This is a genomic window from Pseudoduganella sp. jia 12 (assembly GCF_055502675.1).
The window spans coordinates 169401-283111 of sequence record NZ_JBUXKP010000006.1 but is presented as its reverse complement, the minus strand read 5'-3'; the positions used below and the strand labels follow the sequence as shown (position 1 = coordinate 283111).

Annotated in this window: 101 protein-coding genes and 2 tRNA genes (1 of these 103 only partly in view); 41 read left to right on the top strand and 62 right to left on the bottom strand. The window is 64.4% G+C overall.

Translation table 11 applies throughout. The features are described from left to right. Positions 1-121: 121 nt before the first annotated feature. The 5 genes from ACY65G_RS15580 (at position 122) to ACY65G_RS15560 (ending at position 4359) form a co-directional block, all read left to right on the top strand. Positions 122-1021: a peptidylprolyl isomerase gene (locus ACY65G_RS15580; protein WP_464998225.1), complete on the top strand. Its 900-nt coding sequence runs from the start codon at positions 122-124 to the stop codon at positions 1019-1021. A gap of 53 nt (positions 1022-1074) precedes the next feature. Then, positions 1075-2985 carry a DNA mismatch repair endonuclease MutL gene (gene mutL, locus ACY65G_RS15575; RefSeq protein ID WP_464998224.1) on the top strand — a complete coding sequence of 637 codons (1911 nt, stop codon included), beginning with the start codon at positions 1075-1077 and terminating at the stop codon, positions 2983-2985. Between the two features lie 52 nt (positions 2986-3037). Then, entirely contained in the window at positions 3038-3985 is a 948-nt protein-coding gene (gene miaA / locus ACY65G_RS15570) for a tRNA (adenosine(37)-N6)-dimethylallyltransferase MiaA (RefSeq protein WP_464998223.1), read from the top strand. Positions 3986-4129: 144 nt separating this feature from the next. Continuing rightward, positions 4130-4206, top strand: a tRNA-Met gene (locus ACY65G_RS15565). A gap of 76 nt (positions 4207-4282) precedes the next feature. Continuing rightward, positions 4283-4359: transfer RNA gene (locus tag ACY65G_RS15560), tRNA-Met, on the top strand. 170 nt (positions 4360-4529) lie between these two features. Here the strand turns inward: ACY65G_RS15560 and ACY65G_RS15555 are convergent. Continuing rightward, on the bottom strand, positions 4530-5303 hold the full coding sequence (locus ACY65G_RS15555; protein ID WP_464998222.1) for a hypothetical protein: 774 nt from the start codon (positions 5301-5303) through the stop codon (positions 4530-4532). Between the two features lie 23 nt (positions 5304-5326). Beyond that, positions 5327-6088 carry a hypothetical protein gene (locus ACY65G_RS15550; RefSeq protein WP_464998221.1) on the bottom strand — a complete coding sequence of 254 codons (762 nt, stop codon included), beginning with the start codon at positions 6086-6088 and terminating at the stop codon, positions 5327-5329. 155 nt (positions 6089-6243) lie between these two features. On the opposite strand from ACY65G_RS15550, the gene ACY65G_RS15545 reads away from it, so the two are divergent. Beyond that, positions 6244-6498 (top strand): hypothetical protein, encoded by a 255-nt coding sequence (locus ACY65G_RS15545; RefSeq protein ID WP_464998220.1) that lies wholly within the window; start codon positions 6244-6246, stop codon positions 6496-6498. 230 nt (positions 6499-6728) lie between these two features. Here the strand turns inward: ACY65G_RS15545 and ACY65G_RS15540 are convergent, their stop codons facing one another. The 10 genes from ACY65G_RS15540 to ACY65G_RS15495 form a co-directional block, all read right to left on the bottom strand. Further along, positions 6729-6881: a XapX domain-containing protein gene (locus tag ACY65G_RS15540; protein WP_464998219.1), complete on the bottom strand. Its 153-nt coding sequence runs from the start codon at positions 6879-6881 to the stop codon at positions 6729-6731. Further along, on the bottom strand, positions 6878-7120 hold the full coding sequence (locus ACY65G_RS15535; RefSeq protein ID WP_464998218.1) for a DUF1427 family protein: 243 nt from the start codon (positions 7118-7120) through the stop codon (positions 6878-6880). The genes ACY65G_RS15540 and ACY65G_RS15535 overlap by 4 nt, the downstream gene beginning before the upstream one ends. 10 nt (positions 7121-7130) lie before the next feature. Further along, the gene (locus tag ACY65G_RS15530; protein WP_464998380.1) at positions 7131-9008 is read right to left on the bottom strand and encodes an amidohydrolase; all 1878 of its coding nucleotides are present in this window, start codon (positions 9006-9008) and stop codon (positions 7131-7133) included. A gap of 82 nt (positions 9009-9090) precedes the next feature. Next, positions 9091-10362: an MFS transporter gene (locus ACY65G_RS15525; RefSeq protein ID WP_464998217.1), complete on the bottom strand. Its 1272-nt coding sequence runs from the start codon at positions 10360-10362 to the stop codon at positions 9091-9093. 37 nt (positions 10363-10399) lie between these two features. Continuing rightward, positions 10400-10726, bottom strand: a complete 327-nt coding sequence (locus ACY65G_RS15520) for a thioredoxin family protein (RefSeq protein ID WP_464998216.1) — start codon at positions 10724-10726, stop codon at positions 10400-10402. A gap of 144 nt (positions 10727-10870) precedes the next feature. Then, positions 10871-12778: a glycoside hydrolase family 28 protein gene (locus ACY65G_RS15515; RefSeq protein ID WP_464998215.1), complete on the bottom strand. Its 1908-nt coding sequence runs from the start codon at positions 12776-12778 to the stop codon at positions 10871-10873. Between the two features lie 8 nt (positions 12779-12786). After that, the gene (locus tag ACY65G_RS15510) at positions 12787-14229 is read right to left on the bottom strand and encodes a pectinesterase family protein (protein ID WP_464998214.1); all 1443 of its coding nucleotides are present in this window, start codon (positions 14227-14229) and stop codon (positions 12787-12789) included. Further along, complete coding sequence (locus ACY65G_RS15505; RefSeq protein WP_464998213.1) at positions 14226-15011, bottom strand: rhamnogalacturonan acetylesterase; 786 nt, start codon at positions 15009-15011, stop codon at positions 14226-14228. Before ACY65G_RS15505 ends, ACY65G_RS15510 begins: the two co-directional genes overlap by 4 nt. A gap of 152 nt (positions 15012-15163) precedes the next feature. Then, on the bottom strand, positions 15164-17869 hold the full coding sequence (locus ACY65G_RS15500) for a TonB-dependent receptor (RefSeq protein ID WP_464998212.1): 2706 nt from the start codon (positions 17867-17869) through the stop codon (positions 15164-15166). A 437-nt stretch (positions 17870-18306) separates the two neighbouring features. After that, positions 18307-18999: a FadR/GntR family transcriptional regulator gene (locus ACY65G_RS15495; protein WP_464998211.1), complete on the bottom strand. Its 693-nt coding sequence runs from the start codon at positions 18997-18999 to the stop codon at positions 18307-18309. Between the two features lie 186 nt (positions 19000-19185). On the opposite strand from ACY65G_RS15495, the gene garD reads away from it, so the two are divergent. From garD to ACY65G_RS15480, 3 genes are all read left to right on the top strand, one after another. After that, on the top strand, positions 19186-20754 hold the full coding sequence (gene garD / locus ACY65G_RS15490; protein WP_464998210.1) for a galactarate dehydratase: 1569 nt from the start codon (positions 19186-19188) through the stop codon (positions 20752-20754). Between the two features lie 111 nt (positions 20755-20865). After that, positions 20866-21681 carry an NAD-dependent epimerase/dehydratase family protein gene (locus ACY65G_RS15485; protein ID WP_464998209.1) on the top strand — a complete coding sequence of 272 codons (816 nt, stop codon included), beginning with the start codon at positions 20866-20868 and terminating at the stop codon, positions 21679-21681. A gap of 133 nt (positions 21682-21814) precedes the next feature. Further along, a complete protein-coding gene (locus ACY65G_RS15480) occupies positions 21815-21967 on the top strand; it encodes a hypothetical protein (protein ID WP_464998208.1) in 153 nt (50 codons plus the stop codon). Here the strand turns inward: ACY65G_RS15480 and ACY65G_RS15475 are convergent. Genes ACY65G_RS15475 through ACY65G_RS15465 form a run of 3 tightly spaced genes read right to left on the bottom strand, consistent with a single transcriptional unit; the run spans position 21957 to position 23801 of the window. Further along, a complete protein-coding gene (locus ACY65G_RS15475; RefSeq protein ID WP_464998207.1) occupies positions 21957-22790 on the bottom strand; it encodes a ChaN family lipoprotein in 834 nt (277 codons plus the stop codon). The two genes, ACY65G_RS15480 and ACY65G_RS15475, sit on opposite strands and share 11 nt — an antisense overlap. 46 nt (positions 22791-22836) lie before the next feature. Further along, entirely contained in the window at positions 22837-23241 is a 405-nt protein-coding gene (locus ACY65G_RS15470; protein ID WP_464998206.1) for a DUF3224 domain-containing protein, read from the bottom strand. Positions 23242-23255: 14 nt separating this feature from the next. Beyond that, positions 23256-23801 (bottom strand): DUF1697 domain-containing protein, encoded by a 546-nt coding sequence (locus ACY65G_RS15465; protein ID WP_464998205.1) that lies wholly within the window; start codon positions 23799-23801, stop codon positions 23256-23258. Between the two features lie 125 nt (positions 23802-23926). Between ACY65G_RS15465 and ACY65G_RS15460 the strand changes: the two genes are divergently transcribed. Beyond that, on the top strand, positions 23927-24214 hold the full coding sequence (locus ACY65G_RS15460; RefSeq protein WP_464998204.1) for a hypothetical protein: 288 nt from the start codon (positions 23927-23929) through the stop codon (positions 24212-24214). Further along, entirely contained in the window at positions 24211-25053 is an 843-nt protein-coding gene (locus ACY65G_RS15455; RefSeq protein WP_464998203.1) for an HDOD domain-containing protein, read from the top strand. The genes ACY65G_RS15460 and ACY65G_RS15455 overlap by 4 nt, the downstream gene beginning before the upstream one ends. Before the next feature lie 216 nt (positions 25054-25269). Here ACY65G_RS15455 and ACY65G_RS15450 read toward each other — a convergent pair whose 3' ends face one another. Continuing rightward, entirely contained in the window at positions 25270-25632 is a 363-nt protein-coding gene (locus ACY65G_RS15450) for a hypothetical protein (protein WP_130187622.1), read from the bottom strand. Positions 25633-26069: 437 nt separating this feature from the next. Between ACY65G_RS15450 and miaB the strand changes: the two genes are divergently transcribed. The 3 genes from miaB to ybeY all read left to right on the top strand — a co-directional run bounded on the left by miaB (position 26070) and on the right by ybeY (position 28998). Continuing rightward, complete coding sequence (gene miaB / locus ACY65G_RS15445) at positions 26070-27401, top strand: tRNA (N6-isopentenyl adenosine(37)-C2)-methylthiotransferase MiaB (RefSeq protein ID WP_464998202.1); 1332 nt, start codon at positions 26070-26072, stop codon at positions 27399-27401. Between the two features lie 87 nt (positions 27402-27488). Beyond that, positions 27489-28544 (top strand): PhoH family protein, encoded by a 1056-nt coding sequence (locus tag ACY65G_RS15440; RefSeq protein ID WP_464998201.1) that lies wholly within the window; start codon positions 27489-27491, stop codon positions 28542-28544. Then, on the top strand, positions 28528-28998 hold the full coding sequence (gene ybeY, locus ACY65G_RS15435) for an rRNA maturation RNase YbeY (protein WP_464998200.1): 471 nt from the start codon (positions 28528-28530) through the stop codon (positions 28996-28998). Before ACY65G_RS15440 ends, ybeY begins: the two co-directional genes overlap by 17 nt. Before the next feature lie 84 nt (positions 28999-29082). Here ybeY and ACY65G_RS15430 read toward each other — a convergent pair whose 3' ends face one another. Further along, positions 29083-30096: a transporter gene (locus ACY65G_RS15430; protein ID WP_464998199.1), complete on the bottom strand. Its 1014-nt coding sequence runs from the start codon at positions 30094-30096 to the stop codon at positions 29083-29085. Between the two features lie 133 nt (positions 30097-30229). On the opposite strand from ACY65G_RS15430, the gene ACY65G_RS15425 reads away from it, so the two are divergent. The 7 genes from ACY65G_RS15425 (at position 30230) to ACY65G_RS15395 (ending at position 38080) form a co-directional block, all read left to right on the top strand. Continuing rightward, the gene (locus ACY65G_RS15425; RefSeq protein WP_464998379.1) at positions 30230-31108 is read left to right on the top strand and encodes an HlyC/CorC family transporter; all 879 of its coding nucleotides are present in this window, start codon (positions 30230-30232) and stop codon (positions 31106-31108) included. Further along, positions 31108-32667 carry an apolipoprotein N-acyltransferase gene (gene lnt, locus ACY65G_RS15420; RefSeq protein ID WP_464998198.1) on the top strand — a complete coding sequence of 520 codons (1560 nt, stop codon included), beginning with the start codon at positions 31108-31110 and terminating at the stop codon, positions 32665-32667. Before ACY65G_RS15425 ends, lnt begins: the two co-directional genes overlap by 1 nt. Positions 32668-32771: 104 nt before the next feature. Next, complete coding sequence (gene glyQ / locus ACY65G_RS15415; protein ID WP_464998197.1) at positions 32772-33677, top strand: glycine--tRNA ligase subunit alpha; 906 nt, start codon at positions 32772-32774, stop codon at positions 33675-33677. Between the two features lie 5 nt (positions 33678-33682). Beyond that, the gene (gene glyS / locus ACY65G_RS15410) at positions 33683-35785 is read left to right on the top strand and encodes a glycine--tRNA ligase subunit beta (protein WP_464998196.1); all 2103 of its coding nucleotides are present in this window, start codon (positions 33683-33685) and stop codon (positions 35783-35785) included. A 10-nt stretch (positions 35786-35795) separates the two neighbouring features. Continuing rightward, positions 35796-36353, top strand: a complete 558-nt coding sequence (gmhB, locus tag ACY65G_RS15405; RefSeq protein WP_464998195.1) for a D-glycero-beta-D-manno-heptose 1,7-bisphosphate 7-phosphatase — start codon at positions 35796-35798, stop codon at positions 36351-36353. Between the two features lie 15 nt (positions 36354-36368). Then, entirely contained in the window at positions 36369-37109 is a 741-nt protein-coding gene (locus ACY65G_RS15400) for a lysophospholipid acyltransferase family protein (RefSeq protein WP_464998194.1), read from the top strand. Beyond that, a complete protein-coding gene (locus ACY65G_RS15395) occupies positions 37055-38080 on the top strand; it encodes a M48 family metallopeptidase (RefSeq protein WP_464998193.1) in 1026 nt (341 codons plus the stop codon). Before ACY65G_RS15400 ends, ACY65G_RS15395 begins: the two co-directional genes overlap by 55 nt. Before the next feature lie 5 nt (positions 38081-38085). Here ACY65G_RS15395 and waaA read toward each other — a convergent pair whose 3' ends face one another. The 9 genes from waaA to rfbB form a co-directional block, all read right to left on the bottom strand. Further along, positions 38086-39369, bottom strand: coding sequence for a lipid IV(A) 3-deoxy-D-manno-octulosonic acid transferase (waaA, locus tag ACY65G_RS15390; RefSeq protein WP_464998378.1), 1284 nt, complete (start codon positions 39367-39369; stop codon positions 38086-38088). A gap of 13 nt (positions 39370-39382) precedes the next feature. Next, complete coding sequence (waaC, locus tag ACY65G_RS15385) at positions 39383-40357, bottom strand: lipopolysaccharide heptosyltransferase I (RefSeq protein ID WP_464998192.1); 975 nt, start codon at positions 40355-40357, stop codon at positions 39383-39385. A gap of 5 nt (positions 40358-40362) precedes the next feature. Next, entirely contained in the window at positions 40363-41745 is a 1383-nt protein-coding gene (locus tag ACY65G_RS15380; protein WP_464998191.1) for a phosphomannomutase/phosphoglucomutase, read from the bottom strand. Positions 41746-42025: 280 nt separating this feature from the next. Beyond that, positions 42026-42334, bottom strand: coding sequence for an H-NS histone family protein (locus tag ACY65G_RS15375; protein ID WP_464998190.1), 309 nt, complete (start codon positions 42332-42334; stop codon positions 42026-42028). 66 nt (positions 42335-42400) lie between these two features. Next, positions 42401-43498, bottom strand: coding sequence for a glycosyltransferase family 4 protein (locus tag ACY65G_RS15370; protein ID WP_464998377.1), 1098 nt, complete (start codon positions 43496-43498; stop codon positions 42401-42403). A 246-nt stretch (positions 43499-43744) separates the two neighbouring features. Beyond that, entirely contained in the window at positions 43745-44602 is an 858-nt protein-coding gene (rfbD, locus tag ACY65G_RS15365; protein ID WP_464998189.1) for a dTDP-4-dehydrorhamnose reductase, read from the bottom strand. Continuing rightward, positions 44599-45144, bottom strand: coding sequence for a dTDP-4-dehydrorhamnose 3,5-epimerase (rfbC, locus tag ACY65G_RS15360; RefSeq protein ID WP_464998188.1), 546 nt, complete (start codon positions 45142-45144; stop codon positions 44599-44601). The genes rfbD and rfbC overlap by 4 nt, the downstream gene beginning before the upstream one ends. Beyond that, a complete protein-coding gene (gene rfbA, locus ACY65G_RS15355; RefSeq protein WP_464998187.1) occupies positions 45141-46046 on the bottom strand; it encodes a glucose-1-phosphate thymidylyltransferase RfbA in 906 nt (301 codons plus the stop codon). The genes rfbC and rfbA overlap by 4 nt, the downstream gene beginning before the upstream one ends. Beyond that, entirely contained in the window at positions 46043-47128 is a 1086-nt protein-coding gene (rfbB, locus tag ACY65G_RS15350; protein WP_464998186.1) for a dTDP-glucose 4,6-dehydratase, read from the bottom strand. The genes rfbA and rfbB overlap by 4 nt, the downstream gene beginning before the upstream one ends. Before the next feature lie 268 nt (positions 47129-47396). Between rfbB and ACY65G_RS15345 the strand changes: the two genes are divergently transcribed. Continuing rightward, positions 47397-48257: a symmetrical bis(5'-nucleosyl)-tetraphosphatase gene (locus ACY65G_RS15345; RefSeq protein ID WP_464998185.1), complete on the top strand. Its 861-nt coding sequence runs from the start codon at positions 47397-47399 to the stop codon at positions 48255-48257. A gap of 63 nt (positions 48258-48320) precedes the next feature. Here ACY65G_RS15345 and ACY65G_RS15340 read toward each other — a convergent pair whose 3' ends face one another. Genes ACY65G_RS15340 through ACY65G_RS15315 form a run of 6 tightly spaced genes read right to left on the bottom strand, consistent with a single transcriptional unit; the run spans position 48321 to position 52996 of the window. Next, a complete protein-coding gene (locus ACY65G_RS15340; protein WP_464998376.1) occupies positions 48321-49112 on the bottom strand; it encodes a lysophospholipid acyltransferase family protein in 792 nt (263 codons plus the stop codon). Positions 49113-49119: 7 nt separating this feature from the next. Next, positions 49120-50427 (bottom strand): dihydroorotase, encoded by a 1308-nt coding sequence (locus tag ACY65G_RS15335; RefSeq protein WP_464998184.1) that lies wholly within the window; start codon positions 50425-50427, stop codon positions 49120-49122. 8 nt (positions 50428-50435) lie between these two features. Continuing rightward, entirely contained in the window at positions 50436-51401 is a 966-nt protein-coding gene (locus ACY65G_RS15330; protein ID WP_130187603.1) for an aspartate carbamoyltransferase catalytic subunit, read from the bottom strand. A gap of 5 nt (positions 51402-51406) precedes the next feature. Further along, complete coding sequence (gene pyrR, locus ACY65G_RS15325) at positions 51407-51928, bottom strand: bifunctional pyr operon transcriptional regulator/uracil phosphoribosyltransferase PyrR (RefSeq protein WP_464998183.1); 522 nt, start codon at positions 51926-51928, stop codon at positions 51407-51409. 2 nt (positions 51929-51930) lie between these two features. Next, positions 51931-52338 carry a Holliday junction resolvase RuvX gene (ruvX, locus tag ACY65G_RS15320; RefSeq protein ID WP_464998182.1) on the bottom strand — a complete coding sequence of 136 codons (408 nt, stop codon included), beginning with the start codon at positions 52336-52338 and terminating at the stop codon, positions 51931-51933. Beyond that, positions 52331-52996: a YqgE/AlgH family protein gene (locus ACY65G_RS15315; RefSeq protein WP_464998181.1), complete on the bottom strand. Its 666-nt coding sequence runs from the start codon at positions 52994-52996 to the stop codon at positions 52331-52333. The genes ruvX and ACY65G_RS15315 overlap by 8 nt, the downstream gene beginning before the upstream one ends. 160 nt (positions 52997-53156) lie before the next feature. On the opposite strand from ACY65G_RS15315, the gene ACY65G_RS15310 reads away from it, so the two are divergent. Next, positions 53157-54593, top strand: coding sequence for a cryptochrome/photolyase family protein (locus ACY65G_RS15310; RefSeq protein ID WP_464998180.1), 1437 nt, complete (start codon positions 53157-53159; stop codon positions 54591-54593). 171 nt (positions 54594-54764) lie between these two features. Next, on the top strand, positions 54765-54968 hold the full coding sequence (locus ACY65G_RS15305) for a hypothetical protein (protein ID WP_464998179.1): 204 nt from the start codon (positions 54765-54767) through the stop codon (positions 54966-54968). A 35-nt stretch (positions 54969-55003) separates the two neighbouring features. Here ACY65G_RS15305 and ACY65G_RS15300 read toward each other — a convergent pair whose 3' ends face one another. From ACY65G_RS15300 to ACY65G_RS15270, 7 genes are all read right to left on the bottom strand, one after another. Beyond that, on the bottom strand, positions 55004-55435 hold the full coding sequence (locus tag ACY65G_RS15300; RefSeq protein WP_464998178.1) for a hypothetical protein: 432 nt from the start codon (positions 55433-55435) through the stop codon (positions 55004-55006). Between the two features lie 180 nt (positions 55436-55615). Next, the gene (locus ACY65G_RS15295; protein ID WP_464998177.1) at positions 55616-61306 is read right to left on the bottom strand and encodes a hybrid sensor histidine kinase/response regulator; all 5691 of its coding nucleotides are present in this window, start codon (positions 61304-61306) and stop codon (positions 55616-55618) included. Between the two features lie 11 nt (positions 61307-61317). Further along, positions 61318-63600, bottom strand: a complete 2283-nt coding sequence (locus ACY65G_RS15290; RefSeq protein WP_464998176.1) for a methyl-accepting chemotaxis protein — start codon at positions 63598-63600, stop codon at positions 61318-61320. Positions 63601-63617: 17 nt separating this feature from the next. Next, positions 63618-64169 (bottom strand): chemotaxis protein CheW, encoded by a 552-nt coding sequence (locus ACY65G_RS15285; protein ID WP_464998175.1) that lies wholly within the window; start codon positions 64167-64169, stop codon positions 63618-63620. Further along, complete coding sequence (locus ACY65G_RS15280) at positions 64169-64534, bottom strand: response regulator transcription factor (RefSeq protein WP_464998174.1); 366 nt, start codon at positions 64532-64534, stop codon at positions 64169-64171. The genes ACY65G_RS15285 and ACY65G_RS15280 overlap by 1 nt, the downstream gene beginning before the upstream one ends. Further along, a complete protein-coding gene (locus ACY65G_RS15275; RefSeq protein WP_464998173.1) occupies positions 64513-64944 on the bottom strand; it encodes a response regulator in 432 nt (143 codons plus the stop codon). The genes ACY65G_RS15280 and ACY65G_RS15275 overlap by 22 nt, the downstream gene beginning before the upstream one ends. 286 nt (positions 64945-65230) lie before the next feature. Beyond that, positions 65231-65383 carry a rubredoxin gene (locus ACY65G_RS15270; RefSeq protein ID WP_130190434.1) on the bottom strand — a complete coding sequence of 51 codons (153 nt, stop codon included), beginning with the start codon at positions 65381-65383 and terminating at the stop codon, positions 65231-65233. Positions 65384-65502: 119 nt separating this feature from the next. Here ACY65G_RS15270 and thiD point away from each other — a divergent pair, with 119 nt between their 5' ends. From thiD to ACY65G_RS15255, 3 genes are all read left to right on the top strand, one after another. Then, on the top strand, positions 65503-66354 hold the full coding sequence (thiD, locus tag ACY65G_RS15265) for a bifunctional hydroxymethylpyrimidine kinase/phosphomethylpyrimidine kinase (RefSeq protein WP_464998172.1): 852 nt from the start codon (positions 65503-65505) through the stop codon (positions 66352-66354). Further along, positions 66351-67637 (top strand): glutamate-1-semialdehyde 2,1-aminomutase, encoded by a 1287-nt coding sequence (gene hemL / locus ACY65G_RS15260; RefSeq protein WP_464998171.1) that lies wholly within the window; start codon positions 66351-66353, stop codon positions 67635-67637. Before thiD ends, hemL begins: the two co-directional genes overlap by 4 nt. Positions 67638-67918: 281 nt before the next feature. Further along, entirely contained in the window at positions 67919-68362 is a 444-nt protein-coding gene (locus ACY65G_RS15255; RefSeq protein ID WP_464998170.1) for a hypothetical protein, read from the top strand. Between the two features lie 47 nt (positions 68363-68409). On the opposite strand, the gene corA is transcribed toward ACY65G_RS15255, so the two are convergent. From corA to mpl, 8 genes are all read right to left on the bottom strand, one after another. Continuing rightward, the gene (corA, locus tag ACY65G_RS15250) at positions 68410-69375 is read right to left on the bottom strand and encodes a magnesium/cobalt transporter CorA (RefSeq protein WP_464998169.1); all 966 of its coding nucleotides are present in this window, start codon (positions 69373-69375) and stop codon (positions 68410-68412) included. A 150-nt stretch (positions 69376-69525) separates the two neighbouring features. Beyond that, complete coding sequence (gene mtgA / locus ACY65G_RS15245) at positions 69526-70257, bottom strand: monofunctional biosynthetic peptidoglycan transglycosylase (protein WP_464998375.1); 732 nt, start codon at positions 70255-70257, stop codon at positions 69526-69528. Continuing rightward, entirely contained in the window at positions 70257-71081 is an 825-nt protein-coding gene (gene aroE, locus ACY65G_RS15240; RefSeq protein WP_464998168.1) for a shikimate dehydrogenase, read from the bottom strand. Before aroE ends, mtgA begins: the two co-directional genes overlap by 1 nt. A gap of 19 nt (positions 71082-71100) precedes the next feature. After that, on the bottom strand, positions 71101-71982 hold the full coding sequence (locus ACY65G_RS15235; protein ID WP_464998167.1) for an energy transducer TonB: 882 nt from the start codon (positions 71980-71982) through the stop codon (positions 71101-71103). A gap of 134 nt (positions 71983-72116) precedes the next feature. Beyond that, complete coding sequence (locus ACY65G_RS15230) at positions 72117-74192, bottom strand: ribonuclease catalytic domain-containing protein (RefSeq protein WP_464998166.1); 2076 nt, start codon at positions 74190-74192, stop codon at positions 72117-72119. A gap of 2 nt (positions 74193-74194) precedes the next feature. After that, a complete protein-coding gene (locus ACY65G_RS15225) occupies positions 74195-74797 on the bottom strand; it encodes a chorismate--pyruvate lyase family protein (RefSeq protein ID WP_464998165.1) in 603 nt (200 codons plus the stop codon). Next, positions 74794-75396 (bottom strand): YqiA/YcfP family alpha/beta fold hydrolase, encoded by a 603-nt coding sequence (locus tag ACY65G_RS15220; protein ID WP_464998164.1) that lies wholly within the window; start codon positions 75394-75396, stop codon positions 74794-74796. Before ACY65G_RS15220 ends, ACY65G_RS15225 begins: the two co-directional genes overlap by 4 nt. A 2-nt stretch (positions 75397-75398) precedes the next feature. Further along, positions 75399-76778 (bottom strand): UDP-N-acetylmuramate:L-alanyl-gamma-D-glutamyl-meso-diaminopimelate ligase, encoded by a 1380-nt coding sequence (mpl, locus tag ACY65G_RS15215; RefSeq protein ID WP_464998163.1) that lies wholly within the window; start codon positions 76776-76778, stop codon positions 75399-75401. Positions 76779-76867: 89 nt separating this feature from the next. Between mpl and ACY65G_RS15210 the strand changes: the two genes are divergently transcribed. The 8 genes from ACY65G_RS15210 to ACY65G_RS15175 all read left to right on the top strand — a co-directional run bounded on the left by ACY65G_RS15210 (position 76868) and on the right by ACY65G_RS15175 (position 83843). Beyond that, complete coding sequence (locus ACY65G_RS15210) at positions 76868-77512, top strand: hypothetical protein (protein WP_464998162.1); 645 nt, start codon at positions 76868-76870, stop codon at positions 77510-77512. Next, the gene (locus ACY65G_RS15205) at positions 77509-78069 is read left to right on the top strand and encodes a TlpA family protein disulfide reductase (protein WP_464998161.1); all 561 of its coding nucleotides are present in this window, start codon (positions 77509-77511) and stop codon (positions 78067-78069) included. The genes ACY65G_RS15210 and ACY65G_RS15205 overlap by 4 nt, the downstream gene beginning before the upstream one ends. 128 nt (positions 78070-78197) lie before the next feature. Continuing rightward, entirely contained in the window at positions 78198-78635 is a 438-nt protein-coding gene (gene aroQ / locus ACY65G_RS15200) for a type II 3-dehydroquinate dehydratase (RefSeq protein WP_464998160.1), read from the top strand. A 115-nt stretch (positions 78636-78750) separates the two neighbouring features. After that, positions 78751-79218: an acetyl-CoA carboxylase biotin carboxyl carrier protein gene (gene accB / locus ACY65G_RS15195; protein WP_464998159.1), complete on the top strand. Its 468-nt coding sequence runs from the start codon at positions 78751-78753 to the stop codon at positions 79216-79218. Between the two features lie 131 nt (positions 79219-79349). Beyond that, positions 79350-80708, top strand: coding sequence for an acetyl-CoA carboxylase biotin carboxylase subunit (gene accC, locus ACY65G_RS15190; protein ID WP_464998158.1), 1359 nt, complete (start codon positions 79350-79352; stop codon positions 80706-80708). Next, positions 80705-81646 (top strand): 50S ribosomal protein L11 methyltransferase, encoded by a 942-nt coding sequence (prmA, locus tag ACY65G_RS15185; RefSeq protein WP_464998157.1) that lies wholly within the window; start codon positions 80705-80707, stop codon positions 81644-81646. Before accC ends, prmA begins: the two co-directional genes overlap by 4 nt. Positions 81647-81655: 9 nt before the next feature. Further along, positions 81656-82870: a DUF3426 domain-containing protein gene (locus ACY65G_RS15180; RefSeq protein WP_464998156.1), complete on the top strand. Its 1215-nt coding sequence runs from the start codon at positions 81656-81658 to the stop codon at positions 82868-82870. 37 nt (positions 82871-82907) lie between these two features. Beyond that, positions 82908-83843, top strand: a complete 936-nt coding sequence (locus ACY65G_RS15175; RefSeq protein WP_464998155.1) for a carbohydrate kinase family protein — start codon at positions 82908-82910, stop codon at positions 83841-83843. Between the two features lie 331 nt (positions 83844-84174). On the opposite strand, the gene ACY65G_RS15170 is transcribed toward ACY65G_RS15175, so the two are convergent. After that, positions 84175-84684 (bottom strand): YggT family protein, encoded by a 510-nt coding sequence (locus tag ACY65G_RS15170; RefSeq protein ID WP_371861247.1) that lies wholly within the window; start codon positions 84682-84684, stop codon positions 84175-84177. A gap of 103 nt (positions 84685-84787) precedes the next feature. On the opposite strand from ACY65G_RS15170, the gene ACY65G_RS15165 reads away from it, so the two are divergent. The 3 genes from ACY65G_RS15165 to ACY65G_RS15155 all read left to right on the top strand — a co-directional run bounded on the left by ACY65G_RS15165 (position 84788) and on the right by ACY65G_RS15155 (position 89997). Further along, positions 84788-86095 carry a hypothetical protein gene (locus ACY65G_RS15165; protein WP_464998154.1) on the top strand — a complete coding sequence of 436 codons (1308 nt, stop codon included), beginning with the start codon at positions 84788-84790 and terminating at the stop codon, positions 86093-86095. Positions 86096-87050: 955 nt separating this feature from the next. Continuing rightward, entirely contained in the window at positions 87051-87836 is a 786-nt protein-coding gene (locus tag ACY65G_RS15160) for a nucleotidyltransferase domain-containing protein (RefSeq protein ID WP_464998153.1), read from the top strand. An 82-nt stretch (positions 87837-87918) separates the two neighbouring features. After that, positions 87919-89997, top strand: coding sequence for a family 43 glycosylhydrolase (locus ACY65G_RS15155; RefSeq protein ID WP_464998152.1), 2079 nt, complete (start codon positions 87919-87921; stop codon positions 89995-89997). A 92-nt stretch (positions 89998-90089) separates the two neighbouring features. On the opposite strand, the gene ACY65G_RS15150 is transcribed toward ACY65G_RS15155, so the two are convergent. The 5 genes from ACY65G_RS15150 to ACY65G_RS15130 all read right to left on the bottom strand — a co-directional run bounded on the left by ACY65G_RS15150 (position 90090) and on the right by ACY65G_RS15130 (position 97579). Next, the gene (locus ACY65G_RS15150) at positions 90090-90275 is read right to left on the bottom strand and encodes a hypothetical protein (RefSeq protein WP_464998151.1); all 186 of its coding nucleotides are present in this window, start codon (positions 90273-90275) and stop codon (positions 90090-90092) included. After that, complete coding sequence (locus ACY65G_RS15145; protein WP_464998150.1) at positions 90272-90694, bottom strand: hypothetical protein; 423 nt, start codon at positions 90692-90694, stop codon at positions 90272-90274. The genes ACY65G_RS15150 and ACY65G_RS15145 overlap by 4 nt, the downstream gene beginning before the upstream one ends. Positions 90695-90900: 206 nt before the next feature. Then, on the bottom strand, positions 90901-94359 hold the full coding sequence (locus tag ACY65G_RS15140) for a helicase-related protein (RefSeq protein WP_464998149.1): 3459 nt from the start codon (positions 94357-94359) through the stop codon (positions 90901-90903). Next, positions 94356-96371, bottom strand: a complete 2016-nt coding sequence (locus tag ACY65G_RS15135) for a hypothetical protein (RefSeq protein WP_464998148.1) — start codon at positions 96369-96371, stop codon at positions 94356-94358. The genes ACY65G_RS15140 and ACY65G_RS15135 overlap by 4 nt, the downstream gene beginning before the upstream one ends. Then, complete coding sequence (locus tag ACY65G_RS15130; protein ID WP_464998147.1) at positions 96368-97579, bottom strand: hypothetical protein; 1212 nt, start codon at positions 97577-97579, stop codon at positions 96368-96370. The genes ACY65G_RS15135 and ACY65G_RS15130 overlap by 4 nt, the downstream gene beginning before the upstream one ends. A 1481-nt stretch (positions 97580-99060) precedes the next feature. Here ACY65G_RS15130 and ACY65G_RS15125 point away from each other — a divergent pair. Both ACY65G_RS15125 and ACY65G_RS15120 read left to right on the top strand, forming a co-directional pair. Beyond that, positions 99061-99843, top strand: coding sequence for an FtsZ/tubulin family protein (locus tag ACY65G_RS15125; protein WP_464998146.1), 783 nt, complete (start codon positions 99061-99063; stop codon positions 99841-99843). A gap of 558 nt (positions 99844-100401) precedes the next feature. Further along, complete coding sequence (locus ACY65G_RS15120; RefSeq protein WP_464998145.1) at positions 100402-100785, top strand: hypothetical protein; 384 nt, start codon at positions 100402-100404, stop codon at positions 100783-100785. A 348-nt stretch (positions 100786-101133) separates the two neighbouring features. On the opposite strand, the gene ACY65G_RS15115 is transcribed toward ACY65G_RS15120, so the two are convergent. The 9 genes from ACY65G_RS15115 to ACY65G_RS15075 all read right to left on the bottom strand — a co-directional run bounded on the left by ACY65G_RS15115 (position 101134) and on the right by ACY65G_RS15075 (position 113129). Next, positions 101134-102237 (bottom strand): ribonucleotide-diphosphate reductase subunit beta, encoded by a 1104-nt coding sequence (locus ACY65G_RS15115; RefSeq protein WP_130187564.1) that lies wholly within the window; start codon positions 102235-102237, stop codon positions 101134-101136. A gap of 99 nt (positions 102238-102336) precedes the next feature. Then, entirely contained in the window at positions 102337-105282 is a 2946-nt protein-coding gene (locus ACY65G_RS15110; protein WP_464998144.1) for a ribonucleoside-diphosphate reductase subunit alpha, read from the bottom strand. A 773-nt stretch (positions 105283-106055) separates the two neighbouring features. Continuing rightward, entirely contained in the window at positions 106056-107555 is a 1500-nt protein-coding gene (locus tag ACY65G_RS15105; protein ID WP_464998143.1) for a sigma-54-dependent transcriptional regulator, read from the bottom strand. Continuing rightward, positions 107552-109213 (bottom strand): two-component system sensor histidine kinase NtrB, encoded by a 1662-nt coding sequence (locus tag ACY65G_RS15100; RefSeq protein WP_464998374.1) that lies wholly within the window; start codon positions 109211-109213, stop codon positions 107552-107554. Before ACY65G_RS15100 ends, ACY65G_RS15105 begins: the two co-directional genes overlap by 4 nt. A gap of 104 nt (positions 109214-109317) precedes the next feature. Then, the gene (locus tag ACY65G_RS15095) at positions 109318-109584 is read right to left on the bottom strand and encodes a PP0621 family protein (protein WP_464998142.1); all 267 of its coding nucleotides are present in this window, start codon (positions 109582-109584) and stop codon (positions 109318-109320) included. Then, a complete protein-coding gene (locus ACY65G_RS15090; protein ID WP_464998141.1) occupies positions 109581-110384 on the bottom strand; it encodes a cytochrome C assembly family protein in 804 nt (267 codons plus the stop codon). Before ACY65G_RS15090 ends, ACY65G_RS15095 begins: the two co-directional genes overlap by 4 nt. 124 nt (positions 110385-110508) lie before the next feature. Continuing rightward, positions 110509-111318: an ABC transporter ATP-binding protein gene (locus ACY65G_RS15085; protein ID WP_464998140.1), complete on the bottom strand. Its 810-nt coding sequence runs from the start codon at positions 111316-111318 to the stop codon at positions 110509-110511. A 1-nt stretch (position 111319) separates the two neighbouring features. Further along, positions 111320-112141: an ABC transporter permease gene (locus ACY65G_RS15080; protein WP_464998139.1), complete on the bottom strand. Its 822-nt coding sequence runs from the start codon at positions 112139-112141 to the stop codon at positions 111320-111322. 10 nt (positions 112142-112151) lie between these two features. After that, positions 112152-113129: an ABC transporter substrate-binding protein gene (locus ACY65G_RS15075; protein WP_464998138.1), complete on the bottom strand. Its 978-nt coding sequence runs from the start codon at positions 113127-113129 to the stop codon at positions 112152-112154. Between the two features lie 275 nt (positions 113130-113404). Between ACY65G_RS15075 and ACY65G_RS15070 the strand changes: the two genes are divergently transcribed. Then, a protein-coding gene (locus tag ACY65G_RS15070) for an NHL repeat-containing protein (RefSeq protein WP_464998137.1) crosses the window boundary here: on the top strand, positions 113405-113711 show its beginning. The gene runs 1781 nt beyond the window's last position; only the first 307 of its 2088 coding nucleotides appear in the window; it begins with the start codon at positions 113405-113407; its stop codon lies off the right edge, out of view.

Below are 113711 nucleotides of genomic sequence, written 5' to 3'. Positions count from 1 at the left end.
CATACACCAGCCATACGCCAGTGGTCAGGCCGGTTCCTTGCCACAGCAACAAAGTTTTCATCGAGTCAGTTTTAAAGATTACAATTTTCCAGTCCGCTCGAGCAAGCAACCAGGAGACCCGATGACCCGCTGGCCCCTCTATTTTCTCGCCTCTCTCGCCGCAATGCCACTGGCGGCAAAGGAATTACCGCCGAAACCCTCCGTGGCGGACGTGATCAAGGCGTCGCAGGCCAGCGAATGGCGCGCGCTCGATCCGGCCAGCACGCTGTACCTGGAACTGCCGGCCGGGCGTGTCGTCATCGAACTGGCACCGGCATTCGCCCCCAACCATGCCGACAATATCCGTGCGCTGGTGCGCGAAGGCTACTTCGACGGCCTGGCGATCCTGCGCGCGCAGGATAACTTCGTGGTGCAGTGGGGCGATCCGGAGGAAGCCAATCCGCGCAAGCCGAAAACGGCAAAGGAAAAGCTGGCCGGCGAATTCACGGTGCCCATGAAGAACGACCGCGATTTCACGCGCCTTCCGGACCGCGACGGCTATGCGCCGCAGGTGGGCCACTCGAACGGTTTCCCGTCCGCGCGCGATCCGAAAACCGGCCAGGCCTGGCTGGCACACTGCTACGGCATGGTGGGCGTGGGCCGCGACGCGGCGGCGGACAGCGGCAATGGCGGCGCGCTGTACGCTGTCATCGGCCAGGCGCCGCGCCAGCTGGACCGCAACATCACCGTGGTTGGCCGTGTCGTGGATGGCATGCCGCTGCTGTCGGTGATGCCGCGCGGCCCCGGCGCGATGGGTTTTTATGAAGACCCGGCGCAACGCGTGGCGATCAGGTCGGTGAAGCTGGCGGCCGACGTGCCGGAAGAACAGCGCAGCAGGCTCGAAGTGATGCGCACGGCATCGGCCAGCTTCAAGGCGGTGGCCGAGGCCTCGCGCAACCGCGGCGGCCCGTGGACCAAGGTGGCCGCCGGCCACGTGGACTTGTGCAACGTGCCGATCCCGGTGCGCCAGCGCGGTTCCTGACGGCGCGGGCGATGGCGGGCGCGGATGCGGGCCGGGGTATAATTTCGGCCACCATGAATGCCCCGATTCCTCACCGCCCGATCCAGGCGCTTCCCGACCAGCTCATTTCGCAGATCGCCGCCGGCGAGGTCGTCGAGCGGCCGTCCGCCGTCGTCAAGGAGCTGCTGGAAAACGCGCTGGACGCCGGCGGCAGCCAGATCACGGTCCGGCTCGAGGAAGGCGGCGTCAAGCGTATTTGCATCACCGACAACGGCAAGGGCATCCCGCCGGACCAGATGCCGCTCGCGCTGGCACGGCACGCCACGTCGAAGATCGCCTCGCTGGACGACCTGGAAAACGTCAACACCCTGGGCTTTCGCGGCGAGGCGCTGGCGTCGATCGCCTCGGTCGCGGTCGTGAATCTGACGTCGCGCACGGCCGATGCGGCCCACGCATGGGAGCTGGAAGGCTCGCACCTGGGCACGGTGCAGCCGTCGTCCGGCGCGCCCGGCACCACCGTCAATGTGCAGGACCTGTACTACAACACCCCGGCGCGCCGCAAGTTCCTGAAATCGGAACAGACCGAGTTCGGCCACTGCGCCGAAGTCGTGCGCCGCATCGCGCTGGCGCGGCCGGACGTGACATTCACGCTCACGCACAACGGCCGCACGGTCGATCACTGGATGGCCAGCGACATGGCCAAGCGCAGCGCGCAGATTCTTGGCGAAGCGTTTGCCGAAGCACGCATCGCCATCGACGAAGCTTCGGGCGTGCTGCGGCTGCATGGCTTCGCCGGCCTGCCGACGGCGTCGAAGTCGCGCGCCGATTGCCAGTATTTCTACGTGAACGGCCGTTTCGTGCGCGACAAGGTGCTCGTGCACGCGGTGCGCGCGGCCTATGAAGACGTGCTGCACGGCGACCGCTTCCCGTCCTACGTGCTGGCGCTGGAACTGGACCCGGCGCTGGTGGACGTGAACGTACACCCGTCGAAGATCGAGGTGCGCTTCCGCGACAGCCGCGCCGTGCACCAGTTCGTGTTCCACGCGGTGCAGCGCGCGCTGGCGCAAACGTCCGCCACGGCCCACGGCAGTGTGCCGCCCCCCCTGCCCGCCGCGCAGACGCTGGGCGGCGACGTTCCGCTCAGCGGCCATGCATGGCGCCCGCAGCAGCAAACGTCGTTCGGCGCGATGATGAACCCCACCTACACGCCCACGTTCTCGCCGTCGCCGTTCGGATCGCGCGACGGCGGCGGCGTGGCGCAGAGCACGGAACGCTACGGCGCGCTGTTCGCCGACGCGGAACCGCCGCGCGCCGCCGAACAGGCAGCGCCCTACGCGATCCCGCAGCCGGCGTCGTACACCGCCACGCCGGCCGCCCTCGCCCACGAGGAATTCCCGCTCGGCTTCGCACTGGCGCAACTGCACGGCATCTATATCCTGGCGCAGAACAGCAAGGGCCTCGTGCTGGTGGACATGCACGCCGCGCACGAGCGCATCCTGTACGAACAGCTGAAAAATGCGCTCGATGCGCAGGTCGCCGGCACCGACATGCAGGTGCAGTCGCTGCTGATCCCCGTCACCTTCTATGCCGATGCGGTGGAAGTGGGCACGGTGCAGGAACATGGCGACACCCTGAAGGCGCTGGGCTTCGACATTGCCGTGCTGTCGCCCACGACGCTGGCGGTGCGCGCCGTGCCGGCCCTGCTGAAAAACGCCGATGCGCAAACGCTGGCGCGCGACGTGCTGCGCGACGTGCGCGAATTCGGCGGCTCGCGCGTGCTGATCGAGCGCCGCAACGAACTGCTCGGCACCCTCGCCTGCCACACGGCCGTGCGCGCCAACCGCATCCTGACCGCGCCGGAAATGAACGCGCTGCTGCGCCAGATGGAAAGCACGGAACGCGCGGACCAGTGCAACCATGGCCGTCCCACCTGGGTACAGGTCGAAATCTCCGCCCTCGACAAACTCTTCCTGCGCGGTCAGTAGTGGTGGGGGCATCGCCCCTGAGGCACCGTAAAATTTTCTGGACCTTGAAATAATGGTTGATCACTCCCAGCGCCCGCTCGCGGTCGCCATCATGGGCCCGACCGCGAGCGGCAAGACCGCCGCCGCGCTGGCGATTGCCGAACGCATCCCGTCCGAAATCATCTCCGTCGATTCGGCCCTTGTGTACCGCGGCATGGATATCGGCACCGCCAAGCCCACACGCGAAGAGCGGGCCGCGGTGCCCCACCACCTGATCGACATCCTCGACCCGCTCGACGCTTATTCCGTAGCCCAGTTCCGCAACGACACATTGCGCCTCGTGGCCGATATCGCGGCACGCGGCAAGCTGCCGCTGCTGGTCGGCGGCACGATGTTGTACTTCAAGGGCCTGGCCGACGGGCTCGACGACCTGCCCGGCGCCGACCCGGCGGTGCGCGCCGAACTGGACGAGGAAGCGGCCCGCCTGGGCTGGCCGGCGCTGCATGCGCGGCTGGCCACGCTGGACCCGGAAACGGCGGCGCGGCTCAATCCCAACGATGCGCAGCGCATCGGGCGCGCGCTGGAAATCATCCGCCTGTCAGGCAAGCCCATGTCCTCGCTGCTGGCGCGGCGCGAGAAGGAACCGCTGCCGTTCGAGCTGCGGTCATTCGCGCTGGAACCGAATGACCGCGCCGTGCTGCACGACCGGATCGCGCGCCGCTTCGACATCATGCTGGAAGACGATGCGCTGATCGACGAAGTGGAAGTGCTGCGCCGCCGCGGCGACCTGCATCCCGGCCTGCCCTCGATGCGCTGCGTGGGCTACCGCCAGGTGTGGGAATACCTCGACGGCCGCATCGGCTACAAGGACATGCGCGAGACCGGCATCATCGCCACGCGCCAGCTTGCCAAGCGCCAGCTGACGTGGCTGCGCGCGATGCCGGACCGGATCGTCATCGACTGCCTGGCGCCCGACGCGACCGGCCAGGTCCTCGCACGCCTGCCGGCATTGCAGGGCTGAGCTGGACGTTGCAGCCACGCGCCACTGCGCATTTTCGCTGCGCGGGGCGGATTTGCGCTATATTGTCTGATTGGCCATCGACTGCAAAAAAGCCGTGCCGTTCTTGACAGCGCGGGTAGCAGCCGCGATAATGCTTGCCGTTGCGGTGATATAGCTCAGTTGGTTAGAGCACAGCACTCATAATGCTGGGGTCGGTGGTTCAAGTCCACCTATCACCACCACCAGAATTCAAGCAAAACGACCTGACCGGCAACGGCTCAGGTCGTTTTTCTTCAGGAACTTTGCTGTACAGTTTGCGGTGATATAGCTCAGCTGGTTAGAGCACAGCACTCATAATGCTGGGGTCGGTGGTTCAAGTCCACCTATCACCACCAGATGTAAAAAAGCCGCCGGTTGCGAGACCGGCGGCTTTTTTCATTTGGCGCTATCGCGATGCCCATGCCCTGGCAAGATAGCAATCGGGAAAGCAGGCTCCCGACACCAGAGCTGTCGGGCGGGAGAAAATGCACTGCTGATTTGCCAGTGCATCCGCTCCACTGGCTTGTCACCGGATTATGCCGATGTCCGATCCAGCGCGCTCGGCCAGGCCGCGCACCGATCTTCCACCGCGGACCTGTGCCATTTTCTCGTAGGCCGCCCGCGCCTCGGCGGCACAGGCCAGCATCCTACCCCCTGCCACAACGACTTTCGGATCGTCCATCTCGATCAGCGCGCGGCCAACGCTGGCTTGCATGGCGTAGTCCTGTTGCATGGCTGCGGCGGCGAGGAAGCCGGACGGATCGTTGCCGCCGTCACCGTCATAACTGGCGATCCACTTTGCTGTCGGTTCCAGATCGGCATACAGCCGGCCGAGCCGGTGATGGTACAGCCATTCCGCCAGCTGGATGGCCCGATAGCTCGACGCTGCGTTGCCGGATTTGTCGAGCAGGGGCAGCAACAGCGTACGCGCCAGCCAGTTGCCGTGCGCCGCCGCCTGCATCAGTTCCTCGGTCAGTGCCTTGTCATCCTGGCTGGCCGGCAGTGCATCCACGTAACGCATGACGGCGCCCATCATCGGCAATGCGCCCACCTCCGCAGGACTCCTGCAGACAAACCGGCGCACATCCACTGCCTGGGCATCCTTGGTCATCCGCTCGAACAAACGATCCTGGCGCTTTTCCAGCACAGCGGGATCCATACGAACTGGCAACGTGCCCAGCCATGCATGCGGATCCTTCGATGCCGCCGGCTTCGGCGCCAGCGCCCGATGTGTCCCCGCCGTATGCAGGGCGCCCAGGCCCAGCAGCAAAACCAGCAAAACGATCAGTTGGCGTGCCATATCCCTCTCCTTGTCGAATCCGATCACCCACGCGCCGCCAGCGCGTGGTCGCCCACCATCTCCCGATACGCCGGCAGCGCCCGTGCCGCGCAGTCGAGCATGCGCCGCCCGGTGGCGGCCTGCTGCGCATCGCCGCTGCGTACCAGTGCCTGTCCCACCTTGTATTGCGACGGATAGTTGTGGTGCATGGCGGCATAGATATCGAGGCTCGACAGCGCCTTGCCGGACGCGGCGCGCCGCGCGCCGGATGCATCGGCCGCGTCGCCGATCGCGGCGTACAACGCGCCGATCCGGTGCTCCTGCATCCACTCGATCAGCGTGATCGCCTGGAAGATCGTGGCGTCGTCCGGCGCGCCGTTCCCGAGCCGCGACAGGTACACCTGCACCTTGGCCAGCCAGTTGCCCTGTTGCGCGGCACGGTGCAGGCCACGCAGCAAGTCCGGGTTGCTTCGGCTGTCCGGCAGGCCGCGCAGGTAGGCGTCGACGGCGTCCAGCAGCGGCACCGGTCCTACTTCGGCGGGCAGCTTGCACACGAAGCGGTTCGTGTCCTGGTAAGCCGGCACGTCGCGCACCGCCTTGTCCAGCAACTGGTCGATCCGGTCGTTGAATGCTTCGGCGGCGAAGCGTGGCGTCTTCGAGGTGGCATCCACTGCCCAGGTCACCTGCTTCGAGGCTTCCGTCTCGCGCCGTGCCGATTGCCGCGGATCACGCGGATGCTGCATGGCCGCGTAGATCAGGGCGCCGGCCGTGATCAGCAGTACCGCCAGGGTTCCCTGGTTTCTCATGTCTTCCCCTCTGTGAACTGTCCCGGAAGTCACTGTATGTCCACCAGGCAAGGGTGAAATTGCGCTAACGCAATTCCCATGAGAAATCTTGCTTCAACTCATTACTAGATACCCGAAAGAAAATCAGACTGTGGGTTTTACACACCGGAGGAAATATGACTGACCTGATGCAACCGGTCTCGCGCGTGATCGGCGCGCACCGCGATGAAATCCTGCAAAAGCTCGATGGCAAGGCAGGCACCTTGACCATGGCAGCACTGCAGAACGATGGTGCGATGGATACCGTGATCCGTTGCTGCTACGAGTTGCTGCCCGGCCTGGTACGGCTGGCCGTGAAGGAACCGGCGTTCCGCACCTTCATGCTGGCCAACCGCGACCGGGTGCTGGCCCAGCTCGCACCGCCGCCCTGACCGGTCAGCGGGCTTCGTGCGCCACGTCGCGCACGCAACGGATGAATAGTGCGTCGCCCGCGTCAACAGCCCGTCCTCGCGCAGCATCGGATGCAGCGTCAGGCCGGGCAATTCCTCGTCCAGGTCGAGGGCCTGGAACTGGTCGAACAGCATCGGCACCGCCAGCGGCAGCCGCGGCCGGAAAATGACCATGACGACCTGCGTGGCAACGGCCGGCCACGCGGGTTTGCTTACACCAGCCCGCCCATCACATAGCCTCCCGTCATCGCCACCACCAGCAGCGCGCCGATCGGCGTGGGCGGCGCGGGAGATGGAATATCGCAGGCCCGGCACACGGCGCCGATCACGAGGCCCAGCACGGCACCGGCCAGCAGCGCGCTCATCGGCCACCTCCAGTCTGCGTCGGTGCGGCTTCGATCGCATGGCCGCCGCAATGGCGCTTGTTCTCGGCGGCACGGCGGGCCACGTAGCGGTCCACCAGCCAGTAGCCGCTGCTCATCATGAATACCAGCAGCGCGCCGGACAGCACGGGCGGCGACGCGGCCGGAATGCCGAACTTGCGGCACGCCAGCCCTACCACGAACGACAGCACGAGGCCGGCCAGGATCTTCACGTAGTTCATCGCCCCTCCGTCAGAACGCAAAGCAGCTGCAGCCGAACGCGCCCCAGAAGCCGGCATGGTCCGACACGGGCACAGTGGACTTGCGCGCCACATCGTGCGAGTGCTTGTGCACCGCGCAGGCGCCGGCGCACTGGTGCGGCAGTGTGCTCTTCTGCGCGGCAGGGGCTACGGCACGGTAGTGGCCCGGCACCTTGTTGACCGGCGACCAGTCCGGCAGCACCGGCAGTTGCGGCGGGCCCAGCTTGTCGAACTCGGCCTGGGCGAACACGATCCTGCCGCCCACCACGGTCAGCACGGATTCGATCGACTTGATCGCCTCTTCCTCCACGCGGAAGAAATCGGCCGACAGCACGGCCAGGTCGGCCAGCATGCCTTCCTTGATGCGGCCCTTCTTGCCCTGCTCGTTCGAGAACCACGCACTGCCCGACGTCCACAGTTCGATCGCCGTGTCGCGATCGAGCCTGGCGCCGGCATCGTACAGGCGCAGGCCGCCCACGGTGCGGCCGGACACGAGCCAGTACAGGGCCGTCCACGGGTTGTAGCTGGCCACGCGCGTCGCATCCGTGCCGGCGCCCACCGGCACGCCGTTCTCCAGCATGCGCTTGATCGGCGGCGTGTGCTTTGCGGCTTCGGCGCCGTAGCGGTCGACGAAGTACTCACCCTGGAACGCCATGCGGTGCTGGATGGCGATGCCGCCGCCCAGCGCTTTCACGCGCTCGATGTTCCTCGGCGTGATCGTCTCGGCGTGGTCGAACAGCCAGTGCAGGCCGTCGAACGGGATATCGCGGTTGACCTTCTCGAACACGTCGAGCATGCGGCCGATCGATTCGTCGTAGGTGGCATGCAGGCGGAACGGCCAGCGCTGCTCGACGAGGTGGCGCACCACCTGCTCCAGTTGCGCCTCCATCTCGGGCGGCAGGTCCGGGCGCGGTTCCAGGAAGTCCTCGAAGTCGGCCGCCGAGAACACCAGCATCTCGCCGGCGCCGTTGTGGCGGTACCAGTCGCTGCCGTCACCCGGCTTGACGATGTCCGTCCACTGCTTGAAATCCTGCAGTTCCGCGCCCTTGTTCTGCGTGAACAGGTTGTAGGCGATGCGGATCGTCAGCTGGTCCTGCTCGGCCAGCTGCTGCACCACCTGGTAATCCTGCGGGTAATTCTGGAAGCCGCCGCCCGCGTCGATCGCACTGGTCAGGCCCAGGCGGTTCAGTTCGCGCATGAACTGGCGCGTGCTGTTCACCTGGTGCTCCAGCGGCAGCGCAGGGCCCTTGGCCAGCGTGGCGTACAGGATCATCGCGTTCGGACGCGCGATCAGCATGCCCGTCGGGTTGCCGTGCGCATCGCGGGCGATTTCTCCGCCCGGTGGCGCCGGCGTGTCCTTGTCGTAGCCCACGGCGCGCAGCGCGGCGCGGTTCAGCAGCGCGCGGTCGTACAGGTGCAGCACGAACACGGGCGTATCGGGCGCGGCGGCGTTGATCTCGTCCAGCGTGGGCATGCGCTTTTCGGCGAACTGGAACTCGTTCCAGCCGCCGACCACGCGCACCCACTGCGGGGTGGGCGTGCGCAGCGCCTGTTCCTTCAGCATGCGCAGCGCATCGGCCAGCGATGGCACGCCTTCCCAGCGCAGCTCCAGGTTGTAGTTGAGGCCGCCACGGATCAGGTGCAGGTGCGAATCGTTCAGGCCGGGAATGACGGTGCGGCCGTTCAGGTCGATCACCTGCGTGTCCGCCGCGGCATGGCGCATCACTTCTTCGGTGGTGCCCACGGCGAGGAACTTGCCGTCGGCGATGGCGACCGCCGTGGCGACGGGATGGGATTTGTCGGCCGTATGAAAGCGGCCGTTGGTCAGGATCAGCATGGTCTTGTCAGGGTAGGCGATGGGTGGTTCCATCATACGCACCCTGTGTGCCCCGTCATCCCTAGACGGGGCACAGCAATCCTCTGCCGAAGGAGGTAGCCGGAGGGAGCAGCTGCTACTGTTCTTTCGCCAGCACCAGCGCGAGAAGGCTGAGCAGGGCTGCGATCGACAGGTAATACCCCACGTACTGCAGGCCGTACGTGGTGGCCAGCATGGTGGCGATATACGGTGCCAGCGAGGCGCCGATGATACCGGCCAGGTTGAACGTCAGCGACGCGCCCGTATAGCGCACCTCGGCCGGGAACAGTTCCGACAGGATCGTGCCCAGCGGGCCATACGTCATGCCCATCAGCCCCAGGCCCAATGCGAGGAACAGCGTGACCTGCACGGCGCTGCGCGAATCGAACAGCGGGCCGAACGCGAGGCCGAACAGCGCGATCGCGGCCGATACCCAGATCAGCGTGCCGCGCCGGCCATGGCGGTCCGCCAGCAATGCCGCCACGGGAATCGTCAGGCCGAAGAACACCACGGCGACCAGCTGCTGGATCAGCATCTGCTGGCGCGAGAAGCCCAGCCCGGCCACGCCCCAGTTCAGCGTGAACACCGTCATCAGGTAGAACAGCACGAAGGTGGCCATCGCCATCATCGTGCCCAGCACCAGCGCGCGGGTGTGCTGCACCAGCACGGCCTTCACCGGCACCTCGACGCGTTCGCCCTTGTCGAGCACTTTCTGGAAATCCGGCGTTTCGGTGATCTTCAGGCGTACGTACAGGCCCACCACCACGAGCAGCGCACTGGCCAGGAACGGCACACGCCAGCCCCAGCTGAAGAACTGCTGATCAGTTTGCACTTCGGACAGCAGCAGGAAGATGCCGCCGGAAAGGAAGAAGCCGATCGGCGCGCCCAGTTGCGGGAACATGCCGTACCAGGCGCGCTTGCCCGGCGGTGCATTCTCGGTGGCCAGCAGCACGGCACCACCCCACTCCCCGCCCAGGCCCAGGCCCTGGCCGAAGCGGCACAGCGCCAGCAGTGCCGGCGCCCAGGCGCCGATCTGCGCGTAGGTGGGCAGCATGCCGATGGCCACGGTGGACAGGCCCATCGTCAGCAGTGCGGCCACCAGCGTGGCCTTGCGGCCGACACGGTCGCCGAAGTGGCCGAACACGGCCGAGCCGACGGGGCGCGCAAAGAACGCGATGGCGAACGTGGCCAGCGACTGCAGGGTGGCGGCGGTGGGATCGCCTGCCGGGAAGAACAGGTGGGGAAAGACGAGGACGGCGGCCGTCGCGTAGATATAGAAGTCGAAGAATTCGATCGTGGTGCCGATCAGGCTGGCGAACAGCACGGTGCCGGGCGAGTTGACTCGGCCGGCCGGGTGAGGCTGGGACATGCGTACTCCGGAATGAGGGAAAAACCGATAAGTGCCGTCAGCCGGGTTGGGCGATCTGGGCGAACGCGTCGCGGATCTCGCCCGCGCTTGCGGGGCGCACCACGCGCGCCACTTCCTTCCCGTCTTGCAGGAAGATCATGGTGGGCCAGAGTTTGACACGGAAGGAACGGCCCAGCAAGCGGCCGGGCCCGTCCTCCACCTTGAAGTGCCGGATGCCGGGGTAGTCCGCATAGGCCTCGGCGAGCGGCGCCTGGGCGGCGCGGCAGTAGCCGCACCAGTTGGTGCCGAACTCCAGCAATGCGGGGCCGGTCAGGGCATCGATCTCGGCGCGCGTCGGCGCCGCTTCCTGGTATGTACGTTCCATCGTAGGCTCCATGGCAAGGTTATTGGAGAAACCTTACCATGGGCGCGCCGGAAACGTGTGTACAACCCAAAGGCAAATGCCGGGGTCAGACCATGGTCTGACCCCAGGGTCACGCCGTCGGGGTGAGCACTGCCGTCTTGCCGCTTACGCCGACAGCGTGGTGTTGTACTCCTTGCCGCCGATCTTCACCCGGTTCAGCTTCAGCCCGCGCACGTTGTACAGGAAGAACGGCTGCTCGGTGCTGACGGTGGTGCCGAAGTCGCAGTCGCTGATCGTCACGTTGGTCACCGGCGGCACTTGCGGCATCGGCTGCGGGCCGTTGTAGTTGTTGGACACCGGCCCGAGGATGACGACGGCCTGGTAGCACGCCGCCTTCTGCCCTTTCTTCGGTCCTTTCTTCACCTCCACGTTGCCCACGGTGACGTTGGAGATCTGCACGTTGTCCACCACCGGCGGCCGGGTGCGCACGGTGTCGGCGGTCGGCGTGTAGTCGCAGTCGAAGGTGACGACGGCACCGGCGGCGACGGCCACGGTCTTCGATTCGATCGGCGAGTTGGGCAGCGACGCGTAGAACGACGGGCTGGTCTGCACGCCATTCGGGATCTTCACGTTGCGCACGTAGAAGTTCTTCAGGTAGCCGCCGCGGTTCATGTTGGTCTTCAGCCGGATCGCCGTGTTCAGCGGATCGGTCGCCCAATGGATGTTCTCGAACACGAGGTCCTGCGCGTAGACGTTCTGGATGCCGCCGGCCATCTCGCTGCCCAGCGTGACGGCGCCGTGGCCGCTCTGCATGATGCACTTCTGCACCACGATGTTCTGCGACGGTCCGTATTGCACATCCAGGTCCTTGCCGGCCTTGATGGCGATGCAATCGTCGCCCGTATCGAACGTGCAGCCTTCGATCAGCACCATGTCGCACGACTCCGGGTCGAAGCCGTCGCTGTTCGGGCCCTTGCTGTTGCAGTGCACGTTGCGGATCACGATATTGCGGCAATGGACCGGATGGTGTTGCCAGAACGGCGTGTCCTTCACTTCATAGCCTTCGAGCAGCACGTTGGTGCAGCCGATGATGTGGATCATCGTCGGGCGCAGGAAGTGGCCCAGGCCGAACACGCGCTGCGCCAGCGGCACGCCCGCCTCGGACAGCGCAGGCAAATACTGCTCGTCGGCGCGCCAGCGCTCGCCCTCGCCCTGGATGTGCAGGCGTTCTGCTTCCGTCAGGTGCGGCGCCACGTCCTTCAGTGATTTCGGGTTGATCGGGTTCGGCAGGCGCTGCGTCAGCTTGCCTTCCACGTAGCCCGGCGTGTTCGCCTGCGAGGCCGGGTTGATCGTGCGGTTCTTGCCCTTCCACGTCCACCAGCAGTCGCCATCCTTGCCGTTGAACGGCACGCCGCCCTGGCCATTGAGCACGCTGGTCCAGTCCTCGCCGGTCAGCGCGATATTGTCGGCGCCGTAGGCATAGATCGGTGACGCGAAGTTCAGGCAGTCGTTGCCCTGCCAGCGCGTGATCACCAGCTTGCCGTGCTTGCCGCAATCGAATTCGCCGTATTTCGCATAATCGGCCGGCTGCGTGGAGAACAGCACGTTGGCGCCCTTCTTCAGGTGCACGTGCACGTTCGACAGCAGCACGATCGGGCCGGCCACGAACCAGTTACCGGCCGGGATCACCACGCGGCCGCCGCCCGCCTTGTGGCAGGCCTCGATGGCGGCCTTGATCGCCGGATAGCAATCGTGCGATCCGGGGGCCTGGGTTTCGACCGTCGCCTGGTCGTCATGGGAAATCCATGCCTTGATCTTCACCAGCTTGCACTGTGCTGCGCCGAATTCCGTGATCGGGAAATCCTGGTCGCGGAAACGGCGCGGCTTGTTCAGGCGATCGACGATTTCCTTCGCGCGGCCCCACGGGTCGTCCGCGATGGCCGCGCCGGCCGAACCGGTTGCCAGGGCGGCGCCGCCGCCGGCCAGCGCCAGGCTGGAAGCCGATACGGCCTTCATCATCGCGCGGCGCTTGCCGTTAACCTCGTTCACGCGGTGTTCATTGAAATGGTTCATGCAGTCTCCTACTCGTGGGCGTTGTTGAATTCCGCCAGGTATGCATCGCCTGGCGGGGGCTGCTTCCGGTAGCCCAGGTGGTTGACGGGGTCGATGCCCGCGTTCTTCAGGTTCTTGTAGAAATCATCCGGTGAAAACTGCGCCGGGCGGTAAGCCAGCGTGCCGGGGGTGTTCCAGTCCGACCATGGCTTGTCGCGGCCGATGTGCGCGCCGATGCGCGAATTCATCACCACCATCTTGCCGACGGTCTCCAGCACCGTGGGCGTGATCGTGCCCTTCGGCGCTTTATAGACGCTCTCGGTGCCCAGCGTGCACGCATAGCCTTCCACGGCCACCGGCGCGTAGGGGCTGCAGCGCGAATTGTGGAACCACTGGCGGGCCAGGTAGAACTTGCCGGCCAGCGCATTCGGCGAGCCGTCGCTGGTGAACTTCACTTCATTAAACACAAAGCCGAATTTCGTGAGCCAGTTGGTGTTCGGGGCGCCCACGTACGACATCGTGCGGTCGCCCAGCGATTTCACTTCACTGCGGTAGAAGTAGGCCGTGGTATCGCCGAAGATGAAGTCGACGTCGCCCTCGATATACGACTTGTGGAAGAAGCTGCGCGACGTGACGCGGGTTTCGCCTGACTTCAGGTACAGCGTGTCCTGGAAGCCGATCAGCCGTACGTTCTCGAATTGCGCCTTGTCCGCGCCTTCGACCAGCAGCGCCACGGCCTGGTGGCTGACACGCTGCTGCGGCTTGTCCGGCGTGCCGCACACGCGCTCGCCGCATTCGTCGCGCGCATTGCCGGTGGCCTTGTTGTAGCTGTTCTCGATCGTCAGCTTGCGCGCCTGGAAGCCGTGGTTGCGCGTCCATACCGTCATCGAGCCACTGGTCGAGATCGTGGGGGCGCGGGCCGCGATCTGCGCGTGCATGGCCACGATCGAGGGATCGAGCCGCTCGAACTGCGGTCCATGGCGCTCGAGATAGTCGGCCACGGGAATGGCGGCATCGAGCCCGGCCGAGATCACGGTATCGGCGGCATCCCTGCCCTCCCCGAACAGCGTGATCGGCCGCGCCGATGCCGGCACGTAGACCAGCTCGCGGTAGGTGCCGGGCTTGACGAGGATGTACTGGCGCCCGCCCTGCGGCTTCGCGGCGGCATCGATGACCGCGCGGTTGACCGCCTGCTGCACGCTGACGAACGTCGTCACGCCATCGGCCCGGCCGCCGGCATCGACGATGTAGTCGGCCTTGAATGCCGCGTCCCCGGCCAGCGGATCGGCCAGCGGGTCCCACGGATCGGTTTTCTCGGCGCCAGCGCGGCCGGTCGTTTTCAGCACCTCGGCGATCGTGTAGCGTTTTGCTTCCGCCGCGGTGAGCTGGGGACGGCCGGCGGCGCCGGTATCCTGGGCGTGCACGCCACCGGCCATGAATACGGCCGCGGCGATCAGCGCGGCGCGCATCATTCGCCCTCCGGCTTGAACTCGGCCGTCACGGCCGGGATGGCCGCCTTCAGTTCGCGTTCGACCATCGCCGCGAAGTATTTCGCGCCCTTGGCGCCGAGGTGCGTGTAGTCGAATGCGCTCTTCGCGGCGCCCTGCGGCTCGACCGCCGCGCCGCTGGCTGCTGCCGGTGCCGAAACTGCGGCCGGCTTCGGCGCCACGGCCAGTGTATCGGCTTCCGTCTCGCCCATGGCCTGCACGGCGGCGTAGCTGTCGGCATTCAGGTCCAGCAGCGGCACCTGCTTTTCCTTCGCCGTGGCGCGCATCACGTCCGCCCACGGCACCAGCGTGTTTTCCAGCACGCCGTCCTTGAACATGCGGCGCGTCAGGGGCGTCACCAGTACCGGCATGCCGTTCAATGCCCTGACTTCGTCGACATAGCGGGCCATGTTGACGGGAAATTCGGTCTTCAGGTCGGTCGACCGGCCCGGCTTGCCCGGCTGGTCGTTGTGGCCGAACTGGATCAGTACGTACGTGGCGCGGTAGGCCGCGCTGCCTTTCAGCAGGCCTTGCACCTCGTCCCACCGTCCTTCGGCGCGAAAACTCGACGAGCTGCGCCCGCCCTTGGCGAGATTGATGCAGGTGTTGGCGCGGTTCACGCGCGCGCAGAACGCGTCGCCGTAGCCGCTGTTCGACGCCATCGTCGAATCGCCGACGAGGATGAACCGTACCGGCTTGTCGGCCGCCTGGGCGCCGCCCACGCACAACAGCGCCGCGACTGCGCCCGACAGGAAACGTTGCTTCATATGAGACCTCCGCTCCACAAAAGTGTTTCCAGACAGGGGGCTGGAAGGAGCCCTGCCATGCATGGCAGGGCCGCCGGGCCGGCAAGGAGCGGTGCTCCTTGAAACCCCGGCCAAGCCCCCTGTTTTGAGGCAATGTTCCAGCTGGACCGCGCTTAGAAGGTGTAGCTCGCGCGCAGGTTGTACGAGCGGCCGATCGCGCTGCCCGCACTCGACAGGTAACCGTACGAATAGCCGCTGTGGTTCGTGACCGGCGGGTTCGAATCGAACACGTTGGTGATGCCGAACGTCAGCTGCGTGTTCTTGAAGCCCTTGTAGCCCAGCGTCAGGTTCCACGGCTTGTACGAGTTGATGTCGCGCCAGTACTGCTCGGCGACCAGGTTCTGGTCTTCGTACTTCGAGTTGTAGTTCTGGGTCGCCTGCGCGGTCCAGTCGCCCAGTGCCCACGACATCTTCAGCACGTGCTTCCAGCGGTACGTGATGATCGGGAAGCTCGACGTGGTGCCGTTCGACGCGGCGCCGAAGCGGCCCACGTTGTTGACCCACTCCTCGCCCGGGAACAGCTGGTTCTCGAACTGCGTCAGGTACGTGCCGTCCAGTTCCACCCTGAAGTCGCCGTAGGTGCTGCGCGGGAAGCGGTACGACGCCGAGACGTCGATACCGGCCGCCTTCTGGCCGCCCAGGTTCATCGTGGTGTTGTTGATGAACGCCAGCGAGCCGTCGGCGTTACGCACGAACAGGTTCGCGTACTTGGCCGGGTCCTGGAAGTACACCTGCTCCGGCAGGTTGGCCAGCATGTCCTTCATGCGGATGTTCCAGTAGTCGAACGACAGCGTCATCGACTTGATCGGCTCGAACACCACGCCCAGCGTGAAGCCTTTCGATTTCTCCGGCTTCAGGCCGGCATTGGAACCCACCTGCTTGTTCAGCTGCACGTTGCAGACTTCGGATTCCACGAGGCCCGGCAGCGGCGTGCCGGTACCGGCAATGGCCGGCGTCGCGCCCGGGCACTGCAGCGGATCGTCCCAGCGTGCCGACGTCTTGCCGGTGGCGCCAGGCAGGCGGTAGCCGTAGGCATCGAACAGTGTCGGCGCGCGGAAGCCCGTGTTGGCCGAACCGCGGAACATCACGTTCTTGGTGGCTTCCCAGCGGAAGCTCGCCTTCGGGTTGATGGTGTTGCCGAAGTCGCTGAAGTAGTCGTCGCGCACGGCCAGGTTGACGTTCAGCGTCTTCGTGACCGGCAAGTCCAGTTCGGCGTACAGCGCGTACACGTTGCGCTGGCCTTCGCCATGCGACGACGTGCTGTTCAGGTACTGCACTTCGTTCTGGATCGCCAGCTTGTCGTCGCGCGTGGTCTGGTGGCTCATGTCGGCACCGACCGCGATCGCGGCGTCGCCGCCGGCCATCGCGAACAGCGAACGGCTGGCCGAGAAGTCGATGCCCTTGTAGGTGGTTTGCGAATCGCGGTTCTTCATGCCGTCGACCGAGATCGACGCCAGGTAGTCGCGGCCGGCCTGGTCCTGCAGGCCGAACGGGTTCAGCGCGCCGCTCTTCAGGCCATCGAGGATGCCCTGGCCCTTGAAGAAGCCGTTCTGGTAGAAGTTTTCGCGGTCGGACAGGCCGATCACGAGGCCAGCGCGGTAGTCCCAGCCGGCCAGCACGCCTTCGTCGACGAAGGCCAGGCGCTGGTTGACCTGCTTGTCCTTCTGCGCGGCCAGGCCGTAGTCGGCCACCGACCAGGTCACGTTCAGCGGCACGCCGTTCAGGCCGGCCATGGCAGGCACGCCGCCGCTGTTGCCCGGGTACCACTTCGACGTCGATGGCAACTGCGCCGACACGCCTTGCACCGCGACCGACTGGGTCGGATTGCGGGCGGAGATGATGTACGACTGGCCGCGCGTGTATTCGACCGTGAACGTGTGGTCTTCGCTGATCTGCTTGGCGGCACGCGCGTAGAAACTGACCTGCTGGTTTTCATACAGCGCGGTGCCGTATTCGTTGCTGTCGAGGATACAGGTGTTCTTGGCGCCGATCATCGAGTACGGCGCGGCGCAGCTGCCGGCATACGGATTTTGCGCATTCCTGTTGGTGGCCGTGGTGAAGTTGGCGGGCATCGCATAGCCGCCGGTGCCCAGCGCGCGGGAACGGCCCAGCGACGCCAGCAGCTCGTCGGAGGACAGCTCGGCGCGGTCGCGCGCGGCCAGGCGCGAACGGTCGTGGAAGTCGACGGTGGCGTAAGCCGACCAGCCGTCGCGGCTCAGGTTGCCCTTGCCGAAGGTCAGCGTGGCGCGGCGTTCGTCGCCGCCGCCGCTTTTCTCCGGCGTCACGTACTGGCCGGTGACCTGCACGCCTTCGAATTCCTTCTTCGTGATGAAGTTGACCACGCCGCCGATCGCATCCGAACCGTACAGCGAGGAAGCGCCATCGCGCAGGATCTCGACGCGCTGCAGCGCGGAGAATGGAATCACGTCCAGGTTGGCATAGCCGGCGGAAATTGCCTCGTTGGCCATGCGGCGGCCGTTCAGCAGCACCAGCGTGCGGTTCACGCCCAGGCCACGCAGGTTGATGTTGGTGCCGGAGCCGGCGTTCGACGGCGCCAGCGATGCCGATTGCGGCAGCGCCATCATCACGTCAGCCAGCGTGGTCATGCCGCGCTGGGTGAATTCTTCCGCCTTGATGCTGGTGACCGGCAGCGCTTCTTCATTGGCCAGCCGCTTGATCGAGGAACCCGTCACTTCGATGCGCTGCATCGCGGCCTCCTGTGCGGCCGCCCCGTTGGCCATGGCCAGCACGGCCAGGGCGATCGAGGTCAACGCCAGCCGTGGCTGGAGGCGGGTTTGCAAACTTGCGCGCTTGTTCATGCTTGTCTCCTGGGTTTCCGATGGTGTTCGCGCCAGCCTGCATGGTGCGGCGGGCGGCGTTGGTGGAGCACCTCGCGTGCTCCGTGCCGCTGCGACGAAGGCCGGGATCGAGCCAGGGCCGGGGTCGCAGGCGGTGGATAAGCTTGTTTTTATTGAAGAACAGGGGCGCGGTGGCGCTGCGCATGGCGCGCGCCGCCGGCAAGGGTAGCGGCTAATGCCGCTGGCGATATCGAATACATCCTGTCTCCTGTCGCGGTACCGTTCGATGCGGCGCCACGCTGCTGTCGTTTCTTGTAATGCCGTTCCGGTACTTCTTGTTCTTGTATTGCCTGTTCCGGTACTGCCTGTCTTGTCTTGCTTGTCTTCTTGCCTGTCTTTTTGCCTGTCTGTCTTGCTTGTCTTGTACTGCTTGTCCTGTACTGCTGCTGCCTTCGTCCTCAGCCGCGGGAGAACGTCCGTGTCACGCGTTCGAGGTGCGAGCGCATGGCGCGCCGTGCGGCGGCCGGATCGTGCGCCGCGATCGCCTCGAAGATGCGGCGGTGGTCCTTCAGCGTTTCCTGGCGCAGCTCTTCCGTCTGGAAATGCTCCTTCAGCTTGTGCCACAGCCGGCCGCGCTGGTTCCACAGGTAGTCCATCGTGCCCACCAGCGCGCCGTTGCCGGTGGCGCGGGCGATCGCCAGGTGGAAATTGCGGTCGGCCATCTCGTTGGTCGTCTTGTTGGCGTGGTGCGCCTCCATCTCTTCGACCGCCTTGAGGATCGCGTCGATCGCGTTGTCGGTGGCCACGCGGGCAGCGATCGCCGCCACCTCCGCCTCGATCAGGCGGCGCGCGGACAACACCTCGAAAGGCCCCGGACCCGCTTCCGGCACATTGCTTTCCTGTTTTACCTCGCACACATACACGCCGGAACCGCCGCGCACTTCGATCACGCCGCCCAGCTCCAGGGCGATCAGCGCCTCGCGCAGCGAAGCGCGGCTGACGGCCAGCCGGGTGGCCAGGTCGCGCTCGGACGGCAGTCGCGCACCGGGTTCGATGCCTTCTTCGCGGATCAACTGCGCGATGCGATCCGCCACCACGCGGTAAAGCCGCGGTTCATGGTTCTCTTGCGGAGCGGGAGGACGTTTCAGCATCTTGTTTTTAATATTTTATTTGGTCAGGCCATTCTAAACCGGTCAGACCAAATGAGCAATGTGGACTAGCCAAAAATTTGGGCATCTGTCATACTGAAGTCATCAGACAACTCGCCGGTACGTCTGGTCGTTGCACCACTACAACAGCAGCGATCGGGAGCGCAGCCGGCCCCTCAGGACAGAACCATGACAGCGAGCACTCCGCGCCGTATCCTCATGCACGCCAACGACAATGTGGCGATCGTCGTCAACGATGGCGGCTTGCCGGCGGGCACCGTTTTCGACGATGGCCTCACGCTGGTCGAAGGCGTGCCGCAGGGCCACAAGGTGGCGCTGACGGACATTGCGCAGGGCCAGAGCGTGCTGCGCTACAACGTTTCGATCGGTCGCGCCGTGCGCGACATCCCAAAAGGCAGCTGGGTTTCCGAGCAATTGCTGGAAATGCCGCCGGCGCGCGAGCTGGACAACCTGCCCATCGCCACCGTGAAGGTGCCGCCGCTCGAGCCGCTGGAGGGTTACACGTTCCAGGGCTACCGCAATGAAGACGGCTCCGTCGGCACCCGCAACCTCCTTGGCATCACGACGACCGTGCAGTGCGTGTCCGGTGTCGTCGAATTCGCCGTGAAGCGCATCAAGGCCGAGCTGCTGCCGAAATACCCGAACGTGGACGACGTGGTCGGCCTCGAACATACCTACGGCTGCGGCGTGGCGATCGATGCGCCGGGCGCGAACATCCCGATCCGCACGATCCACAACATCAGCAAGAACCCGAACTTCGGCGGCCAGGCGATGGTCGTTTCGCTCGGCTGCGAAAAGCTGCAGCCGACCCGCCTGTTCCCGGCCAATTCGATCCAGATCCGCCGCAAGGACGACACCGTCGCCACCGAGCCGCCGGTGGTGTGCCTGCAGGATGCCGGCAACGTGGGCTTCATGTCGATGGTCGACTCGATCATGCAGACGGCCGAGGCGCAACTGGAAGTGCTGAACAAGCGCCAGCGCGTGACCTGCCCGGCATCCGACCTGGTGGTCGGCGTGCAGTGCGGCGGCAGCGACGCGTTCTCCGGCGTGACCGCCAACCCGGCCGTGGGCTTCGCCACCGACCTGCTGGTGCGCGCCGGCGCCACCGTGATGTTCTCGGAAGTGACGGAAGTGCGCGACGGGATCGACCAGCTGACCTCGCGCGCCATCAACGCCGAAGTGGCCGAGGAAATGATCCGCGAGATGGCGTGGTACGACGCGTACCTGACACGCGGCGGTGTCGACCGTAGCGCCAACACCACACCGGGCAACAAGAAAGGCGGCCTGTCGAACATCGTGGAAAAAGCGATGGGCTCGATCGTCAAGTCGGGCAGCGTGCCGATTTCCGGCGTGCTGTCGCCGGGCGAGAAGGCCAGCACGAAAGGCGTGAAGGGCCTGCTGTACACGGCCACGCCGGCCTCGGACTTCATCTGCGGCACGCTGCAGCTGGCGGCCGGCATGAACCTGCACGTGTTCACCACGGGCCGCGGCACGCCGTACGGCCTGGCCGAATGCCCGGTGATCAAGGTGGCCACGCGCGACGACCTGGCGCGCCGCTGGCACGACCTGATGGACGTGAACGCGGGCCGCATCGCCACCGGCGAGGCAACGATCGAAAGCGTGGGCTGGGAACTGTTCCAGCTGCTGCTGGATACGGCAAGCGGCAAGAGAACCTGGGCCGAGCACTGGAAACTGCACAACGCGCTGGTCCTGTTCAACCCGGCGCCGGTGACCTGACACCGGACAAGAAATCAAGCTTCCGCGTATTTCCCCCCTGAATCCGCCGGCCCCGGCGGATTCGGTTAGGATGCTTCTTCCCGAACCTTGTACGAGACTCAAGAGACGACAATGACGACGAAAAAACCTTTCAAGCGCCTGTTGCTGACCGGCGCGGCCGGCGGCCTCGGTAAAGTGCTGCGCGAGCGGATCAAGCCATGGGCGGACGTGGTACGCCTGTCCGACATCGGCGACATGGGCGAAGCCGGTGAAGGCGAAGAGATCTTCCAGGCCGACCTTGCCGACAAGGCCGCCGTGCTGAAGATGGTCGAAGGCGTCGACGCCATCCTGCATTTCGGCGGCATCTCGACGGAGAACACGTTCGAGAACATCATGTTCGCCAACATCCAGGGCACGTACAACATCTACGAGGCGGCCCACCGCCACGGCGTGAAGCGCATCGTGTTCGCCTCGTCGAACCATGCGATCGGCTTCTACCCGCAAACGCAGGTCATCGACGCGGACGATCCGCCGCGCCCGGACAGCATGTACGGCGTCTCGAAAGTCTTCGGCGAGCAGCTGTCGCGCTACTACTTCGACCGCGCCGGCATCGAGACCGTGTGCCTGCGTATCGGTTCGTCGTTCCCGTCGGTGAACAACCCGCGCATGATGTGCACGTACCTGTCCTATGACGACCTGGTGGAAGCGCTGCGCGTATCGCTGCTGACCCCGCGCGTGGGCCACACGATCCTGTTCGGCGCCTCGAACAACAAGCGCCAGTGGTGGGACAACCGCAAGGCCGCCCACCTGGGCTTCCAGCCGAAGGATTCGTCGGAACAGTTCCGCGCCGACGTGCCGGAAACCGGCGAATACCCGCCGGCGGACGACGCCACCTTCAACTACCACGGCGGTAAGTTCATCTTCGACGGGCCGATGTACAAGGACTGATCAAAGGGCGGAGCAGGGGTTTCGAGGAGTGCTGCTCCTCGCCTGCGCAGCGGGTGATGACATGCAGGTCAGCACCCTCTTCCATGCGCCCTTTTTTGTTGTCCGAAGAATGTGGGCCGGAAGGAGTGATGGCATGCATGCCATCACCGCTTTGCAGGCGCAGAGCATGCTCTGCGAAGCTGCGGCCAGGCAGGGCCGCATCGTTCCGCAGGCGTGGAGCATGCTCCACGAAATCCCCGCGTCACCCCCTGCAAAGCCCCCGGTTTTCGGAAACATTATTTCTTGAACTTCGCGCAGGGATCGGCGCGCTTCTGTGCCGGGATGTTCCGCACCTCGTCGAACAGTTCCTTCTGTCCGCCGCCTTCCACGTAGCCGATCGCCTTCACCGTCAGCTTGCCGCCGAAGGCGTTCAGCCAGCGCGGCACGCCGATGTCCTTGCGCACGTGGCCGTTGCCGGCGATGAGCACCACGTCGCGCGGCTGCTGGTCGCGGATCAGCCTGGCCATCCAGATGTCACGCGCCATCTGGGCGTCGACCATGCCGGGGATCATCATGTCCGGCAGCATATTGCAATGGCCGGTGCGGATCTCGTTTTCCTGTGCCTTGCGCCAGTCGGCCGAGATTGGTTCGTTGAGCCGGTAGTCCGCCACCGTCTTCGCGTCGAAGCTCGATGCCACGCCATCGCGCACCACTTTCGAGGCGTTCGCGCGCGACAGGTTGACGGCCACGATCGGCAGGTGCTTGTCCAGCGCCAGCTGGATCACAGGATAGTACTGCTGCCAGTCCCACCCCTTCTTGTTCATCGCGCGGATGACGCAGCCGGCATCCACGCAGCCCTTCTGTGCCTCATCGAGCATCGGCTGGTCTTCGTGGTCGAACTGTTCCATCGCGATCACGGGATGCCAGCCGGCGTCGACCCGCTTCTTCAATTCCGCGAAACGCAGCTTGTGGCCCTGGGGATTGTCGTGCACCTCGCCCAGCAGCAGCACCTGGGGATTGGCGGCATCCTGCATGCCGGTCAGGCGGCCGGCAGCGCTGTCCTTCTTGACGATGCCGCAGCCGGCCAGCAGAGCACCGGCCAGCACGGCAACGAACGGGAGATGTTTCATGTGACTCGTCGGTAACGGAAAACGGCCAGTCTAACCGAAGCCGCTCTTACCGGTCCGCGGCGGGCAGCGTGTAGTCGAGGTCGTAGTAATGCTTGTCGTTCTCGATGCGGATGCCCAGCGTGCCCGCAATGCCGGTCAGTTCTCCGGTACCGGAATCGGGGGCGATGAGGATGCGCAGGCCGGCATGTGCGCCGCCCATCACGCCGGCATGCTGGAGCAGGAAGCTGCCCGCGCGCCCTTCCAGCGTGCCGTCGACCTTCTCGAGCGCGATATACACGGCCGATGTGGGCACAGGGCTGCGGAAGGACAGGAATTCGCCGCGGCCCGTCGCCGTGAGCGCCCCGTGGTAATGCTTGTCGAGCGTCATGCGCTCGATGCCTGTTCCCTCGCTGCCTGCGGCCAGGATTTCCGGCACCAGTTTCACATCGAATTCCCCGCTGACCTGCGCCATGCCCGTCTCCCGAGTTAAGTTTCCATTGCCAAAGAATGCAATTTGGTAATGGTACTCCAGTTGCGGGTGGTAACGGCATCGCCCAGCAGGTTGCCCATCGCCGCGGCGGCACGGCTGGCCAGCACGCCATCGCAGCACCAGATATAGGCGGCCCATTGCCCCAGCGCGAACGCCTCCGGCTGCCATTGCTGGTGCGCCAGCGCTTCCAGCTTGACATGGTCGGCCGGGTTGCTGAGCACCGCCACCATCAGCCGTGCGGGATCCGTCGCCAGGTCCAGCAGCGGGTTCGCAGCGACGACCTCGGCCAGCTGCTGCGCATCGAGCACGGTCACGCGGGCGGGCACGCCTAGCTTCAGCACCAGCGTTTCCTCGATGCGCATGGCGGATCGCGCCGCGTCGGCCGCGGGGCAGTCGAACACGGCATTGCCGCTGTTGAGCAGCGTACGCACGCCGGAAAAACCCAGGTCGCCCAGAACTTGGCGCAGATCCGCCATGGCGATGCGTTTGGCCCGGCCGACATTGACTCCCCGTAGCAGGGCAACCTGCCGCTGTGTGCTCATGACTCCTCCTTTAGCGCAGTATGCGTCAGCCACGTCGAAGCGGGCGCCCGGCTTGCGGCCCCGGCCGGACCGGACCGCGCCGTGGAATGCCTGGTGTAAGATCGGTTCTCGACGAGGAGGATGCGATGGAGATCGGCGAACTGCCGCTGGCGCAAGCGCGTGCCGGCATGGTGCTGTCGGGCGAACTGCGCGATGCGCAGGGCGAGTTGCTGCTGCCTGGGGGAACCGTGCTGACTCCGGCCATGCTCGCTTCGCTGGCACGCCACGGTATCGACGCACTGCCGGTGCTCGTTGCACCGCGCGACCGCGTCGACTACCTGTTCCGCAAGCTCGACCCGGCCGGTGCCGATGCCTGGGCTGGCGCCGAACTGCGCGCTAGCCTGCATGCATGGCGTTCCGGGGTGACAAGATGAATCCCCTGCGCCACGACGATATCGTCCGGAACCTGGACGACCTGCCCTCGCTGCCGGCGGTCGTGATGGAGCTGTTGAACAGCATCGATGCCGAGGAAGTCGACATTGCCGTGCTGGCGAAAAAGGTCGCGCAGGACCAGGCGCTGACGGCGAAGACGCTGCGCCTGGCGAACTCGGCGATGTATGGCTTGCGGGTGCGCGTGACCACGATCCAGCAGGCGATCACCTACCTCGGTTTCCAGACCGCGCGCAACGTGATCACCGCCGCGGCGCTGACGGGCTGCTTTCCCGAAAACCGCTGCCCCGGCTTTTCGCACCCGGCGTTCTGGCGGCACGCGATCGCCACCGCCCTCTGTGCCGGGGCGCTGGCACGCCACGTGCGCTTCAACCAGGATTACGCCTTCACGGCAGGGCTGCTGCACGATGTCGGCCGCCTGGCGCTGGTCAGTTGCTTCCCCGATCGCTATGCGCGCGTGATCGCCTGGCGCAGCGCGCACGATGCGCAGTGGCTCGACGCCGAGCGTGCCGTGCTGGGCATCGATCACGTGGATGCCGGCCTCGCGCTTGCCGGACATTGGAACTTTTCGGACACGATGCGGCTCGCCATCGGCCACCACCATGCGCCGGAAGTGCCGGGCGCCGGGTTCCTGGCCACGATCATCCACGTGGCGGACGCGATCGCGCATGGACTGGACCTGGCCGGCGTTGCGGACGAGCTCGTGCCACCGCTGTCGGCCGTGGCGTGGCATGCGCTGCAGCTCGACGAGGCAGCGTGCCTGCGTGTGTTCGAGGAAACGGAAACGGGATTCGCGGCGATGGCGCCGGTGCTGTTGCCGTGAGGGAGAGTCAGGCAGGGAGAATCCGGCAGGGAGAATCCGGCAGGGAGAATCCGGCAGGGAGAATCCGGCAGGGAGAATCAGGCAGAAAGAATCAGGCAGGAAGAAGACGGGCAGCGGAAACGGCTGCCGCGGAAAATCGCGGGCTGGTCAAGCTGCCGGCTGCGAGACATGCAACACAGGAAGGTCGGCCGGAGCGAAAACTCCGGCCAGCCAGGCTCAGTGCGTGTAGTTGCCCTCTGGCTTTTGCTGGGCTTGTTGGGCGGCGGCGGCAGCCTGTTGTGCGGCCTTTTCCTCTGGCTTCGGGCGGCCCTGCGCATCCGACAGGCGGTATTTGGTACGGCGGTCGCCCATCAGGTCGCGCAGGTCGCGAATGCTCATGCCGGTCACTTCATGCATGCGGATCAGCAGCGACGCGCCGACAGGCAGGCGGTGGTGGCGGATCTTGCTGATGACAGGCGGCGCGACTTCCAGCAGGCGCGACAGGGCGGCATCGTTTTTCAGTTGCATCTTGCCCAGCAGAATATCGAGCAGGTGATTCGGGTTATAGCTTTCTTGGGATGAGAGTGCGTGGTGTGCCATGATTGATCCTCGTCGATATAGTTGATAGATGCTGCTCCGTACATTAGGAAAGATTGCAGTTTTCTACATTCGTTTTCCAAAAAATCCGTTCCGGAACGAGTACGCCATGTATCTGGCGCAAGGGCCGGCGACCATCGGGGTAGAAACTTGCACTTTCTACAAAATTCTATGCCCAAACAAGCACGCTCCAGCCTAGCGATGCCAAGCGAAGATTTAATCAATATCAATCTTTCGCTGAAATACTTGACAACAATGCTATTTCAACACACGCATAGGGCAGGCAGCGCACGATAGAACCGGTGGGAAATTGTTACAACAGTCAACTCAGCAGTGACAGAGTTGCCAAGCTGATATTGATGAGCCGGAAAGCCGCATGCCTGTTGGCATCGGAAGTTTTTCCGTATTTCACCAGGTCGAATTACGGTAAACTGCCGGCCATGCAGAAAAAAGTATTCATCAAGACCTTCGGCTGCCAGATGAACGAGTATGACTCGGACAAGATGGCGGACTTGCTCGGCGCCACGGACGGCCTGGAGCGCACCGACCGTCCGGAAGATGCGGACGTCATCCTCCTCAATACCTGTTCGGTGCGCGAAAAGGCACAGGAGAAGGTATTTTCCGACTTGGGCGTGTTTCGCAAGCTGAAGGAAAAAAATCCCGATCTCGTGATCGGCGTGGGCGGCTGCGTGGCGTCGCAGGAAGGCGAGGCGATCGTCAAGCGCGCGCCGCAGGTCGACATCGTGTTCGGCCCGCAGACCCTGCACCGGCTGCCGAAGATGATCGAACTGCGCCGCCACAGCGGCAAGCCGCAGGTGGACATCACGTTCCCCGAGATCGAAAAGTTCGATCACCTGCCGCCGGCACGTGTCGATGGCGCGTTCGCCTATGTATCGATCATGGAAGGCTGCAGCAAGTATTGCAGCTATTGCGTGGTGCCGTACACCCGCGGCGAGGAAGTGTCGCGCCGGTTCGACGACGTGCTGACCGAAGTGGCCGGGCTGGCCGCACAGGGCGTCAAGGAAGTGATGCTGCTGGGCCAGAACGTGAATGCGTTCCGCGGCCAGATGGCCGATGGCCAGCAGGCCGACTTCGCGCTGCTGATCGAATACGTGGCGGAAATTCCCGGCATCGAGCGCATCCGCTTCGTCACCAGCCACCCGAAGGAATTCACGCAGCGCCTCGTCGACTGCTACGCGCGCATCCCGCAACTGGCCGACCACCTGTACCTGCCCGCCCAGCACGGCTCGGACAAGATCCTGGGCGCAATGAAGCGCGGCTACACGGCGCTGGAATACAAATCGATCATCCGCAAGGTGAAGGCCGTGCGGCCCGACGTGACGATCGCCTCGGACTTCATCGTCGGTTTCCCCGGCGAAACGGAAGAGGATTTCGAGGCGATGATGAAGCTGATCCGCGACGTGGATTTCGACAATTCGTTCAGCTTCATCTTCAGCAAACGCCCCGGCACGCCGGCCGCCAACCTGGCCGACGACACGCCGCACGAGGTCAAGCTGGCGCGCCTGCAGCGCCTGCAGGCGTTGATCGACGCCAACACCAAGCGGCACAGCGCCGCGATGGTCGGCAGGACGATGCGCGTGCTGGTCGAAGGGCCATCGAAGAACGGCGGCAACGAGCTGGCCGGCCGCGCCGGCAACACGCGCACCGTGCTGTTCGATGGTGGCGACACGCCGGCCGCACTGCATGGCAAGATGGTGGACGTAACGATTACGGAAAGCCTGTCCTATTCCCTGCGCGGCGAACTTGCTTGAACATTCATCTGAACATTCATCTGAACATTCGTCTGAACACTCATCCGAACATTCACGCCCGCCGCGCCACTCTGCCCTGACCGACCATTGAAAACAAAGACTCCAGTACAACCGCACTACTTCATCCCCGAACCGCTGGACAATACGCGGCTGGCCAACCTGTGCGGCCCCCTCGATGAAAACCTGCGCCAGATCTCGGCGGCACTCGATGTGACGATCTTCCGGCGCGGCGAGAAATTCATCGTCAGCGGCACCAATGCCGAGCGCGCCGTGCAGATCCTGGAAAAGTTCTACGCGGTGGCCGACAAATCCGTGCCGATCGAGGAAGTCCAGCTGGGCCTCGTGGAACAGCGCACCAGCCAGGCCGTGCCGGACGGCGACGACGAGGAAGAACCGCCGTTCAACGATCCCGAGATCGCCAGCCCCGTATTGAAGACGCGCCGCAGCGACCTGCGCGGCCGCACGCCGCACCAGATCCGCTACCTGCGCAACATCCTCGAACACGACATCAGCTTCGGCGTGGGCCCGGCCGGCACCGGCAAGACGTACCTCGCCGTGGCCTGCGCCGTCGATGCGCTGGAACGCGATGCCGTCAAGCGCATCATCCTGTGCCGCCCCGCCGTCGAGGCCGGGGAACGGCTGGGCTTCCTGCCGGGCGACATGGCGCAGAAGGTCGACCCTTATCTGCGCCCGCTGTACGACGCGCTGTACGACCTGCTCGGCTTCGACCGCACGCAGAAGATGTTCGAGAAGCAGGTGATCGAAATCGCACCGCTGGCCTACATGCGCGGCCGCACGCTGAACCATGCGTTCGTGATCCTCGACGAGGCGCAGAACACCACCGTCGAACAGATGAAGATGTTCCTGACGCGGATCGGCTTCGGCAGCAAGGCCGTGGTGACCGGCGACGTGACCCAGGTCGACCTGGCGAAAAGCCAGAAGAGCGGCCTCGTCGATGCGATCGGCGTGCTGCGCGACGTGCGCGGCATCGCCTTCTCGCACTTCTCCAGCGAAGACGTGGTGCGCCACCCGCTGGTGGCCCGCATCGTCGACGCCTACGACAGCGCCCACCAGAGCACCGCCGACATCGCGCCATTGCTGAAACCCGTCAAGACCGCTGCCCGGAATGTCCGAAAAAAATAAGCTGACCCTGTCGGTGCAATACGCCGACACCCGCCTGCAGGAAACCATCACCCGCCCGCTGATCCGCAAGTGGGTGAAGGCCGCGCTGTTCGCGCCGGCCGAGCTGACGATCCGCTTCGTCGACGCGGCCGAGGGCCAGCAGCTGAACCTGGCGTACCGCGGCAAGGACTACGCCACCAATGTGCTGACGTTCGCCTACAACGAAGGGGAAGAGATCGCCGACGACGAGCCCACGCGCGCCGATATCATCCTGTGCACCGACGTGCTGGAGCGGGAAGCGGCCGAACAGAAGAAGTCGGTCGAGGAACACACGGCCCACCTGATCGTGCACGGCGTGCTTCATGCGCAGGGCTACGACCACGAAGAGGACGACGAGGCCGAGGAAATGGAAAGCCTGGAAACCGAGCTGCTGGAAGGGCTCGGCTACGCCGATCCCTACGCCGCCGAGAAGTAAGCCAAAACCGGTGACAGACACCGTTTTTTCTGGAACAGGTGTTTCAAAATAACTGGTGTCTGTCACCGGTTTTGCAGTCCTGCGCTAGTCCACTTCCCGCCGGCGCCGCATCACGAACCACGCGGCGGCGCAGGTGAACACGGCCACGATCCCGGCGATGATCCAGAAGCCTGAGACATCCGTCGCCAGCGGCACGCCCCCCACGTTCATGCCCAGCAGGCCGGCGATGATGTTGATCGGCAGTGCCAGCACGGTGACGATCGTCAGTGTATACAGGCTGCGGTTGTTGCCTTCGTTGACGAGCGCGGCGATCTCTTCCTGCAGCAGCTTGATGCGTTCCTGCAAGGTGGCGATGTCGTTGAGCGTGACGGCGAATTCCTCGCTGGCTTCGCGCAATTCCTGCCGGTCCTGCACGGTCACCCACAGGGGTGGCCGCTGCAGCAGCCGGAACATGGCGGCCGGCTCCGGCGCCAGCAGCCGCTGCAGGCGCACCAGCACGCGCCGCAGCGCGCCCAGGTCGGCCCGCTTGAACTTGAGCTGGCCGGACAGCAGGTTGTCCTCGATGTTGTCGACCTTGCCCGTGGCCATGCGCACGATGCGCGTCAGCACATCCGCCTGGTCGCGCAGCAGGTGCGTCAGCAGCACCACCGACGAGGCGATCGGCTCGCCGCGCCGCACGGCCTGGCGCAGCCGCTCCACCGCCTGCAGCGGGCTGCGCCGCGCGCTGATCACGAGCTGCCGTTCCACCGACAGATACAGGCTGGAGATATCGGACGGCTCGAACGAGAAATCGCGCAGCACGTCGTTGACGACGGCCACCAGCGTATCGTCGGCCTGCTCGATGCGCGTCGAGCGCGAGCCTTCGTGCAGGCAATCGTAGAATTCGTCGGACAGGCGGGCATGTTCACGCAGCCATTTTTCGCTGGCCGTGTTGGCCAGGTTGAAGTGCAGCCACAGGAATTCGTCCGGCTGGCCGGTACTTTCCCGCAGCCACGCGGCAGCCTCGCCCGCCTCGATCGGCACGGCCGCCGGGCCGCGCCCGAACAGGTAGCCGCACACCAATCCATTCTGATCCGATCCATATTCCAGCGCCTGCATGCTTCCTCCCGGCGCCAGCCTACCAGATCAGGATGACATCGGCATGGCGCCGATGACTTTTTGATAAAAAGCGCCCCGTCCGCCGGTTTGGTGTATCCTGTATCCCTTCAAAACAAATGGCTTTATGCCTGCTATGCAAGAGCACTCTACTAGCGTCAGGAATGACGCTAAACCCCACCGCTCACTTCTCGAGCGACTTACCGCCCTGATCTCCCCCGAGCCGGAAAACCGCTCCGAGCTCCTCGATGTTCTGCACGAAGCCCACGAACGCAACCTGATCGATGCCGACGCCCTGTCGATGATCGAAGGCGTGTTCCAGGTATCCGACCTGTCCGCGCGCGACATCATGGTGCCCCGTTCGCAGATGGACGTCATCGACATCACCAAGCCCATCGAAGAGTGGATGCCGCTCGTGCTGGAAACGGCGCACTCGCGCTTCCCGGCCATCGAGGGCGAGCGCGACAAGGTCGTCGGCATCCTGCTGGCGAAGGACTTGCTGCGCTATTACGCCGAGGAATCGTTCGACGTGCGCAGCATGCTGCGTCCGGCGATCTTCATCCCCGAATCGAAACGCCTGAATGTGCTGCTGCGCGATTTCCGCGCCAACCACAACCACATGGCGATCGTCGTCGACGAGTATTCCGGCGTGGCCGGCCTGATCACGATCGAGGACGTGCTGGAACAGATCGTCGGCGACATCGAGGATGAATACGACTTCGACGAAGAAGAGGACAACATCCTTTCCATCCGCGAAGGGCAACTGGGTCCGCGCTGGCGCGTCAAGGCACTGACCGAGATCGCCCAGTTCAACGAGGAACTGGACGCCGACCTGCCGGACGACGACGTCGACACCATCGGCGGCTTCGTTGCCAAGCACCTGGCCCGCATGCCCCACAAGGGCGACGTGTTCGACATCGACAACCTGCGCTTCGAAGTCCTGCGCGCCGATGCCCGCCAGATCCACGTGCTGACGGTCGAGAAACTGCCACCCGCCATCGACGAGCAGGATTGATGCGTTTTCGCCGCGCCGCCCCCGGCGCACCTCCCGCCCCACCCCGCAGCACCAAGAGCCGCATGCTCATCGCCGCCGTTGCCGGCGGCGCCAGCGTGGTGTCGTTCGCGCCGCTCGGCTGGTGGCCGGTCCAGCTGCTCACGCTGGCGATCCTGTTCTACCAGGTGCTGCGCGCCGACTCCGTGAAGGCTTCGGCGTTCATCGGCTGGGCATTCGGCTTCGGCTGGTGCCTGGCCGGCGTGCACTGGCTGACGATCGCGATCTCGCGGTTCGGCGGCCTGCCGCTGCCGCTGGCCTGGATCGCCATTGCTTTGCTGGCGGTATACATGGGCGCGCACTGCGGCGCCGCGATGGGCGCCGCCGCCTGGCTGCGCAAGCGCTGGGGCCTGTCGCTGCCGGCCGCGAACCTGCTCGTGCTGCCGGCGCTGTGGGCTGTTTCCGAATGGACGCGCGGCTGGCTGTTCACGGGCTTCCCGTGGGCGTCCAGCGGCTATGCGCACAATGCCTCCCCCCTCGCCGGATATGCTCCCGTGCTGGGCGTGTTCGGCATCGGCTGGATCGTGGCCATCACCGCCGGCGCCCTGCTGCTGCTGATGCACCCGGTACGCAAGCCGGCGCTGTCGCTGATCGCCGCATTGTGGGTCGGCGGCTGGTCGCTGCAGTGGATCGACTGGACCGCGCCGGCCGGACAGCCGCTGACGGTGCGCCTGGTGCAGGCCAACATCCCGCTGCAGACCAAGTTCGACCCGAACCATATCGGCAATACGCTGCGGCGCTACCAGCAAATCGTGCTGGCCGAACCGGCCGACCTGATCGCGATTCCCGAAACGGGCATCCCGCTGTTCCCGCAGCAGTTGCCGGCCGGTTACCTGGATGCTTACGGACAGTTCGCCCGCAAGACCGGCAGCGCCGTGGTGCTGGGCATGCCGTTCGCCGACAGCCCCACCCGCTATGCGAACAGCGTGATGGGGCTGGGGCCCACGATGGCGAAACCATACCGCTACGACAAGCACCATCTCGTGCCGTTCGGCGAATTCATCCCATTGGGCTTCCGCTGGTTCACCAACATGATGCGCATCCCGCTGGGCGACCAGACCCGCGGCGAAACATTGCAGCCGTCGTTCGCGGTGAAAGACCAGCGCGTGCTGCCGAACATCTGCTATGAAAACAACTTCGGCGAAGAGATCGCGGCGCAATTAAGTAGCGGAAAAAATGCGGGTTCCCGCGCCACCGTGCTGCTGAACGTCTCCGAACTGGCCTGGTACGGCGAATCGGTGGCGATCCCGCAGCACTTGCAGATCTCGCAGATGCGCACCCTGGAAACGGGCCGCCCGATGCTGGCTGCCACGAACAATGGCGCCACCGTCGTCATCGACCATCGCGGCGTAATCCAGGCGAGCCTGCCGTACTACCAGGCCGGCGTGCTGAAGGCCACGGTGCAGGGCATGACAGGCGACACGCCCTACATCGTGCTGCAGAATCGCCTGATCCTCGCGCTGGCCGCGGCAAGCGTGCTGGCCGCCTGGCTGCTCTCCCGCCGCAGGAAGGCAACCCCCTGAACCCTACTGGTCCGTTGCAAAAACCGCTAAAATGAGCCGTTTCAGCGAACCACGCTGCTCTCCTGATCATGCTTGCGCGTCCTGCACGCCACTAAAAGAACACGATGCTGACATTCCAACAAATCATCCTGACCCTGCAAACCTATTGGGACAAGCAGGGTTGCGCCCTGCTCCAGCCGTACGACATGGAAGTCGGCGCGGGCACGTTCCACACCGGCACCTTCCTGCGCGCGATCGGCCCGGAGCCGTGGCGCGCCGCCTACGTGCAGCCGTCGCGCCGCCCGAAGGATGGCCGCTATGGCGAAAATCCGAACCGCCTGCAGCACTATTACCAGTACCAGGTGGTGCTCAAGCCGGCGCCGGAAAACATCCTCGACCTGTACCTCGGTTCGCTGGAAGCGCTGGGCCTGGACCTGAAGCAGAACGACGTGCGTTTCGTCGAGGATGACTGGGAAAGCCCCACGCTGGGCGCCTGGGGCCTGGGCTGGGAAGTCTGGCTGAACGGCATGGAAGTCACGCAGTTCACCTACTTCCAGCAGGTGGGCGGCCTCGATTGCAAGCCCGTGCTGGGCGAGATCACCTACGGCATCGAGCGCCTGGCCATGTACCTGCAGGGCGTCGAGAACGTGTATGACCTGGTGTGGACCGAGTGGGAAGAAGGTGGCGTCAAGAAAGTGCTGAAATACGGCGACGTGTTCCACCAGAACGAAGTGGAACAGTCCACCTACAACTTCGAGCACGCCAACACCGAGCTGCTGTTCGCCCAGTTCGCGAACCATGAATCGGAAGCCAAGCGCCTGGTCGAGCTGCAGCTCACGCTGCCGGCCTACGAACAGATCATGAAGGCCTCGCACAGCTTCAACATGCTGGACGCGCGCGGCGCCATCTCCGTGACGGAACGCGCCGCCTACATCGGCCGCGTGCGCACGCTGTCGCGCCTCGTCGCCCAAGCCTACTACGATTCCCGCGAACGCCTCGGCTTCCCGATGGCCGCCCAAGCACAAGAATAATCGCCATGACTCAAACTCTCCTGATCGAACTGCTGACCGAAGAACTGCCGCCGAAGGCGCTGTCGAAACTGGGCGCCGCGTTTGCCGCCGGCATCGTCAACGGCCTGAAGTCGCGCGACTTCCTCGAAGATGACAGCATCGCCACCTCGTATGCCACGCCGCGCCGCCTGGCCGTTTCCATCACCCGCGTGCGCGACGTGTCGCCGGACAAGTCGATCCGCGAAAAGGTGCTGCCGGTAGCGGTGGCCCTCGACAAGGAAGGCAACCCGACCGCGCCGCTGGCCAAGAAGCTGGCGGCACTGGGCTTCCCCGATCTGCAGGTGAGCGACCTGGAACGCGCGCAGGACGGCAAAGCCGAATCGTTCTTCCACACGTATACCGCACCGGGCTCGCAGCTGGAAAGCGGCCTGCAGGCCGCGCTGGAGGATTCGGTGGCCAAGCTGCCGATCCCGAAGGTGATGAGCTACCAGCGCCCGGACGGCGCCACCGTGCAGTTCGTGCGCCCCGCGCACAGCGTGATCGCCCTGTTCGGCGACACCGTGCTGCCGCTGACGCTGCTGGGGCTGACGGCATCGAACGTCACGCAGGGCCACCGGTTCCTCACGGCACCGGGCCAGCGCGCCGTGACCATCGCGCACGCCGACGCGTACGCCGACACTCTGGTGGAAAAAGCCAAGGTGATCCCGTCGTTCGACGCCCGCAAGGAGCAGATCCGCAAGGAGCTGCTGGCCAAGGCCGGCGACGACAAGGTGCTGATGCCCGATGCGCTGCTCGATGAAGTGGCGTCGCTCGTCGAATGGCCGGTGGTGTACGAATGCCGCTTCGAGGATGAATTCCTGGCCGTGCCGCAGGAATGCCTGATCCTGACGATGCAGACGAACCAGAAATACTTCGCGCTGACCGATGCGAACGGCAAGCTGCGTTCGCGCTTCCTGATCGTCTCGAACATCGCCACCGACACACCGGCCGCGATCGTGGGCGGCAACGAGCGCGTGGTGCGCCCGCGCCTGTCCGACGCCAAGTTCTTTTTCGAGCAGGACAAGAAAAAGACGCTGGAGTCGCGCCTGCCGCTGCTGAAGAACGTGGTCTACCACAACAAGCTGGGCACGCAGGCCGAGCGCAGCGACCGCGTGACCGCACTGGCGACCGCGATCGCCAAACGCCTCGGCGCCGATGCTGCGCTGGCCGAGCGGGGCGCACGCCTGTCGAAGGCCGACCTGCTGACCGACATGGTGGGCGAGTTCCCCGAGCTGCAAGGCATCATGGGCACGTACTACGCCCGCCACGACGGCGAGAACGAGGAAGTGGCGCTGGCTGCTTCCGAGCATTACCAGCCGCGCTTTGCCGGCGATGCGCTGCCGTCCACGCAGACCGGCACGGCCGTCGCGCTGGCCGACAAACTCGAAACGCTGGTGGGCATCTGGGCCATCGGCCTGCAGCCGACCGGCGACAAGGATCCGTTCGCGCTGCGCCGCCATGCGCTGGGCGTGCTGCGCATGCTGATCGAGAAGCGCCTGCCGCTGGATATCTCCGAAGTGCTGGCCGATGCGGTGGCGCAATTCGCTTCCGTGCCGAATTTCAAGGATCCGACTGCGGACGTGACGGCATTCTTCATGGACCGCCTGCGCGGCATCCTGCGCGAACGCGGCTTCACGCCGAACGAGATCGAGGCCGTCGTTGCGCAGAACCCGGACCGCCTGGACGACATCGTCCAGCGCCTGGAAGCGGTGCAGGCGTTTGCCGCGCTGCCGGAAGCGGCGTCGCTGGCCGCCGCCAACAAGCGCATCACGAACATCCTCAAGAAGAACGAGGAAGCCCTGGCCCAGGCCGGCACGGTGAACCCGGCGCTGCTGCAGGACGAGGCGGAAAAGAACCTCGCCGCCGCCGTGACGCGCGTGCAGCCGGAAGTCGACGCGGCCTTTGCCGCCGGCGATTTCACCGGCACCCTGAAGACGCTCGCGCAACTGCGCGACGACGTGGATGCGTTCTTCAACGACGTGATGGTGATGGCCGACGACATCGCGCTGCGCAACAACCGCCTGGCGCTGCTGTCTTCGCTGCACGGCATGATGAACCGCGTGGCGGACATCTCGAAGCTGGCCGCCTGAGGAAGCCCGGATGCCGCAGCCGAAACTGATCATCCTGGACCGGGATGGCGTGATCAACCACGATTCGCCGGACTTCATCAAGTCCCCCGACGAGTGGATCCCCATCCCCGGCTCGCTCGAAGCGATCGCGCGCCTGAACCAGGCCAATTACCGCGTGGTGATCGCCTCGAACCAGTCCGGCATCGCGCGGCAACTGTTCGACATCACCACGCTGAACGCGATCCACGCCAAGATGCACCGTCTCGCCCTGCAGGTGGGGGCGAACATCGAGGCGGTATTCTTCTGCCCGCACGCGGCGGCCGACAACTGCGACTGCCGCAAGCCGAAACCCGGCATGTTCGCCGAGATCTCGAAGCGCTACCAGGTGAGCCTGAAGGGCGTGCCCACCGTAGGCGATTCGCTGCGCGACCTGCAGTCGGGCTTCATCGGCGGCTGCGTGCCGTTCCTGGTGCGCACCGGCAAGGGCGAGAAAACCGAGGCGACCGGCGGACTGCCACCAGGCACGCTCACGTTCCCCGACCTGGCGGCCACCGTGCAGCACATCCTGAAATCCACGCCCCAATCTTGAATCTGGAGTACCGCGTTGCGTAAAGCTGTCCTGTTCCTGCGTTCCCTCGTTTTTTCCGTGGTGATGGCGATCGCCACGGTGATCTGGTCGTTCGTCTGCATGCTGGCTGCGCCGCTGCCTTATAACAAGCGGTACTACGTCACGTCGCGCTGGAACGTGTTCGTCATCTGGCTGGCGAAGGTCGTCTGCGGCATCCATTACGAATTCAAGGGCTACGAGAATTTCCCCGACAGCCCGGCCATCGTGCTGTCGAAACACCAGTCGGCATGGGAAACGATCTTCCTGCTGGCGAACCTGCCGCGGCCCCTCGTCTTCGTGTTCAAGAAGGAAATCCTGTACATCCCGTTCTTCGGCTGGGGCATCGCGCTGCTGCGCATGATCCCGATCGACCGCAAGCAGGGCAAGAACGCGTTCCGGATGGTGGTTGCCCATGGAAAGCGTCGCCTGAAAGACGGCCAATGGATTATCATGTTCCCGGAAGGCACACGCATCCCGGTGGGCCAGGCGGGCAAGTACAAGAGCGGCGGCACGCGCCTCGCGATCGACACCGGCGTTCCGGTCATACCGATCGCCGTCAACTCGGGCGAGTGCTGGCCGAAGAATTCGTTTATCAAGTATCCGGGCAAGATCACGGTTTCGGTGGGCAAGCCGATATCTTCCGAGGGACAGACCCCCGACGGCATGATGGAACAGGTGGAACAGTGGATAGAATCAGAAATGCGCGTCATTTCGCCCCACGCCTACAGCGCTGGCTAGAAAACCGCACCCAGGCCAGTGAAAGGAGCGGCGAAGGCGTCGCTCAAGCCGAACTCCAGCTCGATTTGTTCGCCGGCGGCGCCGCACCAGCCGAAGCGCCGGCGGCTCCTCCCTCCCCTCCGTTTCCGTTCCCCGCATCGTCGTTCCCCATCGCGGCGCCGGCCACCGTCAACTTGCTGCGCCCCCCTGTGCCGCTGCGCCGGCCGGATCCATCCCCCGTGCTGCCGCCGGCCGACGGCATGGAACGCCGCCAGGTGCTGGTGGGCAGCTTCATCCTCGAATACGCGCTGCGCCGCTCCACGCGCCGCTCGATCGGCTTCATGGTCGACGACGACGGCCTGCGCGTGACGGCACCGAAGCGCTGCACGCTGGCCGACATCGAGAATGCGATCCGCGCCAAGCAGAACTGGATCCTGTCGAAGCTGGACGATCGCCGCCAGCGCCGCGCCGCGCGGCTGGACAAGCCGCCGGTCGAATGGAAGGATGGCGCGAAACTGCCTTACCTGGGCGGCGAGATCACGTTGCGGCTGCACCATGCGCCGCGCAACCGCACCACATTCGATCCGGAAACGGGAGAGCTGGCGCTGGGCCTTGTGCAGGGCGCCACCGAACTGCTGGTCAAGGAGCGTGTGAAGAACTGGTACAAGCAGCAGGCCGAAGGCCTGTTCGCGCAGCGGCTCGACCTGTATGCGCCGCGTGTGGGCGTGCAATATGCATCGATGTCGGTCTCCTCGGCCGATGCGCGATGGGGCTCGTGCACGATCGGGCGCGTGATCCGGCTGAACTGGAAGCTGATGTTTTTCTCGTTGCCGCTGATCGATTATGTGGTGGCGCACGAGCTGGCGCACATCCATGAAATGAACCACAGCCCGCGCTTCTGGGCGCACGTGGGGCGCGTCTATCCGCAATACGAGGAAGCGAAACAGCTGCTGCGGCGCCGCGCGCAGGAGCTGCCGGTGCTGTTCCCGTAGGAACCTCAGTCAGCCAAGGGCGGCAGCAGGTCGAGTGTGCGGGCGGTCGCGCCGCGGTGCTGGTTGGCGAACGCAAGGCCCGCCTGGCCCATCGCGGCGCGGGCGCCGTCGTCGGACAGCAGCCGGGCCGCCTGGGCCATCAGGCTGGCCGCATCGACGACGCGCAGCGCGCCGCCGGCAGCCACCGCGTCGTCCGTCACCTGGGCGAAGTTGAACGTGTGCTGGCCGATCAGCACGGGCTTGGCCAGCGCCGCCGCCTCGATCAGGTTTTGCCCGCCCAGCGGCGCGAGGCTGCCGCCGATGAAGGCGACATCGCAGGTGGCGTAATACGCGAACATCTCGCCCATCGAATCGCCCAGCAGGACCCGGGTCGATGCATCGACCCGGGCGCCCGGTTGCGCCAGCGCCGAGCGCCGCTGCACGGCAAGCGAGCGCTCGCGCGCCATCGCCTCGACGGCATCGAAGCGCTGCGGGTGGCGCGGCACCAGCAGCAGCAGCGCCCCTTCCGGCAACGCGGCCGCCTTGAACGCATCGAGGATGGCTTCCTCCTCGCCCTCGCGCGTGCTGGCGCACAGCAGCACCGGGCGCGTCACGCCAAACTGGTTTTTCAGCTGTGCGCCGGTCGCCAGCGCGGCCGGCGGCACCGCCACGTCGAACTTGATGCTGCCGGTAACGGCCACGTTGGCAACCCCCAGCGCCCGTACCCTGTCCGCATCGTCCTGCGTCTGGGCTGCCACCAGCGAAATGCCGCGCGCCGCGTCGGTCATCAGGCTTCCCAGCTTGCGCGCCTTGCGCAGCGAACGTTCCGACAAGCGCGCATTCGCCAGCACCACCGGTACTTTGCGCCGGTTGCAGCCATGGATCAGGTTCGGCCACACCTCGGTTTCCATCAGGATGCACACGCGCGGCTCGAAGTGCGCAATGAAGCGCTGCACCAGCGCCGGCAGGTCGTACGGCAGGTACGATTGCACGACGCGTGCGCCGTGCTTGCCGAACAGGCCCTTGCCGGTAGCGCGGCCGGTCGGCGTCATGTGCGTGAGCACGATGCGGCCGCGCGGATAGCGCTTCAGCAGCGCCTCCACCAGCGGCTCGGCGGCGCGTGTTTCACCCACCGATACCGCATGCACCCAGATCGTCAGCGGCTCGTCATTGGCGGCCCTGCGGCCGTAGATGCCAAGGCGCTCGTTCCAGAACTGGCGGTAGCCCGGCTCCTGGCGGCCGCGCCACCACAGGCGCGCCAGCACCAGCGGCAGTGCCAGCCGCCAGGCCAGGGAATACAAAAAGCGGATCAAGCCGGCACCTTCACAGCAGGCTCCTGGCGGCCACCGCCACTTCGGCAACGGACGGCGGATTGCCCCGGTCGCCCAGGTTGATGATCTTCGGCGACCAGTTGCCCTCTGTCTTCCAGCGCGGCGAGTCGCAATAGATCTCGACCACCGGCCGGCTGAACGCGGCGGCGATGTGCGTGAGCCCCGTGTCGACCCCGACGGCGAGCGCGGCACGGCGTGCCAGCATCACCGCGTCGGCCATCGGCAGCTTCGGCAGCACGCGCGCATTCGGGATGCCCGCCGCCAGGGCTTCGGCTTCCGCCTTTTCCTTGGGCGAGCCCCATGGCAGCAGGATCGGCATCGGCGCCAGCTCGTGGCCCAATGCGATCCAGTTGGCCGGAGCCCATTTCTTCGCGTCGCGCGCGGTGCCATGGAAGTACACGGCATACGGCCCGGCGGGCATCCAGTCCGGACGCGGTTCATCGGCCGCCACGTCGGGCAGGCCGAAATCGGCCGGCGTGTCGACGGCATAGCCGAGCGCCGCGCCGGCCACGAGCCGGCCGCGCGCCACCGCGTGCGTGCGCGGGTCGAGGGGAATGCTGTTCGTGTGGAAGATGCGGGAAATGCCTTCGTAGCCGGAGCCTTCGCTGCCGTTCGCCAGGCCCACCTTGTGGCCGCCCTTGCGGATGCGCGCGGCCCCCATGATGATGCCGGTCTTCAGCAGGCCCTGCGTGTCGAACACATAGTCGTACTCGACTTCGCGCAGCCGGCGGAAGAATCCCCTGATCTCGGCCCGCACAGCCTTGTCGCCCAGGTTCTTGCGCCAGCGGCGCAGCGCGAACGGGATGACGTGCCGCACTTCGGGATTGAGGCGCACCAGGCTGACATAGCCCTCTTCCACGACCCAGTCGATGTTCGCATCGGGGAAGTGGCGGCGGATATCCGCCACGATGGGCATGTTGTGCAGCACGTCTCCCAGCGAGGAGACGCGCACCAGCAGGATGTTCATCTAGCTCAGAACGGCAGCTCGGCGTCCGGCTTCGCGGTCAGGATCACGTCGCGGAACTGGCCCTGGATGCGTGCCAGCGCTTGCGGCGTCTCGGCCTCGAAGCGCAGCACGATCACGGGGGTGGTGTTCGACGAGCGGGCCAGGCCGAAGCCGTCGGCGTATTCGACGCGCAGGCCGTCGATCGTGATGATGCGTTCGTTGCCGGGGAATTTCGCATCCGCGCGCAGCTTGTCCATCAGCGCGAAGTTCTCGCCTTCGTTCAGGTGCAGGTGCAGTTCCGGGGTGCTGTCGGACTGCGGCAGGGAATTGAGCAGCGCGGAAGGATCCGTTTCCTTCGTCAGGATTTCCAGCATGCGCGCGCCGGCATACAGGCCGTCGTCGAAGCCATACCAGCGTTCCTTGAAGAAGATATGGCCGCTCATCTCGCCGCCCAGCGGGGCGCCGGTTTCCTTCAGCTTGGCCTTCACCAGCGAATGGCCGGTCTTGTACATCAGCGGCGTGCCGCCCGATTTCTCGATGTAGGGCGCCAGGTGGCGCGTGCACTTCACGTCGTACAGGATCTGTTCGCCCGGTACGCGCGACAGCACGTCGGCCGCGAACAGCATCATCTGGCGGTCCGGATAGATGATCTGGCCATCCTTCGTGACGAGACCGAGGCGGTCGCCGTCGCCATCGAATGCCAGGCCGATCTCGGCATCGGTCTCCTGCAGGCAGCGGATCAGGTCCTGCAGGTTTTCCGGGTGGGCCGGATCCGGGTGGTGGTTCGGGAAGTTGCCGTCCACCTCGCAGAACAGTTCGATCACTTCGCAGCCCATGCCGCGGTACAGGTCGCCTGCGAACGCGCCGGCCACGCCATTGCCGCAGTCGACGGCGATCTTGATGGGACGGGCGATCTTCACGTCGCCGATGATGCGTTCCAGGTAGGCGGCGCGGATATCGTGCGTGCGGTAGCTGCCAGGCTGGGCAGCCGGCTGCAGGTCGCCGGCGGCGATGCGCTCGTACAGGCCGGTGATCGCGTCGCCGTAGATCGCTTCGCCGGCCAGCACCATCTTGAAGCCGTTGTAGTCGGGCGGATTGTGGCTGCCCGTGACCATGATGCCCGATTTCGTTTCCAGGACATTCGTGCCGAAGTACACCATCGGCGTGGCGACCACGCCCAGGTCGATCACATCGGCGCCTGCCGCTTGCAGCCCTTCCGCCAGCGCGGCAGCCAGTGCCGGCCCGGACAGGCGGCCATCGCGGCCGATCACGACACTGCGCTCGCCTTTCGCCAGCGCGGCGGCGCCGAAGGCGTGACCGATCTGGCGGGCCACGCCTGCGTCGAGGGTTTTATCGATGATGCCGCGAATGTCGTAAGCTTTGAAGATTGATTTGGAGAGGGAGACCATGAATGTCGGGAGCCCGGGCTGATCGGGCAGCCGGCTTTATGAAATGGAAACAACCGGTATAGTAAGTGCGATCCCGCCTGCAAGCAAGTCTTGCTGCTGAGGGGACCTTGATACACCTATTGCGCGGCGCTGGCTGCTGGCCTGCGGTACTCCGCAGCGGCGGACCGACCGTACTATAGTACGGTTCCGTTCCTCAACCAGACCCAACGCCGCTCATTACGGTTTCTCAATGCCCCGAGGCACCAGGGCAAAGCAAACCAAATTCCAAGTAGCCGATACTTTAGATTCGCAGGTCGTCGATGGATTTACCCGAATCCACCCAGTCCTTCACCCATTTCGGCTGGCGGCCACGGCCGGTCCATTGCTGGCCCGAATCGCCAGGATTGCGGAAACGTGCCGCAACGGTGCCGCCTTTGCCGCGCGAATTGGTGGCGATCAATTCCTTCAGCGGCAGGCCCACGCGCTGGGCGATCGCGAGAATCTCATCCTTTGCTTTTTGCAAGTCATGCGACTCGCGTTTCTTCAATTCGCGTTTGACCTGCTCCTGCAGATTGCGCAAATCCGTGGCGGATAAATTCGACAGATCCATCGTCTATTCCTTTGTAAAGATGATCGGGAAACGTGTTTCTGTGCGAAATATACACCAACTTTGTATTCACCGGTCTCTTTTGTGGCGAATCATCCAACGCGGCGCTTTAAAACGGACGATGCGTACATATAACCAGACATAACTGATAATGAACAGCAGGCAAAATAGCATCAGCACGCCCGTATAGCGCCAGAATACGGTGGCCGGTATTACCGCCATCAGCGAAAACATCCAAAGGTAGGGCGATGTCAGTGAATTGCGGCGCATTAACGCGCGGGCATCCTTGTGCCCGACCGCCCATTGCACCACGCGCCTGAATATCAGGCTGTGCAGGTGAATACCGTCCGGCATTGCCGGCGACTTGCCGCGAATGAACATGCGGCGATACACGGAAAACAGTGTTTCAAATGCCGGGTAGATGAGCAGTAGCGCCGCGTACCACGTGGAAACCTGCGGATTGCGCATTACCAGCAGCAGCGCCAGTTCGCCCAGCATGAATCCGATGAAGTATGCCCCGCCATCGCCCAGGAATATCAGGCCGACCGGGTAATTCCAGATGAGGAACCCGGCCGTGGCGCCAGCCACCATCAGCGCCGCCACCAGCACGAACATATCGTTGACCTGCAACGCGACATAGCCGAGGGAAAGCAGCATGCATATCGTGACAACGCTGGCCAGGCCATTAAATCCGTCGATGATATTGACGGCATTGGCAATGCCGGCCACCGACAGGACGGTCAGCGGCAGCGTCAGCCAGATATAAGGCAGCGGCCACACCGCATCGATCCAGTCGATACGGTCGATCCTGGCATCGAGCAGGTAATAGCCAAGCAATGCCGCGACCATCGTCAGCAGCAGGCGGCGTGCGGCGGATACCCGCCCCGTGTAATCCTCGACGATACCGCCGACAAACGCGCACGAGCTGCATGCCATCAGCGACAGCATCCAGGTCGTCAATGCAGGCACGCGCCAGACGGAAATGCACGCCGACAGCGCGACGGCGAGAAAGATCGACAGCCCGCCAATCCGGGCCACACTGTGCGAATGCACTTTCTGGACCCCGTTGAAATCGGTATCCAGCGCAGGCCCGTGCAGCCGCGCCTCCTTGATGACCAGCAGGGTCAACAAGGCTGAAGCGACAAAGCTTACAAGGAAAGAAAACATGTATCGAAAATCGGTCGTGGTCAGGCGATGCCGCACTGCAGCAACGGGCGTTGTCTGCATGCCAACCAGCGATTGTACCGGATTAATAAATGGAAACTGGGAAAATCAGGCCCTTGCCAGGGTAATGGCCAGGGCTGCGGGAAAATGCGGGATTCTAACCCCGCCAAGCAAGTTGCCAGAAATCACTTACTATTGGAAACATCTAAATAATTGCGCGTGGCTGAAATTGGCGGCGCTGGCGAGCATTCAGCGCAGGCAGAGGCGCAGCGCTTCACGCCATTCGGGCAGGCGCACGAAGCGCTCCTGCAACCGGCTGGAATCGAGTACCGAATACCGGGGACGGGCAGCCGGGAGCGGATACTGCTCGGTGGTGATCGGCACCAGCTTGCAGCCGATGCCGGCCTCTTCCAGGATCGCGGCGGTAAATCCGCACCACGTGGTGCGGCCCTGGCTGGAAAGGTGATAGGTGCCGCCGTTTTCGGCCCACCATGGCTGCCCGCCCGCCCGCGCCTGCGCCAGGATCAGCGCCGTGGCATCGGCAATGGTGCGGCTCCACGTGGGCGCGCCATGCTGGTCGTCGACGATGCGCAGTTCATCGCGTTCCCTTGCCAGGCGCAGCATCGTCAACAGGAAGTTCTTGCCGCGCATGCCGTACACCCAACTGGTGCGGAAGATCAGGTGCGGCACACCGGAGGCGGCAATCGCCCTTTCGCCGGCCAGCTTGCTGGCGCCATACACGCTCAATGGCCCGACGGCGTCGTTTTCCACGCGCGCATCGGCTGCGTGCCCGTCGAACACGTAATCGGTCGAGTAATGCACCAGCGCCGCGCCCAGCACGTTCGCTTCGGCCGCCATCACGGCCGGCGCTTCGGCGTTGATACGGTGCGCCAGGTCAGGCTCGCTTTCCGCCTTGTCCACCGCCGTGTAGGCGGCCGGGTTGACGATCAGTTGCGGTCGCACCTCCCGGATCACGTCGCGCACCTGGTCGAGGTTCGCCAGGTCCATGCGATGGCGGTCGACGGCAATCACCTCGCCCAGGCCCTGCAGGCTGCGTTCCAGCTCATAGCCGACCTGGCCGGTACTCCCGGTAAGCAGGATCTTCATTGGAACACTTCCGCGTCGGCCAGCGCCACGCCGTTCCGGTCCTTGGCCGACAGCAGCGGCGCGCCTTCGACCGGCCATTCGATGCCGACAGCCGGGTCGTTCCAGGCGATCGAGCGCTCGTGCTCGGGCGCGTAGTAATCGGTGGTCTTGTACAGGAACTCGGCGAACTCGCTGGTCACGGTAAAGCCGTGCGCGAAGCCCGGTGGAATCCACAACTGCCGCTTGTTCTCGGCCGACAGTTCCAGGCCATGCCATTGGCCGAATGTGGGCGAACTCCTGCGCAGGTCGACGACCACGTCGAATACGCTGCCAGCGGTCACGCGCACCAGTTTGCCCTGCGCCTGGCGGATCTGGTAATGCATGCCGCGCAAGACGCCGCGCGCCGACCGCGAGTGGTTGTCCTGCACGAATGGCAGCTGCACACCGGTCAGTTCGGCAAAGCGCTGCGCGTTGAAGCTCTCGTAGAAAAAGCCCCGATCGTCGCCGAACACGGTCGGTTCGATGATCAGCAGGCCTTCGATCGGGGTAGGAATGGCTTTCATCGTGCTATCACTTTATCCAGCAGGATTTGCATCAGGTATTGACCGTAACCGTTTTTCCTCAACGGTTCGGCGAGGCGGCGCAAGTGCTCTGCGTCGATATAGCCCTTGCGATAGGCGATTTCTTCCGGGCAGGCCACTTTCAGGCCCTGGCGTTTCTCGATCGTGGCGATGAATTGCGAGGCATCGAGCAGCGATTCGTGGGTGCCCGTATCGAGCCACGCCATGCCACGCCCCATCAGCTCCACGCGCAGCTCGCCCCGCTCCAGGTAGGCCTTGTTCACATCCGTGATTTCCAGCTCGCCCCGCGCGGAGGGTTTGATCGAGGCGGCAATGTCGCATACCTGCCGGTCGTAGAAATACAGGCCCGTCACCGCGTAGTTCGATTTCGGCACCGCCGGCTTTTCCTCGATGCTGACCGCACGCCGGTTGCCGTCGAATTCCACGACGCCATAGCGCTCGGGATCGTTCACGTGGTAGGCGAACACCGTTGCGCCATCCGGTTCGCCGGCGGCGCTGCGCAACAGCCCATCGAGGTCGTTGCCGTAGTAGATGTTATCGCCCAGGATCAGCGCGGACGGCGCATCGCCGACAAATTCGCGGCCGATGATGAACGCCTGCGCCAGACCGTCCGGCGACGGCTGCACGGCATACGAGAGCTGCAGGCCCCACTGGCTGCCGTCGCCCAGCAGTTCGCGAAAGCGCGGCGTATCCTGTGGCGTCGAAATGACCAGGATCTCGCGCATGCCCGCCAGCATCAGCGTGGTCAGCGGATGGTAGATCATCGGCTTGTCGTAGATCGGCAGCAGCTGCTTGGACACGCTGGTGGTCACCGGATACAGGCGGGTACCGGAACCGCCGGCCAGGATGATGCCCTTGCGTGCACTGATCGGATCGATGCTCATGGCGTGCTCCTCCCTGCGCCGTCGCGGTTGAAATAATTGGTCTCGACCCACTTTGCATAGGCGCCGGACTGCACGTCCGCTACCCAGTCAGGGTGGTCGAGATACCATTGCACGGTTTTGCGGATGCCGGTCTCGAACGTTTCGGCCGGTTTCCACCCCAGCTCGCGCTCGAGCTTGCGCGCATCGATCGCATAGCGGCGGTCGTGGCCCGGACGGTCCTTCACATACGTGATCTGGGTGCGGTAGCTGCTGCCGTCGGCCTTCGGTTTCAGGCTGTCGAGGATCTCGCACAGCGTGTGTACCACGTCCAGGTTCGCCATCTCGTTCCAGCCGCCCACGTTGTAGGTTTCGCCCAGCACGCCATCGGCCAGTACGCGCCGGATCGCCGTGCAATGGTCGGACACGTACAGCCAGTCGCGGATCTGCTGGCCGTCGCCATAGATGGGCAGCGATTTACCGGCCTGCGCGTTGGCGATCATCAGCGGGATCAGCTTTTCGGGGAAGTGGTACGGGCCATAGTTGTTCGAGCAGTTCGTCGTCACCGTGGGGAAGCCGTACGTGTGGTGGTAGGAGCGCACCAGGTGGTCGGATGCCGCCTTCGATGCCGAATACGGGCTGTTCGGCGCATAGGCCGTGGTTTCGGTAAACGGCGCATCGCCAGGCCCCAGCGTGCCATACACTTCGTCGGTGGACACGTGCAGGAAACGGAACGCCGCCTTGTCCGCTTCCGGCAAGGCGCTCCAGTAGGCCCGCGCCGCTTCCAGCAGCGCGAACGTGCCGTTGATGTTCGTGTTGATGAATTCGGCAGGACCATGGATCGACCGGTCCACGTGGCTCTCGGCCGCGAAGTGCACGATCGCGCGCGGCCGGTGTTCCTGCAGCAGCGCCAGCACCTGCTCGCCGTCGCAGATGTCGCCGCGCACGAACACGTGGCGCACGTCTTCCTTCAGCGATGCCAGGTTGTTCAGGTTGCCGGCATAGGTCAACTTGTCGAAGTTGACCACGGGCTCGTCCGATTGCGCGAGCCAGTCCAGCACGAAATTCGAGCCAATAAACCCGGCCCCACCAGTCACGAAAATCATTTAGTATCCCAGTCCAGGAAATTAATTTTTGATAACACCGATTGTAATGGCAAAGCGCGTCGCGGCCTACGGGTAGTGGCTCACTTGACAACGGCATGGAATCAAAGCGATGCATTTCGTGTCAGGCCAGGCGGATATTTCGCGGGATGGCTGGCTGTCCCGGGAATTTCGACGGCATGGCGCAGGAAAAAATGCGGCCGCGCTTTGAACCCACGATCGATTGACAAGCGACCCGCTGGAATACGACGCGGTGCCACGATGGAGAAGTATGCGGACTTATGCGATTGGCGACCTGCAGGGGTGCCATGCCGAAACTGTGGCGCTCGTCGAGCGCATCCTTGAACGCGAGCACGGCAACGAACCGCCGGCCATCCTGTTCTGCGGCGACCTGATCAACCGTGGCCCCGACTCGCTGTCCACGCTGCGCTATGTGCAGGCGCTGGCGCAAGGCAGCGGCGGCCGCATTGATGCGGTACTGGGCAACCACGACCTGCACTTGCTGGCCGTCGCCGACGGTATCCGGCCCGAATCCGGTTCCGACACCCTCGATACGATCCTTGCCGCGCCCGATCGTGCGGCGCTGCTGCACTGGCTGCGCGAACGTCCGCTGGCGCTGTTGACGAAGGGGCACCTGCTGGTACATGGCGGCGTGCTGCCGCAATGGAGCGCGGTGCAGACGATCGCACTGGCCGGCGAAGTGGAAGCGGCCCTGCGCAGCCCTGACTGGACCGGCTTCCTGGCTGAAATGTACGGCAACCAGCCGGACCGCTGGGACGACGACCTGCGCGGCACGGCCCGGCTGCGCTGCATCGTCAACGCGCTGACGCGGATGCGTTTTTGCAGCGCCGACGGCGAGATGGATTTCAAGCTGAAGGAAAGCGCCACCGTCGATCCCGCCACCGGGCTGATGCCATGGTTCGACGTGCCCGGCCGCCGCACGGAAGACGTGACCGTGGTATTCGGCCACTGGTCGGCGCTGGGTCTGCGTATCGCGCCTCGCTACATCGCGCTCGACAGCGGTTGCGTGTGGGGTGGCCAGCTGTCGGCGGTTTGCCTGGACGACCGTTCGCTGCTGCAGGTGGAATGCCCGGAGTTCAAACGGGCCAAGGGCAAAAATGAAAACCGGTGACAGACACCGGTTTTTTTGAAACATTCCAAAATACTGGTGTCTGTCACCGGTTTTCCGGCAAGACTATGCCTGGCGGGTATCTGCGTCGCCAGGCTCCTTGTCCGCCGGCGCGGGCTCCGCGCCTTGCGGCGCGATCCCCAGCGCTTCCCTGATCGCCTGGTACGAGCGCTCGGCCAGGTCGCGCCGGCCCACGCCTTCGCTTTTCATCGAACGCAGGATCGTCACGCGGGCGTGGATCGCCTTGCCGGACAGGATCGCCATCACGCTCTGCACGAACGTCATGTCGCCGATGAACTCCACGGAAGGATGCGGCTTGCGCTCATGGTCGATATAGCGGATCGCATACGGCTGCACGCGTGATTTCGCATCCACCGCCGCCTCGAACAGGTTGGCGTGGAACGGCAGCAGCGTGCCTTGCGGGGCGGTCGTCCCTTCCGGGAAGAACGCCACGCGCTCGCCCGTCTTCAGCGCCGTCACCAGCCCTTCGAACGCGCGGCGCAGGTCGCGCCGGTTGCCGCGCGCGATGAACACGGTGCCGGCCTGCTCGACGAGCCAGCCGGCCAGCGGCCAGGCGCGGATCTCGGCCTTGGCCACGAAGCGGCATGGGTACAGCGCATTGAGCACGAAGATATCCAGCCAGGAGACATGGTTGGCCACCACCAGGGCCTGGGCACGCGGTGCCGCGCTGTTGCCGGTGATCTGCACGTGCACGTTGCAGATGCCCAGCAGGTGGCGCGACCAGCGGCGGATGTGGATCTCCCGTGCCTCGCGATCGATCCACGGGAAGAACAGCGCGCAGATCGCCATGCCGGACAGCAGGTGGAAGACAAGCCGCGCGATGCGCAATGCGAGGATCATCGACTCAGGCGGCTTTCCGTTCGTAGGCAACCCGGCCAGCCACGATCGTGGCCTTGACCTGGCCCGGCATTTCGTAGCCGAGGAATGGCGTGTGCTTGCCCTGGCTGGCCAGTGCGCCCGCCTCGACCAGCCAGCGTTCGGCCGGATCGAACAGGACCACGTCGGCGCTCGCGCCCACGCGCAGGTGACCGGCATCCAGGCCAGCGACGCGGGCCGGGTCGGACGTGACGCGCTGCAGCGCCTTGAACAGGTGCTTGTCGCCCGTGCCATGACCATTGCCCAGCGTTTCGCTCCACTTGATCGCCAGCGACAGCAGCAGTTCCAGGCCGGTGGCGCCGGGCGACGCCTCGGCGAACGGCAGCAGCTTTTCGTCGTCGTCGACCGGCGTGTGGTCCGAGCAGATCGCGTCGATCGTGCCGTCGGCCAGCGCGGCGCGGATCGCGTCGCGGTCGCGCTGGGTGCGGAATGGCGGCGTCACGCGCGCGTTCGGATCGAAGAAATTGATGTCGGCGTCGGTCAGGTGCACGTGGTGCGCGCCCACGTCGCAGGTGACCGGCAAGCCTTCGGCCTTTGCCGCGCGCATCAGTTCCAGGCCGGCGGCCGACGACAGCCGGCACAGGTGCACCCTGGCGCCGGTGGAGCGCACCAGTTCGAAGATCGTGTGCAGCGCGATGGTTTCGGCCATCACCGGCACGCCGGACAGGCCCAGGCGCGAAGCCAGCGGCCCGCTATGGGCCACGCCGCCCTTGCCGATGTACGCATCCTGGGGGCGCAGCCACACGGTGTAGCCGAACGTGTTCGCATATTGCAGCGCGCGCAGCAGCACGTTGGTGTCCGTCACCGGCATCTCGGCCTGCGCGAAGCCGATGCAACCCGCTTCGGTCAGCTCGGCCATTTCCGTCAGCGACTCGCCTTTCAGGCCCATCGTCAGTGCGCCCAGCGGATGCACGTGCGCGCCGTTGCGGCTGCGCGCGCGGTGCTTCAGCATTTCCACCAGGCCCGGCTCGTCGAGCACGGGCTCGGTGTCCGGCGGGCACACCAGGCTCGTCACGCCGCCATGCAGCGCGGCCTGCATTTCCGATTCCAGCGTGGCCTTGTATTCATAGCCCGGCTCGCGCAGCCGCGCCGCCAGGTCCACCAGGCCGGGGGCCACCACCAGGCCGCTCGCATCGATCGTGCGCGCCGCCGTGAAACCTTCGGGAGCCGTGCCCAGCGCGGCCACCTTGCCGTCGACGATATACAGGTCCTGTACCGCGTCGACGCCGTTGGCCGGGTCGATCACGCGGCCGTTCTTGATGTGAAGATTGCTCATCCTGATACTTATCCTTGAGTCCCTGCGACAATGCTCATCACGGCCATCCGCACCGCGATCCCGAACGTGACCTGCGGCAGGATCACCGCCTGCGGGCCATCGGCCACCGCCGAGTCGATCTCGACACCGCGGTTCATCGGGCCCGGGTGCATCACGATGGCATCCGGCTTCGCCAGCGCGAGGCGTTCCGGCGTCAGGCCGTAGCTCTTGAAGTATTCCTGCGCCGAAGGCAGCAGCGCGCCGCTCATCCGTTCGTTCTGCAGGCGCAGCATGATGATCACGTCCACGTCCTTCAGGCCCTCGTCCATGTTCGTGAACGTGCGCACGCCCAGCTGTTCCAGGCCGCCCGGCAGCAGCGTGTGCGGGCCAATGGCGCGGATCTCGGGCACGCCCAGCGTGGTCAGCGCGTGGATGTCCGAGCGGGCCACGCGGCTGTGCAGGATGTCGCCCACGATCGCCACGCGCAGGTTGGTGAAGTCCTTCTTGTAGTGCCGGATCGTGTACATGTCCAGCAGGCCCTGCGTGGGGTGCGCGTGGCGGCCGTCGCCCGCGTTCACCACGTGCACGTGGTTCTGCTTCGTGTCCTGCAGGTGCTTGGCGATCAGATACGGCGCGCCGGACTGCGCGTGGCGCACCACGAACATGTCGGCGTGCATGGCCGCCAGGTTGTCGATCGTGTCCAGCAGCGATTCGCCCTTGCTGGCCGACGATGCCGAGATGTTCAGGTTGATCACGTCCGCCGACAGGCGCTTCGACGCGATCTCGAACGTGGTGCGCGTGCGCGTGGAATTTTCAAAGAACAGGTTGAACACGCTCTTGCCGCGCAACAGCGGCACTTTCTTCACTTCGCGGTCGGAGACGCTGACGAAGGAACTGGCGGTGTCGAGGATCTGGTTGATGATGGCCTTCGGCAGGCCTTCGGTGGACAGCAGGTGCTGCAGCTCACCGTGTTTGTTCAGTTGCGGATTAAGCATGGAATTTACGCGGATTCGTGTTCGATGGTGAGTTGGAACCGTCGGTCTTCGGCCTGTTTCAGGCGCAGCGCTTCGCCGGGGGCGACGCGCGTGTGCGCGGCCACGAAGTCGGCGGCCACCGGCAACTGGCGCCCGCCGCGGTCGACCAGCGCGGCCAGCAGGATGCGCGCCGGACGGCCGTAGTCGAACAGTTCGTTGATCGCGGCACGCGTGGTGCGGCCCGTGTACAGCACGTCGTCCACCAGCAGGATCGTGGCGCCGGCCACGTCGAAACCGATACTGGTCGGTTTCACTTCGGCAGGCAAGCCCTTCTTGGCGTAATCGTCGCGGTAGAACGACACATCGAGCACGCCGCAGCGGTCCTGCATGCCGAGATCCTGGGCAAGGCGTTCGGCGATCCAGGCGCCGCCGGAGTGGATGCCGACGATCGCCGGCTCGTGTGCGCCGGCCAGGCCGGCCTTCACCTGGTCGAGCAGCGCAGCATACAGCGCCTCGGCGTCCAGCAAGGTTGGGTCAGTGTGGGACATGGTTAGTTTGAATGTTGGTCGAAATACTGTTGCAGGATGACGGCCGCCGCGCGGTCGTCGATCACCTCGCCCCGCTTCTGGGACAGCACGGCGGAGGAATAGCGTTCATCGACGAGCTCGACGGGAATGCTGAAGCGGCCATGCAGCTGGTTGGCGAAGCGGCGGCAACGGGCCGTCATCTCGTGCTCGGCGCCGTCCGGATGCAGCGGCAGCCCGACGACGAATTTCGTCGGGCCCCACTTGTCGATCAGGGTCTTGATTTCCGCGAAGCGGGATTGATTGTCGATGGACTTGATGACGGCCAGCGGGCTCGCCTGGCCGATCATCGTGTTTCCCATCGCTACACCGATACGTTTGATGCCGAAGTCGAAGCCGAACAAGGTTTCCGGCGCATTGCCCGAACTATGCATGGCCCGCTTCGGAAGTGAGCATCAATGGATCGATGCCCAGCAGTTTCATCGCGGCCACGTAGCGTTCCTCGATCGGCACCTCGAACAGCACGGCCGGATCGGCATTCACGGTCAGCCAGCCGTTGCGGCTGATTTCATCCTCGAGCTGGCCCGGGCTCCAGCCCGAGTAACCGATCGACACCAGCATGCGCTGCGGGCCGATACCCTTGGCGACGGCTTCCAGCACGTCGATCGACGTGGTGAACGCCACCTCTTCCGTCACCGTCAGCGACGACGAATAGCGCGCGCCGGGCGTATGCAGCACGAAGCCGCGGTCGTCCTGCACGGGACCGCCGAGCATGATGGGCTTTCTCGTCATCTGGTCGTTCGCGGCCGTGACCTCGAGCTCGATACGCTCGAACAGCACGTCCATCGTCATGTCGGTCGCCTTGTTGATGATGACGCCGAGCACGCCGTTTTCATTGTGCTCGCAGACATACACGACGGCGCCGCCGAACACGGGATCCTGCATCGACGGCATGGCGATCAGGAAATGATTTGCCAGGTTCAGCGCTGGCGTCGCGGACGTTTCCTTCGATTCCATCTTGTGCAGCGGTGACTCGCTTTCCTGTAACAGCCCGGGCGCAGGTAGCGGTTTGCTCACTTTGCTCTTCTTCATAAGCTGCTCTCTTTGCTGGACTGTTGTAGTAGTTAATGACGTGCGGAAACGCGCGCCACATCGACAGTTTACTATGAATTGCCGGAACGGCCACCAAACGACGGTGGCGCCCCGTAAACTGATAGTAAGCAATAATCCCACTTCCGACTTGACCTTGAACATGCCCCAGAGCAATTCCGAAACCCGCGGCACCCTGGTGTGGTTTCGACGCGACCTGCGCGTCTTCGACCATGCTGCCCTGCACCATGCCCTGCTGGCCGGTGCCCCCGTCCATTGTGCCTTCATCTTCGACAGTCCGATCCTTGCAGGTTTACCGCGCAACGACCGCCGCGTCGCCTTCATCCACGCCTCGCTGGCGGAACTGGCGGGCGAACTGGAGGCGCTGGGTGGCCACCTGCTCGTCCGCCACGGCGACGCCCGCACCGAAATCCCGGCACTGGCTGCCGCGCTTGGCGTTGCAGCCGTGTATACGAACGAGGACTACGATCCGGCCGCCATCGCCCGCGACGATGCCGTGGCCAGGGCCCTGGAGGCGGATGACCGGGCATTGAGACTGTTCAAGGACCACGTGATCTTTGCAAAGAGCGAAGTGCTCTCGCAGGCGGGCAAGCCGCTTGGCGTGTTCACGCCCTACAAGAAGGCATGGATGAAGCGGCTGGAAGCACAGCCGGATGCGCTCGCGCCGTGGCACATCGAGCCGCATGCGGCAGCGTTCGCTGCCGGCAAGTCGCAATTGCTGCCGCTGGAGGCCATCGGCTTCGATGGCGCCGGCCTGGCGGACGTCGGCGTGACGCCCGGCATGGCCGGCGGCAGCGCGCTGTTCGACGCCTTCGGGCCGCAACTGGCCGACTATGGCACCGCGCGCGACTACCCGGCGCGCGACGGCACCTCGCATCTGTCGCTGCACCTGCGGTTCGGCACCGTGTCGATCCGCCACCTCGTGCGCACCGTCCAGCAACTGTCGGCCCGCGGCCAGGCGGGCGAAGGCGGCGCCACATGGCTGTCCGAACTCGTCTGGCGTGACTTCTACCAGATGATCCTGTTCCATAACCCGCACGTGGTGGGCACGTCGTTCAAGCCCGTGTACGACAAGGTCGACTGGGAAACCGGACCGGCAGCCGACGAACTGTTCGCCGCCTGGTGCGAGGGCCGCACCGGCTACCCGCTGGTCGACGCCGCGATGGCGCAGATCAATACGACCGGCTTCATGCACAACCGGCTGCGCATGGTGACGGCCAGCTTCCTGTGCAAGGACCTGGGTATCGACTGGCGGCGCGGCGAAGCCTATTTCGCACTGAAGCTGAACGATTACGAGCTGGCGTCGAACAATGGCGGCTGGCAGTGGGCCGCCTCGAGCGGCTGCGATGCCCAGCCGTTCTTCCGGATCTTCAATCCGGTCACGCAGTCCGAGCGGTTCGACCGCGATGGCGAATTCATCCGGAAGTTCGTGCCGCAGCTGGCGGATTTATCGGCGAAAGAGATCCATGCGCCATGGCTGCACGGCGGTGCGGACGGCTATCCGGCGCCCATCGTCGACCACGCCGAAGCACGGCAGCGCACGCTGGAGCGGTTCGAAGTGGTGAAAGCGCGCGGCTGACCGGCAGGCTGCACGGCGGTGGCCGCTGTCGAGCCGGTGGACATGCAAATGCGTGATGAATAGGTCAACGAACCGGATGTCAACGAACCGGATGTCAACGAGCCGGCCGTATTTCCCGTTACAAGGGAGTAACCGTCGGTCTTGGTGCACGGTTTTTAACCGGAGCACAAAATGATACGCCAGGATGCCGGACTCGCAGCGCTGGTCGATGCTGCGATCATCCTGAAGGAGGTCTTTCACCTCTCCTATGCGCGAGCGCTGCTGTCATCGGGCGAAGTGCCGCGCGACGTGATCGAAAGAGTGTTGTCGGGCAGTGCTTCGGAACGACGAGCCATGCATTGGCGGGACAGCCATGGCTCGGATCACACCTTCTGACCTGTATCAGACCGCCACCTGCCACGCTCATCCGATCATCGGTCGACAACCAGCGCCGGCGCGGGTCGCCGTTTTGCGGAGCCAAGCACCCGGGCCGTTATCCAGATGGGAATCCCGGCATTGCGCAGGTATTCCGCCGCGGCATCCGTACCCAGCATCGACTGGAAGACCAGCGCCACCTCGATGCGCTGCGACGTCAACTGGTCCGCGCGCTGGTCATCGGACAGGGGATCCTGATCGGCCCCGGTGATCGTTGCGCGGCGGGTGGCATAGCGGCGATCCTTCCGCCGCAGCCTGCCATCCTTGCCCTTGATGATCCGCTCGATGACCGTCGCGGGCACATTTTCGCGGAGCAGTATCCAGTACGCGCGGTCGGAGCCCAGCACCTTGTTGATGTGAATGGCGGCTTCGACATAGGCGGCGTGAACATAGTTCTTGCGTCGGCAGGCTTTGTATTCCTCGTCCATGAGCACCAGCTTCCCTTCCGGCGCAAGTACTCGGCAGCATGATGGGCTTGCGCATTCCTCATCATTTACGTCGGCCAGCCGGCACATCGTGCAGGCGGCATTTGAGTAAAAGTCGGTTTGCATTATCCCATACGACACCCCAAGGATGGCAAATGACATGTCGCAATGACAGACGCCATGTCACCGCTCGCCCGACTCCCCCCGCGCCGGCAGCAGGCCGGCAATCGCCCCCAGCAGCACGGCCTGCTGGTAAGGCTTGCCGAAATACGCGTTGACGCCCAGTTGCAGCGCCAGGTTGCGGTGCTTGTCCGCGCTGCGCGACGTGATCATGATGATCGGGATCTCGCTCGTGGCGGGATCGGCGCGCACGTGGCGCACCAGGTCGAAGCCATCCATGCGCGGCATTTCGATATCGACCAGCATCAGCTCCGGCTGGCGGGTGGCGATCTGTTCGAGCGCGTCGACGCCATCCTTGGCCAGCAGCACCGTGTAGCCCTCGCGCTCCAGCAGCCGCTGCGTCACCTTGCGCACGGTAAGCGAATCGTCGACGACCATGATGGTGCCGCCCGCCGCATGCACGACCGGCACCGGCGCGTGCAACTCGGGATGTTGCGCCATCTGCTGGGCCAGCACGACCGGGTTCAGGATCAGCACGATCTCGCCGGAGCCCAGCACGGTGGCACCGGCGATGCCGGGCACGCGTGCCAGTTGCGGGCCGGTGTTCTTGACGACCACTTCGCGGTTGCCGAGCACCTCGTCGGCACGCAGCGCCAGGCGGTCGGTGCCGGCACGCAGCACCAGCACCGGCACGGAGCGCTGCGCCAGCGGCTTCGCGCGGGCGTCGCCCAGCAGCGCGGGCAGGTAGTGCAGCGGCAGCGGCTGGCCGGCCACGTCGACACGCCCGCCCGCTTCGTCCAGTGCCGCGGCCTTCACCTGCAGCACCTGTTCCACCAGCGCGGCCGGCACCGCATGGGTACGGCCACCGGCGGCCAGCAGCACGACCTGGGTAACGGCAAGTGTCAGCGGCAGGTGGATCGTGAAGCGCGTGCCCTGCCCCGGCGCCGTCTGCGTGTCGATGCGGCCGCCCAGCGCCTGCGTTTCCGCACGCACCACGTCCATGCCCACGCCACGGCCGGCCAGTTCCGTCAGGGCGTCGGCCGTGGAAAAGCCGGGCTCGAAGATCAGGTTCGCCACCTGCGCATCGTCGGCATCCTGCTCCTGCGCCAGCAGCCCCCGCTCGCGCGCCCGGGCACGGATGCGTTCCAGGTCCAGTCCGGCCCCGTCGTCGGAGAATTCCAGCACGATCTCGTTGCCCTGCTGGCTGGCCTGCACCACCACTTCGCCGGTTTCCGGCTTGCCGGCGGCGGCACGGGCTTCCCGCGCCTCGATGCCATGCACGATTGCATTGCGCAGCAGGTGTTCGAACGGCGCGGCCATGCGTTCCAGCACGCCGCGATCCATGTCGACGGAACCGCCGCGGATATCGAGGTTGACGCGCTTGTCCATCTCCTTGGCACCCTGCCGCGCCACGCGGTACAGGCGCTCGGCGATGCTGGCGAACGGCACCATGCGCACCCGCAGCAGGTCGCGCTGCAATTCGCGCGTCATGCGCGCCTGCTGGGCCAGGTCGTCGCTGGCGCTGTCGACCGAACGCAGCATCCCGATGTGGAACGACGCCACGTCGTCGACGCTTTCGGCCATCATCCGCGTCAATTCCTGCAGGCGCGTGTAGCGGTCGAATTCGAGCGGGTCGAATTCCCGCTCGCCCGACGCCGGTTGCCGCGATGTGTTCCGCGAAGTCAGCTGCGAATTCAGTTGTGAACTCAGCTGTGAACTCAGCTGTGATTCGGCCTGCATCTCCACCTCGCGCAATTGCCCGCGCAGCTTGCCGAGACTGTCCCCGAAGTCCGCCAGCGCGGTGCGCAGCGCGCCCACTTCGTTCTCCAGCCGCGAGCGGGTGATCGCCACCTCGCCGGCCTGGTTGACGAGGCGATCCAGGATGTCGGCGCGCACGCGCACCAGCGGTGCCTGGACGGCAGCCGCTTCGGTATCGGCCGGCACGGTCGCGACCGCGGCCCCCTGCGTCACGGGCGGATGCTGCAACTGGTCGAACAGCAGCAGCGCATGATCGTAATGGGCCAGCAAGCCTTCGAACGCCGCCGGTTCCGGCGTGTCCATGCCCTCGACATGCGTTTCCATCTCGTGCGCATGCTGGCCCAGGCGCATCGCGCCGGCCATCCGTGCGCTGCCCTTGAGCGTGTGCAGCACCCGCTGCAGCGTGGCCGGATGAGCGGTGTCGGCCGGCGCATGCTGCCAGGCGCGCAATGCGGCGCCCACCTGCGGCAGCAGGTCCGCCCCTTCTTCCAGGAACACGGGCAGCAGGTCCGGATCGAGTTCATCGGCCACGGTCGGGATATCCGCCTCCGGTTCGGGCAGCGGCAGCATCTGCACGTCCGGCACTTCCGGCACATCGGGCACATCGGGCACATCGGGCACATCGGGCACATCGGCGCCGCCCGTGGCGGCGTCCTCCGGCTCATCCTGCGCCTCCGGCCCGGGCGGCGGCACCGGCGACAACTGCTGCGCGGCCTGTGCCGGCGGCGCCGCGAACGCATCGTCGAACGCGGCGTTGAAGAGGTCGTCGATCGAGTCGTCCTGCGTTGCCAGTTGCGGTCGCAGCGGCAGCGGCGCGCCCCGTTCAGGCGCCGGTGGCGGGTCGGCAAGCAGCGCGTGATAGGTATCGGCAAACAGCGTGTCGAGGCGGGCGGCGAGCTCGTCGAGCGGAGCATCCACCGGCTCATCGGCTACCTCATCGGCTACCTCATCGGCTGCATTCTCGGCTACCTCATTGGCTGCATTCGCAACTACCTCATCGGCTGCATTCTCGGCTACCTCATCGTCCACATCGGTTACCGCCGGCATGCCATCCAGCCGCGCTTCCAGCTCTGCGCCGGCGGCATGCGCGCGGGCCAGTTCGTCGCGCAGCCGTTCGAGTGCCGCGATCAGTTCCGGCTGTTCGGGCGGCATCTCGCCGGCGGCGAAGCCGGCCACCATGTCGCCGGCACGCGCGATGACCAGATCGAACAGGTCGTGATGCGCCGGATCATGCAGCGTGGCCGGCGCGGCCTGCAGCGTGGCCTCGAGCGCGAAGGCCAGCTCGCGCAGCGCCTTGAAGCCGACCGTGCCCGACGTGCCGGCCAGCGTGTGCGCCAGGTGCAGCGCCTCGGGATCCAGTTCGCCCTGGCGGCGCCACGTGGCGAAGTCGCGCGCCAGCGCCTGGGCCAGCGCGGTGGCTTCGGCCACGTAGATGTCGAACAGTTGGGCCGGCACGGCAAGGCGGCCGACGAAGCGCATGCCTTCCTCCGCCGGCACGGGAGCCGTGCCCGATTCCGCCAGCGATGCATCGGCCACTCTTTCATCGGACGCCGCTTCACCGGCCACGTCTTCATCGGCCACTTGTTCAATGACCGCTGCTTCATCGGCCACGTGTTCGTCGGCTACTGCCTCATCGGCCACGTTTTCAATGACCGCTGCTTCGTCGGCCACGTTTTCAATGACCGCTGCTTCATCGTCCGCTGCTTCAGCCGCCCCGTTTTCGTCGGTCACATACGGTTCGTCCGGAGGTGGTTCGATCGCCGGCGCCTCCGTGCCTGGTACGTTGTCGGGGGAAATGAACGGCTGCCCTTCGAGTATCCGTGCGGCCGCAGCCGCCACCGGCGCGGCGCTGCGCGGCGAAATGCCTTTTGCCACCAGTTCGCCGACCCAGGCATTGAGTTCGGCCGCGGTCCATTCCAGCAAGCCGCGCAGTGCTTCGTTGGCGGGCCGGCCATCGGCCAGCCATGCGTTCAGCACTTTCTCGAGCGCGGCCGCGGCATCGGCGAACTGGTTCAGGCCCACCATCCGGCCACTGCCCTTGAGCGTGTGGAACGACCGGCGCAGCAGCGCCAGGCTGTCCGGCGATCCCGCATCCGGCGTGGCCAGCTGGCCATCGACGAAGGCCAGCACTTCCCTCGCCTCGCCGATGAAAATCTCCAGCAATTCCTCCTCGATGGCCGCGTCGCTGGCGCCCGGCGCCACCGGGATGGCGGCGGCCGGTGCCGGTTCTGGCGGCGCAGGCACCTCCTCGTCGAGCACGGGGATCGACTCCGGCCCGGCGATCTTGCGCAGCGGGACGGCGCGGAACGTGCCCTGCGCGGCATCGAAGGCGAAACGCTCGCGCGCGCCGGCGGCGTTCTGCGCCAGCATGTCGACGAAAAAGCCCAGCGCGCCCACGTCCTGGGCGATACGGTCGAGCTGCGCCGCGTCGTCCACGCCGGTGCCGGCGGCAAGTGCCGCCACCTGCCGGCGCACATGTGCCACGGCGGCCTGCGCATCCGGCTGGTCGGTGATCGCCAGCGCGCCCTCGAGCTGGTGCAGCACGCGATCCAGGTCCGCCGGTAGCGGCCTGGCCGCCGGGTCGGTGGCGAATTCGTCCAGGGCACGCTCCACGTCGCGCAACGCCACTTTCATCTGCTGCGCCAGCGCCGCCACGGTGTCGTCCTGCCGCAGGCGCTGTTCCAGGCCCTGCTGCCATTGCGCCGGCTCCGGCGGTTCCCGCCCCGCCGCCAGTGCTTCGAGCCGTGCGCCGATCGTGGCTGCGCTGGCCGCGAAATCGTCCGGCAAATGGCGCACCTGGTCCAGGCCATGGCCGGCGAACAGCAGCGCGGTGGCCATTTCCAGCCCGAGCGCCTCGCTCCGGCTGGCCTGGGCGACGGCGGCGAGCTGCCGCATCAGGCCGGCCAGCGGCGCGATGCCCAGCTTGTCGCTGGCGGCACCCACGAGCGCCACGGCCTGGCCGAACGCGGTTTGTGCGGCGCTGTCACCCGCCTCGATGCGCTGCCAGGCAGCGCGTGCCTCGCCGAGGCCCTCCTTCGCGCGCGCCAGCGCTTCCGGGTCGATGCGGCAATAACGTTCGGCCGCGTAATCGGGCGGCACCATGCCGTCCAGCGCAAAGCCGGTGCGCAAATCGCGGGCCAGCGGCGCCAGGTGTTCCGGTTCGGCCGCGGCCACGAAGAACAGCGCATCGCGCAGCACCGTGTCCGGGTATTCGGGAGCGCCTTGCGCCAGCCGGCGCATCTGCAGGTTGGCCGCGCCGAACAGCTGCTTGACGTAGACGCCGCCAGGCACATGGCCCTGCACCACCAGCTCGGCGAAAGCCTGCAGCGCCAGCCAGAACACGTGGCCGCGCGGGGCCGCCCTGGTTACGCCCACCCTGGCGGCCACCTCGGCGATCACCTCGGCCAGCGGCGCGGCCTGGGCCGGATCGCCGGATTTCAGGTAAGGCAGCAGCGCGCGTTCGAAACGCTGGCGCAGCGCGCCGTAGTCCACATCGCCGGCTTCCTTCCCGCCATCCGCCGCAGGCAGTGCCGGTTCGCGGGCGAGATCGGGAAAGAACAGGTCCGCCGGGTGCACGCGCGCCGCGCCGAGCATCTGCTGCACCGCCGCGTAGTATGGGAACAGCCGCACCGGCTGGCGGGGCGCCCCTTCCAGCAGCTCTTCCAGGTATTCGACCAGCGCGCCATACAGCCGCCCGATCACCGCCACGTGGTCGGCGCTGCATTTCACGCTGCCGTCCTTGAAGCGGTCCAGCGCTTCCTCGGCCAGTTGCGTGATCGTGCCCACGCCCTCCACGTCCACCATCTGCAGCGCACCGTGCGCCTGGTGCAGGTGCGACTTGGCCAGCCGCAGCGCGGTGGCCTGGTCTTCGGGCTCCAGCCCGCCCGCCTCGAACAGTGCCGTGCGCGAGCGGCCGAGCGCTTCGCGGATCTCGCCCATGACCCATGACAGCGGGCCGGGATCGAAGGAGGGGGTCTGGTAATCGGTCTCGCTCATGGTCTCGGTGTTCAGGTTGTTGGGTTGCCGATGCGAAAGCGCGACACGGAATCCTTCAGTTGCTGGGCCAGCACCGACAGCTGGTGCACCGATTGTGCCGTCTGCTGCGTGCCGGCCTGCGCCGCTTCCGTGGCCTGCAGGATATGGCCGATCTGCTGCGCCACGCCGCTGGCCGATGCCGCCTGCGTGCCGGTCGCCCGGGACATGCCGGCAATCAGGTCGGCCAGCTGGTGCGACACGCGTTCGATGTCGTCCAGCGCCGCGCCCGCCGCGTCGGACAAGCGTGCGCCTTCGACCACGCCGCGCGTGGACCGTTCCATGGCCGCCACCGCATCGTGCGTGTCGGCCTGGATGGTGCGCACCAGTGCGCCGATCTGCCGGGCGTTGCCGGCCGAGCGTTCCGCCAGCCGCTGCACCTCCTCGGCCACCACGGAAAAGCCGCGGCCCGCCTCGCCCGCCGATGCGGCCTGGATCGCCGCGTTCAGCGCCAGCACATTGGTCTGCTCGGTGATGTCGGAGATCAGTTCCGTGATCTCGCCGATCTGCTGCGACGACTCGCCCAGGCGCTTGATGCGCTTGCTCGTTTCCTGGATCTGCTCGCGGATCTCGTTCATGCCGGCGATCGCATCCTGCACGGCGGCCGCGCCCTGCCGCGCCGCCGCCACGGAGCGGCGTGCCACATCGGCCGACTCGGCGGCGGATGTCGACACGTGCGTGATCTCGGACGCCATGCGCAGCACGGTCGCGCTGGTATCGCGGATTTCGCGCGCCTGCTCCTGCGAGGCGGCCAGCAGCGCCGTGGAAGTGTCCTGCGCCTGGCTGGACGCGGCCGTCACCTGCCCGGCCGTCGCCGTCACGCGGCCCACCAGGGCGCGCAATTCCTCGACCGTGTAATTCACGGAATCGGCGATGGCGCCGGTGATGTCCTCGGAAACGGTGGCCTGCACCGTCAGGTCGCCGTCGGCCACTTCCTGCAATTCGTTCATCAGGCGCAGGATCGCTGCCTGGTTCTGCGCGTTGGCGGCCTTTGCTTCCTCTTCCTGCCGCTGCGCCTGCTGGCGCAGCTCGTCGGCCTGCTGGCGCCGGCGCTCGGCCGCGCGCGCGCGGTCATGGGAATCCTGCAGCAGTACGCGCCCGATCGCGGCGCCCGTCAGCAATGTCAGCATGCCGCCGGCCACCATCAGCCAGAACGTCCAGTTCAGCGATTCCTGCGCGGACCGGTAGCCGTCCAGCAGCCGGACGAGGCTCTGGCGCAGCGGCTCGTTCTGGTTGAAGATCAGGCGCTCGGCGTTGCGCGACGCTAGCAGGCGGTCGAGCCGGCCGAGAATCCTGCCGGCCTGCGTCTGATACTGCTCGAAGCCGGCCAGCAGCGCGTCGAGGCGTTCGCGCACGTCCGCATCGCGCACGGCGGCGATGCCCAGCGTTACGCTGCCTTGCCGCAGCGCTTCGACCGTGGTGCGGAAGGCCGTGATGTCGCGGCCGAGCTGGAATGCCGTTTCCGAGCGGATGCCGCTGGCGGCGGCGAATTCGGCCGCGCCAAGGCTCATCCGCTGCACGAGGATCGTCAGACGGGCCAGCGCCGCGGCCTCGCGCGAGCCCGCGCCACGCTCCAGCCGCAGCGCTGCAATGGCTTCGGCCTGCGCCAGCAGTTCGGGCGCCAGCGCATCGAGCGCGCGCAGCGACTTGTCGATGCCGGCCAGGTCGCCGCGGTGGCGCACGATCGTGTCCGCCGCCTGCGCGGTGGCGGCCCATTTCGCGCGGGCCTCCTCGATCGCCGCCTGCCGCGCGCCCGACGCGGCGGCCACGCCGCGGCCCCGGTAGCTGCCGCCATCGTCGAGCAGCGCGAGGTCGCCCTCCAGTTCGCGCCGGCTCTCCTCGAGCTGGCGGAACGCGTCTTCGTTGCCTTGCAGGGCGTTCGGTGCGGCCTTGCCGATGCGCTGCGAGTGCATCAGCGCATCGCCGGCCAGCTGCGTGGCGGCCGCATCGGCCGCACCCCGGCTTGCATACAGGGCCACCAGGCCGGCCGACAGCGCCAGCACGACCGCCAGCGCGGTGACGAGATAGCTGAGCTGCCGCTGCGGCGGCAGGTCGCCGATCAGCGGCAGCCGCAATGCCGGCCCGGGCTGTGCTGCAGCACCGGCTCCGGCACCGGCACGGCGGGGCAACGCATCGCGCAGGCGCAGCGGGGAATCGGCCGGAGCGCTACCGTGGGCGAACCGTGAGTCGATGCTGTCGGCAAAGCGGGAATCGGGTGGCGGCTCAGGCCGTTCGCGCGGTGGAAACTTGAATCGCATGGTAAGTGCTCTCCCGGCTAGGCGCCGGCCCCCAGGTCCACCTGCAGGAAGCCGGGTTCGCGCACCAGCAGCGCCAGGTCCAGCCGGGTCCAGGGTTGGCCATCGCCGTCGACATGCCGTTCGGCGCACCAGCCCGGGGCCGCCGCGTCGCTGCCATCGGCGCGCATGTCGGCCAGCCGGCGCAAGCCCAGCACGCGGTGCGCCAGCAGCGCGCACGGCAAGCCGATGCCGGCGGCGAACGTCAGCAACCGGGACTCCGGGCCGGTGGCCGTTTCCTCATCGCCCAGGTAGGCGGCCAGGTCCACCACGCCGACCAGGTTGCCGCGTACATTGGCCAGGCCCCGGTACCACGGCCGGGTCAACGGCACCGGTGTGGCGGACTGGAACGGCACGATTTCGCCGACCTGCGTGAGGTCCAGCAGGCAGTGGCGCGCGCCGACCAGCACGCCCAGCTCGCGGGCCGCCGCGGCGCCGGCGCCCTGCGCCGCCTGCATACGCTCCAGCAATTGCGCCTGATACTGGCGCAGCCGGCTGCGGCGCTCGCCGGTATCGTGTTCCGCGTCCGCCATCAGCCCAGCGCTGCGATCTTCGACAGCAGCTCGGCTGCGCTGACGGGCTTGACGAGGTAATCCTTGGCGCCCTGGCGCAAACCCCAGATACGGTCGGTTTCCTGGTTCTTCGACGAGCAGATGATCACTGGCACATGCTGCAGCGCGGGGTCGCGGGCGATCGAGCGGGTGACCTGGAAGCCATTCGCGCCCGGCATCACGACATCCATCAGGATCAGTTCCGGCTGGTCCGTGCGGATGCGCGCCAGCGCCTCTTCGCCGCTCTCGGCGGTCGATACCTCGTAGCCGTTGCGGGCCAGGATATCGGACAGGTAATAACGTTCGGTCGGCGAATCGTCGACGATCAGGATGCGGTGGATGGCCATGGGGTGCTCTCGTTATGACGGCCGGGACCGGCGTGCTCGCGCACCGCGGCCAGCAGGCTGTCCTTGCTGAAGGGTTTGGTAAGGTAGGCGGCCGAGCCGACCATCGCGCCGCGCGCACGGTCGAACAGGCCATCCCTGGACGACAGCATCAGCACGGGCGTGGCATGGAATTTCGCGCTTTTCTTGATCAGCGCGCAGGTCTGGTAACCGTCCAGCCGGGGCATCAGGATGTCACAGAAGATCAGGGCGGGCTGGTGATCGACGATCTTGGCCAGCGCATCGAAGCCATCCTCGGCCAGCACCACGTGATACCCGGCCCCGCCCAGGAAGATCTCGGCCGACCGGCGGATCGTACTGCTGTCATCGATCACCATGATGGTCAAACCGTTCGCTTGCGGCGTTGTCGTCATATATTGTGTCCACCCATTTCCACTACGATAGCACAGCGAAAAATGAGAGGGCGGACAGTAAATTCCAAAAGAAAAGAGAACGTTCGCACAACCGCTATCGGCAACGATCCGCTTTTCCTACGGACGTCTCGGGGCCTCGAGAAACCGTAATGAGCGGTGTCGCATCTGGTTGAGACGCGCAGTCGTACTTTAGTACGACGAGCATCGCAGACCAGCATGCGGCGCCGCGCAATAGGTTTATCGAGGTCTCACCACAGCGTCGCGCAATAGGTTGATCGAGGTCCTACTACAGCGCGACCATTTCGAAGTCGTCCTTGCGGGCCCCGCACTCCGGGCAAGTCCAGTTCATCGGCACATCCTCCCAGCGCGTTCCCGGCGCGATGCCTTCTTCGGGCAGCCCCGCTTCTTCGTCATAGATCCAGCCGCAAATCAGGCACATCCAGCTTTTGAACTCGCCGCCGGCATTTTGCCGGGCGCTATTTTCTACATTATTGCTGCTCACGTTCTGCCACCTTCAATCAAGTAAAATGCTGAATCGGGTATCTTAATCTACTGGCCGTGCAAAACCAAACATCACCCCTCATCCTGACTTTCGGCGTGGCCGATCCGATCGGCGCAGTGGGCGTGCATTCCGACATCGGCGTGTTCGCCGCGCTCGGATGCCAGGGCCTGTCCGTGACCACTGCCCTGCTCATCGGCGACAGCGCCCGCGTGGAGGAACAGCAGCACGTGGAACCGGACTGGGTGTCCGACCAGGCCCGCGTGGTGCTGGAAGACGTTCACGTGGCGGCATTCAAGATCGGCGCGGTCGACCAGATGGAGCACATCTCGTCGATCGCCGAAGTGGTGTCCGATTATCCGGACGCCCCGCTGATCCTCGACCCGTTCGGTTCGCAACTGCCGCCGCTGTCCGAACAGACCGATCCCGAGGAACTGCTTACCGTGCTGCGCCAGCTGCTGGTGCCGCAGGCCACGCTGCTGATGCTGTCGCAGGTGGAACTGGGGCGCATGGCGGAAACGTGGCGCGACCTGTCGAACGGCGAAACGATGGGCGACGATGCACAGCACCTGATCGACCTGGGCTGCGAATACGTGCTGGTGACGGGTACCCCGGCCGGCACCTCGCGTGCCGAGTCGGGCCTGCGCGCCAATACGCTGTACGGCGACGGCGGCGTGATCCGGCATGACCGCTGGCACCACCTGCCCGGCCCGTTCGTCGGCGCGGGCTGTGTACTGTCCGGTGCGATCACTGCCTACATGGCGCGCGGCCTGCCGCTGCCGCAAGCCGTCGACCTTGCCCAGCAATATACTTTCGGCGCCCTGCGCCATGCCCAACGCTATGGCATGGGCAGGCTGGTGCCGAACCGCTTCCATGCGGTGGCGGAGAAACCGATAAAGGATAAGCAATGACGATTTCGCAAAACGATGTGCTGTTCGAACGCGCGCAGAAGACCACGCCCGGCGGCGTCAACTCGCCGGTGCGCGCCTTCCGCTCCGTGGGCGGCACCCCGCGCTTCATCACCCGCGCCGAGGGCCCGTATTTCTGGGATGCCGACGGCAAGCGCTACATCGACTATATCGGATCCTGGGGCCCGGCCATCGTCGGGCATGCCCACCCGCAGGTAGTGAAGGCGGTGCAGGATGCGGCCACGCGCGGCCTGTCGTTCGGCGCGCCGACCCAGGGCGAAGTGGAAATGGCGGAGGAAATCGCCCGCATCGTGCCGTCGATCGAGCAGGTGCGCCTGGTGTCGTCCGGCACCGAGGCCACGATGAGCGCGCTGCGCCTGGCGCGCGGCGCCACGGGCCGCGACAAGATCGTCAAGTTCGAAGGCTGCTACCACGGCCACGCCGATTCGCTGCTGGTGAAAGCCGGCAGCGGCCTGCTCACGTTCGGCAACCCCACGTCGGCCGGCGTGCCCGAAGATTTCGTCAAGCACACGCTCGTGCTGGACTATAACGACGTGACCGGGGTCGAGGAAGCGTTCGACGAGTATGGCGACGAGATCGCCTGCGTGATCGTCGAGCCCGTAGCCGGCAACATGAACCTGATCAAGGCGTCGCCCGAGTTCCTGCAGGCGCTGCGCGACCTGTGCACGCGCCATGGCGCGCTGCTGATCTTCGATGAAGTGATGTGCGGCTTCCGCGTCGGCCTGGCCGGCGCCCAGGCCCTGTACGACATCAAGCCCGACCTCACCGCGCTCGGCAAGGTCATCGGCGGCGGCCTGCCCGTGGCGGCCTTCGGCGGCAGCGCCGCGTTGATGGGCAATATGTCGCCGGTTGGCGCCGTCTACCAGGCCGGCACGTTGTCCGGCAACCCGATCGCCGTCGCCGCCGGCATGGCCACGCTGAAACTGATCCAGGAACCGGGCTTCTACGAGCGCCTCACCGCCACCGCGAAACGCCTGGCCGAGGGCCTGACCGATGCCGCGTTCCAGGAAGGCGTCACGTTCTGCGCCGACTACGAAGGCGGCATGTTCGGCCTGTATTTCAGCGCCGAGCCGCCGCGCAACTATGCCGAGATGATGGCCGGCGACCGCGCGAAGTTCAACGAATTCTTCCACGCGATGCTCGATGAAGGCGTGTATTTCGCGCCCGCCGCGTTCGAAGCCGGATTTGTCTCGGCGGCTCATGATGACGCGGTCATCGACGAAACCATCGAGGCGGCACGGCGGGTGTTTGCGCGGCTGAAGTAAGCAGCGTCGAAGCAATACAAAAAGGGCGGGTGACCGCCTTTTTTGTTGCCTGAAAAATGGGGGCGTAGCCGGGGTTTCAAGGAGTATCACTCCTTGCCGGCGCAGCGGTACTGGCCTGCAGGCCCGTACTCCTCCCGTACCCCATTTTTCGAGCAATGTTTCAGTGGGCCATTCTGCGAACATGGCGAATTCTGAAAATTCTTACCCGACAATCTCCCTACAAATCGATGACATTCGATCTTTACAATTCGCTGCTTCACAAGATCGAAAGGAGAGTCATCATGGGTCGACAGGAGCAGTCACAGCCCGGCATCGTCTGGATCAAGCTGGCCGTACTCTACCTCGTGGTCGGCGTGGCCATCGGCATCGGCATGGGCGCCAGCCAGGACTTCACGTTGCGGCCGATCCATGCGCACGTCAACCTGCTGGGCTGGGCGACCCTGGCCATTTCCGGGCTCATCTATACAGTCTTCCCGCAAACGGGCACCACCAGGCTGGCGCGCATCCATTTCTGGCTGCTGAACCTGGCACTGCCGCTCATGATGGGTTCGCTCGCCTACGTGCTGCTGACCGGGGACGTGAAAATCCTGCCCGCGCTGGTGATCTCGGAGATTTCCGCCGCGGTATCGATCCTGGCCATGACGGCCAACATCTTCCTGAACCTGCAGAACAAAAAGGAAACAGCTGCCGTTCTGCCGGCGGGCGTTTCAACCCACGGCGCGTAAGGCAAGCCGGATGAAAAAAGCGGCCTCGGCCGCTTTTTTGTACACGCTTATTTCAACCAGCCCCGGTGCCGGAAATACAGGAATGGCGCGATGGCGCTCGTGATCATCAGGCCCCATGCCCACGGATAGCCGAACGTCCAGTTCAGTTCCGGCATGAAGTTGAAGTTCATGCCGTACACGCTGGCGATCAGCGTCGGCGGCAGGAAGCCCACGCTGGCCACCGAGAAGATCTTGATGATCTTGTTCTGGTTGATGTTGATGAAGCCGACGGTGGCATCCATCAAGAAGTTGATCTTGTCGAACAGGAAGGACGTGTGGCCATCGAGCGACTCGATGTCGCGCAGGATCTGCCGCGCCTCCTCGAACTGCTCGGAATTGAGCAGGCGACCACGCATCAGGAAGCTGACCGCGCGCCGCGTGTCCATCATGTTGCGGCGGATGCGGCCGTTCAAGTCTTCCTCGTGGGCGATCGCCGACAGCGCGTCGGCCGCGTCCTTGTCGGTGAACTCTTCCTGCAGCACGCGGAACGACACCTCTTCCAGGTTCTGGTAGATCCCTTCCAGCGCATCGGCCGAGTATTCGGCGTCGGTGGCGTACAGGTCCAGCAGCACGTCCATGTAGTCGGCGATCGACCCGGGGCGCGAGCGGGCGCGCATGCGCACCAGGCGGAACACGGGCAGGTCGTCCGTGTGGACGGAGAACAGCATCTTGCGGGCCAGGATGAAGGCCACGGTGACGACGCGCGACGGGCCATCGTCTTCTTCCAGCAGGAAATCCGTGCGCAGGTGCAGGTCGCCGTTTTCGGCTTCGTAGTAGCGGGCCGAGGCTTCGATGTCCTTGACTTCGTCCTCGCCCGGCAAGGTCACGCCGTAGATCGCCTTGACCCAGGCACGCTCGTCGTCTTCCGGATCGGTCAGGTCGACCCAGACAGGTGCCACTTTTTCAAGGTCTTCGCGCGTTTCGATGGGAACCTGATTCAGCCGGCCATTTTGTAGAACGAAGACATTAATCATAGGCACTCTCAGCCGACTGGCATTCTGGATACTTGCGAGAAGCAAAAAATAAAACAGCGCAAGTGTACAGGCAAAGCCCCCGGCGGGACCAGACCGCAGGACCACTTTTTACAGGCGGAACCAGTAGTTGCGGTAATTATGCTGCGAAATTCACGGCAGCTCGGCCGAACCCATGCGCCGCAGGATGATCTGCGCGCGCCGGTTCAGGTAGCGCGTGTTGCGGTGGTCATCGTAATAACGGGGATTCGGCAGCATCACGGCCAGCCGCGCCGCCTGCGACGCGCCCAGTTTCGACGCCGGCACCTTGTAGTAATGGCGCGCCGCCGCTTCGGCGCCATACACGCCGCGGCCGAATTCGACGACGTTCAGGTAGATCTCGAAGATGCGGCGCTTGTCCAGCACCGTTTCCAGCATGTAGGCGATGATCAGCTCCTGGCCCTTGCGCAGGTAACTGCGCGAGCCGGACAGGAACAGGTTCTTCGCCAGCTGCTGTGTGATGGTCGAACCGCCGTGCGTGACCTTCTTGCGCTTTTCATTGCGCTCGTAAGCCTTTTCCAGCGCTTCCCAGTCCACGCCATCGTGGTCGGAAAAATTCGCATCCTCGGAAGCGATGATGGCCCGCTTCAGGTTCGTCGATATGCGCTCGTACGGCACCCATTTCTGCACGATCTTCGCATCCGGGTTCTTCTCCTGCATGACCGACAGCTGCTGGCGCATGAATGCCGTCATGCCCGGCTCATGGTCGCGCCACCACCAGATCTGCGCGAGGAAATACAGCTGCACCGCGATGAACAGTGCGACGGGAATGATGAATACCCACTTGATCCAGGCATGGCGCCCGGGAGCCCTGGTTACCTTGTTCACCTTCGTCGCCCGGGTCATCATCGCAGCTTCGCCAGCACCTCCGCCGTGGCCGGGCGCACGCCGCGCCAGCCATGGAACGCTTCGGCGGCCTGCTCCACCAGCATGCCCAGCCCGTCGCGCACGATGGCGCCATGGCCGGCGGCGAACTGCATGAACACGGTCGGCTCTTTCGCGTACATCATGTCCAGCGCCAGCGTGCCTTCCTTGAATACGGATGCGGGAACGGGCGGCAGGTCGGCCTGCAGGCTGGCCGACGTGGCATTGATGACGATATCGAAACTGCCGGCGATGCCGGCGAAGCCGCACGCGGACACGACACCTTCGCCCCCCAGCGGTGCGAACTGCTGCACCAGCGCTTCGGCGGTGGCGACCGTGCGGTTGGCGATCGCCAGCGCCGCCGGGCGGTGCTCGAGGATCGGCAGCACGGCGCCGCGCGCGGCCCCGCCGGCCCCGAGCAGCAGCACGCGCTTGCCGGCGATGGGCACGCCGGCATTGACGGTGATGTCCGCCACGAGGCCGGCGCCGTCGGTGTTGTCGCCGGTGATGCCGTGCTCGTCGAAGAGCAGCGTGTTGACGGCGCCCGCGGCCTGCGCACGCACCGTCAATGCATTGGCCAGCCGATAGGCCTCCAGCTTGAACGGCACGGTCACATTGGCCCCCTTGCCGCCTTCGGCGATGAACGCCTGCACTGCTTGTGCAAAGGCGTCCAGCGGCGCCAGGCGCTTTTCATAGGTCAGCTGCTGGCCCGTCGCGGCCGCGAACGCGGCGTGGATGTCGGGCGATTTGCTGTGGGCGATCGGGTTGCCGAAGACGCAGTACTTGTCGACAAAAGTGCGGTCCATGCTGTGGTTGTCCATATTCTTATTTTGCTCCGCCAAGGATGGCTTCGAGTTTCTGTTCGCGGGTGAACTTGAAGCGGGTGATGATGACCCACAGGTCGTCGCGGTCGTTCGACAGCATGTTCGGCGGGAACTTGCCGAACGGCGCCGAACGGCGCACGATCGCGATCGCCGCGTCGTCCAGCGCGCGGTTGCCGGAACTGGTCTGCACCGTGATGCCGCCCTCTTTCGTATACAGCGTACCATCCTGGAAGATCGGAATCGACAGCACCAGCTCGCCATACAGCTTGCGGCCGTTCTGCTGCGGGAAGTTCAGCGTGCCGACTTCCTCCACCTTGCGCTGGAAGGTCTTGTAGTACATCGCGTAGCCCACCTGCTGCGTGCTGGGCGTGATGTAGGTGCGGCGCGGGCGCTTGTTCTGGTCTTCGATCGTTTGCGCGATCTCGGCCGCCATGCGCGCGATGGCCTTGCTGCTTTCCATCAGCTCGGCGCCGGTGGACGTGGGATCGGGCTTGGCGTTCTCGGTAACGGGCGCGGCGCGATAGGGCGTGGTCTTTACCTGCGTCAGCAGCTTCTTCTGCATTTCCTCGAGCTGTTCGATGCGGCGGCGCGACGCCTCGATGCTGTCGCCATCGGCCACCCGGCGCATGTCCGGCAGCGGCGACTTCGACCGCCCCTGGTCGGCCATGCCGCCGCCATCCAGGTTCGCCTGCGCCAGTGCCTCGGCCTTCAGCGGCCGGTTGGCGTGCTTGGCATTGACGAGGATGACTTCCAGCGCCGGATCGGTGGGCGGCGGCTTGAACTCCTGCGGCGCCACGAACCGCACCGCCAGCAAAGCCGCATGCGCGAGCACCGACACGGCCAGGGCGATTGCGAGGAACCGGTTTTCTTGTAAATACTTCACGCGGAGGAAAGGAAAAGCGTCGGCGAAATGCACCATTCTACTCGCGAAAGGTTGCCGCAAAAATGGGGACGTACCCCATTTTCCGAGAAACATTGCCTGAAAAATGGGGACGTACCCCATTTTCCGGGAAACTTTTACGGGTTCGTGGACGGCGGTGCCGCAGTGTCGTCCACTGCGTCGGCAGCCTCGGCCACTTCCACCTTCTCGTCGGCGGGCTGGTCGGGGTCGGGCACCAGGTCCGGCACCGTTTCGCCGACCAGTGCCTTTTCCTCTTCCTCTTCTTCCTCGAAATCGACGGCGGCCGGGGCGGCCTGCTCGATTTCCAGCAGGCGCGTTTCGATCGACAGGTCGACTTCGTCCCAGCGGATCACGTCCAGCTTGACGGCGGCGCCGCGCGGGGCGGACGGCATGCCGGACAGGCGGATCACCAGCGGGATGTCGGTCAGGCGCAGCACTTCGTCCTTCAGCACCACGGCATCGACCTGGTGCTTGTCCTCCTGGCCCAGCCAGCGCAGGCACCAGTAGCGTTCCATATCGGCCTGGAAGTCGGCATAGGCGGCGTACGCGGCGTCGAACGCGGACACGATCGCGAACAGGTTCGCATCCTTGTGCTTGAACGGCGCGACGAGCGGCGCCATCACGCCCTTCTCGGCCACGGCCAGGATCTGCCACTGGTTGACGAGGTCGGTGTAACGGCGCAGCGGCGACGTGCTCCATGCATACTGGTCGACGCCGAGGCCTTCGTGCGGCGCGGCGTGCGTCAGCATGCGCACCTGCATCTTGGCGTTCCAGCCGCCCACGCCGCGGCCCTGGCTGCGGTAGATGCCCGGCACGCCATGGTCGTGCATCAGCTTGCCCCACGTGCTGTTGGCGAAGATCATCAGCTCGGCCACGATCTTGTCCAGCGGCGCGCCGCGCTTGCGGCGCGTGATCGTGACCACGTCGTCCTCGACATAGAAATTGAAGTCGACGCGGTTGTTCTGCTCCGGCCGCAGGCCGAACGCCTCGCGCTTGGCCATGCGGCCCGCTTCCAGGTGCTGCGCCCAGCCCCACAGCAAGGTCAGTTCGGCCTTGCGCGGATAATCGCCCTCACCGCTGGCGAGGGTTTCCTCATTCACCACGTCGTCGAGGTCGTTATGGCGCAGGTTGTTCGCGATCGGCACCATTTCGGCGCGCGTCTCGGTCGAGACTACACTCCAGTCGGCCATGTCCAGCGTGGCATACAGCGATAGTGCCGGGCACGTCTTGCCCTCGGCCAGCGTGTAGGCGTCGACGACGGCATCCGGCAGCATCGTGATCTTGTCGCCCGGCATATAGACGGTGGACAGCCGCGCGCGCGCGATCTTGTCGATCGCATCGTCCGGGCGGATCGCCAGCCCCGGCGCGGCGATGTGGATGCCGATGCGCACCTTGCCGCCGTCCAGGTGGACGATCGAGATCGCATCGTCGATCTCGGTGGTGGTCACGTCGTCGATCGAGAAGGCTTCCACGTCGGCCACCGGCAGGTTGGCCGGCGGCTTCGGCACCGCCACCTCCGGGAAACCATGTCCGCGCGGGAACGACTCGAACAGGAACTTCGCCATGTGCAGGTCCTTGGCCGACCCGATGCCGCCCACGGCCAGCATCAGGCGCGCCGGCGAGGTGTGCAATTCATTGCAGGCCGCTTCCAGCGCCTTGTATTCGATCGTGTTCTTGTCCGGCTTGAACAGCAGCTGGTGCACGATGCCGGCCATCGATTCCGGCAGCTTGTTCGCCTTCAGCTCGTCCACGTAGCCCTGCTGGACGATCGCCTGCTGCTTTTTCTTCTCGATGCCGGCCAGTGCCGCCTTCAACGTCTGCTCGGGCGCGGCCTTGTAGCGCCCGCGGCCCTTCTTGTGGAAATACACGGGCGCCGTGTGCAGCGCCAGGATCAGCCCCGCCGCCTCGGCGGGCAGCGGCGCATGGCCGAAGTACTCGGCGCCCAGTTCCGCGAAACCGAATTCCTCCTGGCCCGCCACCTCCCACAGGAAATCCAGGTCGACATCGGCAGCCACCGCGCGCGCCTGTTCTAGCAGCTCCTCCGGTGCCGGCTTCTCGTACTGCAGCAGCACGTCCTTGGCCTTTACCTTGCTGCGCTTGCCGCTGGCCATCTCCACCTGGTAAGCCTCGCCGGCGGTGGACAGCACTTGTCCGACCTTGAAATCGCCGGATTCTTCAAAAAAGACATTCATGTTCATCTCGTGTTGGGGGTTTTCGGCACCAGCGCGGCGACCCGGGGCAGGAACACCTCGGTCACCAGCAGCGTGCCCTGGCGACGCCGGTAAAGGCAGCGCCGTGCATACAGCATTTGTTCTTCGGGAACGGCGATACCTTCGCCCGACAGCGCGGCCCGGGCGCGCCGCGCCAGCGGGTGGCTGGCGCGCAGCCGCGCATACTCGAGCGGGCCGCGCGCCACCATCGGATCGCCGAACAGCGTGGTGCCCAGCGACCGCTCGCCCAGCGCGGAAAACAGCGGCCAGTCGGCCGCCGTCGCGCTCATCGGCACCACGGTGTGCGCGAACACCACCGGCGTATTATCACACCGCAGCAGCACTTCCCGTTCCCAGCAGCGGGCACGCCCGTTGCCTGCCCGGTGCAGGCCGAGCGCGGCCGCCTCGTCCGCCAGGCACTGCGCCGGATGCTGGCCCAGCACCTGCACGCGGAAAGTGTCGGCATGGGCTTTCAGCCGTGCCGTCAGCGAGCCGCCGGACGTGAGCCAGCACGCCAGCGCGGCCGGCGCATTCACGGCCAGCACGTGCCGGTGCCAGTTGGCCCGGCGCAGCGAGCGTTCCCTCATCCGGCCCCGATTCCGCAACAGGCCAGCACTTCGTCCACGTACTGCGCGAATTCGGCGATGCCATGGTCGGAGCCCTCGATCACGTGCTGCCGTGCGCCGGGATAATGGGCCACCATGCCGCGCCAGTCCAGCACCTCGTCGCCCGTGGCGGCCATCAGGTAATAGCGTTCCGGCCGCGTGATGGCCGGCACCGCCAGTTCCCCCAGCTCGGCGATGTACTCGCGCTTGAACTCGAACGGCTCGCCGCTGTGGAACATGGTGGTCATGCCCACGTATTTCTCCAGGCTGGCCAGCGGCGTGACGGCGGGGTTCAGCAGCGCGGCGCGGCAGCCCAGCCGCTCGGCCATCCACGTGGCGTAGTAACCGCCCAGCGACGAGCCGATGATCGCCAGCTCATTGGCCGGCACGCCTTGCACGAGCTCATTGGCCAACGTCATGGCCTGTTCCATCGCCAGCTTCGGCGACGGCGGCAATTGCGGCGCCACATAGTCGGCCGCGCGGCCCAGCTGCGCCATCCGCTCGCCCAGCAGCCGCCCCTTCATCGACAGCGGCGACGAGCGGAAGCCGTGCAGATACAGGATCTTACCTGCGGGAATCATGGTCAGGCCTTCAGTGCCTGCAGTGCGTCCAGCAGCTTGCCGTGCACGCCGCCAAAGCCGCCATTGCTCATGACCACCACATGGTCGCCCGGGCGCGCCTGGCCGACGATGGCCTTCACCATCAGGTCGATGTCCTCATATGCCGAAGCTTTCGAGCCCATCGGCGCGAGCGTGGACCCCAGGCTCCAGCCCAGCGACTTCTCGCTGCCGAAGCCGAACACGAAATCGGCGTCCTTCAGACTGGCGGGCAGCGCATCCTTCATCGCGCCCAGCTTCATCGTGTTGGAACGCGGCTCCAGCACGGCGAGGATGCGCGTGTCGGCACCCAGCTTCTGGCGCAGGCCGCCCACCGTGGTGGCGATCGCGGTCGGGTGGTGGGCGAAATCGTCATAGACCGTCACGCCATTGACCACGCCGCGCACTTCCATCCGGCGCTTCACGCTCTCGAACGCTTCCAGCGATTTTGCGGCCTGGGCGATCGGCACGCCCACGTTGCGCGCGGCGGCGATCGCGGCCAGCGCGTTGTAGCGGTTGTGGCGGCCTGTGAGCTTCCAGTTGATCAGCGCTTCGAACTTGCCGTTGAAGAGCACGTCGAAGCTGCCGTCCGGGTGTTCCTTCAGCGTCCAGTTGGCGTTGCCGTCGTTGCCGAAGGTTTCCTTCTCGCTCCAGCAGCCGCGGCGGATCACGCGCTGCAACGACTCTTCGTCGCCATTGACGACCACGCGGCCGATGCCCGGCACCGTGCGCACCAGGTGGTGGAACTGGGTTTCGATGGCGCCGATATCCGGGAAGATGTCGGCATGGTCGTATTCCAGGTTGTTCAGGATCGCCGTCTTGGCGTGGTAGTGCACGAACTTGCTGCGCTTGTCGAAGAACGCCGTATCGTATTCGTCGGCCTCGATCACGAAGAAGTCGGACTCCTTGCCGGGCGCGGACAGCCGCGCCGAAATTCCGAAGTTCATCGGCACGCCACCGATCAGGAAGCCCGGCGCGTAGCCCGCATCCTCGAGAATCCAGGCCAGCATCGACGACGTCGTCGTCTTGCCATGCGTGCCGGCCACCGCCAGCACCCACTTGTTACGCAGGATGTGTTCGCCGATCCACTGCGGACCCGACACATAGGGCAGGCTGCGGTTCAGGATTTCCTCGACCAGCGGATTGCCACGGGAGACCACGTTGCCGATCACGTACAAATCCGGGTCGAGCTTCACCTGCTCGGCATCGAAACCCTGGATCAGCTCGATGCCCTGGGCTTCCAGCTGGGTGCTCATCGGCGGGTAGACGTTGGCGTCGCAGCCGGTCACCTTGTGGCCGGCTTCCTTGGCGAGCACCGCGAGGCCGCCCATGAAGGTGCCGCAAATGCCGAGGATGTGAATGTGCATGGTCTGTCGTGCTCCGTCGTGCTCCGTGGTCGAAGGCGCGATTTTACCCGACGCGCTGGCTTCGGCCGGTTCAGAGTATCATTCCGGCCATGATGCCGAACCATGAAGCCAACGACCAGGTTGCGCAGCTGCGCGCCGAAATCGCCGCCGCCGCGGCCCGGATGGTTGCGCAGGACGGCGCCGATTACGGCACCGCCAAGCGCAAGGCGGCCCGCCGCATCCTCGGCGATGCGCAGGCCAATGCCCTGCGGGACGCGCTGCCGGACGACGCGCAGATCGAGGAGGAAGTGCGCCAGTATCACGCCGTGTTCAATGCCGGAACGCAGCCGGCCCGGCTGCACAAACTGCGCACGATCGCGCTGGAAGTGATGGAACGGCTGGAAGACTACCACCCGTTCCTCACCGGCGCGGTGCTGAACGGCACCGCGGGCGAGCACGACGACATCCGCCTGCAACTGTTCGCCGACAGCGCGAAGGAGGTGCAGATCTTCCTGCTGAATAAGAACGTCAATATAGAGATCTCGGAAAGCGAGCATTTCAAGGGGCCGCGCCATGACCCGGTCGAGACCGTGAGCTTCCTGTGGCACGGCGAAGGCGTGCACGCGGAACTCTACGAACAGCACGACCTGCGTGGTGCAAAGAAACAAAAAGCGGGCGATCGCCCCGCGCGCGCCGATATCGCCGAACTGCGCGCCCTGATCGCCACCGAACATACCGAATACGGAAACGAATGAAGACATCCCACCTGCTGGCCTGCGGTGCCATCGCGATCCTTTTCGGCGCCGTCGGCGCCTGGGTCGGCATCAACAAGAAAGAACCCGCTCCCCCGATCACCACCACCATCCCGCCCGAACAGGCCGCTGCCGGCAGCGCCGTGGTGAACGGCCTGCTGGCCCGCACGATGGCCGATGCCGCGGGGACACAGCAGCCGCTGGCCCAATGGAAAGGCAAGCCGCTGCTGGTGAACTTCTGGGCCACGTGGTGCGCGCCGTGCGTGAAGGAGATGCCGGAACTGTCCGCGCTGCAGGCCAGCGGCAAGTACAAGGACTTGCAAGTGATCGGTATCGGCATCGACTCGCCATCGAACATCGCCGAATTCACCCGGAAATTCCAGATCGCTTATCCGCTCTACGTGGATGGCGTGGCCGGCACGGAACTGTCGCGCCAGTTCGGCAATACCCAGGGCGGCTTGCCGTTCACGGTGCTGATCGGCGCCGATGGGCAGGTCAAAAAGACCTACCTGGGCCTGCTGAAGTTCGACCAGCTACACCAGGACCTGGCCGCGCTCTGACGGGCGCGGGCGCATGCCACCCCCGCCCGGGTAACGACTGCGTTTACTATCTGGCAAGTTCTTTTTTCTTGCCAAATAGTCGCGTCAGGCGGCAAAATGCGGAACTTTCGTTGGACTAAGGTCACGACATGGCAAAACACCTGCTGCTGATGAACGGCCCCAATCTGAACCTGTTGGGCACCCGCGAGCCCGGTATCTATGGGGCGACGACACTGGCACAGGTGGAACAGGCGGCGCGGGACCAGGCCGCGGCGGCCGGTGCGCAACTGGCGGTTTTCCAGAGCAACCATGAAGGTGCGCTGATCGACCGCATCCATGCCGCGCGCGACGAAGGGGTGGACTTCATTGTCATCAATCCCGGCGGTTATACCCACACGAGCGTGGCACTGCGCGATGCGCTGGCCGGCGTGGCGATACCGTTCGTCGAAGTCCATATATCGAATATTTATCAGCGCGAAAGCTTTCGCCACCACTCATTTCTCAGCGCGATTGCCAAGGGAACGATTTGCGGACTCGGCACCGATGGGTACCGCTTTGCCATCGACTTTGCACTAAAAAGCAGTTAATCTACGCGATCTGCGCCTTATTACGGTGTTATCGCGTAATATTGGCAGCCGTGATCGGTAACCAGACTGGCAGCCGCGCCAACATTCACAAAACAAGATTAGACGGGAGTCTCAGATGGATCTACGCAAGCTCAAGACGTTGATTGACTTGGTTGCCGAATCGGATATTGCAGAACTCGAAGTGACCGAAGGCGAGAGCAAGGTACGCATCGTCAAGTCCTCCGCCCTGCCGCAAAACCAGGTCGTGATGATGCCGCAAGCTGGCGCCCCGACCCAGTTCGCCCCGACCGCCGCGCCGGCACCGAGCGCCGCCGCGCCGGCCGTGCCGGCTGCCGCCGCCGAGCCGACCGGCCACGTCGTCAAGTCGCCGATGGTCGGCACGTTCTACCGTTCGTCCTCGCCGGGCAGCGCGCCGTTTGTCGAAGTGGGCGCGACCGTGAAGGAAGGCGATACGCTGTGCATCATCGAAGCGATGAAACTGCTGAACGAAATCGATACCGACAAGTCGGGCACGATTACCCAGATCCTGGTCGAAAACGGCCAGCCGGTGGAATTCGGCCAGCCGCTGTTCATCATCGGCTGATCGTCATTGGCTGAACCTTCATCGGCCGATATTCACCGAATCTCTGCCGGTGCGGCGGCTCCGCCGCCAGTAAGCCCCCCTTCTACAAGAACACCCGGCAAGTCCGGGTGTTCGCAAAGATAGAACTAGCCATGTTTGAAAAAATCCTCATTGCCAACCGTGGTGAAATCGCGCTGCGTATCCAGCGCGCCTGCCGCGAAATGGGCATCAAGACGGTCGTCGTGCACTCCGAAGCGGACAAGGACGCGAAATACGTCAAGCTGGCCGATGAATCCGTCTGCATCGGCCCGGCGGCTTCCAGCCTGTCGTACCTGAACATGCCCGCGATCATCAGCGCGGCCGAAGTGACCGATGCCGAGGCGATCCACCCGGGCTATGGCTTCCTGTCGGAGAACGCCGACTTCGCCGAACGCGTGGAAAAATCCGGCTTTGTCTTCATCGGCCCCCGTTCCGATTCGATTCGCCTGATGGGCGACAAGGTATCGGCCAAGCAGGCGATGATCAAGGCCGGCGTGCCGTGCGTGCCGGGTTCGGAAGGCGCGCTGCCGGAAGATCCCAAGGCGATCGTGCAAATTGCCCGCAAGATCGGCTATCCGGTCATCATCAAGGCGGCCGGCGGCGGTGGCGGCCGCGGCATGCGCGTGGTGCATACCGAAGCGGCGCTGCTCAATGCGGTGACGATGACGAAGAGCGAAGCGGGCGCGGCCTTCGGCAATCCGGAAGTCTATATGGAGAAGTACCTGGAAAATCCGCGCCACGTGGAAATCCAGATCCTGGCCGACGAACACAAGAACGCCGTGTGGCTGGGCGAGCGCGACTGCTCCATGCAGCGCCGCCACCAGAAGGTGATCGAGGAAGCGCCGGCACCCGGCATTCCGCGCAAGCTGATCGAGAAGATCGGCGACCGCTGCGCCGAAGCGTGCCGCAAGATCGGCTACCGCGGCGCCGGCACGTTCGAATTCCTGTATGAAAACGGCGAGTTCTACTTCATCGAGATGAATACCCGCGTGCAGGTCGAGCACCCGGTCACCGAGATGATCACCGGCATCGATATCGTGCAGGAACAGATCCGCATCGCCTGCGGCGAGCGCCTGCGCTTCCGCCAGCGCGACGTGATGCTGTCCGGCCATGCGCTGGAATGCCGCATCAACGCCGAAGACCCGTTCAAGTTCACGCCGTCGCCGGGCCGCATCACCTCATGGCATGTGCCGGGCGGCCCGGGCGTGCGCGTCGACTCCCATTCGTATGCGGGTTACTATGTACCGCCGCACTACGATTCGATGATCGGCAAGGTCATCACCTACGGCGCCACCCGCGAGCAGGCGATCCGCCGCATGCAGATCGCGCTGTCGGAAATGGTGGTCGAAGGCATCCTCACCAACATCCCGCTGCACCGCGAGCTGATGGTGGATGCCCGCTTCATCGAAGGCGGCACGAACATCCACTACCTGGAACAGAAACTGGCGGCAATGCCCAAGGCGGGTTCATGAGCTGGAACGAGATCGTCATCGAAGTCGCCCGCGAACACGCGGAGGCACTGTCCGACGCGCTGATGGAAGCGGGTGCGCTGTCCGTCTCCGTCGAGGATGCGGACGAAGGCACGGAAGCGGAACAGCCGCTGTTCGGCGAGCCGGGCATGGAACCGAAGGAAGCCGCGTGGGAACACAGCCGCGTGGTGGCCCTGGCCGACGTCGATGCCGATCATTCGTTCATCGTGGCCGCCGCGGCCCAGGCTGTCGGCCTGAAGGCCCTGCCGGCCTACACCACGCGCAGCGTGGCCGATGAGGACTGGGTGCGCCTCACGCAATCGCAGTTCGACCCGATCCATATCGGCAAGAACATCTGGGTCGTGCCGAGCTGGCACGAAGCGCCGGATCCATCGGCGCTGATCCTGGAACTCGACCCGGGCCTGGCCTTCGGCACCGGCAGCCACCCGACCACCCGCCTGTGCATGGAATGGCTGGAAGCCCACCCGGCGCCGGGCAAGACGGTGCTCGACTACGGTTGCGGCTCCGGCATCCTGGCGATGGTGGCGCGCAAGCTGGGCGCCGCGCCGGTGGCCGGCGTGGACATCGATCCGCAGGCGATCGAGTCGGCACGCGACAACGCCGTGCGCAACAAGGTCGAGGACATCGAATACTTCGTGCCGGACGACTTCGCGCAATCGGCCCATGCCGGTGCGCAGTTCGACATCGTCGTCGCCAACATCCTGTCGTCGCCGCTCAAGCTGATGGCGCCGATGCTGTCCGGCCGCGTGGCCGACGGCGGCGCGCTGGTGCTGTCCGGCGTGCTGGCGCGCCAGGCCGATGAAGTGGCGGCCGCGTATGCGCCCTTCATCAAGATGTCCGTCTGGGCCGAGCACGAAGGCTGGGTGGCACTCTACGGCCGCAAGGGTAGCGATACCGCCCCTCCTCCACGCCAAGGGTAATCGCAACGCATGGCGCTCGCCACGAAATGCCCCCACTGCCATACCGTGTTCCGGGTCGCCCTGGACCAGTTGAAGCTGCGTGGGGGCATCGTGCGCTGTGGCGCATGCAATGAAATCTTCGACGGGAACGCGGCGTTGCTGGAACCGGCCGCCCCGGTTGTGGCGCCGCCCGCCGTGCCGAAGCTGGATCTCGAGCTGGACCTGGATGAACAGGCGACAGCCGTCGAGCAGGCGCCCGCACTCCCCGAAACCCTGATGCCCGCGCAGGGGCCGGACCCGCAGGGCCAGCCCCCGGAAACGGCTGCGGTTCCGCAAGAAACCGCGAGTCCGCTGCCGGCACCGGAATCGGAATCCGAATCGGAACCCGAACCGGCACCCGCGCCGGTACTTGCCTCCCACGCCGCCGATACCCATCGCCGCGAACCCGCGTTCGACATGCCGTCGGAGCACATCGTGGCCGTCGCGCTGGACGACCTGCATCACTTCGACGACGAACCGGAGCCGATCGTTCCCGCGCCCGCAGCGCGGGACGACACAGGCCGCACCGCCGGCCGGCTGGCCAACGAAGCTGCCGAACGCGCCGCCGACGACGCCTCCGCCGCCGACCTGCTGACGGGGGCGCCGGAAAGCGCGCTGCTGGCGGCCGGTGCCGGCACCGCCGCGGCAACGCCCGACGAACATGATGCGCCGGACGATGTGCTGGACGACGAGCCGGAATTCGTGCGCCAGGCCGAGCGCCGCGAACGCACGCGTTCCAACACCCGCCTGGCGATGATCGCCGGCATTCCGCTGCTGGCCCTGGTGCTGCTGGGCCAGGCCGTGTTCACGCTGCGCAACGGCCTGGCCGCCGACTACCCGGCCATGAAGCCGGCGCTGCAGGCGCTGTGCGCGCCGCTGGGCTGCGCGGTCGAGTTGCCGCGCCGGATCGACGCGCTGGCGATCGAAGAAGGCGAGCTGCAAACGCTGGCCCCGGACACGTACAGTTTCGTCACCGTGCTGCGCAACCAGTCGCGCTCCGTGCAGGCATGGCCCCACATCGAGCTGGTGCTGAACGATGGCGCCGACAAGCCCGTGCTGCGCCGCGTGTTCGCGCCACGCGATTACCTGGGCAAGGGCGCCATGGCGCAGGGTTTCCGGCCACGCAGCGAACAGGCCGTGAAACTGTATTTCAAGCTGGACGGGCTGCGCGCCTCCGGCTACCGCATCGCCATTTTCCATCCCTGATTTTTTCCTGATTTTTTCCGGATCGACTCCTACTCCCATGAACCAGACTTCCCTGATCTGCGGCTCGCTCGCCATCGACATCATCATGCAATACGAGGGTCGCTTCGGCGACACGCTGCTGGCCGACCAGCTGCACAAGGTGAACGTGTCGTTCCTGGTGCCGACGATGCGCACCGAATTCGGCGGCTGCTCCGGCAACATCGCCTACAACCTGAAACTGCTCGGCGGCGATCCCCGTATCGTCGGCGTGATGGGCCAGGATTGCGCGGCCTACCTCGAGCGGCTGCAAACGCTCGGCATCAGCACGCAGAACATCCTGATCAAGAAGGATGCGTACAACGCCCAGTGCTTCGTCACGGCCGACTCGGACAACAACCAGATCAACGCCTTCCACCCCGGCGCCATGTCGTTCGCGCACGAGAACGATATCGAAGCCGCCGGCCCGGCCCGCATCGCGATCATCTCCCCGGATGGCCACCTGGGCATGCTGAAGCACGCCGAGGACCTGGCACGCCTGGGCATCCCGTTCGTGTTCGACCCGGGCCAGCAACTGCCCATGTTCACGCCCGAGCAGCTGGTCAAGTTCATCGACCAGGCCACCTACGTGACCTGCAACGACTATGAAATCGAACTGCTGACGGACCGCACCGGCCTGGCGCTGGAAGAAATCGCGACCCGCGTGCAGGCGCTGATCGTCACGCGCGGCGAAAAGGGTTCCGAGATCTATACCGAAGGCAAGCGCATCGACATCCCGGCCGTGGAAGCGGCCGTGCTGGACCCGACCGGCTGCGGCGACGCCTACCGCGCCGGCCTGCTGTACGGCCTGACGCACGACCTGGGCTGGGAAACCACCGGCCGGCTGGCCAGCCTGCTGGGCGCCATCAAGATCGCCCACAAGGGCGCGCAGAACCACCACTTCACACCGGAAGAGATCGCGGACAAGTTCGAGCAGGCGTTCGGGTACCGGTTTTAAGTAGCTTGCCGGCTGCTTGATGTCGCGGGTGGCGCTGGATCCGCAGGGGTCTGTCCCCGCCAGTCGTCAGCCTCGATCGTCGCCGTCAGCTTGAACCAAGGGGACTGACCCCGGTTTTTGCTGGCGTTCCGATGACGCCGGCAGAAACAACAAAAAGTGGGGACAGGAAGGAGTGAACCCTTGCAAGGGTTCACCGCTACGCAGGCGAGGAGCATGCTCCTCGAAACCCCTGCTACGCCCCCTGCGACGCGAACGCTCTCTCGACATCCCCCATTACCCCAAAAACAAAAAAAGGCGCCGCGGCGCCTTTTTTCATTGGCTCAGCAAAGCCTCACCGGAACAGCATATCCAGCACGAGCTGCGCGATCTGCAGCAGCACCAGCGCCACCAGCAGCGACAGGTCGAGGTTGCCCACCAGCGGCACCACGCGGCGCACGGGCTTCAGGATCGGCTCGTTGAGTGCGCGCACGAAGGGCGCCAGCGGCGCGTGCGGGTTGACCCAGCTGAAGATCGCCTCGACCACCAGCAGGATCATGAAACCGTAGAGTATCCATTGCAGGAAGCGGTGCAACGCCATCAGCATGATGATGTCGAACGAATAGCCGGCGAACCAGCGCACCGACGTGGCCAGCACCACGATCAGGAACGCGCCGAGCAGGCTGGCCCAGTCGTAGCCGCCCACGCCGGGAACGATGCGGCGCATCGGGCGCACCAGCCAGTCGGATAACTGGAAGGTAAATTGCGCCACCGACGACGGCGGCCGCACGCGAGTCGCCTGCATCCAGAACCGCAGCAGCAGCACCCCGCCGAGCAGGACGGCAACGGTATCGACGATCAGCATCACAATACTAAGCACGAGCATTCTCCATAAAAAAACCGCCGTGCGATTGTCTCACACGGCGGTATTCGCGCCCATCGGGCCGTCAAAGGTATCGACGGGACCGATGGAGATCGACGACCGGGACGGGTACCGGCACGGAGCCGGCCCGCCCATCGCCGCTCAGGAAGGACGGGTGCTGGTCGGGAACGGCCATGCGGCCGCCGGTGCCAGCGTCGTCTTTGCCGACGGCACGGTAGCGGCGGACGGAGCCGCTGCCGGTGCTGCAGCCGGCGTTTCCTTCTTCGCTGCGCCATCCTTTTTCGCTGCCGCCTTCTTCGGCGCAGCGGCTTTCTTTGCTACTGGTTGTTCCGCGGGCTTGTCGGCCGTAGTCGCTGCCGGGGCGGTAGCCGGCGCGGCCTCAGGCTTTTTTGCTGCGGCCTTTTTGGCGGCTGGTTTAGCAGCTGGTTTAGCGGCCGATTTGGCTGCTGGCTTGGCGGCTGGCTTGGCTGCGGACTTGCTTGCTGCCGGCTTCGCTGCCGAAGCTGCCGGCTTGGCGGCTGCCGACTTCGTTGCGGCTTTCTTGGCTGCAGGCTTGGCGGCTGCGGTCTTGGTAGCAGCCTGTTTGGCTGCAGGCTTGGCGGCGGCCGTCTTGGTCGCTGCCTTCTTGGCTGCAGGCTTGGCGGCGGCCGTCTTGGTTGCTGCCTTCTTGGCTGCAGGCTTGGCGGCGGCGGTCTTGGTCGCTGCCTTCTTGGCTGCCGGCTTGGCGGCGGCGGTCTTGGTCGCTGCCTTCTTGGCTGCAGGCTTGGCGGCGGCCGTCTTGGTCGCTGCCTTCTTGGCTGCCGGCTTGGCGGCGGCGGTCTTGGTTGCAGCTTTCTTGGCTGCCGGCTTGGCGGCGGCGGTCTTGGTTGCAGCTTTCTTGGCTGCCGGCTTGGCAGCGGTTGCCGCCGATTTCTTTACCGCGGTGGACTTGGTTGCCGTGGTCGACTTCTTCGCTGCGGTGGACTTCGCTGCGGTGGACTTCGCCGCCGTCGACTTGGTTGCCGTGGACTTTGCTGCCGAGGACTTGGTTGCCGTCGACTTCGTTGCGGTCGCCGACTTCTTCGCTGCAGCCGGCTTTGCTGCTGCCGTGGACTTCTTCGCTGCTGCCGGCTTTGCTGCTGCCGTGGTCTTCTTCGCTGCCGCCGGCTTCGCAGCCGCGGTGGTCTTCTTCGCTGCAGCAGGTTTCGCCGCGGCCGTGGTCTTCTTCACCGCAGCAGGCTTGGCAGCCGCGGTGGTTTTCTTCGCAGCCGGCTTGGCGGCGGCGGACTTCTCGGTCGACTTCGCAGTCGCGGCCTTCTTGGCCGGAGCGGCAGCGGCCTTGGCGGCGGCTGGCTTCTTCGTATCGGTTTTCTTGGTGGCGGTAGCCATTTTATTACTCCTTCATCCGGGATGAAATTACGCACATAGTTGAAACCCGTCCGGCATACCCGTCGGTACACAGGGCGAATTATTCATCGGCACAAGCATCGCGGTGTTTGCACTAATGAATTTGGCACCCGGCTGAACTGCTGCAGCTCCTCACGACTGCAGCACTTCAGCCATTCGATCGACGCTACCGCTTTCATTCGTGCTCCTGGCACGGGCGGGCGGCGCCGGTCTGAGAATTCTTGTTCTTCGTGTCTCCAGGGTCGGGCGCGCACTCAGCTCCGAACCCAGCATTTGCTCACATCGTTTCCTGGCGCTCAAAGAAAAAACCGCCCGGCCCGACGATGTTCAGGCGAGGCGGCATACCAGATAACCATGTGGTCGTCGTGCATATCTGTGCGAACTTTTGTCCTGTTGTTCTTGGGTTTTCGCCGGAGCGGCACACTCTAAAAAGAGTGCTTGCAAATCCCGGTCTTTTCAAGCTCGTAAAGTACACGAAAACCTTAATGATGCGCAACCGGCACGCATGCTTTTCACGCTCTTTTTTTACCGTGCTGCGCGAGGTAACGCACATAGCCGAGTGCATCGTGCGCACCGTGCGCCATCGAACGCGTGCACTTCGCGACGCTCGCCGACCAACCTCGCTTTGCATAACGCCTTTACCTAAAGGCGTTATGCAAAGCACTCCAACATCTCCGCATGCTTGAGCCGGCATGCATGCGAGGTGTCGGAACGCCGTCGCGAGGCCGCCATGCAGATGACACCGCACGTGAAAAAAATGTGGTGCAACCGTGCGCACGCCTGCCCGAAAGGGCCATACGGCAGGCGGCGCAAGGTGTCGCGCGTGGCGCGGCGTGCTCAATGTGGACGTTCTCGCGAACGTGCTCGACGTTGATGGAGCGGGCCGGTTCGGCCGCCGTGAACCTGCGCGCGCACGACGTGGACGGTCTACACTGCCCGCTTCTCATATCGAAAGACGACCCATGCATATCGACGCCGCACGCCACCTCGTCAAGCACCGGCTGCTACCGCGCTGGCCCGATGCGAGGGTGGCGATCATCGGTGGCTCGATCGCGCGCGGCGAAGCCACGCCGACGTCGGACATCGACCTGCTGCTCGTGTTCGATCGCGTCGACCACGCATGGCGCGACACGCTGAAGGTGGACACGCAAACGGTCGAGCTGTTCGGCCACGACCCTGCCACGTTCGACTACTTTTGCCGCACGATCGACCGGCCGGCCGGACGCATGCCGCTGGCGAACATGGTGGTCGATGGCGTGAGCGTGCTGCACGACGACACATGCGCGGCATGGCTGCGCGCTCATGCGCGGCAACTGCTCGATCTCGGCGCACCGCCGCCGACACAAGCCATGCTGGCCGGCCGCCGCTATGAAATCACCACGCTGCTCGAAGACCTGGTCGATGGCACGGCGCCGGACGAAACGCTGGCCACCGCCATCAAGCTGTACGACGCGCTGGCCCAGTTCGCCCTGCTCGCGGCCGGTGCGTGGACCGGCGTGGGCAAGCACCTGGCGCGGCGGCTGCGCGCCGTGGACGCCGCGCTCGCCGACGACCTCGTGGCCGCGATGGCGGCGCTGGCGTCCGATCCGGCGGCGGCCAGGGCGCTGTTCGACACGACAGTCCGGCGCACGCTCGCACCGCACGGCGGCCTCCTGCTCGAAGGCTACGCGGTGCCGGCACCGGCCGAATGGCGCAGCGAAGGTGTCGCCTTCCCTGGCCTGCCGACATATCCGACTTCATATGGATGAGCCGTAAAAATTCATTGGCCTTCGAAGGCCGAAGGGATTATGTTGGGCTCCCGATACCGACCGCGCCCGCCGCTTTCCCACCATGCCGACTCCCCGCTCCCTGCGTCTCGCCATTTCGCTCGCCCTGTCTTCCCTCCTGATCGCCGCGCCCGCCATGGCCCAGCAGGAAGCGCGGCCGGTCCAGGGCTTGTCGACGAAAACCTGGACGCCGGACAACGGCAACGGCACGTTCACCAACCCGCTGTTCTACGACGAGTTCTCCGATCCCGACATGATCCGCGTGGGCGACTGGTTCTACCTGACCGGCACCACGATGCACGCGATGCCGGGCCTGCCGGTGCTGCGCTCGAAGGACCTGGTGAACTGGGAGTTCCTGAGCTACGCATCGCCGAAGCTCGACTTCGGCCCGCAGTTCCGGCTCGAGGAGGGCAAGGCGATCTATGGCCAGGGCATCTGGGCGCCCAGCTTTCGCCACCACGACGGCACGTTCTACATCTTCACCAACGTGAACGGCCGCGGCACGCAGATCTATACCGCCACGGACCCGAAAGGCCCGTGGACCCACCGCGAAATGAAGCGCAGCCTGCATGACCTGTCCGTGCTGTTCGACGACGACGGCAAGGTCTACGTGGTGTGGGACCACCAGGAGATGAAGGTCGCCCAGCTCACCGCCGACCTGACCGACCTGGTACCCGGCACCGAGAAGGTGGTGTTCGCGAAGGACCAGGGCATGGGCGAAGGCGCCCACTTCCTGAAGATCGACGGCAAGTACTACATCCTCAGCGCGAACTACGCGGGCGGCTTCCGCATGCCGGCCGCCCGCGCCGACAACCCGTTCGGCCCATGGGAAGTGAACCACTCCATCAGCACCAACGAAGGCTTCGGCATGGCCGAGGGCAACCGGCTGAAGTCCGGTGCGCCACCGCGTCCGCCGTTCGACGTCGTGCCGGGCAATCCAAAGCGGCACGACTCCACCGCGATCCACCAGGGCGGCATCGTGTTCACGCCGGCCGGCGAATGGTGGGGCTATTCGATGATGGACTACAACTCGGTGGGCCGCCTGCTGTCGCTGTCGCCGGTCACGTGGCAGGATGGCTGGCCGTACTTCGGCCTGCCCGGCAACCTGGGCCGCAACCCGCGCACGTGGGTGAAGCCGAAGACGGCCGAGCCGCAGCCGGTGCGCGTGCCGTACGAGCGCAGCGACGACTTTTCAGGCACATCGCTGAAACCGGTCTGGCAGTGGAACCACGTGCCGGTGGACGGCAAGTGGTCGCTGGCCGAGCGGCCGGGCTACCTGCGGCTGCATGCGCTGCCGGCGAAGTCGTTCTGGGAGGCTCGCAACAGCCTCACCCAGCGCGCCATCGGCCCCAAGTCGTCGCCGACCGTCGTGCTGGATGCCGGTGGCCTGAAAGAAGGCGACGTGGCCGGCCTGGCGCTGCTGAACCTGCCCTATGCGACGCTGGGTGTCGAGAAGACGGCCAGCGGGCTGTCGGTCGCCGTCTTCGACCAGGCCCGCAACGCCACGAAGCGGGTCGCGGTGAAAGCCTCGCGCGTCTGGCTGCGTGCCGATGCCGACTTCCTGACGGAGAAGGCGCGCTTCTCTTACTCGGTCGACGGCAAGACCTTCGTGCCGGTGGGCGACGAGTTCACGATGATCTTCCAGCTCGTGACGTTCCAGGGGGTGCGCTATGCCCTCTTCAATTACAACACCGCGGGTGTCGAAGGTGGCGTGGCCGACTTCGACAGCATGGACGTCCACCAGCCCTATCCGCATGGACTGATGCGGGCGATCCCGTTCGGTAGATCGGTGACGTTGACCTCTTTTGGCGGGAAGACCGGGCTGCACGCCGGCGATGGGCGTTTGTCGGTTGGTGCGCCTTCCCGGTTCGCCGTCGAGAACATGAAGCTGGGCCGCGTCGCGCTGCGGGCCGGTAAACAGTATGTGACGGTCGGTTCGGATGGCGCTTTATCACTGGCCGATGGCGCGCCGGGCGAGGCGCAGAGCTTCCAGTGGATCGAGACACCGACCGGGGAGCTCGTGCTGATGGCGCTGGCCAATAACCGCTTTGTGAGGGTAGACGCAGCGAGCGGAAAGGTGTCCGTCGACAGCCCCGGGCCGCTGACCGAAAGCGGGGATGGGACGCGGTTTATCTGGAAATGAGTGGAGGACCAGGCAGGCGAATCATCATGAACAGGAACGCCAACCCGTCGAGGTTGGCGTTCTCGATCGAGGAGCGCTTCACCGCCCCATCATCAAGGCTTGCGGCATTCCCTGGCTGATCGCAGGGCGCGACGCAACCGCCAGTTGTCCGCGATTGCGGCGATCAGGGCCACCAGGACCAGGACTTCGAACGCATCCTGGTCCATGTAATGCCAGAACGCCCAGGCAGCCAATGAGCATCCCAGTGCGGCCAGAATCAGAAGGATCCTGTCATTCATCGCTGTGTCGCTGCCTGTCGGTACATGTTGCGGCCTGCAGCTTCTTTATAGGTGCCTGGCCAGCGTTGAAGGGTGGCAGGAAGCCACGGCCTGCTCAGATGTTTCTGGTGGGCCAGCAGCATCACGTCGGCTAGCGAAGTTCCGTTGCCTAGTACGCGCCCGGTGGCGACTGCGATACTGCCGATCACCGCACCAACGTAGAAGGCGGCTGATAGCGCACCAATCACGGCAAGCTGTTCCAGCCGGGTACCTGCGACGATAAGCTCCCTGACGGTAACCTTCCGCCCGAATTTGTCGAGCTGGCCGAGAAGCACCGCTGCATTGGCTACGGCCGCCTGACACGTCCCATACAGGGATTCCGGCGCTGGTAAGCCAAGCCCATCCATGTTCTCCTTGAAGTAGCGATAGAAATCGGACATGTTCCCTCCTGTAGTTGACGTCAGGAAAGGATATCGCTGTGAATTTGAGGCATTTTGCGACCGGGCAGGCTTTCGTTATCGTCATGAGTAAAAACTTGGCTTACAAGCGCCTGATAACGCCTCGCGCTTGTCCTAGGGACAACAACCATGTAAACTTTGACAATGCGATCGGCTGCTTTCGGCCAGACGCTGTCCTTCACCGTCGGTTAACTGACTACCGCGAGGTCCACCTTCAGGAACCCGATCATCGATTCCGGCAACGCGGGCATCACAGCAGCTTGCGAACCAGCGTTGCCATCTTCGCCCTCGCGCACCGCTTCAACAGTGGAGCCCTCGCCATACACCTCTTCGTCGATATCGCCGGCCCCGAAATCGGGCGTACCCAGCAACACCTCGAATGTCTGGGCCCGCGAAAACACGACGTCGTACTGAAATTGTTCGTAGTTGTTCGCTAAATAAGGGATACCAATGCGAATCCGGATATTCTTGGACGGATCAGCCAGTGAATTGACCCGGTCCAGCCGGCCGATCCGCTGTTCCAACTTGGCGGGATTCCAAGGCAGGTCATGAATGACGATGTCCGCGCAATGCCGGTGCAAGTCGATGCCTTCCGAACCGATGGCCGAGCACACCAAAATGTCCGGCAACAGCGGCGAGTTAAACGACGCGCACAGCTTGGCGCGCAATTCATTGCCGGTTGCACCGGACAGGATGCTGACATGCTTCACGTCCCGGCGCAGGATGCCGCTCCACATGCTCCTGCGCTTCGATTCGCGCTGATCGGCCTGGCTGATCGAGCCCTCTTCCGCCGTTAGCCCTTCGATGAACCGCACTGTGCGCGCCAGCATCGTTTCGCCATGTCCCAATTCCATCGTCGCCAGGCCAGCACTGATGCGTTCGAAATGGGTCTGGTAGCCGGGGAGCGCTTCATAACGCGCGATCAGGTCGTCGCGCAGGGCGACCCGCCTCAAGCCGGCCATCAACTGCAGCAGTATTTCGGAAAAGGCCTGCAGGGGCAGCTCGGAAGGATGGCTCGCCAGCAAGCGCTCCGCTTCGGCCTCGAGCAGATCCCACAGCGCGCCATGGAAAGTCGGGCGCGGCTGCACACACCACAGGTTCTGGCGGTCGCGGTACTGGGCATCGAGTACCCTTAGCACGTCGGCTCCGTCAGCTGTTTCATCGTCATCCTTGTCTTCCTCGGAACGCTCGTCCTCGGTCTGTCCGGTTCCATTCACATAGTCCTGCAGCAGACTGGTCCTGCGCTCGCTGTCGACGCCCGTCAATGCATCGTGCATTCCGGCGAACATTCGCAGCGCCTGCGGCCAGCGCCCTGCGAGCTGGGGGTCCTGCGTCACCGCCGGCGCCAGCAGGCAGGCGTCGAGCAGCCGGATGATGCGCCGCGCAGTCGACTTGATCCCCGCCTGTACCAAGCAAGCCTGAACGAATCTACTGGCAGCCTCGCGCCCGCGCGTCAGTTCCCGCGCAAATTCTTCCGCTCGCCCGCTGGCGTCGCCCAGCGAAAGCCACCACAGGTTGTCGACGAGTTCGGAGCGCTTCAGGAGGCTCTTGCGTCGCATTGCATCGGCACTAGCCTGGGCCTGGTGCCAGACATCGATCTTCCGGGTGAGCGCGGCCTCGATCTCGCCCAGCGTCTGGACCCGTTCGCAAAAGATCAGCGTCTTGCGGCCTTGCACGAAATTCTCGAATGCCCGCGTGACGGTCGCCTCGACCTTCGGATGCGCCGTCTTTTCTAGTACTTGAGTGAACATGGTTTGGTAGCGCTGCTGCGAGGACGCACCCCTGCGCGCGCTGGCGCCATGCAGGTAGGCGCTTGTGCTCGAGGACAGGCCACCGAGCAGGCGCGCATTCGCTGCCTTTGTCCTGCCCCCCTCGCGCTCCACGAACTGCCCCAGGCGCATGCCGATGAAGTTGACCATGGCGGCGTCCTCGCCCCCATACCCGTCGCTTCGGTAGAGGGTCGGACGTGGACGGCTATCGGGATGCCCCTCATGGAAATGCCGGCCAATCCGGAAATCGCGCTTGTTGCGCGGCTTGGTATGGCGAATGGCGATGTCGCGCAATCCGGCTTGCAGAGTTTCGATCGAATTTCGGTAAGCCAACAGCGCGGCGGCAAAATCCTCAACCGCCTCCTGCGCATGGCCTTCGTCCACGATCGCTTGCGCCGCTTGGAGGATCCCCTCTTTTTCACGGGCAGCGAGCAGGGCGTCGAGCTCCTTGTTGCTTCGCACCGTGCCCAAGGCTTGCCAAGCCAGCGCGAACTTATTGCTTGCCTGGAGGCATATCTGCATCAATCCTCCGCTCTGCGTTGGTCCCTGCCCGAACACCTGCTTCAGCACCCTGGCAGACTTGCCGTCCTTGCGCACCACGATGTTGAAGACGCGCGCCATTTCGCCCTGCTCGACCTGGAAGGGCGTTGCGGACATGATGAGCTTGCTTGCGATATAAGGCGCGTATTGGGTGTTGAAGACCTCTGCGTTGTGTTTGCCTGCCTTCCAGTTATGCACCTCGTCGATGACGGCGAGCCCGATATTAGCTTCAGCAAGCTTTTCCTGGAAGACGAGGTTGCGCACGTCGTTGAAAAAGGCACGCAGTGCCCCGCCATCGGACAGTTGCGCACGCAAGGCGCTCCAGCGCGCGGCCACGTCGGCGCGTTCCAGAACCCGCGTAGTGGCGCCGCGCAATCCATACATGTCTTCGCGGCTGGTGGATAGCACACTCGCCAAATACTCCTGCCAGCGCGCGTAGCGCACGCGTTCCCTGAGGATGTTCGCTGCTTCAAGAGCGCATACTACTTTCATCCTGTTTTCAGCATGGACACCGGATAGTAGGAAGCCCAGCACGAACTGCGAGAATAGTTTGTTCTCAGCTTCGTCAATACGCGGCGCGCTCAACGCGCTCATGTTCATAACGTACACGTTGGGCTTAAACCGGTCCTGCTGGGCGGTGAACCGCTTGAACAAGTTGGCAAGCGGCCAGTCCTCACCGGTGCTGGTCTTCAACCCCTGGAACTGATCCTGGAACCAGCCCTTGCACACCGCGTATTCGCTCTCAAGGAATTCCTGGATCGCCGCTTGCGAGTACTGGGCGGTAAAGCGCAAGTTGGCATTGTCGAGGACGTCGAATTCACTCAGCACGGGCCACAGGCGTGGCTGCTTGCCGAGCAGGCCGCGCGACTTCGCCCAGCCGAACAGCGTGTGGAGGAAAGGATGCAGGGTTCCCTTGTCCACGCGCAGGCGCGTCGTATCCTCGTAGTCGTGGAGGTTGCGGAACAGGTCCCAATAACTGTTCACCTTAAGCGGCCGCATTTCCTTGCGTCTGCTATCTTTGGCGCGACACACGTACCTGCCGTTGAAGCTAGCAATCTCCTCGCCCCACTTGTGCTTGAGCACGTGACTGGGCGGTGTGATTAAGAGAACCTTGCGGTCGTTCTGCTCGCTTTGCATGAGGTAATCAGCCATGACCGCCAAGGCGACATAAGTTTTGCCCATGCCGACTTCATCGGCGAGCAGGACCGCATCATGGCCGTCTGCAAAGCGCGCCGAGATAGCCTGCGCCGTCGCTCGCTGACGATCCCAGTCGCCTTGCACGCTCGCGCGTTCGGCCCTGGCCTTGATGATGCGCTCGAAAGGGATGCTGCGTTTCATGCCAGTTCGCTCCTGCAAAAATCGAGATAGGTTGCCAACACGGGGGGGGCGGTGGGACGCGACTGCAAGCCGGCTGCGAGACGGCGCGCAAGCGCGCTCATGGCTGGCAGCTGCACGCCCATCCTGTGGCAGGACAGCACCAGTTCGCCCAGCTTGAAGGCGTGTACCTGGTCGCGAAGCGGAATGGTCGCTTCCTGGTATTCCTTGTCGAGCAGCTGGGCATACAGCAACAAGGGCTTTTCCACCATCCGCGCCCACTGCTCCTGCCAGTCCGGTAAGCCCGCCAGGTCGGCGACCCGCTGCTCGAACACACGCTCCACCGCCGAGAAAAGACTGAGATGGCGCTGCATCGCGATCACCACGTTGCTTTCGCGGTCGACCGGCGTGTCGATCGGCTGCTCTTCCTCCGGCTCGCCAGGAATGCGCTCGCCCGGACCACCGATGCCCCTATACGGCGGCTTCAAGTAATACGACAGCCAGTCTTCAGCATTGGCAAATAGTTTCAGGTCCGCATATGCCAACAGCTCGGCGGCGTGGCGGAAAGGTAGGTAGAACACGGGTTCGGCAAGCCCACGCGGGAGAAAGCGCAGGTTGCGCTTTCCCAGCAAGGGAAGCGCGGAGGCATCCCAGCTGATCGCCTGCGACGCGTTTCCATCGGCCGTGATGGCTAGGTCGCCCCAGGCAATGTCATAGTCGCGCAGCCGTTCGGGCTGATCGCAAGCGAAATGGAATGCCACCGTCGCCAGCCCATCTGGTGAGCGCAGTTCGATGTCGCGGATGAAGTCGAGCCCGCCGGCGCCATGCTCGTAGAGCACATCGTCTTCGCGCTCGGTGGCGTCCAGCTGCTGCGACAACTGCGCGTATGAGCAGACGGCAGTGGACCCCAGCGCCTTGATGACGGTGGCGACCAGCGCTTCCGCGCTGCCCTTGTGCACCCAGGTCAGTCCCAACTCATGGTTGTCACCGTTCCAGGCCTTGCTAGTAAAATTCGCGCTGCCGATGTAGACCAGGTGGTCTTGCCCTTGTCCGCACAGGATAAGGATCTTCGCGTGCAGCTTGCGGACGATGGCGAGCTTGTCGAGGCTAGCCCCGTCGTTGGCGGCCGCGATGCGCGCACGTTCTTCGCTGTTGATCGTTTCCGGAATCAGGTGCAGCAGGCGCCGTCCCGTCCCATTCCCGTAATGACGCTTGCTCACCGTCTCCACATTGTCCGCATCGGTATGGATCACGATTTCTCCGATCGGTCCCAACTCGCGCTCCAGGGCATCGGCCAGGAAAGTGCTACCGCGGTCGAAGAAGGGCGACACCACGACCAGCTTGCGTACCGGGCCGGACGACAACGCTTGCCAGGAGCCTGCCAGTTGCTGCAGTCCCGTGTCGCCGTAGCCCGAGGTCAGCAAGGTATAGGCATCCTTGGCAGCGTCTGCACCACCCAGCTTCCACTTCTCGAAGCGGGCGTCCAGGGTGACGACGACGCTCGCCAGCGCCGGCGAAGCGGCGGCATGGGGTTGACGCGCATAGCCTGTGCGCAACAATGCGATGAAGGCTCGCAGCAGCCCAGCGTTGGCGCGCTCCTTCGCGCTCCACTCAAAGTCCATAAAGACTTCGCGGTTCGAAAACAGGCCGCTCTGAGTCAGGTTGAAAGATCCGAGCACGAGGCGCACGGCATTGCGCGTGACTATGAGGTAGGCCTTGGCATGGTGGCAGCTGTATGCCTTAGCACGCACGGGAATCAGGTCGAGGAAATGTGGCAGCTTGTTCGACTCTCGCGTCTTGCGGGCGTCATAAAGCACGAGCGGCTGGCAGGCCGCGATAAAACGCAGGTGGTTCGTGCGCAAATCGAACTCGTCGTCGAGTCGGCGCCCGGCGATTAGGTTGATCAGCTGTTGATCGTCGAATTCGTAGGTCAAGACGACTATGCGCTCGATCGGATCCTTGGTCGCATTGGCAGCGAGGTCGGCGAAGATACTCTGCAGCGAATCGAATTCTCCCTGGGAAGGTAATTGGCTCATGCGTGGGCGTAGGAATGGTAACGGCTAGCACGCTGGAAGTGCCAGTCGCGCCGATGCTGGAAGGCGATCAGGGCAAGCCGGGCACTGCGCCCGCCGGCGGATGCCAAGGCACTGCGCCGCTCGCCGTAGCTGCGCATGTCGAACCTGTCGCGCACGCGGATTTCGCCGTCTTCCATGAAAGGCAGGCTTCCCTTGCCCTTTTGGTGCGCAAGGTGGTGGGCGAGGATGCGCTGTGCCGCGTCCGTATAATCGCTGGCATCCGTCAAGCCGGCAAACAAGCCCTTGCTGTCGCTGCACTCCGGCGTCCGGGTGTAGGCGCGCGCTGTCGTGCGCAGCGCGTTCGCGAGGTCCTCCTCGAGCTCGCCGAAAGGCAGCGCCCGGTTGCCCTTTTCGGCACACGACAGATACTCGCGTTCGAAGATATGCTGTACTAGCCCGGTCAACTGCTGGAACAGTTCGACTTGGGTCAGCTCGGTTTTCAAGGGCGCATAGCGGTTGCGCCATGCGTCGAAACCGGCGGCGTGGCTCGCCGCGTCGCGCTGCCACGTCTCGTTTTCCGTTGCGCTCAAGGGTTGATGCCACAGCGAAGTGACCGCGGGCGTGCGCTCGCAGTAGTCGCGGATCAGTTTACGCCACACCTGCGCTTCGGCGCGATCCGGCGGCGCCTCGGTTTCGAACAATGCCGAGTAATCGTCCATGCGCTGTAGATTCCAGGATGCTCCTTTCAACCACGCCTCGATAGCAGTACGCAGAGAGATCCCATTACGTTTGCTGAACGCGGCAGCTAGCTCGTTGCCTTGGTCAGTCAACCGCCGTCCCGCCTTATCGACGATGCCCCAGATGGCTGAGGGGCTCGAATAATGGCCGAGCGTGCCGTAGGAAAGGCTCGCGTAGATGCGGTCGTTCTTGCTGATATCGGCCAGAGCCAAGCTGTCCCGGTCACGCATCAGGGTCTTGTATTTCCTGATGTTCAAGACTGAGGACGATGCGCCATTACCCGCGTGGAGGAGGCCCCACAGGACTTCCGCGCGGCGAAACTGCAGCGAGAACTCCTTTTGTGCCGGCGTGACCCCGGCATCGGCGAGCACACTGTAGATCAATGCCAGTACACCGTGGTAGGCCGGGAAGTTGGACAGGACGGTGAATTGCTTGAACAGCTTGTCCTGCAAGGCGGTATAGGGAGACAGGAACCCGAGCGGATCCATCATCAGCTCCTGTCGGCCCATTACAACGTATTCTGAGAATTTCATTCAATGCCCTGTTTCGCCCCGTCAGTTAACAACGGGATACAGCTAATAAGTGATCTGTTCAATTTTATCGAACCTGCTTTCGATAAGGAAACTTTTTCGTTCTAGTTCGCGAACTCGATGCAAATAGCTCCCGCAGTTGAGAACGCTGAACAACAGTTCAAGCGTGGGACGCAGTAAAAGCGCATAGCCATTTGCTAACGGCTGCTACCCGGCCATGCGCGCATTTGCAGTGACAAAGACTAACGCAGAAGTTTTCGACTTGCTCGGAATCTCGCAACCAGTCAAAAAGCTACTCTTCATGTTATTTTTGCATATGGCTACTGAATAAAGAAACGTTTTGCAAAAGGACAGAACCTTGGAATTTATCGCCTGGTCGAGGCAGCTGGTATAGTCTTCCGGAATCTCTGCAGGAAGCACAACACCACCAGGCAGATCTTTCCGCTAGAAGAAAGATATAACGATTGACGGTATCAGAAGCGCGTCGGCTCAAGGAATTGTAGGCCGAGAGTGCCAAGCTGAAGAAACGCTAGCCGGGCAGTTACGGGCGATCGAAGGATTGAAGGTGATTGCCGGGAAAAAGTGGTGATCCTGGTAGCTAAAAGGCAAGCACTGGGATCCTGAGAAGCAAAGGTTTTCCGACGGTACCGCCTCCCGATTGCGGGGTAAGTTGACGCGTCGGCAATCATGAGTTCGAGTAGCTAAAAGGCATTAGGCTCTAGAAGCGAAGTTGGTTGAGGTGTCGAGCGGTTACCAGCGCTTTGGCCTCGACGTATCGCAGTGATGACGGGGACGGAGGTGAGCCGCATCTGGCGGCGGTGGAACAACTGAGATTGAATTCGCCCGGACGCCGATGTAATACGGTATCAAATTTCCTATTCTGACGATGCAGCAATCTGGCCCCCGGTGTGGAGTTCCCTGACAAAAAAGAGGATGTGACTGATTTCTGACGGAGAACGAAGCCGTAACATTATCGCCGGTTACAGTCGCTGCGCTGTTGCCCATCATCGGCAAGAGGCTAACGATGTCCATCATTCAAGGGATCACGTTTATGCTGAGCCTAGGCACACTAGCGCTTTGCACAGCCACAGAAATTAATGCATAGTTAGCAGGCTTTGCTTAAGCTGCGTGCTGCTGCCGAATCACATCGCCGTAGCGATAGTGAAAATGAAACCTCAGTTGATCGGCAAGCCCCTGCACTTGGCCGATCAGTTGCTCGCTAACTTATGGGTCTTTTCACGGTAGGAATCTTCGTCGCGACCTTCTATTCTGCCCCACGAACGATGCTCAAGAATTCGAACACTACGACATCCCTTATTTTCCAAATTTATATAATTCATAGCCGCAATGCCAAACTATATTCTCCATTTACAATCAAGCAAGATGTTTTTCAATGATTTTATTTTAAATAATAAGCTAAATTAATTGCGGAAGAAATCATAATGATCTGGCACCCGGAAAGCGACCCCACCCTTATCGCAAGCATATATTACCCGAATGGTAATATGGAATTGATTGAAGGATACAATTCACCAGATCGTCTAGTGGTCGTTACTGTTGAGTCCAATCAGCCTGTCAGCATAGACCAACTACTAGCGCCGGCTTTAAACAGGCCTGAGTATTGTTTGATACTTGGTGTAATAGGAGCCGGCGTCAGTGAGCAGGATATAATCCTGCTTGGCGCGAACCTTGATGCCTTGTTTATTGTCCCTGATGAGGCGATCCAACAGGTGGCGCGCAGCCTTGCACTTGCAGTGAGCACGCCTGGCGAACCAAACCAGGCATATTGTAGTGATTGGAATGAAATGCGCTCACTTGTAATAGGTTTTAATCAGGATGCCCGCAGTACAGGCCCCACCCGTATGGGTTTCGCCCGTGCGAACGGCTCGTACGCCGCAATGGAAGCAGTCAGCACAGCGCTTGAAAGAATCGGCAGCATTGCGAATTTCCGGACCCTGTGCTTACTGACAGGGCCGACGCGCTTCAAGGCTACCCAAGTCAACGAAGTCTTCACAGCGATCCGTACCCACGCGGGAGATGGCAACTATATGGCTGGTTTTCATATCGACTCGTCGATTCCACAGGACACGTTGCAGGTAGATATATTCGTATTTGGCCCCGCCGCGCGGCAATCCAGCTCGACTACAGACTCGCTCCCTCCCGACCTGAACACATATGACATCCCCACTTTCTTGAAAGCTACGAAAAGCCATAACTCTTGTTGACTTCTTTTCCTTCCTGAAGAAGGGAATCCTACCGCGCTATGGAAAACTGCGAGTCGCTTCGGCGGGTTTCCTGCTTCACGAAGGGGCTGACTGCGCATCTCGGTAGTCGTCCAGATAGTTATCGCGTAAATCGTAGTTAACATTCCGCAAAGATTAATTCACGTAGCGCGGCGCTCGTCGATTCGGTGATCGGCGCTCTGCTCACCCTCTCGGTAGATCAAATCTTTTTATAGCGAGCTGATTGCTATCGGAAATGCGGCTAAATTCACAGCGCCTGCCCAATGCACCTGGAACTTGGTGATCTAAAATTAACCAAAATTAGCCAAAATAGTCTGCTTCGCTCCAAATGGGGTGATCAACGACTAAATTCGGTCTAAAAAAGCTCGCCGTCTGTTCTTATTTTATCCATTTCAAACCAACGAAAGTCTTGAACAACCTTTTTTCAGCGCCGCGGTCCAATCTTTTAGACGCGTATAGAATGGAGCCGATCATGGATTACGAAGCAACCCAACTGATAAACTTTCCCGTCACTGATTCCTGGAACTTGAATTTTATTTAATGGACACACGTCCAGGCGTCAGACCGGATGCTTTTGTGGTGGAATTGGTGAAGCGATGGCTGCATACGGAAAACGAGCGGCTTGCATTGCGGCAGAATGGGCCTGCGTTGCGAGGCTTCCAATGGAAGAACCTTTTTATCCCCGATGGTACCAATCTGCGTACCAGCCATGGCGACACTGTCGATTTCGCCAAGGTTTGCGGCGACTGGATCATGTCGGATGACAGTGCGGTGTTGCCACCATTGCAGTTTGCCAATCGCCACTTGAAGGGGCGTAATGCCTGGCGCTTTGTCTGGCTGCGCTTCCCTGGCAAGGAGCACTGGTTGCGTGCCAGCGACTGCCGGGTGGGTATCGATAATCACCGTAATGGTGGACCTGAATAGACCGATACAGTCCAACGTGACCCATGCGATCGGTACCAGCGGTGCTGATTTAGACCGGTTTCTGACTTATGGAGGGCAATATCGATCCAAATCGCGTTCAAGAGGACGCTTTTAGCCCGATTTAGATCGTTCCAGCTCGTTCTAGAGCGAATTAGTCAGGTCCGGAAAAAAGCTGCTTGGTCTGCATGCGGGTTTCCCGCCGATCCCACGAGAAACATTATCCCGGAGCAGGAAACAACAATGGCCCGAGACGCCAGGAGAGATTGGCTTACAAGACCCATCTGTAGAAAGCAAAAAGGCCTGTCTCTCGACAGGCCTCCATGACCATCCTAGGGCTACGGGATGACATCAATCCCAGTTCAGCGCCCCACCCGTCTGGTACTCGGTCACGCGCGTCTCGAAGAAGTTACGTTCCTTCTTCAGATCGATCATCTCGCTCATCCACGGGAACGGGTTCTCGTCCTGGTCGAACATCGGCTCCAGGCCGATCTGCACGGCGCGGCGGTTGGCGATGAAGCGCAGGTAGCCCTTGAACATGGCTGCGTTCAGGCCCAGCACGCCGCGTGGCATCGTGTCTTCGGCGTAGCGGTATTCCAGTTCCACGGCTTCCTGGAACAGTGCCTTGATTTCGTCGCGGAACTGCGGAGTCCACAGCTGCGGGTTTTCCAGCTTGATCGTGTTGATCAGGTCGATGCCGAAATTGCAGTGCATCGATTCGTCGCGCAGGATGTACTGGTACTGCTCGGCGGCGCCCGTCATCTTGTTCTGGCGGCCCAGCGCCAGGATCTGCGTGAAGCCCACGTAGAAGAACAGGCCTTCCATCAGGCAGGCGAACACGATCAGCGATTTCAGCAGCGTCTGGTCGCTTTCGGTCGTGCCGGTCGTGAAGGCCGGGTCGGTCAGCGTGTCGATGAACGGGATCAGGAACTGGTCCTTGTCGCGGATCGACTTCACTTCGTTATAGGCGTTGAAGATTTCCTGCTCATCCAGGCCCAGCGATTCCACGATGTACTGGTAGGCATGCGTGTGGATCGCTTCCTCGAATGCCTGGCGCAGCAGGTACTGGCGGCATTCCGGGGCCGTGATGTGGCGGTAGGTGCCCAGCACGATGTTGTTCGCGGCCAGCGAGTCGGCCGTCACGAAGAAGCCCAGGTTGCGCTTGACCAGGCGGCGCTCGTCTTCCGACAGGCCGTTCGGGTTCTTCCACAGCTCGATGTCGCGCTGCATGTTCACTTCCTGCGGCATCCAGTGGTTGGCGCAACCGGCCAGGTACTTGTCCCATGCCCACTTGTACTTGAACGGCACCAGCTGGTTGACGTCCGTCTTGCCGTTGATGATGCGCTTGTCGTCGGCGTTGACGCGGTGCGAGATCTGCTCGGCGGTGGTTTCCGGCTCGACGGCACTGATTGCCGGAGCGGCGGGCTTCGCCACGTCATCTTCCCAGTTCAACATATTCTTGTTCCTTTGATCGGTCACGGGAACCGCCGCCATGAGGCGGCTCCCTTTTGGATTACAGATAGATGGCGACTCGGCAGGAGTCGCGCAAGGGTTTTACTGGCAGGCTTCGCACTCTTCGAAACCGGCGTCGCCCGGGCGCAGGTAGCAGGCAGCGCCTTCTTCCACCTGCTGCACCGTGTCCGGCGCGGCATGCGTCGGCACGGCGGTGCCGGCGGCGGCCGAGGCGGCAGGGGCGGCCGAAGAGCCGATGGCGGCCGGCGACACGGCGTTCAGCGCGCCCGTCTTCGACGTCGATTTCTCCATGTGCGAAGCGGCGATCGTGCGCAGGTAGTACGTGGTTTTCAGGCCGCGCAGCCATGCCAGCTTGTACGTTTCGTCCAGCTTCTTGCCCGAGGCGCCGGCCATGTAGATGTTCAGCGACTGGGCTTGGTCGATCCACTTCTGGCGGCGCGATGCGGCTTCCACCAGCCAGCTCGGCGACACTTCGAACGCCGTGGCGTAGATGTCGCGCAGGTCTTGCGGCACGCGGTCGATCTTGGTCAGCGAACCGTCGAAGTACTTCAGGTCGGCGATCATCACTTCATCCCACAGGTCACGGGCCTTCAGGTCGCGCACCAGGTAGCAGTTGATTTCGGTAAATTCGCCGGACAGGTTCGACTTCACGTACAGGTTCTGGAACGTGGGTTCGATGCAGGCCGACACGCCGATGATGTTCGAAATGGTCGCGGTCGGGGCGATCGCCACGCAGTTCGAGTTGCGCATGCCGAACTGCTTGATGCGTTCGCGCAGCGGCGTCCAGTCCATCGACGACGACATGTCCTGTTCCAGGTAGCCGCCGCGCTCTTCCGCCAGCAGTTTCACGGAATCCTGCGGCAGGATGCCGCGGTCCCACAGCGAACCCTTGTACGAAGCGTACTGGCCGCGCTCTTCGGCCAGCTCGGTCGACGCGTAGTAAGCGTAGTAGCACACCGCTTCCATCGACGTGTCGGCGAAGTCCACCGCCGCCTGCGAGGCGTACGGCACGCGCATCATGTGCAGGCAATCCTGGAAGCCCATCACGCCCATGCCCACCGGACGGTGGCGCATGTTCGCGTTGCGCGCCTTGTCGACGGCGTAGTAGTTGATGTCGATGACGTTGTCCAGCATGCGCATCGCGGTGCGGATCGTCTTTTGCAGCTTCACGTGATCGAGCTTGCCCTCTTTCATGTGGGCCGGCAGGTTCACGGAACCCAGGTTGCAGACGGCGATCTCGTCCGGGCCCGTGTTCAGCGTGATCTCGGTGCACAGGTTCGAGCTGTGGACCACGCCGACGTGCTGCTGCGGCGAACGGATGTTGCACGGATCCTTGAACGTGATCCACGGGTGGCCCGTTTCGAACAGCATCGACAGCATCTTGCGCCACAGGTCCAGCGCCTGGATCTTCTTGAACACGCGGATTTCGCCGCGGGCGGCCGCGGCTTCATAGCCGAGGTAGGCCTGCTCGAACGCCTTGCCCACTTTATCGTGGAGGTCCGGCGTTTCGGACGGCGAGAACAGCGTCCACTCGCCTTTTTCCATCACGCGCTTCATGAACATGTCGGGAATCCAGTTCGCCGTGTTCATGTCGTGCGTGCGGCGGCGGTCGTCGCCGGTGTTCTTGCGCAGGTCGAGGAATTCCTCGATGTCCATGTGCCACGTTTCCAGGTAGGCGCAGACGGCGCCCTTGCGCTTGCCGCCCTGGTTCACGGCCACGGCCGTGTCGTTGACCACTTTCAGGAACGGCACCACGCCCTGCGATTTGCCGTTGGTGCCCTTGATGTGGGCGCCCAGCGCGCGCACCGGCGTCCAGTCGTTGCCCAGGCCGCCGGCGAATTTCGCCAGCAGCGCGTTTTCCTTGATGGCGTCGTAGATGCCTTCCAAGTCGTCGGACACGGTGGTGAGGTAGCACGACGACAGCTGCGAGCGCAGCGTGCCCGAGTTGAACAGCGTCGGCGTCGACGACATGAAGTCGAACGAGGACAGCAGGTTGTAGAACTCGATCGCGCGGGCTTCGCGGTTTTCCTCGTTCAGCGCCAGGCCCATCGCCACGCGCATGTAGAACGCCTGCGGCATTTCGATGCGCACGTCGCGGATGTGCAGGAAGTAGCGGTCATACAGCGTTTGCAGGCCGATGTAGCCGAACTGCAGGTCGCGGTCGGCCACCAGGGCCTTGGCCAGCTTGGCCAGGTCGAACTCGGCCAGTTTCGGGTCCAGCAGCTCGGCCGTGATGCCCTTGGCGATGTATTGCGGGAAGTAGTCCACGTACGTCGCGGCAGCCTGCGCCTGCGGGGTTTCCTTGCCGAAGACTTCCCTGCGGATCACGTGCAGCAGGATGCGGGCCGTGACCTGCGAGTAGGCCGGGTCCTTTTCCATCAGCGCACGGGCAGCCAGGATGGCGGACTTGTACAGCTCTTCGACGGGCACGCCGTCATACAGGTTGCGGAACGTTTCGGACAGGATCGCATCCGCGTCCACGTGCTTTTCCAGGCCGGAGCAGGCAGCGTCGATCAGGTCGCGCACTTCCTGCACCACCAGTGGGCGGCGCTGGCCGTTTTCCGTCACGTGCAGTTCCGGTTCGGCGACGTCGGCGGTACCTGCGGCGGCCTTCTTGGCACGGCGCTCTTCCATCTGCTTGGCGCGGTACAACACGTAGGCCTTGGCCACGTCATGCTCGCCGGAGCGCATCAGCGCCAGTTCCACCTGGTCCTGCACGTCTTCGATGTGGAACGTGCCGCCGGAAGGCTGGCGGCGCACCAGGGCATTCACCACGTTGTTCGTCAGCTGTTCGGCCAGGTCGCGGATGCGCGCGGAAGCAGCGCCGGGGCCGCCCTGCACGGCCAGGAAGGCCTTCGTCATGGCGACATTGATCTTCGACGGCTCGAAGGCAACGACGGCGCCGTTGCGGCGGATGATGCGGTAGTCGCCCAGGGCGGCTGCCGTGGTCAGGCCGCTGGCCGGCTGCGCTGCGGCCGCTGGAACCTGCTGGGCCGATGGAGTGGTGATGTCTTGGTTGGATTGCATGTATGTACGCTCCCGATTAAGTGTTCGGAACAAATTCTGTTGCCATGGATGGGATCAAACCCAGGGATCAAGCCCGGCATGAAACTAAGATGAAAACTAAGAAGAACCTGAGATAAAACGGCAAAACCGGGCCCTCGAACAAATCGTCCGAATGACGCGCGGCTGCCGGGTTTTCGCCCGGTGGCTGATAGGTGGTGCAGGCTCAGGCGCCTCGCAGCGGACCCGGTTACCTGGTCATCACATGCACCGGGTACCAGACAGTTTCATCGAGAGGTTATCAACGGACTTATCAACCGGGTTATCAACCGATTTTGCCGAGTTACCCACCAAGTTATCCACCAAAGCACTAGATTTAGTGCACCACACAATCTATGACACTAATTGTAGTGAGCGCGATAGCTCGCGACAAGGACTATGACCGAAAATTCTTTGCCAGAATGACTAATAATTCAGTTGACTTTTCAGGGCCTCGATAAGACCGGGCTTTCTGGGTGAAGCAAGCGCTAACCTGTCAAATGTGTTAGGGAAGCACGATTGCTCGACGTCTGGTGTCTGACACTATTTTCCAGGCGTCTCACTTGGAAATAGTGTCAGACACCGGTTCTCCGGTGCAGATACCGGTTTCCCGTGCGCTGGCAAACACCGGTGTCCGACACCTTTTCCTGCGAAAAAAGTGTCCGACACCAGGCCCCTCATCTGCCGCCGACAGCACCGCGCCGCAACGAGGCCGGGCATTATAGCCGAGTTACCTCATCCATTCGGAGTGGCCCGGCTCAGCCTTCCGGCTCCTGGATCCCCAGTTTCTGCATCTGGTAGCGCAGCTGCCGGAAGCTGATGCCGAGCAGTTGCGCGGCCTGCGTGCGGTTGTATTGCGTCTGGTCGAGGGCGCGCACGATGATTTCGCGCTCCACCCGCTCGAGGTAGGCCGGCAGGTTCGAGGGCAGTATGGACAAATCGGGCAGCGGCGGCATCCGCTCGCCGGCCGGCGCAGTGGCGGATGAGAGCACCATCGTGGCACCCGGTGCCACGGGCACGGGCGCGGGTACTGACACTGGCACGGACGCCGGCGCCGCCGCGGGCGCTTCGGCCAGCCTGGCCCCCTTCAGCGCCAGGTCGGCCACATCGATCACGCCATCGTTGGAAAACGCCAGCGCGCGCTCCAGGATATTTTCCAGTTCGCGTACATTGCCGGGAAAACTGTAGCCGCGCAGTGCGTCGAGCACGCCCGGCCCCAGCGTGGCCGGCTGGCCGCCCGTGGCGGACAGGCGCGCCAGGATCGCCTCGATCAGTACCGGCAGGTCGTCGAGCCGCTCGCGCAACGGCGGCAGCGACAGCTCGATCACGTTCAGCCGATAGAACAGGTCCTGCCGGAACTTGCCCTGCTCAACGCAGCGGGCCAGGTCCTGGTGCGTGGCGCTGACGATGCGCACGTCCACCGGCTCCTCGGCGGTGGCGCCGATCTTGCGCACGCGCCGTTCCTGGATCGCGCGCAGCAGTTTCACCTGCATCGGCAATGGCAGGTCCGCCACTTCGTCGAGCATCAGCGTGCCGCCATTGGCCGCCTGGAAGAAGCCGTCGCGCTCGTCCGCCGCGCCGGTAAACGCGCCCTTGCGGTAGCCGAAGAACTCGGCCTCCATCAGCGCCTCGGGAATCGCGCCGCAATTGACGGCGATGAACGGCTTGTCGGCGCGCGCGCCCTGCGCGTGGATTTCGCGGGCCGCCAGTTCCTTGCCGGAGCCCGATTCGCCGGTGATCGCGATCGGCGCCATCGAGCGGGCCAGCCGGGCGATCTGCGCGCGCAGCGCCTGCATGGCCGCCGACTGCCCTTTCAGGCGGCTGTCCACCGGTTCCGCGCTCGGCACGGCGGGGCCGGACGGCACGTTCAGCTTCAATGCCGACTGCACCATCAGGCGCAGTTGGTCGAGCTGCAGCGGCTTCGTCACGTAATCGAACGCGCCGGCCTTCAGCGCCACCACGGCATTTTCCGCACTGCCGAACGCCGTTACCACCGCCACCGGCAGGTTGCGGCCGCTGGCGGCGATCTCGCGCACCAGGTCCAGGCCCAAGCCGTCCGGCAGGCGCATGTCGGTGAGCACCAGGTCATGGTCGTGGGCTGCCAGCAGTGCGCGGGCGCTTTTGAGGTCGGCGGCGCCGTCCACGTCCAGGCCCATCTTCAACAGCGTGATCTCCAGCAGTTCGCGCAGGTCGTCTTCATCGTCGACCACCAGCACACGAGGAGAAACGCGCGGGGCGCCTCGGGGTGAATTGCTCATGCTTTATTGTCCCGTGACAGGTGCGCGAACGTGATGACGAACCGGCCGGACGACACCGGCGCCGCCACCGGGCCGGCATCGAAGCGGTATTCGTAGTCCAGCATCGCGTCGTTGTTCAGGCACAGTTCCCGCGCCAGGTACAGGCCCAGGCCGGTGCCTTTCGACGACGTAGTGTAGAACGGTTCGAACAGGTGGGCCCGCACCTCCGTGGAAATGCCGGGGCCGTCGTCCTGCACGTGCAGCTCCGGCGGGCGGCCCTGCACCTGCACGACGAACAGCCGGATCGACGATGGCCGCTTGCTGGCATAGCGGATCGCGTTGCCGAGCAGGTTGAGGAGCACCTCGCGCAGGTGCAGCGGGTCGAAGCGCACGGTCACGTCGCTGACCCTGGCCGTGTCGAGCACGCGCGGATCGAGGCGGTGGATCTCGTCGAACTCCGCCTTCAGCTCGGCCACCAGCGCGGCCAGCGCCAGCGGCTCGCCCTGCACGTGCGCCTTGCGCGACAGTTGCAGGATGTCTTCGACCATCCGGTTCACGCGCGCGACGTTGTCGCCGATGATCTTCAGCAGCCGCGCATGCACCGGCGCGTTCAGGTCTTCGGCCAGCAGCGAGTTGGCATGGCCGATCGCCGACAGCGGGTTGCGCACCTCGTGGGCGATGCTGGCGGTGAGCCGGCCCATCGACGCCAGTTTCAGTTGCTGCGCCTGGTTTTCGATGGCCGTCACGTCCTGCAGGAAGAGCACGTTGCGCTCGGTGCCCAGTTCCATCGTGTCGGCGGCGGCGAAACGCACCTTCAGGTGGGCCGCCAGGTCGGCGCGCACGCTCCAGGCGGTCGTCAGCTCCTGCAGCGCCGGATCGGTATAGGGCTTGATCGTCACGTAGACGGTGTGCCGCGCCGCGTCGGCACGCCAGTCCTCGTAGGCCTGCGCGATGGGATGCAGCGACGGCAGCGCGCCCAGCCGCAGGCCCAGCGCACCGGACAGGCCCAGCATCTGAAGAGAGGCCGGGTTGCCGGCCAGCAGTTCGCCGTTCGGCCCCACCACCACGATCCCGTCGCCTGCCTGCGACATGACGAGGCGGTTGACGGCCTGCTGTACGCCGATCTCGATACCGCGCTGGACCGCCAGCTCTTCCTGGTTGATGAGCCGCGCCGCCATCCGGTTCACCACGAGCACGGCGGCGAAGAACGCCGCGCCATACAGGCCGGCCTGCAGCACGGCCATGTCGCCGTCGCCTTCCAGCGTGCGCCAGGTGCTCTCGGCCAGCATGTACAGCGATGCCAGCGCGGCCCAGAACAAGGCCAGCACGAGCGGCGCGAGGATGGCGCAGCCGGCCAGCGGGAACAGGTACAGGATGGCCAGCCCGCTGCGCACGCCGCCGGCCGCGGTGAACAACAGCGAGATGACGACGAGGTCGCAGGTGACCTGGGACAGCAGTTGCACCAGGAAACGGCGGCGCCACCAGGCGGCCGTCAGCGCGAACACGATCGCCAGGAACAGGTACGACGCGCACGTTTGCGCGTACAGGAAGTCGCCGGAGGCATGCAGGCCGCGGCCGTCGATGCTCAGATAGACCAGCAGCACGAGCGCGATGACGACGCGCGTGGCATTGAGCGTTTGCAGCGAACGCCAGAACGTGTCGCGGGCCGCGGGGGACAGTGCCGGCGGCGGGCTGGCCGCGGCGCCTGCATCGGCATCCGTGATGGTCACCGTGCCGGCCGCCTGGTTGCGCACATCATGTTGCGCACATCATCCTGTGCGCATCACTTCAGCGGCGCGTGGGCCGGGCTGCAGTAGTCGCGCCCATCGGCCGGCACGTTTTCCGACGCGGGGAAATACATGCCGCACTGCGCGCAGCACAGCATTTCCTCGGACGCCACCACCTGGCGCTGCGCGGACGCCTGCTGTTGCTGCTGTTGCTGTTGCCGCAGTGCCTCCTCCTGCTGCCGGCGCTGCGATTGCTTCAGCTTGGAACGGATGGCGAAATACACCAGCAGCGCGAGCGCCAGCCAGAACAGGATACGTGTCATGCGAAACCTCGGTGTAGCACTACTTCCAGAACAAAGCGGCTGCCGACATAGGCCAGCAGCAGCGTGGCGAATCCCGCCAGCGTAAACGACAGCGCCGTCTTGCCGCGCCAGCCGCGGAAATGGCGGCCGGCCAGCAGCGCCGCGAACAGTATCCATGACAGCAGCGTGAACACGGATTTATGGTCCCACTTCAGGGCCTGGCCGAACAGCTGCTCGGAAAACACGATGCCCGACAGCACGGTAAGGCTGAGCAGCGTAAAGCCGAAGCCGATCAGGCGGAACAGCAGTTTTTCCATCGTCAGCAGCGCAGGCAGCTGGTCCAGCGCGGCCGACAGGAACGTGACCTGCTCGCTGCGGGTATGCAGCCGCGATTCCTGCAACGCCATCAGCACCGCATGGAACGCGGCGATCGTCAGCGTGCTGTACGCCAGCGTGGCGACCGCGATGTGCCAGCCGAACATCGGCGTGCGCCCTTCCAGCGCGATCAGCGCCCCCGGGAACAATGCCTGCAGCGCACTGGCGATGGCGGCAACCGGCATGACCATGCGGCGCAGGCCGTCGAGCGCGAAATTGCGGTTTTCGATCCAGTAGGCGCCCACCGAGATCCACAGCGCGGACGACAGCATGGCCGCGAAGCCGAGCCGCAGCGAGCCGGGCACCACCACGTCCATCCACAACCCGGCCCCATGCACCAGCCACGCCAGCGCCGTCACCGCGGCAATCGGCTTCGCCCTGGCGGCGGGCAATGAAGCGCACACGATATACAGCAGCGCGGCTGCGATCAAAAGAATGGTCTGCATCCGCGCAGTTTACACTAACGCGGCCATGCGGATCGGGCGGAAAGTTTCCCGAAAAATGGGGACGTACCCCATTTTCTGAGAAACATTTCCCGAAAAATGGGGACGTACCCCATTTTTCGGGCAACTAATCCACGGCGGCGAGGCGCAGCTCGTCGTGGTGGTGGCGCTGCTGCTCTTCCATCACGAGCAGCCCCAGTTCGCGCTTGAGGGCATTGAAGTCGGCGGCGGCCGGGTCGCGCAGCCGGGGCAGGTCGACGAGGATGTCGCGCTTGATCGTGCCCGGCCGGTAGGTCATCACCACGATGCGGTCGGCGAGGTAGATCGCTTCCTCGATCGAGTGCGTGACGAAGATGATCGTTTTCTTCAGCTCGGACCAGATGCGCAGCAGTTCGTCCTGCAGGTTGCGCCGCGTGAGCGCGTCGAGGGCGCCGAACGGCTCGTCCATCAGCATGATCGGCGAGTCGAGCGCCAGCACGCGGGCGATCGCCACGCGCTGGCGCATGCCGCCGGACAGGTCCTTCGGATAGCGCTGGCGAAAGTCGGACAGCGACAGCATCGCCAGCAGCTTGTCGACGGTGGCGCGGATCCGTTCCTTCGGCTGGCCCTTGATTTCCAGGCCGAAGGCCACGTTGTCCTCGACCGTCATCCACGGAAACAGCGCATACTCCTGGAACACCATGCCCCGTTCCGGCCCTGGCGCCACGACCTGCTGGCCATCGACCGTGATCGTGCCGCTCGAGGGCGGCGCGAAGCCGGCCACCGCGTTCAGCAGTGTCGACTTGCCGCAGCCGGAAGGCCCCAGCAGGCAAACGAACTGGCCGCGCGGGATGGCCAGGTCGATATCCTTCAATGCCACCACTTCGCGCCCGCCGGTGGCGAATACCTTGCTCACGCCCTCCACGACGATGTGCGGACCGCTCTTGCCAGCATCCATGTCAGTTCTCCAGGCCGCGGTGCCAGCGCAGCAGGTGGTTGTTCAGCCGGTTCACGCCCACGTCGATGGCCAGGCCGAGGATCCCGATCGTGAACATGCCGGCAATGATCTTGTCCGACCAGAAGTATTCGCGCGCCTCCGTGATGCGGAATCCGAGCCCGTTGCTCACGGCGATCATCTCGGCCACGATCACGACAATGAACGCGGTGCCGATGCCGATCCGCACGCCGGACAATATATAGGGCACGGCCGCCGGCAGGATCACGCGCACGAACAGCGTGCCGCCCGAGGCGCCCAGGTTGCGCGCGGCGCGGATATAGATGCCGTCCACCTGGCGCACGCCGGCGATGGTGTTCATCAGCACCGGGAAGAACGCGCCCAGCGCGATCAGGAACACGGCCGGCGGGTTGCCCAGCCCGAACCACAGGATCGACAGCGGGATGTAGGCGATCGGCGGAATCGGCCGCAGCAGCTGCACCAGCGGATTGAGCCACGCATACACGCGCGGGCTGGCCCCCATCGACAGCCCGATCGGCAGCGCCAGCCCGGCGCCGATGGCGAAGCCGACCACCACTCTATATAGAGAGCCCAGCGAGTCGTGGATCAGCTCCCCGGAAAAAGCCCATGCCAGCCACGATTGCGCGGCCGGGTCGTGCGGCTGCAGCGGCAGCAGGTATTCGACCCACTTCGTCACCACCGCCCAGGGCGACGGCAGCACCTGCGGATTCACCCATCCCTGGCTGGACGCCAGCTGCCACGCGGCGATCACGGCCACCGGCACCACGAGGCCGATACCCGCTTCCCGCCAGTCGATGCGCGCCATGCCGTCTCCCTTACTTGACGCCGAGGCTCTTGCGGGCCTGCTCCAGCAGGTCGGTCTTCACCCAGTCCTTCGCCACCGGCGGGCGGCTCATGCGGCCGACACCGGTCTTGACCATCACGTCGGTCGTGGTCTGGATGTGCCCGACCGAGATGTCGTACACATACGGCGAATTGCCGATCGCGTCCTCGAAATCGTCCTTGGTGATCTGGCCCTTGAACACCACCTCGCGCACGTATTTTTCCGCGACCGCCTTGTTGTCGATGAAGGTCTTCGTGGCTTCGACGAAGCAGCGCATGAACTTCTCGGCCACCGGCCGGCGCTCCTTGTAGAACTTCTCGGTCATCACCATGGTGCGCACCGGCTCGCCGATCGGCGTGTTGTACGGCTTCATGATCTCGTTGCCGAAGCCCTTGTTGATCGCCTGCGACGACTGGGGTTCGGACTGCATCATCGCATCGATGTTCTTGCCCAGCAGCGCCTGGTTCAAATCGGCGTAGGCCAGGAACACCAGGCGCACGTCCTTGCCCGGCTGGTCGGATGCGGTGAGCCCGGCCTGCTGCAGCTCGGCCAGCAGCAGCACTTCCTGGATGCCGCCGCGCGTGACGCCCACGCGCTTACCCTTCAGGTCCTTGATCGACTTCATGGCCAGGTCGGTGCGGCCGACGAGGCGCGCACCGCCCTTCGCGAAGCCGGCCACCACGTAGATCGGCGCGCCGCCGGCGCGGCCGGAGATCGCCGCCTCCGACGCCGTGGCGCCCACGTCCAGCTCACCGGCAATGATCGCCTGCATCACGTCCAGCCCCTTCGCGAACACGTGCTCCTCGACCTTGATGCCGCATTTCGGCGCGATCTCCTTGATATAGGAGACGGCCCCGTAATGGGCGAACTTCAGGTTGCCCAGCCTGACCACGTCCTGCGCCTGGGCCTGTGCGCCGTGGACGATGCCGAGCGCCAGTACCGCATTGAACACCACCGAATTCAGCTTCATTCCCACTCCTTGTGCGAAATGACCGGGGCCAAGCGGGCCCGACAGTTTGTCCGGGAATCATACCCCGGCCGCCGGCGTGAATGCACTGGAAGATGCCGCGTCATGCAAAGTGACGTATATGCACCATGTTCAGTGCACTTCTTTGTAACGATTCGTGAGAAGTGAGAATTGGCGAGAATTTTCATGGTTTCATTATTCATAATCTGCCACGAATCACAACAGGGCCGGAACAGGAATAGGCCGGCTTATAACAACGACATACGAGGAGTTTGGCAATGCAATATAACGTTCTGAGCCGGTCGATTTGCGCGGCAATGCTCGCCATGGCCGCCACGGCATGCGGCGGTGGTGGCGATAGCGGCGGCAACGCCGCACCGCCAGCTACCGGCGGCCAGTCCACGACGCTGGCTGCCAGCAGCAGCACGCCTTATGCATTGGCCGGCGGCGGCGCCGTCACGCTCTCGGCCACGGTGTCCGATGCCTCGGCCGTGAGCTGGCAGCTGGCCGCGGGCAGTCCGGGTTCGCTGTCCGCCGCCAGTGGCGCCAGCGTCAAATACCAGCCGCCGCCCGCCGGTGTCGCGG

Bases quoted from the DNA above. Each gene is read 5' to 3' on its own strand.
- ACY65G_RS15580 (WP_464998225.1), top strand. From the start codon at position 122: ATGACCCGCTGGCCCCTCTATTTTCTCGCCTCTCTCGCCGCAATGCCA.
- mutL (WP_464998224.1), top strand. From the start codon at position 1,075: ATGAATGCCCCGATTCCTCACCGCCCGATCCAGGCGCTTCCCGACCAG.
- miaA (WP_464998223.1), top strand. From the start codon at position 3,038: ATGGTTGATCACTCCCAGCGCCCGCTCGCGGTCGCCATCATGGGCCCG.
- ACY65G_RS15555 (WP_464998222.1), bottom strand. From the start codon at position 5,303: ATGGCACGCCAACTGATCGTTTTGCTGGTTTTGCTGCTGGGCCTGGGC.
- ACY65G_RS15550 (WP_464998221.1), bottom strand. From the start codon at position 6,088: ATGAGAAACCAGGGAACCCTGGCGGTACTGCTGATCACGGCCGGCGCC.
- ACY65G_RS15545 (WP_464998220.1), top strand. From the start codon at position 6,244: ATGACTGACCTGATGCAACCGGTCTCGCGCGTGATCGGCGCGCACCGC.
- ACY65G_RS15540 (WP_464998219.1), bottom strand. From the start codon at position 6,881: ATGAGCGCGCTGCTGGCCGGTGCCGTGCTGGGCCTCGTGATCGGCGCC.
- ACY65G_RS15535 (WP_464998218.1), bottom strand. From the start codon at position 7,120: ATGAACTACGTGAAGATCCTGGCCGGCCTCGTGCTGTCGTTCGTGGTA.
- ACY65G_RS15530 (WP_464998380.1), bottom strand. From the start codon at position 9,008: ATGGAACCACCCATCGCCTACCCTGACAAGACCATGCTGATCCTGACC.
- ACY65G_RS15525 (WP_464998217.1), bottom strand. From the start codon at position 10,362: ATGTCCCAGCCTCACCCGGCCGGCCGAGTCAACTCGCCCGGCACCGTG.
- ACY65G_RS15520 (WP_464998216.1), bottom strand. From the start codon at position 10,726: ATGGAACGTACATACCAGGAAGCGGCGCCGACGCGCGCCGAGATCGAT.
- ACY65G_RS15515 (WP_464998215.1), bottom strand. From the start codon at position 12,778: ATGAACCATTTCAATGAACACCGCGTGAACGAGGTTAACGGCAAGCGC.
- ACY65G_RS15510 (WP_464998214.1), bottom strand. From the start codon at position 14,229: ATGATGCGCGCCGCGCTGATCGCCGCGGCCGTATTCATGGCCGGTGGC.
- ACY65G_RS15505 (WP_464998213.1), bottom strand. From the start codon at position 15,011: ATGAAGCAACGTTTCCTGTCGGGCGCAGTCGCGGCGCTGTTGTGCGTG.
- ACY65G_RS15500 (WP_464998212.1), bottom strand. From the start codon at position 17,869: ATGAACAAGCGCGCAAGTTTGCAAACCCGCCTCCAGCCACGGCTGGCG.
- ACY65G_RS15495 (WP_464998211.1), bottom strand. From the start codon at position 18,999: ATGCTGAAACGTCCTCCCGCTCCGCAAGAGAACCATGAACCGCGGCTT.
- garD (WP_464998210.1), top strand. From the start codon at position 19,186: ATGACAGCGAGCACTCCGCGCCGTATCCTCATGCACGCCAACGACAAT.
- ACY65G_RS15485 (WP_464998209.1), top strand. From the start codon at position 20,866: ATGACGACGAAAAAACCTTTCAAGCGCCTGTTGCTGACCGGCGCGGCC.
- ACY65G_RS15480 (WP_464998208.1), top strand. From the start codon at position 21,815: ATGCATGCCATCACCGCTTTGCAGGCGCAGAGCATGCTCTGCGAAGCT.
- ACY65G_RS15475 (WP_464998207.1), bottom strand. From the start codon at position 22,790: ATGAAACATCTCCCGTTCGTTGCCGTGCTGGCCGGTGCTCTGCTGGCC.
- ACY65G_RS15470 (WP_464998206.1), bottom strand. From the start codon at position 23,241: ATGGCGCAGGTCAGCGGGGAATTCGATGTGAAACTGGTGCCGGAAATC.
- ACY65G_RS15465 (WP_464998205.1), bottom strand. From the start codon at position 23,801: ATGAGCACACAGCGGCAGGTTGCCCTGCTACGGGGAGTCAATGTCGGC.
- ACY65G_RS15460 (WP_464998204.1), top strand. From the start codon at position 23,927: ATGGAGATCGGCGAACTGCCGCTGGCGCAAGCGCGTGCCGGCATGGTG.
- ACY65G_RS15455 (WP_464998203.1), top strand. From the start codon at position 24,211: ATGAATCCCCTGCGCCACGACGATATCGTCCGGAACCTGGACGACCTG.
- ACY65G_RS15450 (WP_130187622.1), bottom strand. From the start codon at position 25,632: ATGGCACACCACGCACTCTCATCCCAAGAAAGCTATAACCCGAATCAC.
- miaB (WP_464998202.1), top strand. From the start codon at position 26,070: ATGCAGAAAAAAGTATTCATCAAGACCTTCGGCTGCCAGATGAACGAG.
- ybeY (WP_464998200.1), top strand. From the start codon at position 28,528: ATGTCCGAAAAAAATAAGCTGACCCTGTCGGTGCAATACGCCGACACC.
- ACY65G_RS15430 (WP_464998199.1), bottom strand. From the start codon at position 30,096: ATGCAGGCGCTGGAATATGGATCGGATCAGAATGGATTGGTGTGCGGC.
- ACY65G_RS15425 (WP_464998379.1), top strand. From the start codon at position 30,230: ATGCAAGAGCACTCTACTAGCGTCAGGAATGACGCTAAACCCCACCGC.
- lnt (WP_464998198.1), top strand. From the start codon at position 31,108: ATGCGTTTTCGCCGCGCCGCCCCCGGCGCACCTCCCGCCCCACCCCGC.
- glyQ (WP_464998197.1), top strand. From the start codon at position 32,772: ATGCTGACATTCCAACAAATCATCCTGACCCTGCAAACCTATTGGGAC.
- glyS (WP_464998196.1), top strand. From the start codon at position 33,683: ATGACTCAAACTCTCCTGATCGAACTGCTGACCGAAGAACTGCCGCCG.
- gmhB (WP_464998195.1), top strand. From the start codon at position 35,796: ATGCCGCAGCCGAAACTGATCATCCTGGACCGGGATGGCGTGATCAAC.
- waaC (WP_464998192.1), bottom strand. From the start codon at position 40,357: ATGAACATCCTGCTGGTGCGCGTCTCCTCGCTGGGAGACGTGCTGCAC.
- ACY65G_RS15380 (WP_464998191.1), bottom strand. From the start codon at position 41,745: ATGGTCTCCCTCTCCAAATCAATCTTCAAAGCTTACGACATTCGCGGC.
- ACY65G_RS15375 (WP_464998190.1), bottom strand. From the start codon at position 42,334: ATGGATCTGTCGAATTTATCCGCCACGGATTTGCGCAATCTGCAGGAG.
- ACY65G_RS15370 (WP_464998377.1), bottom strand. From the start codon at position 43,498: ATGTTTTCTTTCCTTGTAAGCTTTGTCGCTTCAGCCTTGTTGACCCTG.
- rfbD (WP_464998189.1), bottom strand. From the start codon at position 44,602: ATGAAGATCCTGCTTACCGGGAGTACCGGCCAGGTCGGCTATGAGCTG.
- rfbC (WP_464998188.1), bottom strand. From the start codon at position 45,144: ATGAAAGCCATTCCTACCCCGATCGAAGGCCTGCTGATCATCGAACCG.
- rfbA (WP_464998187.1), bottom strand. From the start codon at position 46,046: ATGAGCATCGATCCGATCAGTGCACGCAAGGGCATCATCCTGGCCGGC.
- rfbB (WP_464998186.1), bottom strand. From the start codon at position 47,128: ATGATTTTCGTGACTGGTGGGGCCGGGTTTATTGGCTCGAATTTCGTG.
- ACY65G_RS15345 (WP_464998185.1), top strand. From the start codon at position 47,397: ATGCGGACTTATGCGATTGGCGACCTGCAGGGGTGCCATGCCGAAACT.
- ACY65G_RS15335 (WP_464998184.1), bottom strand. From the start codon at position 50,427: ATGAGCAATCTTCACATCAAGAACGGCCGCGTGATCGACCCGGCCAAC.
- ACY65G_RS15330 (WP_130187603.1), bottom strand. From the start codon at position 51,401: ATGCTTAATCCGCAACTGAACAAACACGGTGAGCTGCAGCACCTGCTG.
- pyrR (WP_464998183.1), bottom strand. From the start codon at position 51,928: ATGTCCCACACTGACCCAACCTTGCTGGACGCCGAGGCGCTGTATGCT.
- ruvX (WP_464998182.1), bottom strand. From the start codon at position 52,338: ATGCATAGTTCGGGCAATGCGCCGGAAACCTTGTTCGGCTTCGACTTC.
- ACY65G_RS15315 (WP_464998181.1), bottom strand. From the start codon at position 52,996: ATGAAGAAGAGCAAAGTGAGCAAACCGCTACCTGCGCCCGGGCTGTTA.
- ACY65G_RS15310 (WP_464998180.1), top strand. From the start codon at position 53,157: ATGCCCCAGAGCAATTCCGAAACCCGCGGCACCCTGGTGTGGTTTCGA.
- ACY65G_RS15305 (WP_464998179.1), top strand. From the start codon at position 54,765: ATGATACGCCAGGATGCCGGACTCGCAGCGCTGGTCGATGCTGCGATC.
- ACY65G_RS15300 (WP_464998178.1), bottom strand. From the start codon at position 55,435: ATGGACGAGGAATACAAAGCCTGCCGACGCAAGAACTATGTTCACGCC.
- ACY65G_RS15295 (WP_464998177.1), bottom strand. From the start codon at position 61,306: ATGAGCGAGACCGATTACCAGACCCCCTCCTTCGATCCCGGCCCGCTG.
- ACY65G_RS15290 (WP_464998176.1), bottom strand. From the start codon at position 63,600: ATGCGATTCAAGTTTCCACCGCGCGAACGGCCTGAGCCGCCACCCGAT.
- ACY65G_RS15285 (WP_464998175.1), bottom strand. From the start codon at position 64,169: ATGGCGGACGCGGAACACGATACCGGCGAGCGCCGCAGCCGGCTGCGC.
- ACY65G_RS15280 (WP_464998174.1), bottom strand. From the start codon at position 64,534: ATGGCCATCCACCGCATCCTGATCGTCGACGATTCGCCGACCGAACGT.
- ACY65G_RS15275 (WP_464998173.1), bottom strand. From the start codon at position 64,944: ATGACGACAACGCCGCAAGCGAACGGTTTGACCATCATGGTGATCGAT.
- ACY65G_RS15270 (WP_130190434.1), bottom strand. From the start codon at position 65,383: ATGTGCCTGATTTGCGGCTGGATCTATGACGAAGAAGCGGGGCTGCCC.
- hemL (WP_464998171.1), top strand. From the start codon at position 66,351: ATGACGATTTCGCAAAACGATGTGCTGTTCGAACGCGCGCAGAAGACC.
- ACY65G_RS15255 (WP_464998170.1), top strand. From the start codon at position 67,919: ATGGGTCGACAGGAGCAGTCACAGCCCGGCATCGTCTGGATCAAGCTG.
- corA (WP_464998169.1), bottom strand. From the start codon at position 69,375: ATGATTAATGTCTTCGTTCTACAAAATGGCCGGCTGAATCAGGTTCCC.
- mtgA (WP_464998375.1), bottom strand. From the start codon at position 70,257: ATGACCCGGGCGACGAAGGTGAACAAGGTAACCAGGGCTCCCGGGCGC.
- aroE (WP_464998168.1), bottom strand. From the start codon at position 71,081: ATGGACCGCACTTTTGTCGACAAGTACTGCGTCTTCGGCAACCCGATC.
- ACY65G_RS15230 (WP_464998166.1), bottom strand. From the start codon at position 74,192: ATGAATGTCTTTTTTGAAGAATCCGGCGATTTCAAGGTCGGACAAGTG.
- ACY65G_RS15225 (WP_464998165.1), bottom strand. From the start codon at position 74,797: ATGAGGGAACGCTCGCTGCGCCGGGCCAACTGGCACCGGCACGTGCTG.
- ACY65G_RS15220 (WP_464998164.1), bottom strand. From the start codon at position 75,396: ATGATTCCCGCAGGTAAGATCCTGTATCTGCACGGCTTCCGCTCGTCG.
- mpl (WP_464998163.1), bottom strand. From the start codon at position 76,778: ATGCACATTCACATCCTCGGCATTTGCGGCACCTTCATGGGCGGCCTC.
- ACY65G_RS15210 (WP_464998162.1), top strand. From the start codon at position 76,868: ATGATGCCGAACCATGAAGCCAACGACCAGGTTGCGCAGCTGCGCGCC.
- ACY65G_RS15205 (WP_464998161.1), top strand. From the start codon at position 77,509: ATGAAGACATCCCACCTGCTGGCCTGCGGTGCCATCGCGATCCTTTTC.
- aroQ (WP_464998160.1), top strand. From the start codon at position 78,198: ATGGCAAAACACCTGCTGCTGATGAACGGCCCCAATCTGAACCTGTTG.
- accB (WP_464998159.1), top strand. From the start codon at position 78,751: ATGGATCTACGCAAGCTCAAGACGTTGATTGACTTGGTTGCCGAATCG.
- accC (WP_464998158.1), top strand. From the start codon at position 79,350: ATGTTTGAAAAAATCCTCATTGCCAACCGTGGTGAAATCGCGCTGCGT.
- prmA (WP_464998157.1), top strand. From the start codon at position 80,705: ATGAGCTGGAACGAGATCGTCATCGAAGTCGCCCGCGAACACGCGGAG.
- ACY65G_RS15180 (WP_464998156.1), top strand. From the start codon at position 81,656: ATGGCGCTCGCCACGAAATGCCCCCACTGCCATACCGTGTTCCGGGTC.
- ACY65G_RS15175 (WP_464998155.1), top strand. From the start codon at position 82,908: ATGAACCAGACTTCCCTGATCTGCGGCTCGCTCGCCATCGACATCATC.
- ACY65G_RS15170 (WP_371861247.1), bottom strand. From the start codon at position 84,684: ATGCTGATCGTCGATACCGTTGCCGTCCTGCTCGGCGGGGTGCTGCTG.
- ACY65G_RS15165 (WP_464998154.1), top strand. From the start codon at position 84,788: ATGGAGATCGACGACCGGGACGGGTACCGGCACGGAGCCGGCCCGCCC.
- ACY65G_RS15160 (WP_464998153.1), top strand. From the start codon at position 87,051: ATGCATATCGACGCCGCACGCCACCTCGTCAAGCACCGGCTGCTACCG.
- ACY65G_RS15155 (WP_464998152.1), top strand. From the start codon at position 87,919: ATGCCGACTCCCCGCTCCCTGCGTCTCGCCATTTCGCTCGCCCTGTCT.
- ACY65G_RS15150 (WP_464998151.1), bottom strand. From the start codon at position 90,275: ATGAATGACAGGATCCTTCTGATTCTGGCCGCACTGGGATGCTCATTG.
- ACY65G_RS15145 (WP_464998150.1), bottom strand. From the start codon at position 90,694: ATGTCCGATTTCTATCGCTACTTCAAGGAGAACATGGATGGGCTTGGC.
- ACY65G_RS15140 (WP_464998149.1), bottom strand. From the start codon at position 94,359: ATGAAACGCAGCATCCCTTTCGAGCGCATCATCAAGGCCAGGGCCGAA.
- ACY65G_RS15135 (WP_464998148.1), bottom strand. From the start codon at position 96,371: ATGAGCCAATTACCTTCCCAGGGAGAATTCGATTCGCTGCAGAGTATC.
- ACY65G_RS15130 (WP_464998147.1), bottom strand. From the start codon at position 97,579: ATGATGGATCCGCTCGGGTTCCTGTCTCCCTATACCGCCTTGCAGGAC.
- ACY65G_RS15125 (WP_464998146.1), top strand. From the start codon at position 99,061: ATGATCTGGCACCCGGAAAGCGACCCCACCCTTATCGCAAGCATATAT.
- ACY65G_RS15120 (WP_464998145.1), top strand. From the start codon at position 100,402: ATGGACACACGTCCAGGCGTCAGACCGGATGCTTTTGTGGTGGAATTG.
- ACY65G_RS15115 (WP_130187564.1), bottom strand. From the start codon at position 102,237: ATGTTGAACTGGGAAGATGACGTGGCGAAGCCCGCCGCTCCGGCAATC.
- ACY65G_RS15110 (WP_464998144.1), bottom strand. From the start codon at position 105,282: ATGCAATCCAACCAAGACATCACCACTCCATCGGCCCAGCAGGTTCCA.
- ACY65G_RS15105 (WP_464998143.1), bottom strand. From the start codon at position 107,555: ATGAGCAATTCACCCCGAGGCGCCCCGCGCGTTTCTCCTCGTGTGCTG.
- ACY65G_RS15095 (WP_464998142.1), bottom strand. From the start codon at position 109,584: ATGACACGTATCCTGTTCTGGCTGGCGCTCGCGCTGCTGGTGTATTTC.
- ACY65G_RS15090 (WP_464998141.1), bottom strand. From the start codon at position 110,384: ATGCAGACCATTCTTTTGATCGCAGCCGCGCTGCTGTATATCGTGTGC.
- ACY65G_RS15085 (WP_464998140.1), bottom strand. From the start codon at position 111,318: ATGGATGCTGGCAAGAGCGGTCCGCACATCGTCGTGGAGGGCGTGAGC.
- ACY65G_RS15080 (WP_464998139.1), bottom strand. From the start codon at position 112,141: ATGGCGCGCATCGACTGGCGGGAAGCGGGTATCGGCCTCGTGGTGCCG.
- ACY65G_RS15075 (WP_464998138.1), bottom strand. From the start codon at position 113,129: ATGAAGCTGAATTCGGTGGTGTTCAATGCGGTACTGGCGCTCGGCATC.